Below are 81,926 nucleotides of genomic sequence, written 5' to 3'. Positions count from 1 at the left end.
CGGCCCGGGGCACCATCTTACTCAAAGACAAAATTTAAGGCGCGTTGGCAGAGTGGCTATGCAGCGGATTGCAAATCCGTGGACCTCGGTTCGACTCCGGGACGCGCCTCCATAAATTAAGCCCCGATCAGAAATGGTCGGGGCTTTTTATGTCATTAAAATGTATGAGTAAAGTCGTTTATTACACTTTATGTTGCTTGTGCTTATTCAGCGGCTAAATCCACAAAGGTTACGCCATTCTTACCGTTTTTCTTAATTCTATACATAGCAGCATCAGCGTGTTCATATATCTCATTAAAGTGATGCATTTAGTGTGCTTGAGCACCTATTTGGTGCAATGTAGAGTTGATGATTTTATGTATCTATATGAATTTATTGAGTGTTTTAATTTGGCATTCTAATTGCTCCTTAGCCCTTGTCGACGGTGGTCGAAAGCAGAATCTATAACAAGGTCACAGGCAATGAAGCCTCCTTCACTCAGAAAGTGGGGGAGGCTTTTTGTATCAAGGAGTGAATGATGACAAGGGAATGTACCAAAACAGCGTGTCCATATTGTGGCGTTGGCTGTGGAGTAGAAGTTAACGCGTTGGGAATCGAAGGTGACAAACACCATCCAGCCAATCAAGGTGCTTTATGTGTCAAAGGTTCGGCACTGGCACAAAGTCTGGCGATGCCTTCTCGTTTACTCTACCCAAAACTAAATGGCAGAGAGATCACTTGGCAACAAGCCACCGATATGATCGCCTCCGCTTACCATGACGCGATTGTGCATCATGGAGCAAATTCAACCGCTATGTATGTCTCAGGTCAGCTCCTGACGGAAGATTACTACGTTGCGAATAAGTTTATGAAAGGGGTGGTTGGTAGCGCGAATATTGATACTAACTCTCGCCTGTGTATGTCGTCTGCGGTTGTGGCACACAATCGAGCATTTGGTGAAGATGTGGTGCCGGTGAATTATGACGACATCGATGATGCGGATCTCATTGTTATTTGTGGCGCAAACACCGCATGGACTCACCCTGTCTTGTTTCGTCGCATTCAACAAGCTCGCGAGCGTAATCCACAACTTCGAATGGTGGTGATTGACCCACGTGAAACCGTCACCGCCCAGCAATCTGATCTTCATCTTGCCATCCCAAATGATGGTGATACGGCGCTGTTCAATGGCTTACTAAGATATTGCCTTGATCGAGGTGTCATCGATGAGGGTTATGTGGCGCAGCATACCTGTGGTTTTTCAGCACTGAGCGATGCGGTGCGCAGTCAGGATTTTGATTTAGATAGCTTGAGTGAGCAGCTCGGTCTTAGCCAAGAGCAACTGAAAACCTTTTATCGCTGGTTTGCTAACACCCGTAAAACCATCACTCTGTTTTGTCAGGGAGTAAACCAATCTCAATATGGGGCAGACAAAGGCAACGCAATCATTAATGCCCATCTAGCGACTGGCAAACTCGGCTATCAAGGCGCAGGGCCGTTTTCCATCACAGGCCAACCTAATGCGATGGGAGGACGAGAAGTGGGCGGGTTAGCCAACCAACTTGCGGTGCATCGCGGCTTTGACCAAGAGTCTATCAAACTGGTGAGTGAGTTTTGGCAAACCGACAATTTAGCGACAACACCAGGTCTTAAAGCGGTCGAAATGTTTGACGCGGTAGAGCGTGGAGATATCAAGGTGATCTGGATTATGGCAACCAATCCAGTAGTCTCGATGCCTGATAATAGCTTTGTCAAACGAGCCTTAGAAAAATGTCCGCTGGTGATCGTCTCCGACGTGACGTCAGATTCAGACATCGCGCAGTATGCCGACTTGCTATTGCCAGCCGCAGGGTGGGGTGAGAAGCAAGGTATGGTGACCAACTCCGAGCGCATGCTCACGCGTCAACGTCAGTTTATCGAGAGCAAAGGGGCGGCAAAATCGGACTGGCGCGCGGTTTGTGATGTAGGCGCGAAGCTGTGTCAATTGATGGAAAAGCCCAACGCGTTTGATTTCGCCACGGAAGCAGATGTTTTCCGAGAATATGCGGCCATGACAGGCATCAATAAAAATAGTGAACGGCTGCTCGACTTATCTGAGTATGCGCAAATCAGTGATGAAGAGTACCTCAACTGGCAGCCAGTTCAATGGGGCGGTCAGCGACCTTTGGCTGACGGCCAGTTTTGCTTCCCAGACCGAAAAGCGCGTTTTGTGGTCCCAGCTATCCCAAGCAAAAATAGCGAATCTGTGTGGTGGCTTAACTCTGGACGTCAGAGGGATCAGTGGCACACTATGACTCGTACAGGCTATATCTCTCACCTTGCTGCGACAGAGCCAGAGCCGACGGTATACATGAGTCAACGTTCCGCAGCTTATATGGGCATTAAAGAAGGTGAGTTAGTTGCACTAACGGGTGAAGTTACTGAGCGAAGCATTGTGGCTAAAGCTGCGATTGATGATGGACTTGGCACACGACAACTGTTTATGTCAATGCACTGGGCAGGAGAGTATGGTCGCGAAAGTCAGGTTAACGCTGTAATAAGCCGTACGGTCGACCCGCATTCTGGTCAGCCAGCATTTAAATCGCAGCCTGTCGCTATCCGTCCTGTTGATGTTAAAGCTTACGGACTTTACTTGGGAGAAAGATTCGTCGAGAGAAACTTCGCCTATCAGTCGTTTCAAAGCGAAGAGCGTATTGGTGTTTGGCGCTTTGCCGATACACAAAACCTTGATCGCAGCGTTTCGGAAGACCTTGGTGAAACACCGCATAAACGCAAAGTGGTACTTGAACTTGCATCAGGTTGGCTCACAGTTGGGTACGATGAGGTGGGCGAAGAGCGAGTCATTCGCTCGATACTTATGGTGTCTGGTCAGCCTATCGTAACTGATGTGTCACAGTTGGCGTTATTGGTCGGCAAACCTCTGAGATTTTCTTCGCTACTCGCCATTGCTGCGCAGCAAGAGTCGAGTGAGCTTATCTGTAGCTGTTTCCGAGTCAATGACAAACAAATCGTTCGCGAGCTTGAAAGCGGCAATTGCAGCAATCTCAATCAACTTCAAAGCAAACTGAAATGCGGCACCAACTGTGGCTCATGCTTACCACAAGTCGAGCAATTGATTAGCCGCCATCAACAAACCATTTTGGTTGCAAAATAGGAGCGCGTGATGAAAACAGACATGACCAACAAAGAAGGCTCACAATTGGGTTTACGTGGCGCTGGTTTTATTTCCCACCGCTATGTTGAACATTCCATCGCGAGCAACGATGAGGCTCACTCTAACGCGAGTCGCTATGGCAAGGTGCAACTGGTGGGGGCTGGCCCCAATGATCCAGAATTATTGACTATCAAAGCCCTGAAAGCGATTCAGCAAGCAGAGGTTATTGTCTTTGACCGGTTAGTGAATCAAGAGATTTTGCAGTTTGCCAAACCCGGCTGCCAACAGATTTACGTTGGTAAACGTTGTGGAAAGCCGAGTTTAAAGCAAGAAGAGATCAGTCAGATGCTGGTTGAATACGCCAGGCTCGGTAAGCGAGTAGTACGCTTAAAAGGCGGCGACCCCTTTATCTTTGGTCGCGGTGGGGAAGAGGGCTTACTGCTGGCCAAACACGAGATTGAGTTTGACGTTATTCCCGGTATTACCGCGGCTATTGGTTGTGCAGCTTCCTCCATGATTCCGTTGACGCACAGGCAAGTAGCAAGAAGTGTCACTTTTGTCACCGGGCAAGTCGTGACAGGGGCACTGCCTGCTTGGTCGCAACTGGTTAACGCTGGGCAGACGTTAGTTTTTTATATGGGCTTAGAGAAAGCAGAAGAGATACAGCAAGGCATGATGGCACAAGGGCTGGATGCGAGTTTTCCGCTGGCGATTATCACTCACGGCTGTAGCCGCCAGCAAAAAGTGCATGTTTCTAGCTTGGGGTCACTAGCGGCGAAGGCCATTGAATTAAAAGGTGTCAGTCCAGCATTGATTATCTTGGGCGAAGTGGTCAAACTGCGCAAAGAACTTAACAGGACGATAAAGTCGGTGATCTCTCAAGAGGCAGTATGAGCAAAATTTTGGAATGTATTCGCACCGTTGGGCGTGGCGAACGCGGACGTAAGCCGCTAACGTTTGAACAAGCTTACCAGGTCATGGATGAATATCTTGACGGTCACTGCGGTGATGATCAGATGGCAATGCTGTTGATGCTGATTCGGGTACAAAATGAAACCAAGCAAGAAATCGCCGGCTTTGTTAAAGCGTTTCAGTCACGCGTCCCCAATCTGGGTGCCGATATTGATTGGCCGTGTTACGCCGGTAAGCGCACCAGTGCAGGTCAGCCTTGGCACTTGCTCGCGGCTAAGATACTTGCCGATAATGGCTACAAGGTTTTGCTGCACGGTTACCACGATAGACCTGCAGGCCGTTTGCATGCCGAAGACTATCTAGCGGCGTTTGATATTCAACTGGCCAAATCACCGGATGAGGCGAAGCAACTGCTCGACAATAAAGGTATTGCTTATCTCCCGCTTAAACATTTTGCTCCACAAGCAGAGACCATGATTGGTTGGAAGAATCGTTATGGTTTACGTACACCGATCAACACTGTGGTCAGAGCGCTCAATCCTGGCGGGGCTAAATTAGGCTTACGTGGCAGCTTTCATCCCGGGTTTCAACAGTTGCACGCCGAAGTAGAAAGTGAAATTGGTTTGACGAGCCACGCCGTGGTGTCGTTTAAAGGCCAGTCAGGCGAGTCAGAATATAACCCTAAGGTCAGCCAAACTGTGTGGGTTAGTACACCTCGCGGCGTGGAGTCGCATTATTGGGTAGAGAGAATGCTCACGGACATTCCGTTGCCTAAACAATGTCAGTTTGGCAGCGAGCAAAGCGATCTTAATTTAATGGCTAACACCATAGTATCAACGATGGCGGCAACACTATTCGCCGAATCAAACGATGTTGAGCAAGCGTTTGAACAAGCGTATCTGTTTTGGTCCAACTACTGCTCTAAATCATTGCTTACCTAACTCAAATCTCAGTTGGCACATTCCTTGTTATGTCTCTAATTATTAGAGAGCACAACAAGGAATGTTCATGCACACCAACCTCTCCAAAATTCCACTTATTATTTGCAGTGACCGCGTAGAAGAATTAGCGCGTTTAACCACTCAGCTTGCGGCTGAATTCGACAACATCGTCAGCTGTCAGCTAAACCAATTTGAAAAAATGCTCGATCGTGAACCAGACGCTCATGTCGTCGTGGGCTGGTTACAACCTAGCGCAGAATTACGCCTGATTATTGAAGAGTGCCGCGTGAGAAAGCACCCCTTGCTTGTGGTGCTTAAACAACTTAATCAAAATGATATCAGTCGGTTACCGGAAAAAATGGACTATGTTCTTATTCCGGCTGATACGCAGTTTTCCCTTTCTCCTTGGATTGTCAATTCTCATCAAGTTCGCCAATCCGTAGCGGCGCTGGAAGGTGAAATTGAACAACTGGAGTCACGATTAGAGGAGCGCAAGTTAATCGAAAGAGCGAAAGGGCTGTTGATGAAAATGCATCAAGTGGATGAAGATGCGGCTTATCAAGCGATGCGCAAGTCGGCGATGCAATCGAGCCAAACACTGGCGCAAGTTGCGCGCAATCTGCTGCAAACCTTAGAGGCGCTCAAGTAATTGCTTTACCACTTTAGGGTTAGGCGAAAAAATCCGCAATGGTGCGAGGTGCACTAAAGCCAAGCAAGGCTAAAGGGCAATAAGAGTATGCTTCTGTTAAATCACTGATATTAATAAATTAATTAAGTTGGCACGCAACTTGGAATACTCACTAGCAGTAAACCTGACAACTTGTTCAATCGTAACCTTAGATTATCAACGGTGGTAATTATAAAGGATGCAATGGCGCTACGACTCTTCGGAGGCGTAGCGCCTTTTTATTGGAGAAAACTTATGAAATGGACATCAACAATTAAGCGTACTTTAGTCGGCGCTGCACTCACAACCAGTGTTTACGTGCCGAGCACTTTCGCCCAATTGGGTGAACCCGAGCTAGAAGATCTTAAATTCGGCTTTATCAAGTTAACTGACATGGCACCACTGGCCGTTGCCTATGAGAAAGGTTTCTTTGAAGACGAAGGTCTCTACGTCACCTTAGAAGCGCAGGCAAACTGGAAAGTACTGCTTGACCGAGTGATCGACGGCGAACTGGATGGCGCGCACATGCTTTCTGGTCAGCCGCTGGGCGCAACAATAGGTATCGGAACTCAGGCGGAAGTCATCACCGCATTTAGTATGGATCTCAACGGCAATGCGATCACGGTGTCGAATAAAACCTGGCAGCAGATGAAACCAAACATCCCCACCGAAGCGGATGGAAAGCTAGTGCACCCAATCAAAGCCGATGCACTGAAACCTGTCGTCGAAAGTTACCTCGATGAAGGTAAACCATTCAACATGGGGATGGTGTTTCCTGTCTCTACCCACAACTATGAACTGCGTTATTGGCTCGCCGCTGGGGGTATTCATCCCGGCTATTACGCGCCAGAATCAGGTGACAACAGTGGGCAGTTAGACGCGGATGTACTGCTTAGCGTAACGCCGCCGCCGCAAATGCCTGCGACGATGGAAGCGGGTACCATCGAAGGATACTGCGTAGGTGAACCGTGGAACCAACAAGCGGTATTTAAAGGTATTGGTGCGCCCGTTGTCACTGACTACGAAATCTGGAAAAACAACCCAGAGAAAGTATTTGGTGTTTCAAAGGCGTGGGCAGAAAAATACCCTAACACCCATTTCCGTGTGGTTAAAGCTTTGATTCGCGCAGCCCACTGGTTGGATGAAAATAACAATGCCAACCGTGTTGAAGCGGTCAAACTGCTGGCGAAAAGTGAGTATGTTGGTGCGGACTTCGAAGTCATCGCTAATTCTATGACCGGCACCTTTGAATATGAAAAAGGCAACGTGCGTGATGTGCCTGATTTCAACGTCTTCTTCCGCCACAACGCGACCTATCCATACTATAGCGATGCAATCTGGTATCTCACGCAAATGCGTCGTTGGGGTCAGATCCCACAAGAAAAGTCGGATGACTGGTACATGGACATCGCCAAGCAAGTCTATCGCCCAGATATCTACCAACAAGCGGCTCAAGCTTTGATTGAAGAAGGTGTGCTAACCAGTAAAGACTTTCCTAACTTCGAGCAAGAAGACGGGTTTCGCGCCCCGCAGAAACACTTTATCGACAACATTGTCTACGACGGTCGTACACCTAACGCCTATCTAGAGAAATTTTCAATTGGCCTAAAAGGCAAAGACAAAGTTTAGAACCCATTTGGAGGGGCTTGTGTCCCTCCCTACCAAAATTAACAGGGATGTATAGGAGTCGTTATGTCGAGCAATGTTATCTCGCTAATACCAAGCAAGGCGCTGGTGGCGAACAAAAGCAAAGCCTTCGTGTTACCCATCATTGGCATCTTAATGTTTTTGATGATGTGGCACTTAAGCGCGCGTCAGGTAGAAACATCATTGGGTACCTTGCCTGGCCCTGCCCAAACGTATCAGCAGTTCAGTAACTTAGTGGGTGAGCACTGGGACGAAAGAGCGAAAGAGGTTGCGTTTATTGAACGACAAGAGAAACGTAACGCGAAAAAATTGGCTAAAAATCCAGACGCCGAGGTCAAAATCAGACCTTACACGGGTAAACCGACCTTTTTCGATCAAATTGCCACCAGTCTAATTACAGTGGCGAGCGGATTTTTACTTGCTACTGCCATTGCGATTCCGCTCGGTATTGTGCTGGGCTTAAATCACGGTGCTTATCAGGCTTTTAACCCGATTATTCAACTGCTTAAGCCAGTGTCCCCCCTTGCATGGTTACCTATTGTAACCATGGTGGTCAGTGCAACCTACGTCAGTGACGATCCCATGTTTGCCAAATCTTTTGTCAACTCACTACTAACCGTCGCTTTGTGCAGCATATGGCCAACCCTGATAAACACGGCTGTTGGCGTGACCAGCGTTGATAAAGACTTACTCAATGTCAGCAAAGTACTTCAGCTCTCTTGGTGGCAGCATATCCGCGTGATCGTACTCCCTTCTGCCATTCCAATGATCTTTACTGGCCTACGTTTGTCACTCGGTATTGCCTGGATGGTTCTGATCGCGGCAGAGATGCTGGCGCAAAATCCCGGACTCGGCAAATTCGTATGGGACGAGTTCCAAAACGGTAGCTCCGAATCATTAGGACGCATCATGGTGGCGGTCATCACGATTGGTTTGATTGGTTTGTTGCTCGACCGAGGCATGTTGCAACTACAAAAATGGTTGTCTTGGAATAAACAGCAGGCATTGCGATAAAAGGAGTTTCCTATGTCTAAACCATTACTTGATTTAACTCAGTTGGGGATGAGATTTCCGACCCCAAATGGCGAATTTATCGCGTTGAAAAACGTTAATCTGCAAATTCAAAAAGGTGAGTTTGTGTCCTTGATTGGTCACTCTGGGTGTGGCAAATCAACGGTGCTTAACTTAGTCGCGGGTTTACATCTTCCGACCGATGGCGGTGTGATTGTTGATGGACGCGAAGTCAGTGGCCCTGGCCCAGAACGCGCTGTGGTATTTCAGAATCACTCATTGCTGCCTTGGTTAACCGTGTATCAAAACGTTGAGTTGGCCGTTAAACAGATCGCCGCACAATGCTCACAGGGCGTAAATACCAAGCTGTGGATCAAACAGCAGGTTGAGCACTATCTGAATTTGATTCAAATGTCTCATGCGGCAGACAAAAAGCCAGATGAAATCTCTGGAGGGATGAAGCAGCGTGTTGGTATTGCACGAGCATTGGCACTGCAGCCCAAAGTTTTGCTGATGGATGAACCCTTTGGCGCACTCGATGCACTGACAAGAGCGCACCTGCAAGATTCACTGATGCAGATTCAGGCCGAGCTTAACAACACAGTGATCATGATTACCCATGATGTCGACGAAGCGGTATTGCTGTCAGATAAAATTGTCATGATGACTAATGGACCGGCTGCAACGATTGGTGAAGTGTTGTCGATTGATTTACCTCGGCCAAGGGATCGCGTCGCGCTGGCCGATGACCCGAGTTATCAAAAATATCGCCAATCCGTATTGCGCTTCTTGTATGAAAAACAGTCCAAAACAAGCGTTCAGCCAAAAAGCAGCGAGCAAAAACCGCTCGACGTGCCTGCCCAAACAGCTTAAAGGAGTCATCGAATGGAACATTTAGTCATCGTTGGTAACGGTATGGTTGGCCATCATCTTGTCGCGCAGTTGGTTGAGCGCGGAGCACATTTAGAAAAGCGTATTACTGTGATTGGGGAAGAGCGGTTTATCGCTTACGATCGGGTTCAGCTTTCGTCACTCTTTTCAGGTAAAAGCCATCAAGATCTGATGCTTAGCAGTGAGGAGTGGTACAACAGACACGGGATTGAACTATTACTTGGTAGCCAAGTAACTAAGATCGAGCGTGACAACAAGCGATTGATGTTGGATAGCGACAGCGTGATGGGTTACGACCAGCTAGTGCTTGCCACCGGATCCTATCCGTTTGTCCCACCGATTGAAGGTAAAGATCGTGACAATATCTTTGTTTATCGCACGTTGGACGATCTCTCCGAAATTAAGACCGCCTGTCAGGGGGCCAAAAAAGGCGCGGTGATTGGTGGAGGTCTGCTTGGGTTAGAAGCGGCAAATGCGCTCAAACTGTTGGGCGTGGAAACTCACGTGGTTGAATTTGCACCGCGCCTGATGCCTGTTCAGCTTGATAACGCAGCAGGGCAAGTATTGAAAGAGAAGATTGAGCAACTCGGGCTAAGCGTACATACCTCAACGGCAACAGAGCGAATCTGTGATGGGGAAGATGCCAAACATCGCATGGTGTTTACAGATGCTGAACCACTAGAGGTCGATGTCATCATCTTTTCGGCAGGGATTCGACCACAAGACACACTCGCCAGAGAAGCCGGACTGCAAATTGGTGAGCGTGGAGGGGTGGTGATTGATAACCAATGCCGCACCAGTGACGATAATATTTTTGCCATCGGTGAATGCGCTTTGTGGCAAGAGAGAATATTCGGTTTGGTCGCCCCCGGATACACCATGGCTAGAGTCACCGCTGATGCGCTATTAAATCGTGACAACGCTGGTTTTACCGGCGCGGATATGAGCACCAAGCTTAAGCTACTTGGGGTTGACGTTGCGTCAATTGGTGATGCTCATAAAGCAACGCCTGGAGCACAAGAAATGGTGTTGCAAGATGCCGTCGCGGGCATATACAAAAAGCTGGTGGTTGATGAATCGGGCAGCAAATTACTTGGCGCAATCTTGGTTGGGGATAACTCAGATTACGATGCATTGCTCCAGTGCTATCTCAATGAAACAACCTTGCCTGATCACGCCGCTAATCTGCTTTTCGACACGGGAATGTTACAAGGAGATTTAGCCGATAGCGCAATGATCTGTTCTTGTCACAATGTGACCAAGGGCGATCTAGTCAGTGCTATTCAAGCGGGAGCCCACGATCTAGATACCCTCAAGTCAACGACTAAGGCAGGGACGGGGTGTGGTGGCTGTGCCAACATGGTTAAGAGCGTGTTGGATACCGAGCTAATGGCAATGGGCGTAGAGGTAAACAACCATATTTGTGAACACTTCGAATTGTCACGCCAAGAGATGTTCCACATTTGTCAGGTAGAAGAGATCAAAGATTTTGACACCCTAATTGAACGGCACGGGCGTGGTCATGGCTGTGACCTATGCAAACCTACCGCAGCGTCGGTGTTTGCTTCGCTGTGGAATGAACACATCATGGAGCCTCACCATAGTGGGCTGCAAGATTCAAACGATGCCTTTATGGCTAACCTGCAAAAAGATGGTTCGTATTCGGTCGTGCCCCGTGTCGCAGGCGGGGAAATTACCCCAGATAAGTTGATTGCTCTGGGCGAAGTGGCGAAAAAGTATGACTTATATACCAAGATAACCGGTGGTCAACGGGTGGATTTGTTTGGCGCTCAAGTAGAGCAGCTTCCTGCAATCTGGCAAGCGTTGATAGAGGCAGGATTTGAAACTGGTCACGCTTACGGAAAATCACTGCGCACCGTTAAGTCTTGTGTTGGGTCGACTTGGTGTCGCTACGGGGTTGATGATTCAGTGGGCCTCGCGATTGAGCTAGAAAACCGTTACAAGGGTCTACGCGCGCCGCACAAAATCAAATTTGCAGTGTCTGGTTGTACGCGAGAATGCGCAGAGGCTCAGAGCAAAGATATTGGCGTCATCGCGACTGAGAACGGTTGGAATCTCTACGTTTGTGGTAATGGCGGCATGAGGCCAAGACACGCCGATTTACTTGCGGCGGATCTCTCGAAACTGGAACTCGTTTCCCTAATTGATCGTGTGCTGATGTTCTACGTGCGTACAGCCGATCGCTTGCAACGTACATCGGTATGGATGGAGAACCTCGATGGCGGGTTGGAGTATCTAAAACAAGTCGTGGTTGACGACTCACTCAACATCGCTCAGTCATTAGAAGCACAAATGCAGCACGTGGTTGATACCTATCAATGTGAATGGAAGAGCACGTTGGACAATCCAGAAAAAATGATCAAGTTCAAGCCATTTATCAACGTGGATGATGAGAGCCAAGCGTTGCCGTATCAAAGAATTCGCGGCCAAAGAATTCCAGTCAAGGAGGAAGTCTAATGGATGTAATCGATAAGATAAAAATCTGCGGTTTGGAGCAGCTAACGCCTTACCAAGGTCGAGCTGCGCTGATTGACGGCGAACAAATCGCCCTGTTTTATGTGCCTAATCAAGGCGTGTTTGCCGTCCAGAACTGGGATCCAATCGGTCAAGCTTATGTGCTGTGCCGAGGTATTGTCGGTGACATCGCTGGCGAGCTGTGTGTTGCTTCTCCTTTGTATAAGCAGCACTTTAGCCTAGTCACTGGGGTTTGTATGGAAGATGCTGATGTTCGACTTAATGTCTATTCGGTCAAAATAGAGCAAGGCAGTGTTTGCATCACTTGCTGATTATTTAATCGAATTGGCGAGATGTTAGTCGTTGACGTGGTCTTTTTAACCACTTGAACTGAAATGGAAAATATTTGATTGACCATAAATATTAATCCGCTAAAGTACACCCCGTTCTCGCAGTAAGTCTGCAAGAATGGTGGTGTACCATCGCTTTATGCGTTGCCCTGGTGGTGGAATTGGTAGACACAAGGGATTTAAAATCCCTCGGCGTTCGCGCTGTGCCGGTTCAAGTCCGGCCCGGGGCACCATCTTACCTTTCGGTAAAGCAAATTTAAGGCGCGTTGGCAGAGTGGCTATGCAGCGGATTGCAAATCCGTGGACCTCGGTTCGACTCCGGGACGCGCCTCCATTTTGCTGCACTATCTAACCAGCTTAACGCTGGTTTTTTTGTCGCAAAATGTTCTATTCAGGCTGAACACGGACTGACTTTTTGCGCCATTTCCACTTTTCTCATCGGCATTACATCGATAGTCTCAATGACTTGCTCCCAGTCGGTACGTTTACCCCAACGAAGTTTCTCTCCGCCGTCTTTGCCAATTAACACCGCAGTGTGAGAGTGGGGGGCAACGTTATAAACGCTATACAGCGCCTGAAGATTAAACTCTTCCTTCACCCACTTGGGCATACTGTAGCCATCGGCGGTCACGACTAAGGTCACCAAATCCCTATCTTGTAATTCACACTCATTCATCAAAGTTTCAAGTAGAAACTGTTTTACGTGTTCGTCATTTGTCGGCGCAAAGTAAATGACACTGCGATGTGACCAATGCGCGGAATACGATGGGTAACCCCAACTTAATGGGCAAACCAGTAATGAAATGACGACGAGAATGGCGGCACGCATAGCGACATCCCTCCACATGGGTTTGATAAAATGTTCGGTTTACACGTGTTCTACATTAATTGTAGGTGGTAAGCTCAACCCAAGAGTGGAATTAAACGGCAGTCTTAAAATGCATACAATCAAGTCGCAACGTCTGACTTTAAGAATGGTCAATCATCAAGATGCGGCTTTTATCAACGAGCTTTATAACAGTGAGGATTTCATCAAGTATGTTGGTGACAAGCAGATTCGCTGTGATCAAGACGCTATTCAATATATTGATGAAAAAATTCTAGCCATGCATCGTGAATACGGCGTGTGCTTACTGCTGGTTGAAGTGAGCGAAACAAACGAGAAGCTGGGCGTATGTGGTTTGATCAGAAGGCCTGAACTAGAAGCTTATGATATCGGTTATGGATTCAAGCCCAGCGCTTATGGTAAAGGTTACGGTTATGAAGCCGCGTCAGCCGTTATCGATTATGCGCGTGAACAAGCGAGCATCAAAGACTTGGTTGCGATAACAACTTCGGATAATTTAGCGAGTCGTGCTTTGCTATCTAAACTCGGCTTTACCTATGTCAAAGTTCAAGATGTACTTAGTGATACCGTCGACCTTATATTGTACCAACTGACGATATGTCGAGAGCAATGAAGCCTTTTAGTATCCTTGGTGGAAAACTGCTGACAGAATTCAAAACCGTACGCGCTATGGTACACATCTATTGCCGTGCTCATCATTCAACGCTCACTGGATTGTGTTAGCCATCCGTCATTTACTGCATCAACGTAAACCTGTTCCCACTAAACCACCGCCCAATGCTTCCAACCGATACCGTAGAAGGCTTGAAGCAAAAGGGAAATAATAGCGAACTGTCGTTATTCTCCAGCGACAGCTTGGCGTTTTGTTTTTACACTCGCAATAAGCATATAAATACAAGTTGCGAGCAAGGCGGCAAACAGATAGCCGAGTAAGCCTTGCGCGTCACTCATAAAGCTATCAGCAATGACTGGGCCGACAATAGAGCCAATACTGTAGCTAAACAACATGACTTGGGTTGCTGAGACGATATAGTTGGCGTCTAACTTGTCGCAACCTAGGTTAATCGCAACAGGGTAGAGGGCAAACGTTGCCATCCCAAGCAGCAACAGACCCAATCCCAATGCTTGAATACCGCTCACCATAGAGACAAAGGTTATCGCTGCCACACCCAACAAACAAAATAGCGCCATCAGCAGCGTGCGGCCGAAAAACTTAGAAAGTAAAGGCACAACAGGTTGAACGGCCATTCCACCTAAGATGACAATCGCCATCAGGCCACCAATATTGCTATTGCTAATTCCGCGGTTTTGCAGCTCAATGGGCATCAAACCGTAAATTGCCCCTAAGGTTAGACCTGATACCACGCAACCAATAATAGCCGCATGGTTAAGTTTACTGATCTGTTTCAGTGACAGTGCTGCGCTATGTTCACTCTCTGGTTGGTCACTCTCGCCAAACAGCAGCACCACAACAGCTAAAATCAATAAAGTGACAATGGTAATAAATGGCACGCCACCCGAGATACCGATAATACCGATCCCCAATTGACCGAGTGCGCCTCCACCATAGAGAGCCCCCATGTAAAGGCCGAGTCTTTTAGCGCGGTTTTTTTCGTCACCATGCAGTAACCAAGATTCGACTACAACAAACACGCCAGCGACTGCCACACCGGCGACAAAGCGCGCAATGAGCCATACAGGTGTGTAAGGGATGAGTGGCAAAACCATAATCGTGATGATGAAAGTCACTAAGCACCAAACGAAAGCCGAGCGATGGCCAACTTTTTTAACCAATGGTTCAACACCGATAGCACCGAGTAAAAGACCAACATAAAACACGCTCGCTAGCCAACTGGCGAGTGACACGTTTAAGTGGTACTCAGTCAGCATCAACGGGATCAGACTCATTAAATACCCTGACGCGACCGCATAAAGAGCAAGCGCTAAGACTGGTACAGCAATACGTGCTTTGGGATCAGGTAAAAGAGTGTGTTCCAATGTCGTGGCCTCAAAATTCATGGTGGTATTGAACAAAATTTCGGCGCGACTATGGGATTAAAAATCAAAAAGGTACAACGAAAGGTTTTAATCTTGACGATTAAAATAATTTATCGATAAAAGGGGGTAGATTGTGACACTTAAATGGCAGAGAAACAGCCGTATTTCTCTGCATTAAGTTATAAATATGTTACTTGATTATTTTGTCAGAGCTTGATTAAGCCATTGTTCAAATTGGCCTTTAGGTAGCGCGCCATTAATGACATCGACTCTTTCGCCATCTTTGAACACCATTATGGTAGGAATGCTTCTAATTTGATATTTGGCGGCCAGATTCTGCTGACTTTCTGTATCTATTTTTACAAATCGAACGCTTTTTGCTCGTTCTGATGCAACATCGGAAAAGACCGGAGCAAAACCGACACACGGATTACACCAAGGTGCCCAAAAATCGACTACGACAGGAACCTTGCTGTTCAAAATGGCGGAAAAATTGCTTTCTGTTCCTTCGATGGGTGCACCGTCGAGAAGTGGTGATTTACATTTGCCGCAAGTAGGTGTTTCAGAAATACGTTCAGTCGGGACTCGATTGACGCCAGAGCAAGATGGGCAACGGGTATTAAAGGTTGACATGATATTCCTCTCGTTGTTTTTTGCTATTTGATGACAGTATACACCGGAGCTAGTTATACTCTGAAATCATCGAGTGATACAAATAACGAAATTAAAGGCTCTAAATGAAAAGTTTCTACGCTGAAATTACCGGTTGGGGAAAATGCCTACCGCCAGCCACGCTCTCCAATGAAGATCTAAGTACATTTTTAGATACCTCCGATGAGTGGATTCGCACTCGTACTGGAATTGAGAATCGCCGTATTAGCCATGTTAACACTTCGGACATGGCGACAGTTGCGGCAAAGCACGCTTTGGCTTGTGCGGGAAAAACAGCAGATGAAATTGATTTGATCATCATTGCGACCTGTTCACCGGACTCTCTGATTCCAAACATTGCATCTAAAGTGTCACAAAATTTAGGCATCAAAGCCGCCACTGCATTTGATTTAAATGCGGCATGTACTGGCTTTGTCTATGGCTTAGAAACCGCAACACGTTTAATGCAATCTGGCAATTACAACAATGCGATTGTGGTTGGTGCAGAGCGTTTGTCTTTCTTTATCGATTGGGCGATGCGTGATACTGCAGTGCTGTTTGGCGATGGTGCTGGCGCGGTGGTGTTGAGCCGAACCGAGCAGCAAGTTGGTTTACAACAGACACAACTGGGTTGTGACTCTGCCGGGCGCGATATTTTATCGGTACCTAAGTTCGGTACCAGTATGGATCGATTTGCCGCTGACAATGGACACTGGGATTTTAATTTCGTTGGCAAAGATATTTTCAAGCGAGCAGTTAAAGGTATGGGAGCGGCGGCGCAAAACGTGCTGGCACGCAGTGAGCTATCAACAGATGACATCGATGTGGTGATCCCTCACCAAGCCAATATTCGCATTATCCAAACCTTGTGTGATCTGTCAGGAATCGAACAAAGCAAAGCGTTTGTTAATATCCAAAAATACGGTAATACCTCGGCTGCCACTGTGCCTATTGCTTTGTGTGAAGCAGTCGAGCAAGGTTTTATTAAACCTGGCAATAATCTGTTAATGGCGGCATTCGGTGCAGGACTTACTTGGGGGGCGTGTCACTTGAAATGGGGTGAGCGAGTGACGCCACTTGCGACCAGCGATGCCGCATTGCCTGCTTGTGATAAAACGGCGCTTGAGTTGCTGGCTGAAGCGATTGAGTTTTGTAACAATCGCCCATAGAACTAGGATGTTACTACAAAAAGTCGCGCGCTCAGTGCGACTTTTTTTATCAATCGCATTATTATACTAGCCTAATGATAAGAAGGGCTTACATGAAATTTCTCCACACCTCTGATTGGCATCTCGGTCGTCAATTTCACAATGTTTCTCTGTTAGATGATCAAAAAGCTATCCTTGAACAAATCATTGAATACTTGGCGTCCAGCCCGGTTGATGCGCTGGTGATTGCTGGTGATATCTATGACCGCTCTGTACCTCCGACCGCGGCGATTGAGCTGATGAATCAGTTTGTGCGTCGAGTGTGTGGCGAGTTAGCTGTGCCAATTATTTTGATTCCGGGTAATCACGATGGCGCAGAACGCTTAGGCTTTGGCTCTGAGCAAATGAAAAATGCCGGACTGCATATTTTATCGAATTTTTCAGACATGTTGACCCCAGTCGAGCTTGATACCGATGTTGGCAAAGTACGCTTCTATGGCATGCCGTACAACGATCCCGAATTGGTACGTCATCACTTTAAACAGCCTGTTGCTACTCATGATGAAGCGCATCAATTGCTATGTCGCACAATTGTCGAAACGTTTGAATCAGACGCTAAGAATGTTCTGCTCTGCCATTGCTTTGTTGATGGTGCGATAGAATCAGAATCTGAAAGGCCGCTTTCAATCGGTGGCTCGGATCGCGTCAGTCACGAACATTTCACTCCCTTTGATTACGTTGCACTTGGCCATCTGCATCAGCCGCAGAAAAAAGGTGAAGATTATATTCGTTATTCCGGTTCGTTAATGAAATACAGTTTTTCGGAGCAGCACCAGAAAAAGGGCATGACTTTAGTCGAGATGGATGAAGCGGGTTTTCACACGGCAACACATATCGATCTTATCGCGCCGCATGAAATGCGCATTATTGAAGGCGAGCTAGATGAGATCATCGCGCAAGGCAAAACCGATCCTAAAAGTCATGATTACTTGCTGGTTCGGCTGATGGATAAGCATGCGATTCTCAATCCAATGGAAAAGCTGAGAGCGGTATACCCTAATGTTTTGCACCTCGAAAAACCTGGCATGTTGATTGGGGTCGAGCAACAAATGTCGGCAGCCAAACTGGCTCGTAGCGAAGTGGACATGTTTCGCGATTTTTTCTGCGAAGCACAAGACAGCGAATTAAGCGATGCGCAAGAAAAAGCCATCACTGACATTGTCAAACAACTTAGCGAGCAATAGGACAGACATGAAGCCGACCAAATTAACCATGCAAGCCTTCGGCCCGTTCGCCAAGCGAGAGCAAATCGATTTTACTCAATTAGGCAGCAACCCTTTATTTTTGATCAATGGACCTACTGGATCTGGTAAAACCTCGATACTTGATGCTATTTGCTTTGCTCTCTATGGCGAAACCACAGGCAATGAACGTCAGGGTGTTCAGATGCGCTGCGACCAAGCAGAAGCGGATCTGATCACTGAAGTAACGCTTGAATTTTCATTGAATAATAAGTTGTATCGCGTAACACGATCGCCAGAACAAGAAGCGCCCAAAGCGCGTGGCGAAGGGATGACGACGCGTAAACACACTGCCTCTTTGTATGAAATAACTGGCGATGAACATCTTATTACCAGTAAAACCGCTCAGGTAAAAACAGACGTTAGCCAATTATTGGGGCTAAACGAGACTCAGTTTCGCCAAGTGATGGTACTGCCTCAAGGGAAATTCCGAGAGCTATTACTCGCGTCTTCAAAAGATCGCGAGGCGATTTTTGGTCAACTATTTCAAACTGACATTTACAAAAAAATTGAATTTTCCCTCAAAGACAAAGCAAGTTCTATTAGTAAAGCAAAAGACGAATTTGACAACCAGATTCGCGGCGCGCTGCAAGTGGCGGAAGTTTCGTCCGAACAAGAACTGCAAATGCGCAGCGCAGAGCTTGCTAGCGAATTAAATCAAATCCATCTGGTTGAACAGTCAGAGTTAGACAAGCTGAACCGCGCCAAGAGTGAGTTGCAAAAGGCGACGGCGTTGGCTGAACAATTTAACAGGCGTGCGGAAACGCAGGCTTTATTGGTCACTCATCAGGCAAACAAAGACTCCGTTGACGCGTTAGAGTCAAAGTTAAAGCTAGCCCATAGCGCGCAAAAATTAGATGTCGCCTATAACAGTAAACAGTCTGCTGCTAAACAGCTTGCTGGTTTTGAAACTAAACTTGCAGAACTCAAAGTGCAGTTAGGTGAGGCGCTAAGCGTTTCGAAGCGAGACGCCCAGTTAGCTGAAACGGCGGAAAACGACGCTCAGCAGATCCCGACGTTGAATGAAGCGCTGTTTAAGCTAGAGCAAGTCAAAGCAAAACTGATCGAGAAAGCAGATCTCGAGCGCGGCATCGACTCACTGAAACAGACACAAGCGGACTACGATAAAAAACTCATCCAATACACTGAGCTTAAACTGCAATTACAGCAAGAGGCGCAGCAAGGCCAACAAAGCCTTGAACAAGCACGAAAAGATGTCGCCGAAAAGTCAGTACTTGAAGCGCAGATACAAGCTAACCAAAGAAGGCTTGAGGACATAACTAAACTTGCTGTGCAAAAAGCAGAGCTGGAGCGATTAAATCAGCAGCTGGCTGATAAACAGCAGCGAGTGGAACAATCTAAAGCCGTCGCGAGTGAAAAACAGAAAATAGCCGATCAACTTGAGTTAAGTTGGCACAACGCACAAGCCGCATTGCTGGCACAAAAGCTTGAACATAATCAGCCATGTCCAGTGTGTGGCAGCGAGCAACATCCAGCACCTGCACGTTTTGCTGGTGAACCGGTTTCCAAACAAGAGGTCCAAACGGCGAGGCAGCAAGAGCGTCTTACACTGGATGAGCTCAACCAAAGCAACAACGTGTTGGAACAACATTTAGCGACCATCAATATTCATGCAAAAATGATCGCCGAGCTAGAAACGCAACTTGGTGATGACGTAACGATAAGCGCAGAGCAACTGCGACAAGATTTGCTTCAACAAAAAGAAAAATTAGACCTGCTTAGTGCCATTGACCTCGCCAAAATGGAACAGACGGTGCTCGAATTGAACCAGCGCTGTACCAATGGTGAAAATAAGATTAATGAGCTTAAATCGCAGATGTCTGGCAATCAGTCGGCGTTAAAAGTCCAGCAGCAGCAACTTGAAAAACTTACGCAAACGATTGATGAACAGTTTACTTCGGTTGCTGTTGTTGAGCAGCAAGCAAAGCTATATCAGACCCAGGTCTCACAGCTTAAACAAGCGTTAGAGAAGGCAGAGCAGGCATCCAAAACCGCTAAAATGAGAGTTGTCGGTTTAGAAAGCGAGATTAACACCAACGGGCAGTGGCTTAGCGAAGCGAATCAAAATAGCGCTCATGCGGAACAAGAATGGCTACATCAGTTAGAGTCATCATTGCTAGAGACTGAGCGACAATATCTAGAGTCTCGTGTGGATTCAAGCCAGATTGAACAGTGGCAATCAGAGATAAATCTCTATCACCAAACGCAGATCAAGCTTGAACAGACGATTTCCGATCTCAATCAGCAGCTCCAACAAGCGGATAAGCCAGACCTTGATACAAAACAATCTGATCTGCAGAAGGTCGAGTTAAGCTACCAGCAAGCCAGAACAGCGCTCGACTCAGCGCGTTCACTAAGCCAGCGTATTGAGAAAGTACAACAAGATATCGCGGTTTTGCATGACAAGAATAAGCAGCTTGAGTCTGAATATCGTGTGTATGGCACCTTGTATGATGTGGCGAGCGGCAAAACAGGGAGCCGAGTCAGTTTGCACCGTTTTGTGTTAGGAGTTCTGCTTGATGATGTTCTCATTCAGGCCTCGCAACGCCTGAATATGATGAGCAAAGGTCGCTATCAATTGGTTCGCAAAACCGGAGGATTCAAAGGTTCTGCCGGGCGTGGTCTCGATTTGAGCGTCGAAGATGGTTACACGGGGAAAACGCGTGACGTGGCAACCTTGTCGGGAGGCGAGTCATTTATGGCGGCATTAGCTTTAGCGTTAGGGCTGTCGGATGTGGTTCAATCCTACAGCGGCGGTATTAAGCTCGATACGCTGTTTATTGATGAGGGTTTTGGCAGCTTAGATCCTGAGTCGCTCGATCTTGCCATCCAGACACTCATCGATCTGCAACAGGCGGGTCGCATGATAGGTTTGATTTCCCATGTGTCTGAACTCAAAGAGCAGATGCCTTTAAGAATCGATGTCGAGGCCTCACGTATTGGCAGTCGAGTAAACCTAGTTGGAATGTATCGCTAGAGCAGGTTAAAATTTACATACTTCACTATGTTGCGTATGCTCAATTTATAGCAACAATTTATAAATTAGTTTTACGGTACTGAGCAGCGGATAGTTCTGGTTGTCGCCCGCTCGAAAGATGGATATCACGATAGCTTGAGGTGCTTGGGTGTGCTTTAAGTGAAAAGGAAGTAGCGCGTAGCGGTTTATAACCATGAATGTAGCTAAAAAGATTTATCAATACGCAGACCCCAATTTAGAACTTGTCGGATGGATGGGTGCTTTGGGCTTTCCTGCTTATTACTACATATGGACTTACCTTTACCCGCAGCCCTATGAGAATGCGCCGTTGCGGTTCTTCTGTGCTTTGATGTTGCTCGCTTTAGCTCTAAGAAAACACATTCCGCCGCCGTATCAACGGTATCTGCCCTATTACTACCTTGCCTCTATTACAATCTGCTTGCCGTTTTTCTTCTCGTTTATGATGTTTATGAATGAGTGGTCGACGGTATGGGCAATGTCTTTTATGTCGTCGATATTTCTTCATGTCCTGTTGGTACACGAAACACGCGTCATGTTGCTTCAAGCGACGATAGCGATTCTTTCGGCTTATTTACTCAGTTATGGGTTGGATCATGCGCCAAGTCATGTCGAGAGTGAAGTCGTGGTCATCTGGCCTTATATTCCCATATTTTTGTTCACCTATATCTTTGGTAATTTGTTCTATTTTCGTAATCAAGTTGAACACGAGTCCAAAGTGTCGATTGCTAAATCCTTTGGTGCAGGTATCGCTCATGAAATGCGTAACCCATTGAGCGCACTTAAGACTTCAATTGATGTCCTCGACTCATCGCTTCCTGCTGTTAAGACCATTCAAGGGGATAAAGCACAAATCGATAAAATTGAGATTGAGCGAATGAAAGAGGTGCTTACAGGGGCAGACGAGGTGATACGCAACGGGAACGAAGCGATTGATCTACTGCTTACTTCGATTGACCAAAGTCGAGTGTCGAGTTCGACCTTCAGACGTCATTCGGTTGAGCACGTTGTGCGTCAGTCCTTGGCGAGCTTTTCATACCCCAGTGACCACGCGAAACGTGCGGTAAGTTTGCATGTCGAACAAGACTTTGACTTTTTTGGCAGCGACACGTTGCTCAAATATGCTTTGTATAATTTACTCAAGAATTCTCTTTACTATCAAAATGGTGAAGAGTTCAAAGTCGCCATTACTATTAGCCGCGACCAAGACGTTAATGCGCTGTATTTCGAAGATAATGGCGTTGGGATTGAAAAAGATAAAATCGGCTTTGTGTTTAAAGATTTCTACACCTCAGGCAAATCATCAAGCTACGGACTTGGCTTGCCATTTTGTAAGCGGGTGATGCATGCCTTTGGCGGACAAATTCGCTGCGAGTCTGAGCTTGGCGAGTGGACACGTTTTACCCTTAAGTTCCCTCAATATGAGTCGCAAAAAGTGTCTACGATTAAGCAAGAGATCATCCGGACGAAATCGGTTCTTTATATTGGTGATGACAAAAGCGTGCGTCGTAAACTTAATGAGTTCACCTTCTATAGTGGAGCTGCATGCGATGTCGTGAGCTTTGAACAAGCGCGTGTGAAAGAAGAATATGAATTCGAGTACGATCTTATTTTGATAGACTTGGATGGATGCAGTGAACAAGAGTATCTAATGTTAGAGTCTCAGTTGCATTTTACTGAAGCTAAAATCGTGATGCTTTATACTCAAGCAGGGCAGTATCACAATCGCTTCAGCCGTTTCCTCACCTTCTATCCGAAAGATAAAGCTCAGTTTGTTGTCGATATCCATCAATGTATCGATGCACTTATATTTGATAACAGTGAACCGAATCGAAATCTGATCCCCAAACAAGCGAAGCCAGTGGTGGGTAAACGTATATTGGTCGCCGATGACAACGAATCTATTCGTCTATTTACCAGTATTTTGCTGAATAAACAGGGCTACCAAGTATCACAGGCGGGTGACGGCAATGAGGTGATTGACGTATTGAATAGCGAAGCGGTTGATTTGATTCTAATGGATCTAGAAATGCCGATTCTTGACGGACTTGAAACGACGGTTGTTATTCGTGAGTCGGAAGCCCTGTATGCCAATGTCCCTATTTTGGGTCATACTGGAGACAGTCGAGAAGAGACCTTGTCTAAAATAGAGCAAGCAGGGATGAATGGCTATTTACTTAAGCCAGTTGATAAAACAAAATTACTCGATAAACTCGCCGATTATATTTAGAAAATAGAACGCTATGCTTTAAATTAAGAGTGAGAAATACGCGCCCCATAATTTGAGGCGCGCATGTTTATTTAAACAAAGTACAATGCTTTGTTCTGGTAGGCTTTATGCGCAACAGATAATATTTTCTCTATCTCTTGTTTATTTAAACTACTATTCAAAGACAAGCGTAAAATATTTTTGTTATCTGGTGTAGCAGGGGTGCAAAATACCGAACCGAATACGCCATTGTCTTCAAAAAAATCTCTGACTTTGCGAGTATTGGTCTTTTCGCCCGTTTCTAGTCCAATAATTTGTGATTCACTGCGTATATTGTAGCCAATACTTTTTAGTCCAGATACGACCTCCTCGGCGCAGGTGCTTAAGCAAGCACGAGCCTGATCGCTGTCTTGAATCACGCTCAGTGTCGCATCGATTCGATCAAGCTCAAACGACATCATTGCTGAACTGAATATCGATGGAAACGAGACATAAGGTACCACCTGACCGGTCAGATTATTGCACCATACTGCTCCAGCTCGATAGGCAAACGTCTTGGCCAAACTTGCGGTCATAAAGTCGACTTTATCCGTCAGTTCAAGCGCTTCAAGTAATCCCGCCCCTTTGTTCCCATGCGTACCCAATGAGTGAGACTCATCCACCACAACGGCGCAATCTACCGATTTTGCAATGTCGACGATTTCTTGCAAAGGTGCTAGCGTACCTATGGTGCTGTAAATTGAGTCAACCAAAACAACACCAGGGCCGTTGCGTTGAATGGTCCGCTTTAGGTGTCGGGTATTGTTGTGCATAAATGGGTGGAGTTTCGCACCTGCGATCCTTGCACCTTCCCACAACGACATATGAGCAAAAAAGTCGATATAGACGTTGGTTTCTGAGTCACAGATAGTTTGTAGAAGCCCAATGTTAGCTATCCAACCCGAGGGGGCAATGGTACAGGTTTGAAAGCCAGTATGTTCTGCTAACCGATGCTCGACGGTTTTATCCAGCCCGTCACTTTGTAGAAAGACATTCGACATAAATGCGGTGTCTTTCTTCGCCAGCAAGGAATCTATCTGCGCTTGTATAATTTTAGGGTGATGGGTTAAAGAAAGGTAGTCATTGCTTTGTAGTACAATATCACCTTGATCGGGTTTCTTACCTAAAACTAAGTTTCTTCCATTATCTTTAGTATTTATTAAGTCAGAAACATAGTAGTTGATTCGTCTATCGATGAAATCGGGAAGACGAGAACGAGTTGTTAACATGTTCATAATACATAGCCTTAAGTTATTTTACCGTAAGCGCCAGCTGACATGGCTATGTATAAATAGAGTTGAATAGTAATTCTAATGTGAAATGTGATTTTCGTGCGTAATCTACCAGATATAATTTCAATCTATGGTATATTAACTGAGAATAATTACCCTCCAAGGGGTCTGGGTGAATATAAATTTCTGCATTATTTGTAATGACGCATTATTTATTAACAGTGTGTTTGTTCTCTGCAACAAAAAACTCTGGCCAGTACATTTTGACATACCCTGATGCCACCCAAACTACCAATCCAGTAGCTACCGAAAGTTCAAATAAGCCAAAATTATGCAGCCAGTACCAATGTGGGTGGTTTTCTGCAAAGAAAGTCGTCAATCTATGCATTGCAATCGCGCTGATTACGGATGGGAAGGTAACGGCTGCTATTGATGGTTGGAACTGAATTCTCATCAAACGTATGTAGCACAGATAGATAAGTAACGTCATGGTAATGGCGATACCTGCAAGCGCACCAGTCAAAATAGGGTCGGGTTGGTGAAAGTTGACAAGGTAGGTTGCCAACGTGAGGTTAATTGGTGCTGCCATAATGGCGAGTGTTGGCTTAGCTCGTTTGGGTAACATCCCCTCGAACACTAAGCGGTATAAAACCAACGGCAACATAAAGAAATAGATGGTGATACACACGGCAACCAATGTTTCTGAAAACAAGGTATGACCAAACTGACTTCCTGCCAGTGAGCTGCTGATGACCCCTACAGGATATAGAAACCAACTGGGCACTATGTTGCTCATTTTAAAGTTGGTTAATTGAAACGAGAAGAACATGACCATCATGGTGAGATGCAACAGCAGCGCCGCAAACCATAGGGGGTAGGCAATGATCGGTGAAATTACCGCAAGGTAATCACATAAAACAAGCAAAGCCATACTCATTGGTGCCATTAGACTGCCACTTAGCGGATGGCGAATATCGGTAATAAAAGTACGATAACTGGTGAGGTATTTAACTAACACAGGAAAGAGCAATATCGCCCCCACTCCTGCGAGATAAGGTCTGATGAAAGTGCCGATGTCAGGAAGATAGAGCGCCCAAGCTTGGCCAAGCCCGATAAAACCTAATGCAAGTGATGCCTGTGAAGGCGGAACTCTCTGGAATTGAGTAAAGCGTCTCCAGTTCAATTGCTACAATCCTTATTTGGCATACGGTATCTCTACGAAGAGTATTCCCGTTATCTTCCATTGATGTGGGCTTAATGGCGGCGATCATAGCAAGGCGATAGGTTGTGACGCAAATGTCATTGCGGCTCTGAAGGGAGATCTTTCTGTCTCAACTTCTCATTTTTAAGAGTTCGATGGAGTAATTGACTGTAGATAGGTTGCCCGCCAAACAATTGGGCAAATATAACCGCCCCTAGACTAGTGATGATTAAGGGCAGAATAAGATAGTAATTGTTCGTCATTTCGATAACGAGCAAGATGCCTGTTATCGGTGCACGAACGGTAGCAGCAAACAGTGCCCCCATACCTGCAATGGCGAACATCCCCGGTGTGATGTCCAAATCTGGCAATAGGCTTTGAGCAATCAAACCAAACGCATAACCGAACAGGGTTCCTAGCGCAAGCATGGGTGCAAAAATGCCTCCGGGAGCGCCAGAGCCAAAACAGATCAAGGTTGTGGCGATACGTGCGACAAACAGCAACAATAAGATTTGTGCGCTGTAGCCCCCATTGGTAATGGTGGGAATGAGACCAATACCGCCACCTGTGACAGAAGGAAAGTAGAGCAGCATAATGCCAAAACATCCGCCAATCATAGAGCCGATTAGCAGGTAACGTTTCCTGTCATTGCGATGCAGTTTGACGAAAAGATCTTGAGACAAAGTGACCAGTTGGTTAAACAGAACGCCGAAAATACCGAACAACGCGCCAAGCAGCAAAAACAACCACAGAGTCTGTAATTCTGGCGCTTGGTATTGCGGCATAGTGATAACCGCTTTTTGCCCGTTGACGTAACGAAAAACAATATTGGCAGAGACGGCGGAGATAACGACCGCTCGAATAGAGATAAGTGAGTAACGAAACTGGGGTCGCATCTCCTCAACAACAAACATGATTCCCGCGAGAGGAGCGTTAAATGCTGCAGCAAGTCCCCCCGCTGCGCCGGATGCGAGTAACGAGTGACGCGTGTCGTCATTGCTGACTTTAAATATATCTGTAACCATTCGACCAATGGCACCGCCCATTTGGACCGTGGGCCCCTCACGGCCAAGCACCATCCCTGACCCTAAAGCGCCCATGCCGCCAAAAAATTTTACAGGGAGCACACGCCACCAACGTACAGGACGAATACCATCCATTGCACCTTCTATTTCGGGTATGCCAGAACCTGCCGCTTCCGGCGCAAAGCGATGAACTAAAAAATAACCGACAAAAGCAAGTGCCGCGCTAATAAGAAAGGCGGCAAGCCATAGCGGCAACACGCCACCAATTTCATTTTTGAGCCAATCTGTTCGAGTTTCAGAAACAAAATGAACGGCCATTTCAAAATAGGTACCCACCAGACCGGCGAGCACACCGACGACTAAAGACAGCGCTAAGACGGAAATAGGGGTTTTATCCCGTGAGAGAAATTGGTTTACGGCATCCTTTGGGACTTTTGCGAGTAAGGACTGCTTAAACTTTTCTCTTTTGGTCATGGAACGGGGGCTCGACTAACTTTAGGTGAACAGGTAAGTGTGGTACGAATTATACCGTTGAGAGTGATTAACTATAGTAACAAGATTGAAATTTTGGTTTTCAAAATTGGCTCAGTCATCAAACGTCACCTGAACAGATAAAATAGTTGAGCAAAATCACAATATCGCGACATTCTTCCCCTAACAGAACTTGCATAATCGTCGATTTGAACCATAGTTAAAGGGTAAGGCAATCTGAACCGACCCGCATGGAGGAAATATCGCCTTACCTACAATTTGGATGGATTCAACAACATATTGAAAGCCTCGTGTTATATCAGGTCGCAACACAATGACTTCCTGATTCGCAAACTCACGATTGAGTAACGAGGGATAGGGCGCACTTGATGGTGCGCCTTTTGTCGTTTTGCACAATCCTATTTATTCAGATTGGCGATTTGTTTTAGCAGATCTTCTAACTGATCCCACGGCAGTGGTTGGGAGTCAATCACTTCTAAACGGCTTTCAAATCCTTCTAATGACATTTCATTAACCGACACCACGCCGTTGCTGACGTTAAACGCAAAGCATCCGTTGGTGGTATTCATGACCCCTTTGACTCGCTCGGCAGTTATATCGGACAGCAGCGAGAACAGATCGTTAAATTCAAATGTTACTTCTGCGCCAAATATCCACCCACAGCTGAAATAACCTTGACCTTGATTCTCTTTGCGTAGGTAAGTCTGGTTTGGTTCAAGAGCGAACTGAGGCTCTAGTTCGGCGTGTTCGTGGTGATGTTGTGCAACGACCTTGGATGGTGCTGAGTCTCTACGAGGCGAGTCTAATAATTCAATAGGAAAGCGGCCTTGTTTAACCAGTTGGCTAAATATTTTCGGTGGCGTTTGGTCGGTCACCCAGTCATTAAAAGTGTCGATGTCGCTGACATGGCACTGGTCGACCTTGTTACCGATCACGATGTCAGATATCGCGAGTTGGTCGGTGAAGTTTTGGTTATGAAGATACTTATCGTTACTTAGGTTTCGGGGATCGACCAATCCTATGGTGGCTCTTAAGTCAATATGGTCTTGGAACTGGCTCGAAGAGAGCGTCGCGAGTACTTTGTGTGCATGGCCAAGGCCAGTAGGCTCGACGATAAGTCGGTCGGGTTTGGTTCTCAGCAGGGCCGTGATGGCAACAGACATAGGCACGCCCGCTGCGCAGCACATACAACCTCCGGGTACTTCTTTAATGAGTGCACCTTGATCAGTCAGCATTGCGCCATCAATACCAATTTCACCAAACTCATTGACTAATACCGCCCAGCGTTCGCCTGCGGGTTTTTCTTGCAATAAATTCAAAATAGCAGTGGTTTTACCTGTTCCGAGGAATCCAGTAATGACGTTAGTGGGTATCTTCATTCAATCAATTCTCACAAATTTTTGTTATATTATAACAAAAAAATGGGCAGTGTAATCACTGCCCATGTGTTAATTAACGTTTGTTTCTTAAGTATCGTTTGCGACGCTCTTCTTTCTTTTTCGCCTTTTGTTCTGCTTTTTTGGCCGCTTCGATTTCAACTTCAATCAGCTCTTGGGTAATCATTTCGGGTAGTTCGAGCGTGATTTGACCCAATGTGCCGTTGCGCAGTTCATGGAGTAAAATCTCTGAACATTTGTGCAAATCTACTCGACCACCGGAACGAAGAGCGCCACGACGACGGCCAATTTCTTCCATCAGCTCAATGTCGCTCTCTGGCAGTTGCTCAATTTCATAGCGTTCTTTGAGTCTTTCTGGGTAAGCCTTAGCCAGATATTCCACCGTGTAGAAAGCGACTTCATCATATTCCATTGCGGTATCTTTGACTGCTCCTGTTGCAGCAAGGCGAAAGCCGCTATGCGGGTTTTCAACTTTTGGCCACAAGATCCCCGGTGTGTCAGAAAGAACAATACCATTTTGCAGATTAATCCGTTGCTGGCGACGTGTTACGGCTGGCTGGTTGCCTGTAACAGCGACAGCTCGACCCGCTAAAGTATTGATTATTGTCGACTTACCCACATTAGGTATGCCCATGATCATAGTGCGAATGTTTTTACCAATCTCTTCGCGATGCGGCGCCAATTTACGGCATAGTTCCAAAATTTTGTGCACTTCTTGCGTATTTGAAGTGGTAATAGCCATCGCCTTAACATTGTTTTCTTTTTCAAAATGGTCAATCCACAGCTGAGTTAGCTCAGGGTCTGCCAAATCGCGTTTATTGAGCACCTTTACGACGGGTTTTTCACTGCGTAGCTCAGAAATCATCGGGTTTTCGCTACTAAAAGGGATACGAGCGTCTAAAACTTCGATAATAACATCGACTTGTGGGATTGCTTCTTCGATCTCTTTGCGGGCTTTGTGCATGTGCCCTGGAAACCATTGGATAGACATAGGATTAACCTTGAAATTCAAACTTGGCACAATTGTAAGGGGAATTGAGGGAGAGTAAAGGGCAAATCAGTGTTTGCCCTTAGCTATGAACGAATCTTATAGCCGTTACGCCCGGCGTTTTTTACTTCATAAAGTGCCTGATCGGCGTATTGAAACCATGTGGTGAGTTGTTGGTATGAGTCAAGCACGCCCGCCATCGCACCAATACTGACGGTGACACTAGAAGTCGTTGGTGAAAACTTGTGCTCTATATGTAGTTGTTCGATTGAGCTATGAATCTCAGCCACATAAGACTCGATGTTCAGTTCCCGGTCTGACGCCAGCAATACACAAAACTCCTCGCCTCCGTATCTTGAGACCAATTTTTCATAAGGTGTTTCAATAGCGTCTATAGTTTTGGCGACACGGCGTAACACACCGTCACCTTGAACATGGCCGTAATTGTCGTTGTAGAGTTTAAAGTGGTCGACGTCGATCAGTACCACCGCAATATGTTTATATTTGAGGTCGTTGATTAACTCCTGACCTTTCTCATACAGCAACCGACGATTAGCTATCTCAGTCAAGCTATCGATTGTGGATTGTTTGCGTAAAATCGCTCTCTTTTCTTCCAGTTCGGTAATCAAACTATTTAACTGGCGAGCAAAACTACGCATCTCTTGAGAGATGAAAATGTCTTCGCTAGTGAGCCTGCCACCTGAGGTTTGAAATTGTTCCAAATTTCGCTGCGCAGTTTTAAGTGGTTTGACTAATCGAGTGACGACATAGAGATTGAATGCGAAGGTAATCAGAGCGAACAGCGTTAGCGCAGCAACCTCGGCTCTGGGTAGAAACTCTGGTAGCACTTCGTTGTGAGTGACTTCGATTGCGACTTTAGACCCGGCTGCGACTACGTTGTCGCGATAGAGTATGGTTGTGTTGGGTTTTGCCACCGCATTGTCTTGAGCAGGATAGATATCGATGCCTACGCCGGTAGAGGTTTCCATTTCTGCAATGGTTTCAGGTCTGATTTTTCTGATAAACAGCAAATAGCCATATTTACAGTCTTTACCTGAGCTGAGACAAATGCGCGACGAAACAACCATATAGACTGAATTATCGTAAACAGCGTACTCGGCAAAAGATTGGATTTGCTCAGTAGAGGTCGATTTTACTTTGGCCAGTACCCGTTCGAGTATTTCTTGTTTTTCCAGTGTGAAAAATGGCATGTTGACTACAGCATCGTCGCTAAATGCCCCGCCCCAAACAGATTGGCTTTCGGCATCAAATATTGCGATGGCATCAATTTGTTTAGAAGAGAAGGCATGCGGCCCAATGCTCTCTGCAACAAAAGTATCGTTGGGGGTCGTAACATACCGAGCCATGGTTGTCCATGCCGCGTAATCTTCTGTAGAGGCTTGAAGTTCTTCTTCCTCCATCCTAAGGATCGTTTTCACTCTCTCCAGTTCAAATCTTTGGCGGTCTTTTGAACGGTCCAAGGCCTGATCGTAGCTCCACAATAGTTTAAATGAGAGATAGAGAAGCAAAAATAGGGCAGCAGCACTTAAAGAGACAGCGAATGTGATCTGTCGGATAGTGAAGTGTTTAAAGTTATTCAGCAAGTCTGCCTCACCTTTTGGATGTTGTGATTTAAGTACTCTGTATTGGTAATACTCTAAGTGTAGAGGGCTCTGTGAAAATCGACGCACAATTAGCTAACTAACGGATATGAACTTATTGACGAGTTGGTGAATTATTCAGCAGAGCGGCGCATTTTCTTTCAATTGGAGTGATATATCAATAGTCGTGGCTGTATTCGTGACTGACTTATTTGCCATTTCTTGCTATTGAACTCAAAGGGTTAGGGGGTGAAACATGGTGACCGACAAAGAAACCTAATAGTGGGTTATTAATGAACACGCGGCTGTGGAAGTGAATGAGTTCAAAGATTTGTCATATAATTAGCTGAATATTTTGTCATGAATCAGGCTTTTTCTTATATTCGCGTGCTACATAATTAATATAAAAGTACTAGTCAATGTCAGCCCAATCCTTACCGACACGTGAAACCCTGCTCGAATCTCATGACCAATTAGTCTCAACCACTGATTTAAATGGTGTGATCACATACAGCAATGAGGCGTTTTGCCGAGTTGCTGAATATTCTCAACAAGAATTATTAGGTCAGAACCACAATATTGTTCGTCATAGTGATATGCCCAAAGCTGCATTTGCTGACATGTGGCGTAATTTGAAACAGGGTAAGGCATGGCGAGGTATCGTAAAAAACCGGACCAAATCAAACGGCTTCTATTGGGTTGATGCGTATGTCACACCGATTTATCACCAGAATCAAATGGTCGGCTATCAATCGGTTCGAGTTAAGCCCAAACGGGAATGGGTCGAGATCGCAGAAAAAGCATATCAAGGTTTGCTTAAGTCGGAGCAAAAGGGGCGAGGTCGTACCTTTCATATCAGTGGCAGACTACGCTACGCGCTGTTGGCTTTAGCACTAAGCGCTCCCGTGATTTCGCATTTTGCGAGTTTTCAAGGCATGTCTAGCTTACTTTTAAGCCTTGCGCCTATTGCCGTAATTGCTGCCTTGTTTAGGCAAGAGCTGGTCGATACACCTCGGCAGCTCAGTAAATGGCAATCCGAATATGACAGTGTGAGCCGACTGATATTTTCCGGCGATAAAAAGATCTCCATCGCCGATTTCCACCTCAAAATGCTTTCTGCACGGATTCGTACTGTCCTTGGGCGCATGACGGATTCAGCACAGCCGTTGCAAGAGCTTGCGGACAACCTGAGCGCGACCTGCTATCAAGTGACACAAGCATTGGATCAACAAACACGTGATATTCTTCAGGTTCGCGAAGCCACCGAAGAGGTTGCTGCGTCAGCCAACGAGGTGTCGTCAAGTACCGGTGAGGCGCATCAGATTGTCGACGTCACATTGAAAGCGTGCGCGGGAGCAAAACAAAGTATTCATCAAACTCATCACAACTTAACCAGCTTAAGCACACAAGCCGACCAAGCCACACAGACAACATACCAATTGAGTGAACAGGCGCAAAATGTCAGTAATATGATGCAAGAGATTGGTGAGATTGCGGATCAAACCAACTTACTGGCACTGAATGCCGCCATTGAAGCTGCGCGTGCTGGTGAACAAGGGCGCGGGTTTGCTGTGGTCGCTGACGAGGTACGCGCTCTGTCTGGGCGCACATCGAAGGCAACGGTACAAATTAAAGAGAGCATTGATACCATGCTTGGCACCATAGAGAGTTGGCAACGTGACATTATGACTAATCAACAACAAACCAATGCGTGTAGTGAGGTTGCCAGTCTAAGTGCACAGCGGCTGTCTGAAGTAGAAACGCTCATGACATCGATGAACGATTTAATGCAGTCGGTTGAAGATTCTGCTAATAAGCAGAGAGAGTTATCCAGTGCCGTTAATCTACACATTCAGTCTATCGCTTCGACAGCTGAACAAAATCTCGCGGCAACCCACGATGTGAAAGCTCACTCTCATCAACTCAAAGGGCAAGTTGAAGAGTTTTATCAGCTTGCCAAACGATTTGAAGATAAATGATTTAAACCGCTTATGTGACTGGCCCTCTTATCCGCAGAGGGTCTTTTTTTGCGTCACAGAAAATAAATTACAAATCTATACTTATCCAAGTAGTTGAATTATTAATACTAATTAATACTATAGTTAGTAAAGCGAAATGGATTACCATGAAAGGAAAGGATATGAAGATACTGACACAACTTGTACTTAGTGGGGTGATTACCGCAAGTGCAAGCTTTGGCGCTTATGCCGATGTTATTGAAACAACAACGCTGGTTGGTTTTGGTACGGCAAAGTATCCAGAAAACTTTTCTCACTTCGACTATGTTAATCCCAATGCGCCCAAGTACGGCAAAGTGACTTATGGTCAAATGGGCACTTATGACAACTTTAACCGTTATGCTTCCCGTGGTGTGGCTGCAGCTGGGACTGGGCAGATTTATGATACGCTGATGTACTCGCCAAGTGATGAGATCGACGCCTATTACCCATTGATTGCAAGTAACGTTCGCTATTCTGATGACTATATGTGGTTAGAGCTAGACATCAACCCCAAAGCTCGCTTTCACGATGGTAAGCCGATTACCGCTCACGATGTCGCCTTTACCTTTGACAAGTTTATGACCGAAGGTGTGCCTCAGTATCGTTCTTACTATAAAGATATCAAATCGGTCACTGCACTTTCCGATTATGTGGTTCGTATTGACATGTCTGCGCCAGAAAGGGAAAAGCTGTTTAGTTTTGCCCAGTCAACCCGTGTGCTCCCTAAACATTACTGGCAGGATAGAAAATTTTCAGAGCCACTCACCGAGCCACCGGTTGGCAGCAGTGCTTATCAGATCACGGATTACAAGCCGGGTCAAAGTGTGACTTACACTCTCGATAAAAACTACTGGGCGAAAGATCTTCCAGTTAATATCGGCCGTAATAATTTTGAACAGGTCCAGTACGATTACTACCGCGACGATACGGTGATGCTTGAAGCGTTTAAAGCGGGTGAGTTTGATATCCGTATTGAGAGTGAACCTAAGTTTTGGGAGAACTCGTATACAGGTGCTAACTTTGACAAGGGCTACATCAAAAAAGAAGTGATCCCTCACCAACAGCCTCAGCAGGCCGACGGTTTTGTGTTTAATATTCAGGCCGATATGTTCAAAGATGCCAAGGTACGTGAGGCGATTAACTATGCGCTCGATTTCGAATGGATGAATAAAAACCTGTTTTACAACGAAAATAGCCGTACCAGAAGTTATTTCCAAAATACCGATTATGAAGCGACGGGTTTGCCTTCCGATGCCGAGCTTGAAGTACTAGCGCCAATCAAAGATAAAGTGCCTGCAAGAGTGTTTAGTGAAGCGTACCAACCGCCTAGAACCGATGGCTCCGGACGAATTCGTAGTCAAAAGCGCACCGCTCTTAAGCTATTTAAAGAAGCTGGCTGGGAGCTTAAAGATAAGGTAATGACGAATAGCAAAACAGGTGAACCGCTGAGCTTTGAACTACTTATCTACAACCCAAATGTCGAAACTTATGCCATTCCGTTTCAGAAAAATCTTAAACAGATGGGAGTGGATATGAAAATACGTACCGTTGATCGCACGCAATATGTCAAGCGTTTGCGTGATCGCGATTTCGATATGGTTTCGTCACGCTTTTTCGCTAATCCTTACCCGAGCTCAAGTTTAATGATTGTGTGGAACTCCAAGTTTATTGATTCGACGTACAACACCGCTGGTGTGATTGATCCTGCTGTGGATTACTTAACCGAGGAAATTGCCAAAAACCAACAAGATCCAGATAAGTTGCTCGCATTGGGACGTGGTCTTGATAGAGTGTTGCAGTGGAACTTCTATATGGTACCTCAATGGCACTACAGCAATTATCGTGTTGCGACTTGGGATAAATTTGAGCGTCCAGAGGTTCGTCCAGAATACGATCTAGGGATCGATACATGGTGGGTCTCGCAAGAGAAGGCCGCCAAACTTCCTGAGAAACGACGTTAATCGAGGCACGAATGGCTGCATACATCTTCAGGCGTCTTCTGCTGGTTGTTCCAACCTTATGGGCGATCATTACGATCAACTTCTTCATTATTCAGGTTGCGCCTGGCGGGCCTGTCGAGCAGGCTATTGCTCAAATGCAAGGGTTAGATTCGGGTTTGATGAGCCGTTTTACTGGCGGAAGTAGCTCGACCGACAGTGCATTGGTGGATGAAAGCTCATCAAGCGGTTATAAAGGCTCGCGTGGACTAGACCCTGAAGTTGTAGAAGAGATTAAAAAGCAGTTTGGTTTTGATAAACCGCTCCACGAGCGTTACTTTGACATGCTGAAAAATTACATCACGTTTGATTTTGGTGACAGTTTGTTCAAAGGGGGAAGTGTGATCGATTTAATCATCGAACGACTGCCTGTTTCAATTTCTCTAGGGCTGTGGAGTACTTTAATTATCTACCTTATCTCTATACCACTTGGGATTTTAAAAGCCATTCATCACGGCAGCCGTTTTGATATTTGGTCTAGCGCGATGGTGATTATTGGCTACGCCATACCTGGGTTTCTGTTCGCGATCATCCTCATTATTGTTTTCGCCAGTGGTAACTACTTTAGCTGGTTCCCTCTTAGAGGATTGGTATCGAGTAACTTTGATCAGCTTAATTGGTATCAACAAATCATCGATTATTTTTGGCACTTGGCGCTACCGATTTTCGCCATGGTTATTGGTGGATTTGCGACATTGAGTATGCTGACCAAAAACTCGTTTCTTGATGAAATCAACAAGCAATATGTGGTTACTGCAAGAGCGAAAGGACTCGATGAGCGTGATATTCTTTACAAGCACGTGTTCCGCAACGCCATGTTAATCATTATTGCAGGTTTTCCAGCCGCGTTTATTAGCATCTTTTTCACCGGTTCAATGTTGATAGAGGTGATGTTTTCACTCGAAGGCATCGGCTTACTTGGCTTTGAGTCAACGATTCAACGTGACTACCCAGTCGTATTTAGTTCACTTTATATCATGACATTACTAGGTCTAATCCTGAGTATTATTTCCGACCTTACCTACACTTGGGTCGATCCACGAATCGATTTTGAGGCGCGTTAATGGTGTTAAGTAAAAAAAGGAATAACCCGTTAAATGAAGCGCGCTGGCTTAGATTCAAAGCCAATAAGCGTGGCTATTGGTCTATGTGGGCATTTGGTCTGCTGTTTTTTGTTAGCCTATTTGCTGAAGTCATCTCCAATGATAAGCCTTTGCTTGTATCGTACAACAGCCAATGGTATTTCCCTGTTGTTACTCAATATGCCGAAACCGAGTTTGGTGGTGAATTTGAAACAGAGGCTGATTATACCGACCCTTACGTGATTGAGTTAATCGAAGAGAAGGGGTACATCATTTGGCCCTTGATTCGTTTTAGTTACGGCACGATCAATTACGACATTATTGGCGCTGTTCCTTCCGCACCCGATCACGTCAACTGGCTGGGTACAGATGATAAAGGAAGGGACGTACTCGCGCGGGTGATTTATGGCTTTCGCATCTCGGTGTTATTTGGCTTTGTGTTGACCATTCTCTCAAGTGTTATTGGTGTCGCAGTCGGTGCGACACAGGGTTATTACGGCGGCTGGATTGACCTGTTTGGTCAGAGATTTATTGAAGTCTGGTCGGGTATGCCAACGCTATTTTTGCTGATTATCTTGTCGAGTTTTGTTGAGCCTAACTTTTGGTGGTTATTGGGCATTATGGTGGCATTTAGCTGGATGAGTTTAGTTGGGATTGTCAGGGCTGAGTTTTTGCGCTGTCGGAATTTCGACTATGTCAGAGCCGCTCAGGCAATGGGAGTCGCTGATAGACGAATTATGCTACGCCATATGTTGCCCAACGCCATGGTTGCTTCATTGACTATGATGCCATTTATTCTATCCGGCTCGGTGACAACATTAACCTCGCTTGACTTTCTCGGTTTCGGTTTGCCTGTTGGTTCACCTTCTTTAGGCGAACTATTGGCTCAGGGCAAGGCTAATCTACAAGCACCTTGGCTGGGCTTCTCAGCTTTCTTTGTTTTATCAATCATGTTGACGCTACTGGTTTTTATTGGTGAAGCGGTGCGAGACGCATTTGATCCCCATCACCAAGGAAGATAAACGATGTCGAAAACCGTGCTTACAATCAATGGTTTATCAGTTGGCTTTGGTCGCAGTAATGACGTCGAAGCGGTAACGCATAACGTTTCACTGTCGATCAGCAAAGGTGAGACCCTTGCGCTGGTGGGTGAAAGTGGCTCAGGAAAATCAGTAACAGCGAATGCGATTTTAAAGCTTCTACCTAAAGGGTCAGCGCACTATCTATCGGGCTCGATAGACTTTGATGGTATCGATATGTTGGCCTGTTCAGAAAGGCAACTCAGGGGGATTCGCGGCGCAAGGATTGGAATGATTTTTCAAGAGCCGATGGTCTCGCTAAACCCGCTGCACAAAATCGGCAAACAATTGGTAGAAACGCTCGCTATTCATCGCGGTTTACGCCAACGAGCAGCCGAGGACTTAGCCATTGAGTGGTTAGGCAAAGTGGGGATACGTAACCCCGAGCAAAAAGTCACCTCTTACCCACATGAACTCTCTGGTGGTGAAAGGCAGCGTGTCATGATTGCGATGGCACTGATCAATGAACCCGAGCTATTGATTGCCGATGAGCCAACAACGGCATTAGATGTATCTGTTCAGGCCCAGATCCTAGATTTACTCAAGGAACTACAGCAAGAACTGGGAATGGCGATGCTGTTCATTACCCATGATTTGAGTATCGTAAAACGCATCGCTGACAGAGTCGCGGTGATGCAACATGGCAGCTTGGTTGAAACTGGCCAGTGTGAACAAGTGTTTAATTCACCAGTTCATCCTTATACGCAAAAACTGATTAACTCTGATCCAAGAGGGCGTCCTGTCGCCGTTAGTGAAAGTGCGTCAGCGATACTAGAGGTAAATCGATTGCGAGTTTGGTTCCCAATTACCGGCGGGATCTTTAAACGCGTAGTTTCACACATCAAAGCTGTGACCGATATGAACTTTGAGCTCAAAAAGGGGCATTCGATCGGTTTAGTGGGTGAAAGCGGTTCAGGCAAATCGACCACCGGAATGGCGATTTTACGTTTGGTTAAATCGGAAGGCTCGATTGCGTATCAAGGCAATGAATTGCAAGGACTGGATAGAAAGGCGATGTTGCCTTATCGCAGTAAAATACAAGTCGTGTTCCAAGACCCATTTTCTGCGTTAAATCCGCGCATGTCGGTTGCTCAGGTTATTGGTGAAGGCCTTAGAGTCCATCAAACATTAAGCGAGCAGGAAATAGACCAACGTATTTGTGAGGTGATGGCTGAAGTTGATCTCGATCCTGAGAGCCGTTATCGCTATCCGAATGAGTTCTCTGGAGGCCAAAGACAGCGTATCGCTATTGCGCGAGCATTAATCTTAAAACCTGAGTTTATCTTACTTGATGAGCCAACGTCGTCATTAGACAGAACCGTACAAGCGCAGGTATTGGACTTGCTCAAGTCTTTGCAAGAAAAGTATCAGCTTACCTATCTATTTATCAGCCATGACTTGAATGTGGTGCGTTCTCTGTGTCATTACACTATCGTGATGAAACAAGGTGAAATCGTCGAGCAAGGTGAAACTCAAGCCTTATTTACTGAGCCAAAGCAGCCCTATACTAAACAGTTGGTTAGCTTGTCATCCCTATAATTTCAACAACCAGCGTCATTTGCTGCTGGTTGTTGAACCTAAAGCACGAATTACAATAACTACCCTTGGTTATTAGACCAGCTACTCGCAAACGCTTTGCCTAAGTCGTGTTGACTTAAATGCGCAACATGATAGTTGACGAGATCCAAATCGTACGACGGAGCAGTATAAGCTCTGCCTTTGTTTAGTGCAGCGACAAGTCGATCTGCTTGTTCTGCCGCATAATGGCCGCTACTAAGACGTGTTTGATTATCTAACTGCTGGCGTAATTGGCTGACAGCCAATTCATACTCCGATTGACTAAAGCCGGATGCAATTGCACGTTTGATTTCTGAGTTGACTAGGTTCTCTGCTGCTGACTTTTCATCAGCAGAAAGGTTGGAAACCTGGATTTGAGAGAGTACCACTTGGTCAAACAAAATCTCGCTCTTGACGGCTACTTTGGCTTGAAACTGATGCTGCTCCACAGCTTGTTGGATACGTTGCCCAAGTACTTCGTTTGCCAAAGATATAACCAAGAGTTCTCGACGCTGTTGTTTACTGTCTTGAGATTCTTGCAACGCTCGAATCGTACTTCGTGAAACGCTGGTATCACTTGTCTGTGTAGGTTGCAGGTAGGTGCTAAGTGCGATATTTGGTTGCATTTGGGCCTGCGACGGGAGGGGTTGCTCCCAATCAGAGAATAGCCGACGAATCTGTTTAATGGTTGATTTTGTGTTGATTCCACCAGTTACAACAACAGTGACATTATTTGGTGTGTAGAAATTATGGCTGAATGCATTGCGATCTTTGCCATTGCGTATCGCCTCTAGGATTATCGCCAGGTTATCCTCAATTGTTTTTGAATCTGCGTGTTCAAGGTCGAGGCTGAAGATCGTATGATCCGGTGTGCTTGCAGCTGACCAACTTATTTGCTGAATAGTCGAATTCGCAGCATCTAGCGCTAAAGCTGAGTGATCAGCATATTGTTGTGAGCGTTGGCTAATCCGGACACGCAGTGAAACTTCGTTCGAGTTCCGTGTGGTTGGGAGTACTATAAAACGTACTCCATTAGTTAGCTCTGCGACTTTAAGGTTCGAAGGCATCTGAATATCAGTATGTTCAAACCATAATCCAGATAGTGCAGAAGCACATAATGCAGGTGAGAAAACGAGTGCTACAGACAGCGCTGCACCAATCAAGCGACGTAATGAATAAGACATTTTGTACTCCACAAACAAAATAATCCAACGTTTCTGTGTTTGATAATAAGTATTTATTAAATATTATCAGCCGTTTATCTGTCCTTGATTGTGTCACCTAAAGTGCACGCGCTACCGCCTTGATTCGAAAATGAAAGCGAGGTAAAAGTCCTTATTTAAAGTAGGTGGATTTTCAGCGACAGAAATGCATTAGTCAAATGGATTGATTATTTGCGTGAATAAGTCTCAGAATTAAGACGGCTCAGATTTTGGTGTAGTGGCTGGCACTAGCAATGGAGAGAGGTTTAGAGAACCAATAGCCTTGTAGGTACGCAGCGCCCATATCGGTAAAGACTCGTTGCATTGCGGCATCTTCAATACCTTCTATAACAATATCTACGCTATAAGAATTGCAAAGATTAGTGATAAAAGAGAGGTATTCAAAGGTGACTGGGTTTTCTAGTGAGCGCCAGGCAATCGATTTGTCGATTTTTATCTGTGACAGAGGCAGGTCGAAGAAGCTATTCAACGAGCTATACCCGGCACCAAAATCATCAAGTGACAAATTAAAACCAAACTGTTTGAGTCGATAAAGTTGGGAAATTGCATCCTTATTGTCGTCGAGCAAAATCGTCTCGGTCAGCTCTAACACTATTGAGCTCGCCTCAATGCCATGCTCATCCGTCATCTTCTTTATTGTGTCAGGAAACTGAGGGCTTAGTAATTGTAAAACTGACACATTGACATTAACTTTGATCGATTCAGTGTGGTTCTGCTGATATTTATTGATGAAGCGACAGGCTTTTTCGAATACAAAATAGCCCAAATCACTGATCAAACCTTTCTTTTCTGCCACTGAGATAAATTCGTCTGGATAAATTTCACCCATGGTTATACTACGCCAACGAACTAAGCTTTCAAAACTGGCTATTCTTTCAGACTTGCTGCAAACGATAGGTTGGAACTTTACTGAGAGCTTCCCACTGCTAATGGCATTGCCCAACTCTTGTTCGATATAAAAATGGCGATCAATTTGTGCTTTAGTTGCTCCACTATATACGCGAACGCTGGTGCTGCCTTTATTCGCCGCGAATTGGCACGTTCGAGCGGCGACGCGTACGATTTCGTCTGTATCTACTTCGTCAGTAATGTTGGGATATATACCAATACTCACTTCATTGGCAACCATAAAGTCAATTGCGCGTACGGCTTCTTTATAAACCTTGGCTATTCGATGCGCGAGCTTTTCTAGTGCGAAGTCATCAAACTCTCCACGTACAATGATGGCGAAATCATGGGATTGAATACGATACATATCGACAAATCGTTCAGGAAAATCGCCCAGCACTTTGGTTAAGTGAGAGAGTAGATTGCGCATTATCTGCGAGCCATAAAGCGTTTGGTATGAGCGTGTTAACCCAGGTTGGATATACATGAGATGATAAGCATCAATACCTTCAGTTTTTAGTCGATCTAGGTCGATTGCTAACTTCTGCTCATTAGCTAGCCCTGAAGAACCATCGGTAAGGGAAGATTGTTGTACGTATGACTCCATCAGTTTTCTTTCAGAAATATCTCTGTGGCAGCCAATCATGAACTTTTGTCCATTCACCGTTTTGGTCACGGCTGTGCCTTCGAGCCAAATGTACTGCCCGTTGGTGCAACGAATTCTATATTGTGTTGTTACCCTAGTGCTATCTTGCGCAATGTGCTCGTCAACCTTGTCTTCAAACAAGGCTTGGTCTTGAGGATGAACCAGAGATGTCCATGTTTTAAGCTCGCTAAGACCAGATTTAATACCAAAGCGCGAATAGAATGTTGGATTATAGAAGCAAACTTGCTTATCGCCAGACATGTAGAATATTCCATCATTGAGAACATCTATCATGTGGCTGAAATGATTATTCATAAGGGTATCAAGTTCAGCACCAGTCAGGCCAACGACGGACGAGCCAATCTTTTCCACTAGCTCAGATTTGATGTCTGAAACTAACGCTAGCTCTGGATGTGGGGCTATGGTGTCAATTGATAGATCCATTGGGCTTATATATACCTGATTACTCTATGGTTTTCCGTCGTACAATGACGGTATTTAAACTGATGTTTGCATATTCTGTTAGTAATACAGGATTTAAGTTTTGATCTCTAGCATATCAAGTGCATTATTTGCTAGTTGCATAAAAAATATTAACTATTGCTCACAGACTAACCAAAGTAACCAGCTCCTATATAAGCATTGGGATGATACACCACCACTTTTAGCCGCCTATTTGAATAAAAATGTCTGATATTCTGACAGTTATGCGTGACTTGTTTCTAAAGTTTCGATGATTACTTGAGCAAAAATATGGCAGTTTGGTTTAGAGGTAGGTTAATTTTCTAGATAATTGGCGAGAACGGCATCTATGCTGCCATCTTGCTTGAGGGTGTGTAATGCTTGGTTGAACTGTCGGATAAACTCTTCTTTAAATGGATATTTTTCGTTTGCTACATCACCAAAGCCTAAGTAACCATGCTCGCCCCCAACTGATGTAGCCAATGTTAGCGCCCAATCAGGCTTGAATACCCCTTGAACTGTTAGAAGTTTGATTTCCCACAGTATGGATAGACGGTCATTGATATAGCAGTCGACACGATTTTTATACAAATTGATAAGGCTGGATTTCGTCCCTTTTGCCTCTTTTACAAAGATATCGCCTTGTGTCACCGCGGCCCAAAATGCATCTCCGCCAAGTGCATAGCCTTCATTTATCCCGATAGTTAAACCAAAATACCCATCAGGCCACTGGCTCAATTTTCGACTAGCCACTTTGTTTGGGTTGCAATAAACAACAACCTCTTCCTCCAATATAGGGTCTGAATAAGGCGAAATATACGCACGCTTATCTGAATAGTAATAAGGCGGAAAAAGTGCGAAACCTTCACCTACTTCGAGCATTTTTAGACCGCGCCGCCAGGGCAACAAGGTTATAGTGACAACGTAGTCGGGCATCTTCGCAAACACCGCTCTTAGAATTTCCGGGTAAATGCCTTTTTGTTCTCCATTTTCCAAGTAACTGTACGGAGGGTAAGCATCATCTCCATACACGGTAACATGCGTTGGTGGGTGATATGCAAAACTCGAGCAACTTATTAATATCAGGAGAATAATTTGCCATTTCACGACGAATGAACCGTCCAGGGAATTTAACCTTATTGTTAACTTTAGTTTATTTACAGGCACATTGAGATTAAACTCCTATTTTCGTTGGTAAAGACCACAAGGTATCGTATGGACCAAGACTACGAACAGGGCGATGAAATTGAAATTGAGGCGATTGGCATCGAAGTCTCTTCGCAACCGATTGAGCTATATAAGGTGTTTAAAATCGCTAACCTCGTCGGCGGTGGTGGGGAAGCGAAACACTTGATTGCCGAAGGCTATGTAGCGGTAAATGGGGAGTTGGAAACACGCAAGCGTCGTAAGCTTTATGACGGTGACTTCTTTGAATTTAACCAAGAATATTATGTCGTTGTGTGCGATGCACCAGTCACTGAGCCGGCAGAGAAAGTTAAAAATGCCAGTGAACCAGCCACACCAGCAGCTAAGAAAAAAAATAAGCCGTCAGCGCAGAAACAAAATAACAACCATAAAGAAGAAGCGCAGCCTAGCAAAAAGAAAGGTAATGGCCGCTCATCAATAGATTTTTTTTAACAATGACTTAAACGGGCGAAGTTTGTCTAAAAGCTTTTGCCCGAGTTATCTCCCAAAAATTGATTGACCACTTTGAGCCAAAAACTATTCGGCCCCCATTGTGGTTCCTTGGTTGTTCACGACTCTTTCTTGGTCAAATCTTCAATGATCGGGCAATCACTGCCCGAATCACCGGGGCAAGACGATACCCAGCTTTTTAGCTGCTTCTCTATCTCTTTGAGTTCGCGTATTTTTACTTCTATTTCCAGTAGCTTTTGTTTTGCTTTCGCTTTTACCTCGCTACTTTTTCTGTTGGGGTTAGACGCTAGTTGGACAAATTCTTTACACTCAACAAGAGAGAAACCTGCATTCTTAGCGCGAGAAATAAGATTCAATTGTTGCACATGTTGTTGAGAGTATTCTCGGTAGCCCGACTCGCTACGTAATGGAGCGGTGATTAATCCTTTATCTTCATATAAGCGGATAGATTTACTCGATAAACCTGTTAGCTTGGATACAGCACCAATATTCATCTATTACCCTATTTTCAGAACTGACGAATTCATGGATCTGTTGTACTATTTATTGTCGCTATGTTAAAGCGTTATCAACGAAAAAAGCCCACCTAAAAGGCGGGCTAGACAGTCATATACAATTTAGACGCTTAGTGTCTTATAGGTAGTATCGACCACCGATTGTCCACTTGTCATCAGTGCTGCGATCATTAGCGTCATTTAGGTCAAATTGGTAACCCGCGAAACCAACAAAGTTTGGTGCAAAGTTGTATTCAACTTGTAGCGCCATCTCTTCACGTGCAGTTTCTTCTGCTGAAGATGCTTTGAACTCTTTACCTTCCACAACTTCATAGTTGATGCTGAAGTTTAGGCTGTTTTCTAGTGCGTAAGCCGCTAGCAATTCGTAAGCATCGCTTTCTTGAAGAGTGACGCCTGAACGTAGACCCGCGTTCATGTTTTCGTTAGCCGCGTAAATACCAGCTAGGTACAGACCTTTACCGTATGAACCGTAAGCAACAGATACTAGATCAGATTTTGCTGTATCTTTAGCCCCACCTTCCGAGAAGTCACCAGTGTTGTGCGTGTAGCCAAGTGTTACACCTGCGATCGAATAAGTTAGTGCAACTTGAAGACGGTCGTCGTAATCAACACCAGAAACGACGCTGTTTTCTTCAGTCGTCTTGTCGTTCGCACCTTGCCAACCTAGACCAAAGTTAAATTCACCTGCTGAAGCAAAATCGAAACCGTTGCGGTAAGACACCATTTTATCTGCGCGGCCAGTACCTAATGCGCCGTGGTTGTCATATAAGAAATCGTTGGCAAATGCGATGGGCATATCCGTTGCGCCCGCCACATCATAGTATGGAGCCCACTGAGTACCGATTACCGCGCGGCCTGCTGTTTCATGAGTAAGGCCAACATAACCTAGACGAGTCGTAAATGTGTCATCACCACCGTCTAGGTAGTTGATAGCCCATTCGCCGCGAGCATCTACAACAACGCCGTTACCTAGGTCTTGTGTAGCAGTGAAGTTGATGCGTGGAGAGTTAGAACCAACATCTGTATCGCCCTGCTCAGAGCCGTTTACGTTTACAGAAACGTGACCGCCCATAGAAAATGTAGTGCCGTCATTGTTGTATAGCTCAACAGCAACAGAAGAAGCAGAAACAGAAGCGATAGCAACAGCTAAAATCGTTTTTTTCATTGTAAAGTCCATATTATTGGTTTGTTTGCCCAACGGGTCGGGCATTAGGGGCTCGTACTAAGTCGATGAAGAGACTGTAAATTGAAAGTTCCAACATTTGGAATAAAACAAAATAAAATAATAAAACCGGGTTAATTTGTTTATGTATCAATGATTTGATGTTTTCTGTTTGGCTTGAATTTAGTTTTTTTTTATTTTGTCTAATTGGTTGATATTTGTTGGCTGAATTTATGCCTAGGATTAGATTGAATTGTTGGTGTGCAACTGTGCTTTAAGTACGTGCTTAGGAATCGGTTACGTGGGTCGTATATCAACGCTTAAGTGAGTGTATAAATCTATTTACATTGGTTTTGTCAGGTACTTTCAGCACAAGGGTGCTGTGAATTTGTCAGCAAAGCCATAGATGGAGGTATTTAACTAAGGGCACATAAAAGAGCTCCTTGGTGATGGGTATAAAAGCAGGCGTTAATTTTCGAATAAAGTGACGTTCGGATTAGCCTTATTCTTGGACCTAGGTCATTTCGTTACCGAATGCATCACGCGCTTTCCAACCCTTTTGATTGTATCTTAGCGACTCCCAACCATTCTGTGTTTACAAATCTAGCAATATAAAGGCGAAAGAGTAGGGTGACTATTTATTGCCCATTCGTTGATAATGCTGGGCTAATAAATAGCTCAGTCGGTTGAAATATGCGCTATTTATTAGGCTGATAAATGACCGGCTATTAATTTTTTTGTACGAAAAAAATCCACATTTGCGATGGATCAACAAAAGTTTGTTTGATTTGTTGAGTGATGCTAAATAAAGTTGAATTATTAAAAAAATATTGAATAATGACTTTAATAACAAATACAGAAGCTTTGTGCTTCAATTTTACGCTCTGAAACAGGAATACATCCATGTCGAACTCGTTTGTGCTAGTCATCAACTCTGGTAGCTCTTCGTTAAAGTTTGCTGTAATTGACTCTAAGTCAGGTGAGGCTTTAGTCAGCGGTCTAGGCGAATGCTTTGGTTTACCAGAAGCGGTGATCAGCTGGAAATATGAGGGTGAGAAAACGGAAGAGGCAGTTGACGCGCCGGACAATCATCATCAGTACGCTATCAATCGAATCGTTTCGTTAATGGATACGCTTGGTTTCACTAAAGATCTAGTTGCTGTGGGTCACCGTATCGTACATGGCGGGGAAAAATTCACGTCGACAGTTCGTATTGATGACGAAGTATTAGCTGAAATTGAAAGTCTGTCTGATCTGGCTCCGCTCCACAACCCAGCAGGCGCAAAAGGCATTGAAGCAGCGATGCAAGCCTTTCCAAGACTTCCTCAGTTTGCAGTTTTTGATACGGCTTTCCACCAAACCATGCCACAAAAGGCATTTACGGGTGCTATCTCAAATGAGCTGTATAAAGAATATGGTATCCGCCGATACGGTTTCCACGGCACTAGCCACTATTATGTGAGTCGCGAAGCCGCCAAGATGCTCAACAAATCAATTGATGAATCTAACTTCATCTCTGTTCACTTAGGTAATGGCGCGTCAGTTTGTGCGATAGAAAACGGTAAGTCAGTTGATACTTCAATGGGCTTTACGCCTCTTGCTGGCCTAATGATGGGGACGCGCTCTGGAGACTTAGATCCTGGTGTGATTGAATTCCTAATTAAGAAAGGTTGGTCAACAGAGAAAGTTTTTGAAACCTTGAATAAGAAATCAGGCTTTTTGGGTGTTTCCGGGCTTACTTCTGACGCGCGCGGCATTCTTGAAGCAATGGCAGAAGGACACGAGGGTGCTAAGCTAGCATTCGAAGTATTTACTTATCGAGTTGCGAAGTACATTGGTTCGTACATGATCCCACTAAGTCACCTCGACGCAGTGATCTTCACTGGTGGTATTGGCGAGAACTCACTCGATATCCGCCGTGAGATCCTAAATAATCTGAAACTGCTAGGCTTTGTTGAAGACGAGGCAGGAAATCAAGCGGCTCGCTTTGGTAAAGCAGGCATTATCGCTAAGTCGGGACTACTTGGCGCAGTTGCGATGGTAATTCCAACTAATGAAGAATTCGTGATCGCCCAACAATCGGTCGAGTTGCTGTAATTTAACGTAAAAACAGACAGTTAAAAGCGAGCGTTATGCTCGCTTTTTTGGTTCTTTTTCGCCACGTTCAACTAACTGAATAATTTTCAATTCATTCGGGTTATATAGGTTTGCTCGTCATTCACAAACGCGACAAAACCACCGTGATAGATAAACACTCGACCACGTCCCTCAACTATGCAGGCAAGCTGTGGGTTCAAATCTTCTTCGTTATCTTGGCTTTGAAATGTGCCAGTATCAGTGATGACACCGCTCAGTTTAGGCAAATATCCGTAACTGCGCTTGGCTTGCTCAATAAGGCTCAATTCGTTGGCGATAGAGAAGCAAGCGGGAATAGATCCGGCTTCTTCAATAAATAGAGGTTTCAGTTCTTCAAAGGCGGTAATCACCAGCCAGTCAATGCCGTTTACATGATGGATAAACATAGAGTTTCTCAGTAGTACTTATCCGGATATGTTATCACTACTAGGGGAGAACTTAGTAGGCATTTGCTTGCTAGAGATGGCAGTTCTGTGCCACTTCCGTATGTTATTTAGGCAAGATCGAAACACGGAAATGCCCCAAACCGCGTTAGAGTAATACTCCATAACATTTCGATGACGCACTCTTTGACTAAATTGGCTTAATGTTTTGGTAATGATAAAAGTGGTGACGATACTAGTGGTTTTCAGTCCATTCTGATGAGACATTATGGCCTATTGAGAGTAACTTTAATCCTAGCAATGTATCGAGTGAAACAGTTGTTAAGTGGGAAATTAAGCCTGAGAAACTACAACGCTCAAGTTGACGAGACTTACGCTATGATCAAAGCGCTGAATAAACTTACAGGGTTCGGTATGCCAGAAATTCAGTATATCGTTTAAGAATCAAACACGATGGGACAGGCATGTCTTATCTCTGAATTAAGCAACAAAGCCAGTTTGAAATGTCAGACTTGATTTGTGTTTGCACGTATTTCATATTAGGAGTAACTCATGAACATCCGTAAACTTCCTTTGGCTATTTGTATTGGTGGCCTTTTTGCATCTTCATTGCTGCTTGCAAAAGAAATTACATTAGACAAAGCGTCACTAACCGGTGATGAACATATCACCACACCGTATGGCGATGTCACTATAAATGACAATTTTATCACCCAAGGTCAAAACACTTTATTAGATGCATTAGACTTTCAACGTGCATCACAAGCCTACATTTGGTCAACACCGGCAGTTTCGTTTAAACAATGGCAAGTCGCGCAAGCAAAAACATTTAATGCCTCTCATTTAGGCGATTTTGTTGTATACAAATCATTAAAAGAAAAACGCGGCATTGTAACGGCCAACCTAACAACACCATACGTTATTAATTTCTTAACCCTTAAAGACGGTGCTGTAAAAGTAAACGTACCAGCGGGAGCAATTGCTGGTATGTTCTTAGATTTGTGGCAAAAACCGGTTGCCGATATTGGCCAAACTGGGCCAGATAAAGGTCAAGGCGGTAGCTATATCATCGTGGGACCAGAAGAAAATATTAATGACTACAAAGGAAAAGCCGATTACATTTTTCAATCACAAACCAATAACATCTTTATTGGTCTTCGCTTAATTGACTCTTCTGCCGAATTTGAAAAGAAAATTGAAAAAGAAATGCAAGTTTATCGCGTTGGCAAGCCTGCGAAATCAGTTCGCTTTATTAAAAATGTAGACAAAGAGTGGTCAGGAACGGCTCCTCGTGGTTTAGAATACTGGCAGTTAATGAGCCAAATCTATCAAGAAGAACCAACCCGTGAGCAAGACAAGGGCATGGCAGCCATGTTAGAGCCGCTTGGTATTGCCAAAGGTGTCAAATTCAACCCAACAGAGCGTCAGGCAAAAATCCTAAAACAAGGGGCTGCAATGGGTGAACTCATGTTACGTAATTTACAAACCAATCCGCGCTTTGCCGAAGTATATTGGCCTTCTACGCAATGGTATAAAAGTTTCGATTTTGATGTACCACAAATCACAGATAAAAAGATTCAGTTAGATGAACGAGCGGTATGGTTTTATGAAGCAGTTACATCATCAGAGGGAATGGTTACGCCGACTCCTGGTCTAGGTCAAGTCTATATGACAACCAAACGTGATAGTAATGGTGAGTTACTGCGCGCTGATAAAACTTATAAATTACACGTACCAAAAGATGTGCCTGTTAAACAGTTCTGGTCTGTCACTTTGTATAGCGAAAATACTCGCCGTCCATACGATAATGGTGGCACTGAGTTAAAAGATGGCACTTTAGGTAGCCGTAGTCCGCAACTGCAATACAATGATGATGGCTCAGTTGACTTATACATTGGTGCCAAAGCACCAAAAGGAAAAGAAAGTAACTACCTTAAAACCATTGGCGATGACGGCTGGTTTATTTATTTCCGCTTATATGCGCCAACAGAACCTTTCTTCGACAAGTCGTTTAAGCTTCCTGACTTTGAGAAAATTGATTAATTATTTTTTGAACAAATTTGTGATTTACGCTTGTGCTACACTTTAGTGGCACAAGTATTGTTAATTACTCACAACACAATCCTACTATTACCAATACTGAAGGATCACGCATGAAAAGTTCAATTATGAAATTCATTGCCACCTCAGCCATGCTACTCACCATTATGATATCTGTCTCGGCTAAAAGCGCAGATGACTTAAGTAAGGTTGCAGAAGAGGCTTATATTTTTGCATACCCAATGCTCTACAATTACCAAACACTTTATACACAAACTCAAGATAGTACGTTTCCAGGTTTTATTGGTGGTTTCAATCGCTACCGTCACTATGCACGACCAGCTACACCAGCCGATACCGACATTGTGACACCAAACAATGACACAACTTACTCATGGGCATGGCTAGATCTCCGCCGTGAACCAATTGTTTTTGAGACGCCGCAATTAGATAAAGATCGCTACAATGTATTCCAATGGGTTGATCTTTATACTTATATTTTTGCCAGCCCAGGCGCAAGACTCAATGGCATGAAGCCTGGTAAATATTTATTTGTTGGCCCACACTGGCAAGGTAACATCCCAGCAGGGTTTGATGAAGTCTTCCGCGCAGAATCTGATTTTATTGGAACATTAACCCGTACAAGTATTGGTGATGCTGACGATATTCCAAAAGTAAGAACCATACAACAAGGCTATCGTTTTACACCTCTTAGTGAGTACACAGCCACTAAGCCACCGGCACCGGTCGCGCAAGTTGCCTTCCCTGCTTGGCATGAATCGCTAGCTAAAACCCCAGCTTTCATTACGTATGTAAACTTCTTATTAGATCATATTAAACCACACTCAGATGATGCCAAAGCAATGAAACTTTTTGCAGCCATCGGTATCGGTGCAGGTAAACCTTTTAACCCATCCGCCCTTGATAAAGATACCGCAGCTAAAATTCAAGCGGGTATCGATGCTGCGTTAGCAAAACTGACAACGCGTACCGCATCAAATGAAGATAACATCGGTCTTTTTGGTCCTAGAGAATACTTAAAAGATGATTATGAATCTCGCGCTGTTGGTGCCATGATTGGACTTTATGGCCAAAATGAATCAGAAGCTGTTTATTTTTCATACCAAAAAGATTCACAAGGTAAGCCATTGGATGGTAATAAAATCTACCAACTAAAATTTGAGCAAGCTCCGCCTGTTTCATTATTTTGGTCGTTGACTATGTATAACCTGCCACAGCGCTTGTTGGTAGATAACAGCATTGACCGTTACTCAATTGGTGATCGCACTAAAGGTTTGATCACGAATAATGATGGTAGTATCACCATCACATTAAGCTCTAAAAACCCAGGTAAGGACAAAAACTGGTTGCCAACACCAAAAGGTCCTTTTTTTATGGTTATGCGTATGTACGGCCCTGAAGAGTCTATTTTAAATAAAACTTGGCCACGCCCTGTACCAACTTTAGTAAAGTAATTTATAGTTAAACTACTATTTTTGGCTAGGTGATTCTTGACCACCTCGGCTTTGTTGAGTAATTCGGTCAGAAACCCAAATTGCCTGAAATTGAGTGAACCTATACAACACACTGAGTTTCAGGCATGCCAGGCCCTGTAAGTTTGTTCATCGCTTTAATCATATCGTAACTTTCACCAACCTGAGCATTGTAGCTTCTCAGGCTTAACCGTCCACCTAACAACTGCTTCACTCAATACATTGCTGTCTCTGATAGTGAAAGTTTATGATAGCCATACCGCTTTTTCCACTTATTGTCGGTCTGGCAACCTATCGATAAATTCCTAGGGTGTAGTGGGTAAGTTGATTTAGCCAATCGACATGAGGTTTTGTAATACCTCAAATTATCCATCAAATTCTAACTTAGCAAAATCACTGACTCAGTTCTGTCCATCTTCGAGCTAGCTGATGTGGCTAGCTCACATCTGCCTAGTTATGAATTTGGTTAAAGGTCTTTTTTTCACTGAGTCTCAGCATTTTCCTTATTTAAAGAATTACTGTTTGGCTTTGAGAAGTTCGCGCTTTTCGATTAAAAAATCCATTAAGACGCGGATTTTTTTAGGCATGTGCTCTCGCGAGGGTATGTACAAATAAAACCCCGGAAACTCTTTACACCAAGGCGCTAGAACTCGGGTTAATTTTCCTTCGCTGATATGTTTTTCTACCCACAAATCAATATGCTTCACTAAACCGACACCCTGTATTGCTGCCTGTAACATACTGTGGTCATCATTAAAAACGGCATTACCTTTAGGCTCGAAGACCACTGTGGGCTTTTCGACATCAGGAGATGTGAGCGACCAATGATCGATTGTTCCGCTAGAGGTAAAGCGATAAGCAAGACAGTTGTGTGTTTCTAAATCCTCAGGAGCTTGAGGCACCCCATTTCGCTTAAAGTACGCAGGAGAACCAACGATTGCATTGGTTAATGGTGGAGTAATGGGAACAGCAACCATGTGTTCATCCAAACTGATTCCTAAGCGAATGCCAGCATCAACGCCTTCAGCAACAATATTAGAAAATCCGTCCTCCATTATTGGCTCTAAGCGTATTTTAGGGTAGAGGGAGAGAAATTCACCGAGGTGAGGCTCGATAAGTAGCCGAGCTGCGGTTCTCGATACGCTGATTCGAATTAACCCCGAAGGCTCGGCATGAGAGTCGTTTAGCTCATTAACGACTTGCTCAATACTCATCAATGAAGGCTGTAAAATATCAAGCAGACGCTGACCTTCTTCAGTCAGTGACATACTTCTGGTTGTACGATTGATTAACCGAACTTGTAGCTGCTGCTCTAAGGCTTTCAGGTGTTGTGATAAGGCAGCACGGGTTATCCCCATTTCTATGGCTGCTTTAGTGAAACTACGATGGCGAGCAATATGTGCAAACCATGTCAGTGATGAGAGTAAAGAAGGTTCTATTCGCATTTGTTAAGTATAACTAAACAGTCATGTAGGTGAAACGATATTTATTCGAAACAGTCTGGTCGCTAATATTATCTCGAAGCTTAGGTCAGCCTGAGATGAACAGTTAACCTCTATTGGAGAATGTCGTTATGTCTAAAGTCACTTTCAAAAATCTAAATGGTCAAGGTATTGAGATTTCCGCGGTTATCAATTTCCCTACAGATTTTGATGCAAGTAAACAATATGCAGCCGTTGTTGTTTCTCACCCTGGTGGTGGAGTGAAAGAGCAAACAGCTGGCCTATACGCGAGTAAATTAGCGCAAAACGGCCTGATCGCTATTGCTTTTGACCGTTCATATCAAGGCGAAAGCACGGGCCAACCTCGTCAAATGGAAAACCCTTATACAAGCACGGAAGATGTGAGCGCAGTCGTAGACTATCTAACAACATTAAATTATGTCGACAACTACAAAATTGGTGCGATGGGGATTTGTGCCGGCGCGGGCTACAGTGCAAACGCTGCGATTAATGACCGTCGTATTAAGGCGCTGGGTATGGTCAGCGCAGTAAATATCGGCCAGATGTTCCGTAATGGTTGGGATAATTCGGTTAACGATGCTGATGCCCTTGGTTACTTAGATTTTGGTTCGAATGCTCGGACAACAGACGCTAATGGCTCTGAATACGCAATCATTCCTCTAGCTCCGATGCGTGAAGAAGATGCACCAAACGCAGAACTCCGCGAAGCATGGGAGTATTACCACACACCACGTTGTGAACATCCAAATGCTCCGGGTTTTGCTCTAACCCGTAACTTAAACCAGATCATTACTTACGATGCCTACCATAAAGCGGAAGCATTCTTAACCCAGCCAATCCTTGCTGTCGTCGGTAGTGGCGCAGGTAGCAAGTGGATGAGTGATGATTTATTGGATCGTGCAACGAGTACTGACAAAACCTTGTATGTCATTGATGGCGCAAACCATATGTCGCTTTATGATGTTGCAGAATACGTCGATGATGCAGTATCCAAACTCGCCTCTTTCTTCCAACGCACTCTGTAATATTCGTCAATGAAAGGCCCGATTGAATTTTTGAGCGTGTGTGTAAAGACTACAATGTTTCAGGTTTGTTGAGTACAGCGATCAAACTCGTCTCTGTTTAAAGCTTTAGTGACCGTTATTGAAAATTAAATATTAGACGTTCTTATATTAATAACGCATCAGAGACGATAGCAATTTTATTCTATTAATCCATAAGGTTATTGTTGAATAATATTTTCTGGATAGGGAGTGATGTAGTGGTTATTACTGACACCTAATTTATCATTTTAACAATATTTCTGATGGTATTATAAATAAGGGTAAATATGAAAAAGAATGTCGCTTATATTCTCGTTGCTCTAGTGGCTGCACAAATGTCCACTATGGTGCAAGCTAAAACTTATCAACCTTATGTCGGGGTAAGTTTGCCATATTCGGGGTTTGTTCTTGATAGTGAAAATACGGCCGAGCAAGATAATACCAAGGTTTCCGGAGGGTTGCTCTTTGGGATTAAATATCTAACCAAGAGTGGGGTGTTTTTTGGCGCGGAAGCATTTTATAACGACACTTCTGGAAGTTATAGCTACGGTAACAACAGCACTATTGAGGTAGAGTCACAATATGGGATTAACGGACACGTAGGCTATGATTGGGGCTGGGGAGGCTCGGCGTACCTTATTACCGGGCTTGCGAACTTAGAATATGGTTTAACTGACGGTCAAGAACACTTTGAACAGCAAGACTTAAGTGTTCTCTATGGTGCTGGTGCAGGTTACCACTTCAGTGACCAATTATATTCAAATATTGAAATTAGTTTTTCTGGTGACAACGCCACTTTTGCTGATGAAAAATATTCGACCTCTTTGATAGTGTTACGTTTAGGTTTGATTTATTGTTTTTGATTTCGATGTTATTTATTTAAAATCATAATTAAAATTATTTTATTTTTGGCATTATCTATATAACGTACGATTGCGTAATTAAGGAGGTAAAGTGTCAAATGATCATCTTTTTGTAATGGCAAAAATCACTCCCCACATAGAATACTTTGAGTGCGCCAAAAATGAGTTATTTGGAATGCTTAGCGCCACAAGGGATGAGGTTGGGTGCATCCAATTTGAACTGCATGTATCAGAGTGTGGTCGATACATTTATCTGTACGAAGAATGGGTGAACCAAAAGGCGTTAGAAAATCATCACCAAGAGAAACATACTCAAGCTGTTGCGAATAAGCTGAAAGATTGGCTAGCCGTTCCCACACAAGTGTCACGAATGAGCAAGCGTTAATCTTATGCTTACAGCGAAAAGTTTGATTGCTAAAAAGCGAGCCCGAGTAGCTCGCTTTTTGCATTGTTGGTCACAATGTTAGTGCGTATATGCACCCGGTTTGTTCAGTATTCTATATGGACTTTTCTTAACTATCTGTTTTTATTGTATTTATATTTTGGCATAAATCCTGAGTAGCAGTAAGAGTGATTTACAATACCAAGGAGTATGCAATGGATATCTTACTGTTGGCTACCTTAATCTTCGCTGTAATTTACTATCTAAAACAAGAAGACGACACGATTGGCTACGAGTTCAATAACCTTGTCCAGTTAAGACGAATACTTCAGCTATCCATAAAACATCGTAACGTTACCCACGCCGCGTTAACCAGAGGTTGCATCGAAGCGCATAAAAATGAACTTGCACAAATTCAGGTTCAATTACGTGAATTATCCGAATCGAACATTGCAAATTTGCCGCTAGGTGAACGGCCTATACATCGAATTTTTCAAGCTAAGTTAGAGGGGATGCATAACGGTTGGCAACATCGTCAAACAAATCGTAATCATGTGATTCATGGACAAACAATACGTCAATGTATGTACTTGATTGATGAAACGACGCAAGCACTGATAGCTAAAACGGATAATAGTGAGCTAGGCGATCGCTACCATCAAAAGTGGCAAAGGGTTTTTGATAGCATGGAAGCGCTCACCGAACTTAGGCTTTGTGTTTTGGACGTTCAATCAAATAAAGGAATGCCGCGCGTTAAACGGTGTTGTGATAAAACGTCTCGTAAGCTTGAGCAGCTAGCGACAATGGTTCCCAAGGCTTTATCAACGCCTTACACTTCGGCTGTAATAGATAAACTGGCGCAGATAGCCAGTTGTGACGATCTGAACGTGGGTGAACAAGAGTTGTATGATTTAACTACAGATATCTCTTTTGTCATCATCCAGGGCTACGATCAGATACTGTATGACGTGACCAATCAACTTTGTCGGCCAATACCTAGAATGTGGTTAGTTTAATTGTCAGCTCACGTGAGTGGAGATAAGTGTTCCTTTGCATCGTTGATTTCTGTAAGTAAGGTAATCATAGACGTACCATTGTTTGAGCCGATCGTATATTGAGGTCGGCGACATCACCAAGAATTCCGTATCTATTTCATCGGTATTTACACGGCCCACTAAAGCACCGACATTGTGTATTAAAACATCGATGCCATTATTTTGTGCGACGAAATCGTCAACGAACTTTTACATGCAGAATCGTTGGAAAAATCGACTTGATGAAAACTTGCGCTACCACCTAGGGCTTCAATCTGCTCAATTGTTAAAGCCTATATCTGCATGGTGGCGATATCAGGTTAGCTTGCAATGAGCTCCTGCTTGCACAAGGTATTTAGCGGTCGCAAGACCAATACCAACGGTTTAGCCAGGCATTATTAGTCTTCAGTATACCAAATCTGGACATTGCTAGGCGCCTAGCTTATATTTTGCTAGGTACCTAGGAGGTTATATGTCGGACTATGAAAAAAGCCTTGGGCATTGGATAAAGAGGTTTTATTTACTCACCACCCAAGCAATGGAATCAGAATTGACGAAATATGGGCTAGGTCGCACACAATGGTACATCCTCTACCATATTGCGGAGGTCGGAACGCTAGCACAACGAGAGTTGCAAACGATTCTTAATGTGGAATCAGCGACACTGACCCCGTTAGTGGCAGCATTAGTGAAAAAGGGGTGGGTCATCCAGTATCCGTCAGTTAGCGATCGCAGAAGTAAAGTCTTGGAACTCACGAAGGAGGGCGTAAGCCATTTTAGCTCGATTCCCAACCCAATAATTAATATTCGCAGCAAAGCAATGGCTGGCCTAGATACAGTTCAAATAGAAAATGCCAGAAAGGTCATTGAGCAAGCCGTTAAAAATTTGGAGAAGTAAATGCAACCTAAACTTGGAAATAAACTCATTGGTCGGATTGGGTATGGTGCTATGCGGCTTCCCGGCCTGAGGGGGAATACAGCCGATCCTCAACGCGCACATGACTTATTGCTCGAATCACAAAAGCTGGGAATTAACTTGATCGCTAGCGCTTTTTTCTATGGTGATGGCTTAGCAAATAAACTGATTGCAGAGTCATTACACCCGTATTCAGATCAAATCATCATCTCGACGAAAGTGGGTGTCAAAATTGGTCAAGGTGGAAGGCCAGAAGTTGCAGCAAAAGCGGACGAAATAAAAACAAGCATTGACGACAATTTGAAGAGCTTAAAAGTGACTTCACTCGATTTGGTGTTCTTACGTTTACCTGGTGGGCCTTTACGCGATGAAGGAATACCGATGGAAGAGTCTTTGCAGTGTTTGGCCAAGCTAAAGGCAGAGGGAATCATAAAACATATTGGACTAAGCTGTGCCTCGTTGGAACAATTGAAAGCTGCCCAAAAAATTGTCGCCATTGATGCGGTACAGAACGCCATGTTTGTTGGCAACCTTAGCTCGCTTGATGTGGTTAAGTATTGTGATGAAAATCAGATCCCATTTTTCGCTTATTTTCCACTAGGTATGGGGAAACTCATTGATGAAAAAGTCGATTTAACGCCAATAGCAGAAGCGAATGGAGTGACCAAAGCGCAAATTGCGTTGGCTTGGTTGCTGTCTTTGTCGGCGATGGTTATACCCATTCCAGGAACCTCAAATGTTTCACACCTAAAGGAAAATGTCTCAGCACTAGACATTCAGCTTGATAAGGAGGTTGTTGAAAGTCTTATGGGTATTTTGTAAAGGCTATGTACACAGCGATCTAGCGTATTAATAAAAATAGAAAAGAACAAATGCTGGGAACTAAGCCCAGCATTTGGAGCACGGATTTACCTAATTTTTCGAACCGTAAATCAGTGCTTAGAGGTATATAAACCGAGTTGCTCGGCGTGGGTTAAATACTAGCGGTATTAACGCTTTTCGGCTATCCAGAGGCGCTTTCACGTTGTAGTGCAAGGTGTATAAAATTCTATACATATACAAGTATTTTAGTTAGTCAGCAGCTTTAGAGCCTAAAATTATACTAATGACTAATATTTAATCGTTTTATAAATGTATTATCTGCTCTTTGTTTTTCTGTGTAGTTTATCTCTCCATGGTTTCTGCCTTTTTGTTGTTAACTGTCCTGCTTTTAATTTACACTCTTTGATCTCAGATCCCGTTGGCATAGTACAAGCTTGACATGAAAGGATGCGCTGATTTTGCTTCGAACCCAAAATGAGCAGCCCTGTCAATCTGGCTTTGTCCGGAGATGAGTCCCTATCGCTCACACGCCTAAACGTAGTGTCATCTGTAGTTGACGGGTGTCTTGCTAAGTAAAATGGCTGTGAAAGTAGGGTTTTCTATCTATTGCTCAACGACTTATGACGCAATAGTTCTCAACTTACGGATTAAATGTAGAGGTATTAACCGTGAACTTAAAATTATTCGGCAGCTCCCTGATCGTCGCAGGCACTGCCTTGGGCGCAGGCATGCTTGCAATACCCATGGTATTGGCGCAATTCGGTCTTTTGTGGGGTACGATTTTCATGTTGTTCATCTGGGCTGGAACGACTTACGCAGCGCTTCTTTTGCTTGAAGCCAGTTGTAAAGTTGGTGGAGGCGCGAGCATGAACGCCATTGCCCGCGAAACCCTTGGTAAAGGGGGCCAATTTGTTACCAATGGCCTTATGTATGCATTGCTGGTATGTTTGCTTATGGCTTATATCATTGGTGCTGGTGATTTGGTACAAAAGGTATTAAGTGCAGTTGGTTTTGAACTATCAAATAGTACGAGTCAAATCGGTTTTACCGTACTGGTAGGCATACTCGTTTCGGCGGGTACAGGAGCCGTAGACAAGCTCAACCGAGTGCTATTTACAGGTATGATTCTCTCCTTGATTTTCACGTTATTTGCACTCACACCAAATGTATCCTTTGACGGTTTGGCAGATGTTGTCAACAAGGATAAGGTCGAGTTAATAAAGACCAGCTCGGTTCTATTTACGAGCTTCGGCTTTATGGTTGTTATCCCGTCTTTAGTCACGTACAACAAACAAGCTAGTAAGACTCAACTGCGCAATATGATTGTTGTTGGTTCAACGATTCCTCTGGTGTGCTATCTACTTTGGCTGTTCGCAGTGGTTGGCAATTTGTCCGCGCAGCAGCTTGTCCAGTTCGCCAATGTATCTGAATTGATTTCGGTACTGAGCCAACAATATCGTGGTCTCGAATTTATTCTTTCATTGTTTACAGGTCTTGCTTTGCTAACATCCTTTTTGGGTGTTGCAATGGCGTTGTACGATCAAAACTCAGATCTGCTTAAAGCCAATAAGCCTGCAGTGTATGTCACGACGTTCATTCTTCCTTTGCTTGGTGCGCTGTTTGCAGCAGAGCACTTTTTAGCAATTCTCGGTTACGCCGGATTTATTCTCGTCTTCCTTGCTGTGTTTGTTCCGATCTCAATGACGCTCAAAGTACGCCGCGAACCTGTGGTTGACAACGGCGTCTATCAAGCGGGTGGTGGCACGATGGGGGTGAGCATGATCTTTTTATTCGGTTGCTTCTTACTCTACGCCCAAGTGGTGTAAGGGGTGAGAATTGTCTAGTGAACATCCCTCTATGATCAAGTGGGTGGTAACTTTCTCACTCGATTCAGCTGTTAAGTAATAGAAAGCGAGTCGTATTGGCTCGCTTTTTTGTCTAACTCAAAGCATTCGACATACCTAGCTAAGCAAGTTAGAGAGTGGACTTTTCACACCATTTGCCCCTCTATCGATAATATGGGTATAGATTTGAGTGGTCTTTACATCTGAATGACCAAGCTGTTCCTGAACTGTCCGAATGTCTGCGCCACTCTCAAGTAAATGAGTAGCAAAAGAGTGTCTCAACGTGTGGCACGAAATGTCTTTGTCGATTTCGGCTTGACGAGCAACATCCTTAATGTGTTTTTGCAGTGATGTGTGATGAATATGATGTCGCCGGACACTTTGATTACGTGGATCGGATGATAATCGGTCTGACGGGAATAGGTACTGCCAATTGTAAGTGATTCCCGCATTTGGATATTTCCGTGAAAGTGCTTCAGGGATGTAGCAACCAGAGAACGCTTTGTTTGACATATCCTGTTTAAAAAATTCGGATGAAATCCGTTGCTGAAGCTTGATGGCTGAAAACAGTTCTGGAGCCAATGTCACAATGCGATTTTTGCCGCCTTTACCTTGCCAAATACGCAGTGATTTATATTCGAAATCAATATCATGAATTCTAAGCCGCACACACTCCATTAGCCTAAGTCCAGAACCATACATCAATTGGAAAGGCAGTTTATATTTTGGTGCACATTGGGAAAGTAACCTACGTACTTCTGCTTGAGTCAGAACTGTTGGCAGCTTGCGTGAGCGGTTCGAGCGTCTAAATTGCATATCGAGATCAACCGGTTGCTGTATGATCTCTTTGTATAAAAATACCAATGCGTTTAATGCAAGACTTTGCGTTTTTTGTGCAATGCCATTATTGGCAACCAAGTGAGTAAGGAAATCTTCGACGTCCTTGGTACCTAAATCATTAGGGTGTTGTTTATTATGAAAAAGGATGTACTGATGTATCCAATACAAATAGGCGTCTACAGTTCGAAGCGCGTAATTTCTGCCAAGCATATATTCGCGAATGTAGCTGAGAAACGGAGAGCTTTTCATAGTCACAATACCTGATCGTTTATACATACCTCCCAGTTTGGCAGAGCGTACTACTCTGTACAGCAGACATCGGCAAATTGCGTGTATGCTTATATTTGGTGCTACTTAAGTAACGGCTAGCTTGCATAAATTTGCGCAGGTGAGCGCTTGTTTTGGCATATCGAGCGAGCAAAATGGCTTTTAGCACGGTTGGTATGCTGTTAGCTTGGGTTCTGCTACTATCTAGGTTTTTGCATATAAGTACGCTATGAACAACGACCATTTCAAAGGCAAATACGAAGTTGAGCTAAAGTATCGTTTACGCTCGAAATCTGAATTTCTCCAAATTTTAGACTGCATACCTCATGAGGTTATGTTGCAAGATAATGTTGAGCGCGATTGGTATTTTGATAGCAGTGACCGTTCGCTCGAAAAAGCCAATAAGAGCGTTTGTATTAGGACAATGGAGCCGTCAGGTATCAAGTTGTGGATTGTGAAGGGGCCAGAGCCAGATAAGTGTGTCGCGACCAATATCGTTGATGCTTGCAACGCTAAGCAAATGTTGAAAACCATGGGTTTTGACGTTGTGTTAGAAGCCCAAAAAAGCCGAAGTATTTACTTTGTTGGCGAGTTTCATATTACCGTCGATTGTTTAGCTGGGATTGGCGACTTTGCAGAATTTGCCATAATGACAGACGATGAGTCTCAATTGGTGAGCTATCGTGCTCAGCTAGAGGAGCTCGCCTTGCAGTTTGGTTTGACCGAAGAAATGTTGCAAAGCAAATCTTACAAACAAATGTTTATTGAGCATGCACGAAATTGCTGATTAGATAGCAAAATTGCACAAGGAACTCAGATGCAAGATGTTGAATTTCAAAGCTGCTCTCCAGATAGTCAACATTGGATGGCGCTCGAAAGGCTGTTTCAAACCGAATGGTCTGATTTTCGCTTTTGTGACTCCTACAAACCGGATGCCAACTTGCCACCCGCAATCATTGCACTTAAGGACAACCGCGTGATCGGTGGTTTGGCTTATTCGCGCTTTCAAGAACCGCATCAGTCACATCAAGTCATTTGGTTTAATGCACTTTACGTGTTGCCACACTGGCGCGGCGCAGGCATCGCCGGTGAATTGGTCAATCAAGGTGTTGGCCAAGTCCCTAAGTCTAGCCAAAGTCGAGTTTACGCATATACAAACGTTGCGTGCCTATATCAATCTTTGGGCTGGTCAGTTGTGAATATCGAAAGCGAGCCAAATCATCACGTCATGTTTATTGATCTTTAAGCGTCATCGTTGCTTAGCTTCAGTGGTGTTAACAACACTGAAGCTAAAATACCGTGAAAGCGAGGAAAGTAGTAATGCATAAATGCAATGGCAATTGGTCTTTAATCCCTGAACTTTCATTTTATGATCAGGGTGAGCCACCTAAAAGTTGTTTGTATCAGATTGCGCTAGATGAACTAAATGCGGACTTCAAGCTCTCATGGGTGCAAAACGATGGCAAAGAGATGGTGATTGAATTTGGCGGGGTAGCGGATTCTATGCCACATGCGGTTGACGCTCCACCGGGAGCAGAAGCTAGCTATACTGTAGTTTCAGAAAATATTCTCGAAAGTCGTGTGTTTATCGCAGGTAAGGAAGTGGCGTATGCTAAGCGAGTTGCGTCTGAAGACGGTACTCTGATGTCTGTGTTGCAAGTCAATACCATGTCCTCGGGGGAGAAGGTTCAGATCACGCAGGTGTACAGAAACACGGCTAATGGCCTACATAGATGAATTTTCCCATATCGTGTGGCATAAATCTGATAGACTCGCAATTTACAATGCCGTCACGTAGGAATACTCACCATGAGCCAAGAACAACCCAATAACCCATTACACGGACTAACGTTAGAAAAGATCCTCGTACGGCTACAAGAGCACTATGGGTGGGAAGGTTTGGATGCTGAGATTAAAATCAATTGCTTTTACAGCAACCCGTCAATTAAATCTTCGCTCAAGTTTTTACGTCGAACCCAGTGGGCGAGAGATAAAGTAGAAGCCCTCTATATTGAGACTTTTTGCAAGTAACCAGTCAACACCAAGATGCCCACAGTGAAGGCGAGCGATCAATCGCTCGCCTTTTTTGGCTAGTTTAGTACGCGACGCCAATACGTTGGTTGGGATATTGATGCGCTTCGAGCTCGTCAATCATCGCAACGGCGTAATCAGATACCGAAATTTTGCTGTTACCTTCAGAGTCTGTTAACAGACCGTCGCCGCCAACGCGATAAGGGCTCTGTTTTTCTCCGGGGAAAATTTCAGCCGCAGGGCTAATGAATGTCCAATCGACGGAGTTTGTTGACGATTTAAATACATCAAGTGCCTCACCTTGAGCTATGGCTTCATCTTTGTATTCCGTAGGGAACTCCGGAACAGAAAGCAATTTAACGCCAGGTGCGACTTCCAGTGAACCTGCACCACCAACCCATAGCAAACGCTTAGCCGTTGTTTCTGGTAGTACGCTCAATAGTCGCGATGCGGTTGAGGCGACAATATCATGATTGCCTAATGCTCTGCCGCCGATGGAGGCCAGTACGGCATCCGCGCCTTGTAATGCATTGAGCAAATCATTGTCGCTTGCATGTAAGTCAAACTGATGCACTTCCACACCTGCTACTGAATAGTTGTCGACATTGCGCACAAGTGCGATGACTTGATGACCGCGAGCTTTCGCTTCTTCCACTAAGTGGCTACCGATCCAACCTGATGCACCTAATACTGCTACTTTCATGGCTATTTCTCCGTTCGTTTGAGTAATTTGTTAGTTCCAGCTCAGTTTAATAGTTGCATTTAGGGATAAAAATAAGCATTAATGATACTAATTGTATCTACTTAAGTTGCTAATCAGGAATGGACCGACTTATCGCGATTAAGAGTTTTGTCGAAGTGGCAAACCGAAAAAGTTTTACTAAAGCGGCTGATTCTTTGGGCCTTAGCCGTTTGCAGATCTCTCGTCACGTTCAAGATGTGGAAAGCTGGCTCAATCAAAGACTGCTTCATCGCACGACACGTAAAGTGAGTTTAACTGCTTCGGGTGAGCAAGCTTACATCCGATGTCAGCGTATTCTTGATGAGGCGGCTGCGATGGTGTTTGAAGCCGAAAAACTGAATGACGAATTGGTGGGTACGATCAGGATTGCTTCTCCGATTGGCTTGGCTCAGAACATGCTCATCGGCGCGATAATGGATTTTACAAATCATCATCCATTGGTGGTGATTGATATTATTGCGTCAGACAAATTTACTGAACTTGTCGATGAGCGAGTGGATATTGCACTGCGCTACACTGAAAAGCCAGATGACAACTTAATTGCCCGCAAGCTTATGTCAATTGACTCTGGGCTATGCGCCACGCGACGCTATTTGGAAAAGTATGGTGAGCCCGCCCATCCGCAAGATCTGGAACAACATAATTGTCTGGTGCATTTAGATATTAAGCATTGGCGGTTAGTGAAAGACAGTGATCTATTTGAGCCAAGCATTGCGGGGAATATTCGGGCCAACGAACTGACGACGTTAATGACAGCCGCAATGAATGATAAAGGGATTGTCAGAGCGCCATGCGATCTCGCCAACCCACTGGTGGAGGAAGGAAAATTAGAATACATCCTTAAAGACTATGCCTCTCCAAGCTATGCGCTTTGGGCCGTATATTTATCGAGAAGCTATCAGACGCCGCTGGTGCGTCGCTTTATCGATTATTTAGTTGATCACTGGCAAGAGGACATCTTGCGCTTAAGCTAAACATCATCAAAGGCCACTGGTGATGACGGGAATTTACTAGGGGCCTTTGTGGATGAAAGTTTTAGGTAAGGATTATACAGTGGCCATCTCTTCGCTTAACTTATTTACGTCACACTCTACGTCGTATAACAGTTCAGTCACTTTGGATGGATGCAAAATAAACTCATCAGGGACTTGAAAGCGGCTTATCATCAATGAGTTGTACATTTCCCAGTGATTAAGCAAGCAAGTCTCTAGGCTGTCTGTTTCATCGGCCCAAGTTTCTTTCATAAACGGCCCCAAGCTTGCTGCACTGTGAGCATACATGATCATCTGCCATTTGATTTCCCAGATCTTAATTTGCGCTGCAGGGTACTGCTGATTGTACTGCTCGGCGAGCTCCTCAACCAAGCTTTGTATATCGCCTGAGCTATCGATGAAGTAATCAAAAAGAGCGTCTTCTTGCCTTACCGCGTCGGCAATGAGCTGAATAGGTTGTTTAAATTCAAGCATATGTGCCAGCAAGCGAACCGAGAAGTGATACAGTTTGACGTTGGAACTGTAGTTAGGCGGTATGTGCTCAATAATGGTGCGCATGTACTGTTCCATATAAAGATGCAAACCATCGCTAATGGCATACCAAATTTGCTCTTTACTGCCGAAATGGTGGCGGATCAGGCTATGAGACACGCCGGCTTTTTCACTAATGTTTCTCAGAGATACTCGCTCATAACCAAGTTCACAAAATAACTCGGTGGCTACACGCATAATTTCACACTTGGTTTTTTCTGCGTCTTGGGCGCTTCTTCGGCCTTGCTTTCTTTCAGTCATAATTCTCGTCAACTTTCTAAGACGCCCCTTTCTACCAGAAAATCCATTTTATTTCACCCACTACACACAAACAGTATAGCTGCTGTAAAAAATTATATTATACGAGTGGAAAATAAATATTGATCTCATGGATGGAATTTATATACTGCACGAGCGTGTAATAAACAGAGATGTTCAGACATGACAGCATCATCAGAAAGAATGAAATCGATTCTTAAGCTTGTTTGCGTAGGGGCTTTGGTAGTTAACCTAGCAGCTTGCAATAAAGCCAATTCAGAAATTACCGACCCCGTGGTGAAACCCGTCAAATTACTTGAAGTACCGGATTTGGCGACTCGTCGCTATGACTCATTTATTGCAACGATAGATGCGACAGACCGTGTTGCTCTGTCATTTCAGGTTGCTGGGGAAATCGCTAATATCGACGTGCGAATGGGGAGTATTGTCGAGCAAGGTGACGTGCTTGCTAGACTTGACCCAACGGATTATCAGTTGGCATTTGATGCGCGCTTGGCAGAATACAACCTGGCCAAGACGGCTTTTGAGCGCGCAACTCAGTTACATAACAAAAAGCTGATTAGTGTGGATACCTATGAGCAGCATGAAACCCGATTTAAAGCCGCCAATGCAGCTTTAGAACAGGCGAAGACCGACCTTGAGCATACCCAAATTATAGCGCCTTTTTCTGGTGTCGTATCGATAACTTTTAGCAAGGAACACCAAGTTGTGGGTGCAAACCAGCCAGTACTTAATTTAATTGATAATCGTGTGCTTGATGTGGTGCTGACTATTCCAGTGAGCTACGTCGAAACATATGGATTAAAGCATATTGCATCGTCAGAGTTTCAGGTGGTGATGGACAGTCATAAACAAAACCCAATACCTGCTGAATTCAAAGAAATTTCCACTCAGCCCGATGCTGATACAAACAGCTACCAAGCGAGTTTAACGTTTAACAAGCCACAGCAGCTTAACTTGCTACCAGGGATGACCGGCCAAGTACATTTACTCAATGAGAAACGTGGCAGAGCTTATCAGCTTGCCTCCAGCGCCTGGGTTTCGAAGCAACAGAATCATGGTCAGTTGTATCGTTTCGATAGTGATACTCAAACCCTCTCTTTGGTCAGTGTCGAACTGGACGATGACGGGCACGTTGTTAGTGGACTGACGACTGGCGATCTCATTGTTCAGGCGGGCGTTGAGAACTTAGCGCCAGGCCAGCAAGTAAGAGCTTGGACAAAAGAGGGCGGGATCTAAGATGCAATTAAAATCTATTCTAGTTGGCACTCTGTCTACTCTCGCTATAGTGGCGTGTACCCCAGACAACGCACATCGTGAAACCAACCCAATAATGGTGGACACTTATCTTGTCGCGGCGGCGGCAGAAAGTCAGTTTCGCAGTTTTAATGGTCAGGTAATGCCAGCCGAATTAACGCCACTTTCGTTTCGTCTGGATGGAAAGTTAACCTCAATTCTTGTCAGGGAAGGTGACAATGTCACTAAAGGCCAAGTGATTGCCACTCTTGATGACAGCAAGGCTAAGCAAAACCTGATCGATGCGCAGGCCAAGTATGAATTAGCGTTAAAACAGGTTCAACGTGGTCGCGAGTTGCGAAGCAGCAAAATGATTTCACGTGCCGAGCTGGATGAACTCACCGCCAATATTCAATTCGCTGAAGCCAACTTAGGATCGGCTAAAGCACGCATGAATTATGTTCGGCTACGTGCCCCATTTGATGGCGTGATTTCTTCCGTCGATAAGAAAAAGTTCGAAAACGTCTCTCCCGCAGAGCAAGTCGTCTCTATTTATCAAGGCAATCAAGTCTATGTAAAAATAGAAGTTTCAGACTCTGTATTGGCGATGCTCAATCTGGCGAAAGTTGGGCAAAACTACCAACCTGTGGCGAGTTTTTCTGGGCATAGCGGCAGCTATCCAGTTGCCTACTATGAGCACAACAGCGAGCTTCACCCACAAAGCCAGACCTATGAAGTTTGGTTACGCATGCCCCAATCACAACCGCCAATTGTCCCTGGAACCAGCGCCAAAGTATCCGTCGATCTTGTCAAAGCTGGCCTTAACACCTTCCAAGCGTATCAGGTGCCGATGACCGCGATTGATGCCGGCCTCCACAGCCAAGAGTTTTACGTTTGGAAGTTGGAGCAAGGCCACGCTCATCGCTGCTCGGTCGTTGTTGATCAGATTACGGGGAATGGGGCATTGGTGGGCACTGGCATTGAAAAAGGCGATGTGCTGATCAATTCAAACTTAAGAAAACTACGTGACGGTATGGAAATCAAGGGAGCTGAGCTGTGAGCATTGCTGAGTACTCAATAAAGAATAAAGTGATTAGCTGGTTGTTCCTGATCATTCTTGCGATCGGAGGTTACACCTCATTTATGGATCTGGGCCGTTTGGAAGACCCTGCATTCACGATCAAAGATGCGATGATCATTACCACCTATCTGGGGGCGACGTCTCAGGAAGTTGAGGAGGAACTTACTTATCCGTTAGAAAAACAAATCCGTCAACTGCCTTATATCGATAAAATTACTTCCACTTCATCAAATGGTTTGTCGCAAATCATGGTTAGCATGGAAATGGAGTATGGTCCTGATGAATTGCCGCAAATCTGGGATGAGATGCGACGTAAGATAAACGACTTACGCCCCACATTACCCAGCGGTGTCAACTCTATACAAATCATCGACGACTTTGGTGATGTATACGGAATCATGCTGATGTTAACGGGCGATGGCTACGATTACATTGAGTTAAAACGTTACGCAGATTATTTAAGTCGTGAACTCGAATTGGTTGATGGTGTTGGCAAAGTTGCCATTGCTGGCGATCAACAAGAGCAGTTGTTCGTTGAAATTTCGCTTGAGCGTCTTGCGGCGCTGAATTTGGATATGAATACCGTCGTTGGACTACTCAACCAACAAAACAGCGTTCAGGCGGCAGGCGAAGTGATGGTCAATGGGCAGAGGTTAACAATTCGTCCAAATGGGGCGATGAGCTCCGAGCAGGAACTTGAAGAACTGATCATACATGGACGTGATACGGGAAATCTTATCCGGTTAAAAGATGTAGCAACCATTAGCCGCGGTATTGAGGAAAAACCAACTAATGTCGTTAGCTTCAACGGTCAACCTGCGATTAACCTTGCAATCTCATTTCGTGCAGGTGTCAATGTAGTTGAAGTCGGTAAAGCATTAGAAACCGAACTGCAAGCTCTGGAGAATATCAGGCCTGCAGGTGTGGAAATTAACTATTTTTACAATCAATCTGCAGAAGTGGAAAAGTCCGTTAACGATTTTCTCGCCAGCTTAGGAGAGGCGGTTGCGATTGTTATCATCGTGCTACTGTTCGCGATGGGGTTACGAAGCGGAATCATTATTGGTGTGGTGTTACTGCTGACCGTTGCAGGTACTTTTATCTTAATGAAGCAAAGTGACGTTGAGCTTCATCGGATATCTTTAGGTGCACTGATCATTGCGCTCGGCATGCTGGTTGATAATGCGATCGTTGTTGTTGAGGGTATCCTTGTTGGACTGAAAAGGGGTAAAACCAAGGTTGAGGCGGCTGTCGATATTGTTAAGCAAACTCAATGGCCTCTTCTTGGCGCAACCATTATCGCTATCACAGCTTTTGCTCCTATAGGCTTGTCAGATGATGCGACGGGTGAATTCATGGAATCACTCTTTTGGGTGCTTTGCTACTCGCTTTTCTTAAGCTGGATCACGGCGCTAACGTTGACTCCGTTCTTAGCGAGTCTACTGCTTAACGGAGACGAGCAGCTTGAGGAAGACCAAGAGGTGGATCCATATCAAGGTGTTTTATTTTCCTTATTTGGTGCCACTCTAAAGTTTGCTTTGCGCTTTCGTTGGCTAACGATAGTGAGTATGTTTGCTCTGCTAGTTAGCTCTGTGGTCGGCTTTAGTTTCGTCAAGCAGCAGTTTTTCCCACCGTCAAATACACCGATTTTCTACGTCGATATGTGGATGCCCGAAGGAACGGATATACGTGAAACTATCAAAGAGACCAATAGAGTCGAACAGTATATTCGTGACCAAAAGAACGTTGAATTCGTTTCGACAACGACAGGGCAGGGGCTACAACGTTTTGCATTAACTTACCAGCCGGAGAAAAACTACGAGGCATACACTCAGATTCAAGTTCGCACACATGATCGTGAAACCATGTTTGAGCTGTTAGAAGAGCTGGATAAAAACCTATCGACGACGTTTAATCAACCCACATTCCAATTCAAATTGATGGAGATTGGTCCTTCTCCCGCGTCGAAAATAGAGGCTCGCATTACAGGATCTGATCCTCAAGTACTTCGTGATATTGCGCTGCAGGTTGAGGATGTTTTGCTTAAAGATCCTGGCGCACGTAATGTACGTCATGATTGGCGCGAGCGAACCAAACAATTGATTCCGCAGTTCAATGAATCGAAAGCCCGACGTTTAGGTATATCTAAAGAGGAGTTGTCGGAAACGCTGCAAATGGCGTTTGGTGGTACCCCGATTGGATTACTCCGTGATGGAACACATCGATTACCGATTATTGCGCGGCTACCAGAACAGGAGCGAGTGGATTTCAAATCGCTGGCCAATGTAAAAATATGGAGCCCAACACTACAAAGCTATATTCCAGTTGAGCAAATTATTGATGGTGTTGCCTTGGAGTGGCAAGAGCCACTCATTCAGCGCCGCGATAGAAAGCGGACATTGACAGTACTGGCTGACCACGACGTATTAGGGTACGAAACGCCGGCGAGCTTGTTCAATCGAATTCGTCCACAAGTGGAAGCTTTAGCTCTACCAGATGGCTATACCATAAGTTGGGGCGGAGAGTACGAGTCATCATCGGATGCACAGCAAGCACTGTTTAGTTCTTTACCTATGGGTTACTTACTGATGTTTATCGTCACTATGTTGCTGTTTAATTCATTGAGAAAGCCATTAGTGATTTGGTTCACTGTACCACTCTCTATTATTGGCGTATCGATAGGTTTACTTGCTACTGGTATGCCGTTTAGTTTTACGTCAATTTTAGGTGTGTTGAGTTTGAGTGGTATGATCTTGAAAAATGGTATCGTCTTACTCGATCAAATCAATATTGAGCTTAGTTCAGGCAAAGACCCATACCAAGCCATTTTCGACAGCGCAATTTCACGCGTACGCCCTGTCAGTATGGCCGCATTAACAACAATTTTAGGCATGATACCACTGGTATTTGATGCATTTTTTGGCTCAATGGCAATAACAATTATGGCCGGATTAGGCTTTGCTACAGTACTGACATTAATTGTTGTACCTGTTTTATTCGCCATCTTCTACCGAATCAAACCATCCACTGCCGGATAATTCACGGATAGAATAACGATTCGATTTTTGCCAGCCCGGGTTTTTCTCCGGGCTTTTTTATATCTTTTCACTTTAATAAAATTTTTTATTATCGACAAATCTATTTTTAATTATAAATATCACTACTTTTGGTTGTGTGATTTCAAGACTGACGAATAACAAAAATGTCATATTGGAGATGACAATATGATTAAAGTATAGAATTTCGTTATAAGTGATGTTGATCAGTGAAAATGATGAAACACCATAAATACGTAGATTAAACAAGTAGATGAAGCTTTATGAGTAAACTGTAGTTAATGAAATTACAATAAAAAACAGTGAGTTGCGCATTTTAACATGGATATAACATTTCATTTTATATGAGACTTTGTTCAACTTTATTGATTTAAATAAATAAAATATTTGAACTGTAATAAATGCCAGTTAGCTTTAATTATTAAGAGACATAGAAAAAGTCTTAATAATTTATATTGATGACGTTGGTTGGTGCTTAATAGTAAGCACTGGCAGATTAAATGGTTTGGTAATTTGTTGCTATTAAGAATGGAGTCTATTAATGAAGAAACTCGCTTTGATCACCGGATCTAAAGGCGGAATCGGTTCTGCTATCTCTAGCCAATTAGTTAACGATGGATATCGTGTTATTGCTACTTACTTCACGGGTAAGCATCAATGTGCTCAAGATTGGTTTAATGCAAAAGGCTTTACCGATGATCAAGTTCGCTTGTTTGAGCTTGATGTCACCAATACTGAGCAATGCGCCCAACGCTTAGCTGAATTGCTTCAGGAAGAAGGCACGGTGGATGTTGTTGTTAACAATGCTGGCATCACGCGTGATGGTACGTTTAAGAAGATGACGGCGAGTGCATGGAAGGACGTCATCGAGACGAATCTAAATAGTGTCTTCAACGTCACCCAGCCATTGTTCGCCGCGATGTGCGAGAAAGGCGATGGCCGAGTCATTAATATTTCTTCAGTCAACGGAATTAAGGGCCAATTTGGTCAAACCAATTACTCTGCCGCCAAAGCAGGCATGATAGGTTTTTCTAAAGCACTTGCCGCAGAAGGTGCACGATCTGGTGTGACGGTTAATGTGGTTGCTCCCGGTTATACAGGTACACCTATGGTCGAAGAAATGAAGCCTGAAGTACTCGAGTCAATTAAAGCTCAGATTCCTATGCGTCGCTTAGCAACACCAGAGGAAGTGGCCAAGTCTGTGGCGTTTTTAGTCAGTGATGCTGGAGCCTACATTACCGGGGAAACGCTCTCCGTTAATGGCGGCTTACATATGCATTAAGGGAGTGAGCGACATGGAAAAAGTTTATATTGTTGGCGCGAAACGAACGCCAATCGGCTCTTTTGGTGGCACGTTAAAAGATGTCTCGGCAGGCAATCTTGCCTCCATCGCGATCAAAGCAGCGGTCTCTCAAAGTGGTGTCAGCCTTGATTCTATTGATGAAGTGATCGTTGGTAATGTCGTTTCTGCAGGGCAAGGCATGGGAGTGGGGCGTCAAGCCTCAATATATGCGGGTATACCCAATCAGGTTCCGGCTTATTCGTTGAATATGGTCTGCGGCAGTGGCATGAAAGCTGTGATGGATGCGGTCAGCCACATCCGTAGTGGTGACGCTGATGTTGTTGTAGCGGCTGGGGTTGAAGTGATGTCTCAGATCCCGTTCACAGTTCCTGCTGGCATTCGAGATGGTCATAAAATGGGCAATCTTAATCTCACCGACTTGCTTATCAATGATGGATTGACTGACGTCTATAACCAATACCACATGGGTATGACGGCAGAAAATGTCGCCAATGAGGTCGGCATTACTCGACAGCAGCAGGACGAATATGCCCTTGCTAGCCAACTGAAAGCGGTGTCGGCGATAGAAGCTGGCAAATTTAAAGACGAAATCGTTGCGGTTGACGTTAAAAAGCGCCGTGAAACCGTTGTATTTGATACCGATGAATACCCTAAGTCAGATACGACACTCAGTGGCTTAAGTAAACTTCGCCCGGCGTTTGACCGTGAAGGTAGCGTAACCGCTGGCAATGCATCTGGCATCAATGATGGTGCTAGTGCGGTTGTTGTTGCCAGTGAGTCGGCCATAAAAGCGCAAGGCCTGAAGCCAATTGCTGAAATTGTAAGTTATGCGCAGTCAGGTTTGGAGCCAGAGATTATGGGCCTTGGTCCGGTTGATGCTGTTACCAAAGCACTGCAAAAAGCGAATCTGACCACAGACGATATTGATGTCTACGAGCTCAATGAGGCATTTGCCGCTCAAGCGTTAGGGGTCATTTACCGTTTAGCTGAAAAACACCAAGTTTCGATTCACTCTATTTTAGATAAAGCCAATCCAAATGGTGGAGCCATTGCTTTGGGCCACCCGCTTGGTGCGTCGGGCAACCGAATCTTAGTGTCACTCATTCACGAGCTCAACCGTGGTCAAGGACAATATGGTGTTGCGTCACTGTGTGTCGGTGGTGGTATGGGCACGGCTGTTGTCATCAAATCAATTAACTAACCCAATTAAATGGACTTAACTTAGGAGTGATACTTATGTACACCGATTTTTTCAAAACGTTTACTGATCAAACTGAAAAAGGTTTAGAACCATACGTAAAGTTTAACAAGCTTGTGACTAAAAACGTAGAGGTACTTACAGAACTTCAATTGAACGCTATCCGTACCTACAGCGAGATGGGTTTAACGCAGATGAAAGCCGCAAGTGAAGTTAAAGATGTAACGTCACTTACGGCTTTTAACAGCCAGCAGCTTAATGTACTCACCAAGTTATCTCAGCAGATGATGGACGATAGCAATAAGCTCCAAGCGATTGCGAAAGAGTTCAAAGATGATGTTGAGCAAATGACATCGGAAAACCTTAAGACAGTGACTCCCGCATAACACTGACTTTTCTGCCGCCGTAAGGCGGCTTTTTTCCGATCTTAGGAGTAGCAAAATGTTACAACACTTCTTTTCGGACTACCTTGTTAAGCTCCAAGAAACCAATCAAAAATGGTGGCAAGATCTAGAACTCAGCAGGGCAGCCGCGAATTCCCCCCTTAACAAAGCGATGCAAGAGGTTAACTTCGAAGACACGGCAAAGTTGTTTGAAAGTGCCGCGAATCAACCCGCCGCATTGCTTAAGATTCAAGCTGACTGGTGGCAACAGCAACTTCAGATTTGGCAGAACGTCGCGTTGGCTGCCAACACGGAAGAAGTTGTTAAAGCAGAGAAAGGTGACAAACGCTTTGCTCATGACGAGTGGCAGAAAGACATCTTTTTTAACTTTATCAAGCAGTCTTACCTTTTGTTCAGCAAAACATATCTAGAGACGATTGACAGTATTGAAGGACTAGATGAAAAGAGCAAAGAACGCATAAGCTTTTTCTCTCGCCAAGCAATCAATGCGCTCTCACCGAGCAATTATGTGGCGACAAATCCAGAGCTGCTTAAGTTAACGTTAGAGCAAAATGGTGAAAACTTGCTCGCAGGGCTTGAACAACTCAAAGCCGACGTTGAATCAAGTGCAGATATTCTCAAAATACGCATGACCAACAACAATGCTTTCAGAATTGGTGAAGAAATTGCCAACACTCAAGGCGATGTTGTTTATCAAAATGATTTGTTTGAATTAATTCAGTACCGTCCCATGACAGAGCAAGTCAATGCGACGCCTCTCTTGATTGTTCCTCCGTTTATCAATAAGTATTATATTCTTGATTTGCGAGAAAAAAACTCAATGGTGCGTTGGCTTCTAGAGCAAGGGCATGCTGTGTTTATGATTTCGTGGCGAAACCCGGGTAAAGCGCAACGCGATATCGAGTTTGGCGACTATGTCACCGAAGGTGTTGCCAAAGCGGTTACTGCGATTGAAGACATTACGGGATCAGAACAGGTGAATGCCGCTGGCTACTGCATTGGTGGGACTGTCTTGGCATGCACTATTGCCTACTATGCCGCGAAGCGAATGAAAAAGCGTATTAAGAGTGCTTCTTTCTTCACGACCTTGCTCGATTTTTCTCAGCCAGGGGAGGTCGGTGCTTACATCAACGATACCATTATCGATGCGATTGAAGCGCAAAATAACGTCAAAGGTTATATGGATGGGCGTTCACTTAGCGTAACATTCAGTTTGCTGCGCGAGAACAGCTTGTACTGGAATTATTATGTTGATAACTATCTGAAAGGCAAAAGTCCTGTCGATTTCGATTTATTGTATTGGAATAGCGACAGCACCAATGTTGCCGCCAACACTCATAATTTTATGCTGAGAGAGCTTTATCTCAATAACAAGCTTATCGAAGATAAAGGCGTGAAAATTGGTGGTGTCTGGATCGATCTCAACAAGATTAAAGTTCCTAGCTACTTTGTCTCAACTAAGGAAGATCACATTGCCCTGTGGCAAGGTACTTACCGAGGTGCACTCAATGTCGGTGGCAACAAAACCTTTGTGCTTGGCGAATCCGGTCATATCGCGGGCATTGTTAATCATCCCGAAAAAGGAAAATATGGTTTTTGGACCAATGATTCTTTGGATGACAATGCAGATGATTGGCTAGCCAATGCAGATCACACTGAGGGCTCTTGGTGGACGCATTGGAATCAGTGGCTGCTCAGCTTTAATCCTGACGAAAGAGTAGAACCGTTTCGCATTGGAAGTGAGCAATTTCCTATCTTGAGTTCTGCTCCGGGTAATTATGTCAAACAAGTCTTGCCAATTATCGAAAGCAACTGATTGGTTACGGTAAAAATAAAGGCCTCTAGCTAATCTTTGCTAGAGGCTTTTTTATTTGTAATGTATCTCAATATCTGTTTAATTGTTTTGCTAGACAAAAAGCCGAGGGCGAAGGAATGAAAACAATAGGCATTATTGGCGGCATGAGTTGGGAGTCAACGGCGACCTACTATAAACAACTCAACCAAGGTATTAAGCAAGCTAAAGGTGGTTTGCACTCGGCTAAAGTCATCTTAAACAGTGTCGATTTTGCACTAGTAGAAGCCCTACAACGAAGCGGTGATTGGCAATCGAATTCCAAAATTCTATGCGACGCGGCTCAATCGATAGAAAAGGCGGGCGCGGATTTCGTACTTATTGCCACCAATACCATGCATAAAGTAGCCAGTCAGGTTGAGCAGTCTATTTCTATTCCATTACTTCATATCGCCGACGCGACGGGTAAGAGGCTCAAACAGCAAGGGGTGACTAAGGTCGGTTTATTAGGCACCGCATTTACGATGGAAGAGGACTTTTACAAACAACGCTTGACCGATAAATTTGGTATCGAAGTGATTGTTCCGAATGGGGTTCAGCGTAAACTTGTCCATGACATTATCTATAATGAACTGTGCTTGGGTGTCGTCAAAAAAAGTTCGAAAGAAGACTACTTAACCATTATTGAAGACCTCGCTGTGGCTGGTGCAGAGGGTGTTATCCTTGGGTGCACAGAAATCGGTTTGCTTGTGCAGCAGCTAGATACTGAAGTTCCTCTCTTTGATACGGTGCAAATTCACGTTGAGTCAGCGGTTAGCGAGGCGTTAAAATGAATAGAAACGTCTGGCTGCTGTCGTTGTGCCAAGCGCTATTGATGACAGGCAACATATTGCTCATCTCCGTGATTGGGCTGGTTGGGAAAACGCTTGCGCCTGACTCAAGTTTGATCACCTTGCCTGTTGCGCTGCAGTTTTTAGGCTTAATGAGTGCAACCATTCCTGCCTCATTAATTATGGGGAAACTTGGCAGAAGGAAAGGGTTCAGCATCGGTAATATCGTTGGTATTACTGGGGCGACGATCGCCACTTATGCACTTTCTCAGCAAGCATTTTATTTATTATGCGTTGGAACATTTTTGCTGGGGATCGGAATTGGGTTTGGTACCTTGTACCGATTTGCCGCGATAGAAGTGTGTGATGAAAGCGCTCGCCATCGTGCCATCTCCATTTCGATGGCTGGTGGTGTGTTAGCGGCCGTGTTGGGGCCAAACTTGGCAATTTATTCTCAGCAATGGTCGTCAGATGGCCTGTATGTTGGTGCATTTATGGCGCTGATAGCTCTCAATATCATTGCGCTATTCCTGTTGCAAACGATCAAATTCCCTAGTCCGATAGAACATCATGAAAGTGCGATTGCCGAACCTCTAAGTGAAATTATCAAAGCACCGAACTTTGTTATTGCAGTTTTCGCCGCGATGGTCTCTTATGCGGTGATGAATATCCTAATGACGGCAACGCCGTTGGCGATGATTGGCTGCGGATTTGATTTTCATAAAGCAGCAGGGGTGATTGAATGGCATGTGCTTGGTATGTTCGTTCCTGCGTTCTTCACTGGTCGATTGATTGAGCGTTTTGGCGCGAGAACAATGATTTTATCCGGTGGATTACTCTTTGTATTGTGTATTGCAATTAATATACATGGTCAGTCTATCTGGCACTTTAGACTTGCTCTCGTGTTACTTGGTATCGGTTGGAATTTCATGTTTATTGCCGCGACGGGGCTGTTTAGCCAATCATATAAACCACACAACAAATCAAAAGCTCAAGCATTCAATGAGTTTTTTGTATTTAGTTGCGTGACCATAACAGCGTTAATGTCTGGTTGGTTGGAATCAACGGTGGGATGGCAAACGATGAATATTTATGTCTTACCGTTTGTGCTGGCTATTATTGTCGTGTTCGGCTTTAACGCCTATACGTCCCATCGAGCACTTGCTTAGTTGTGGTAAAAACAGAAAGGCAGAGGTAACGACCTCTGCCTTTTTGATTTTAGAATGGAAAGTTATCCAATTCTTGTTTGATGATATTGTCTGCGATGTACTTATGCGCCGCAGTCGTTGGGTGTGTAACACCCCAGAAGACATATTTGTCAGAGCCGTGAGCAGCGCAATGATTGGTAAAGCTGTGACTGTATAGATAATCCATTGCGGAACTACGATTGATATTCAAACACGCGTCGGTTGAGTTAACGAAACCATGCGCTTGAGGGTTATTGGTCATGGCTTCAAACAGAGTATTTGCATCATAAAGTACTACATTGATACCTTTATTTTTATATAGGTCAGCTTGTTCGCGAATAAAGAGATTGAACGCGACGATCTTTGCTCTAACTTCGTCGATTTGTTGCTGCGTCGAGTATTTGAATTGAGGGGCTTTTGTTGCATCTGGGAGTGTCAGCAATATAAGGTGCTGTGCTCCTGCATCTGTCAGACGAATTAACGCACTACTCAGATCGGCTTTGACATCAGCAACTTCTCTGTTGTAATTCATAAAGTCATTTAAGCCAAACTCTAAAGTAAATAGGGTATTTTTCGGCTGGTAGTTTTTCGCAAATTTCATATAAGTTAAGTAGGACGTTACTTGGTCATAAATACCCGTTAACGCGACATACTGGTTTGTTCCAGCAGCACCGCCGACAGCCCAATTATAGAGTGGGACACTTTTTGCCTGCGCTAGGTACTCCGTCCAGACGAAACCATTTGAAAAGTGCCCTAAGAACCAAGAGTTAGCATTTGGAAATACCCATTGTGAACCATTAAATAGATTACCGGTATCTGACAGGCTATCGCCAAAAGCCACCATTCTGTTGATACGATTTATTTGAGGGGGATCATTTGTCCATATTGAATGGTTATAAGAAAAACGATTGTCTGAAGCGAAGTAGAGCATATCTGCGCTATCATGAGATACATCCAAAGTTTCTTGGCAGCGTTGCCTAATATAAGATTGGGCGGTATCAGAATAGAACATGTTTTTAAAAGAAACTGAAGACCACCAATAACCGTATACTTTCAGATAATCCCCATTTTCATCTAACGCCCACTCCCAAGATGTCGCTGGATCGTCGTGAGATTGAGCAGGTCGATACCAGCATCGCACGTAAGTATATGTTTGAGAGTTTTGAATCGATTGCGCGTATGCCGCGGTCACAGCTTCAGGCGTTTGTGGTTGTTCAGCAGCAAGTGCTGGTAGCGCGATAAGCGAGCTAGCCAATATTAGTGCATTTTTCATAAAACGTTCTCGTCATTGATTATATTTAGAGCTTTAGCTCTTATCTGTTGTATCTCATATAGAGGTATACGGAGTCAAAGAAATGATTTTATGAATGGTTTTAAAGATGAACTAAGATCAAATTGTCACAACAAATGAGATTTATATTAAACATCAAATATAAATTAAAGTTCTAATTTAGGATTTTGAATTTAAGGTGTATTTAAATTAACGAGTCCTAATGTATTTATTCATTGATACTAAAATAACAGCTTAAAAAACAAACAACAATCTTCCATAAAATATTAGTTATTTATCCGTGATGTTTACTCCGGAGATGAAAATCTAAGCTTTATCTGATTTATTGATTCGGAGTACAAGGTCAGTGCGAAAAGATATATTAATTCGCATCTCATTCTATTAAATGTTAGGAAAAATAACATGAATAATAATAAAGTTGTGAATATAACGTTGGTTTCGGCTGCGGTTAGCTTGGGGCTGTTTTCAACAAACGCGTTTGCTGCAGTGGATATATTGGACATTAAACTTCAAGGTCAGAGCTGTGAAATGGGGTTTAGCCCCATTGCCGCTGACGAAGTGATGCCGATTAAGTCAGATCTTGTGGGGCAAATGGGGCCTTGGCAAATCACTAACCTTGCTGATGGCTACGTGTTAATGGGGTCTGGGTATAACGGAACGATAAAACAAGATCGTTTAGCGGCAACAACGTGGTGTACTTACAACACACCACCGGATCACAGTATTCCAAACTATGCGCCGTTATTACTGCCAGAAAATGATGAAGCTAACACAGAGTGGCGTCTTGTGAACAAGCAGGAGTTTTACAAACCTCTGGCTTTGCTGGCTCACTACCTTGGTTTTGGCTGGGCTGGTGGTACAGATAGCCAGTATGTAGGTGATGATATGCTCACCTCTACCGATGGTTTGGGAAACTATGATATTGATGCTGATAGTTCTGGTTCTTGTGAAGGTTATCGTTGCAACGAACGCCTTAAAATGGATATCTCTGGATTCCAATATCATATCGATCCAGAGACATTTAGCGCTGGTCAAATTACGCAATCTGACAAAGAGTTGATTGGTCGTCGTTCAGAAGTTGTGACTAACGAGTCTGATTTAGAGCAACAGTATCGTGTGACGTTTAAATACGATAAGTCAACAAACTGGTCTAAAACAGATACCTATGGGTTGAGTCAGAAAGTGTCTACTAAGAACAAGTTTAAGTGGCCATTGGTAGGAGAGACCGAGCTGTCTATCGAAATTGGAGCAAGTCAAAGCTGGGCGACCACTAACGGTAACTCAGACACGAAAGGCATATCCAATACGATAGTTGTTAATGTGGCGCCTAATACCAAACAAGAAGTGTTTATGGAGGTATTTCGCTCATCAATTAGCTACCCATATTCATTTAATGCACAACTGAGTTATGAGCTAGCGTTAACTGGCTTTATGCGCTGGTCTGGAAATGCGTTAAGTTACCACCCTGAAGATCGGCCAACCTACACCGCTAACTGGGTAATTGGACGTAACGGTGGGAATGAGAACAACCTCAAGTATCAGTACGAACACAGAAATATTCCAGCCACTTCAAACGAATGGGATTGGCCTTGGTTACTGCGTCAATACGGTGAGAACAATGTGAAGAATTTACTTGGTGAGGTGTTAAGACCTATCCAAACGCATATTACGGGGGAATTCTTTGCTGATTCTTCCTTTGGTTCTGATGTTAGATTTGGTAAGACAATACCTTTGGATGGTCGTACTAAGCGCTCGACGGACTATTCACTTACTGACCAAGAGCTTGAAGCTTATGGTATTAAAAACTTTACGGTAGAAGTGGTTCCGGTTCCCAAATTGTAACTAAAAAAGCGCGGCCCTTGTGGCCGCGCAAACTTCACGTGGAAGTGTGGGAATTGAGTGAATCAGTCAGTGTTAAAGGTCAACCACGATGGCTTTGCTCGTTTTACTGCCATTGTCGTCCATAACAGTTAGAGTCACTGTATGTTTACCGTAGCTAGGGAAAATCTTAGTGAAGATACGGCCACGTTTGACTGTTCCATTGGGAAGCTTCCATTCAGTGTCAACGATTCGGCCATCCGAATCATAACTTGTCGACCACATGGTTACCCAACGACCTAAATGAATGTATTTAGCGTCGGCAACGGGTAGGGCATTGGGCACTAACACTTCGATTGTTTCGCTGCTAGTTGCAACAGCACCTTTGTTGTCTGTTACGGTTAGTGAAACCGTGTATGAACCTGATTCATCATAGCTCCAGACAGGAGAGGCTTCAGTACTGGTTTCACCATTGCCGAAATCCCATAGGTAGGCCGTGATCGTACCATCTGGATCAGAGCTGGTATTTTCTGAAATGACCTGCATTGCGTCGATCGTCAGCTTAAAACTCGCCGTTGGAGCGATATTCGGTTGCTCGACTTTAGACAGCTTAATGATAGCGAACTCGTTCGCAGGATCTTGCTCTATTACATCGATAGATAGTCCAAACTCGGTCAATAGACGACCTGAGTCAGGCGCAGCCGGGTTGGAGTAATCTTGGTTATCAGAGAACATCGCGTTTGCTATTAGGCTAATATCTTCAAGAACATCACCATCCGAGCTTTGCAGACGCATACTTGCCTGATCGTGTAGTGAGAACGCCGCATCACGTACTTGATAACGCGTTTGCGCCGCGCTGCCCGACTTCTGCCAAACCAACGCATTCTGGTCTGCATCAACGACACCTAACCAACCTTGACCGGGATGTTTGCCGACCCAGTTATCTGTCATCGATTCGTCTACGTACCAAACAATCAATCCTGGTTCGAAAGACATCATTTGCCCCATACGCTTGATGTTGTTTAAACCCTCATCGACGTCTGCATGACTACGCCATTGAAGCAAATAGTAGTGAGGCGCTTCATTGAAACCATCGTTCAAACGAAAGCCGTTGAGTGAGAAAGCGGATGGCGTTTCAGCGTTATCTAATTCAGTTATGCTCCCATCGACAACAAGGGCAATTTTGTCTA

At 44.5% G+C, this 81,926-nt stretch carries 66 protein-coding genes, 3 tRNA genes and 3 pseudogenes (1 of these 72 cut by a window edge); 50 read left to right on the top strand and 22 right to left on the bottom strand.

The genetic code is table 11. From position 1 onward, the window contains the following. The first annotated feature begins 38 nt into the window (after positions 1 to 38). The 12 genes from TW81_RS06810 to TW81_RS06755 all read left to right on the top strand — a co-directional run bounded on the left by TW81_RS06810 (position 39) and on the right by TW81_RS06755 (position 12,361). Positions 39 to 112 (top strand) — tRNA-Cys (locus tag TW81_RS06810). A gap of 405 nt (positions 113 to 517) precedes the next feature. Next, the gene (locus tag TW81_RS06805) at positions 518 to 3,133 is read left to right on the top strand and encodes a nitrate reductase (protein WP_045954943.1); all 2,616 of its coding nucleotides are present in this window, start codon (positions 518 to 520) and stop codon (positions 3,131 to 3,133) included. 21 nt (positions 3,134 to 3,154) lie between these two features. Beyond that, positions 3,155 to 4,027, top strand: a complete 873-nt coding sequence (cobA, locus tag TW81_RS06800) for a uroporphyrinogen-III C-methyltransferase (RefSeq protein ID WP_420835057.1) — start codon at positions 3,155 to 3,157, stop codon at positions 4,025 to 4,027. After that, entirely contained in the window at positions 4,024 to 4,986 is a 963-nt protein-coding gene (locus TW81_RS06795; RefSeq protein ID WP_045954941.1) for a glycosyl transferase family protein, read from the top strand. Before cobA ends, TW81_RS06795 begins: the two co-directional genes overlap by 4 nt. A gap of 67 nt (positions 4,987 to 5,053) precedes the next feature. Then, positions 5,054 to 5,635 carry an ANTAR domain-containing response regulator gene (locus TW81_RS06790; RefSeq protein WP_045954940.1) on the top strand — a complete coding sequence of 194 codons (582 nt, stop codon included), beginning with the start codon at positions 5,054 to 5,056 and terminating at the stop codon, positions 5,633 to 5,635. A gap of 273 nt (positions 5,636 to 5,908) precedes the next feature. After that, positions 5,909 to 7,282: a CmpA/NrtA family ABC transporter substrate-binding protein gene (locus tag TW81_RS06785; protein WP_045954939.1), complete on the top strand. Its 1,374-nt coding sequence runs from the start codon at positions 5,909 to 5,911 to the stop codon at positions 7,280 to 7,282. Positions 7,283 to 7,345: 63 nt separating this feature from the next. After that, the gene (locus tag TW81_RS06780; RefSeq protein ID WP_045954938.1) at positions 7,346 to 8,314 is read left to right on the top strand and encodes an ABC transporter permease; all 969 of its coding nucleotides are present in this window, start codon (positions 7,346 to 7,348) and stop codon (positions 8,312 to 8,314) included. A gap of 12 nt (positions 8,315 to 8,326) precedes the next feature. Beyond that, entirely contained in the window at positions 8,327 to 9,184 is an 858-nt protein-coding gene (locus TW81_RS06775; protein ID WP_045954937.1) for an ABC transporter ATP-binding protein, read from the top strand. 12 nt (positions 9,185 to 9,196) lie between these two features. Next, positions 9,197 to 11,680, top strand: a complete 2,484-nt coding sequence (gene nirB, locus TW81_RS06770) for a nitrite reductase large subunit NirB (RefSeq protein WP_045954936.1) — start codon at positions 9,197 to 9,199, stop codon at positions 11,678 to 11,680. Continuing rightward, positions 11,680 to 12,009: a nitrite reductase small subunit NirD gene (gene nirD / locus TW81_RS06765; RefSeq protein ID WP_045954935.1), complete on the top strand. Its 330-nt coding sequence runs from the start codon at positions 11,680 to 11,682 to the stop codon at positions 12,007 to 12,009. Before nirB ends, nirD begins: the two co-directional genes overlap by 1 nt. Before the next feature lie 164 nt (positions 12,010 to 12,173). Beyond that, a tRNA-Leu gene (locus TW81_RS06760) sits at positions 12,174 to 12,260 on the top strand. A 27-nt stretch (positions 12,261 to 12,287) separates the two neighbouring features. Continuing rightward, positions 12,288 to 12,361, top strand: a tRNA-Cys gene (locus TW81_RS06755). A 57-nt stretch (positions 12,362 to 12,418) separates the two neighbouring features. Here TW81_RS06755 and TW81_RS06750 read toward each other — a convergent pair. Further along, on the bottom strand, positions 12,419 to 12,856 hold the full coding sequence (locus TW81_RS06750) for a DUF4174 domain-containing protein (protein WP_045954934.1): 438 nt from the start codon (positions 12,854 to 12,856) through the stop codon (positions 12,419 to 12,421). A 109-nt stretch (positions 12,857 to 12,965) separates the two neighbouring features. Here TW81_RS06750 and TW81_RS06745 point away from each other — a divergent pair, with 109 nt between their 5' ends. Both TW81_RS06745 and TW81_RS19535 read left to right on the top strand, forming a co-directional pair. After that, positions 12,966 to 13,487, top strand: a complete 522-nt coding sequence (locus tag TW81_RS06745; protein ID WP_045954962.1) for a GNAT family N-acetyltransferase — start codon at positions 12,966 to 12,968, stop codon at positions 13,485 to 13,487. Continuing rightward, a pseudogene (locus TW81_RS19535) lies at positions 13,484 to 13,698 on the top strand (nitrous oxide-stimulated promoter family protein). Before TW81_RS06745 ends, TW81_RS19535 begins: the two are co-directional and overlap by 4 nt. A 13-nt stretch (positions 13,699 to 13,711) precedes the next feature. On the opposite strand, the gene TW81_RS06740 reads toward TW81_RS19535, so the two are convergent. Together TW81_RS06740 and trxC are read right to left on the bottom strand one after the other, a co-directional pair. Further along, positions 13,712 to 14,872, bottom strand: a complete 1,161-nt coding sequence (locus tag TW81_RS06740; RefSeq protein WP_045954961.1) for an MFS transporter — start codon at positions 14,870 to 14,872, stop codon at positions 13,712 to 13,714. A gap of 198 nt (positions 14,873 to 15,070) precedes the next feature. Continuing rightward, positions 15,071 to 15,505, bottom strand: a complete 435-nt coding sequence (trxC, locus tag TW81_RS06735) for a thioredoxin TrxC (protein WP_045954933.1) — start codon at positions 15,503 to 15,505, stop codon at positions 15,071 to 15,073. A 104-nt stretch (positions 15,506 to 15,609) separates the two neighbouring features. On the opposite strand from trxC, the gene TW81_RS06730 reads away from it, so the two are divergent. From TW81_RS06730 to TW81_RS06715, 4 genes are all read left to right on the top strand, one after another. Continuing rightward, positions 15,610 to 16,692, top strand: coding sequence for a ketoacyl-ACP synthase III (locus tag TW81_RS06730; protein WP_045954932.1), 1,083 nt, complete (start codon positions 15,610 to 15,612; stop codon positions 16,690 to 16,692). Between the two features lie 92 nt (positions 16,693 to 16,784). After that, positions 16,785 to 17,915, top strand: a complete 1,131-nt coding sequence (locus TW81_RS06725; protein WP_045954931.1) for an exonuclease SbcCD subunit D — start codon at positions 16,785 to 16,787, stop codon at positions 17,913 to 17,915. Between the two features lie 7 nt (positions 17,916 to 17,922). Next, a complete protein-coding gene (locus tag TW81_RS06720) occupies positions 17,923 to 20,970 on the top strand; it encodes an AAA family ATPase (protein ID WP_045954930.1) in 3,048 nt (1,015 codons plus the stop codon). Between the two features lie 193 nt (positions 20,971 to 21,163). After that, positions 21,164 to 23,218, top strand: coding sequence for a hybrid sensor histidine kinase/response regulator (locus TW81_RS06715; protein WP_045954929.1), 2,055 nt, complete (start codon positions 21,164 to 21,166; stop codon positions 23,216 to 23,218). A 71-nt stretch (positions 23,219 to 23,289) separates the two neighbouring features. Here the strand turns inward: TW81_RS06715 and cqsA are convergent, their stop codons facing one another. The 6 genes from cqsA to TW81_RS06685 all read right to left on the bottom strand — a co-directional run bounded on the left by cqsA (position 23,290) and on the right by TW81_RS06685 (position 30,992). Beyond that, positions 23,290 to 24,471 carry an alpha-hydroxyketone-type quorum-sensing autoinducer synthase gene (gene cqsA / locus TW81_RS06710; protein WP_045954928.1) on the bottom strand — a complete coding sequence of 394 codons (1,182 nt, stop codon included), beginning with the start codon at positions 24,469 to 24,471 and terminating at the stop codon, positions 23,290 to 23,292. Positions 24,472 to 24,676: 205 nt separating this feature from the next. Next, positions 24,677 to 25,651, bottom strand: a complete 975-nt coding sequence (locus TW81_RS06705) for a TDT family transporter (RefSeq protein ID WP_045954927.1) — start codon at positions 25,649 to 25,651, stop codon at positions 24,677 to 24,679. Between the two features lie 116 nt (positions 25,652 to 25,767). Further along, entirely contained in the window at positions 25,768 to 27,168 is a 1,401-nt protein-coding gene (clcA, locus tag TW81_RS06700) for a H(+)/Cl(-) exchange transporter ClcA (protein ID WP_045954926.1), read from the bottom strand. A 416-nt stretch (positions 27,169 to 27,584) separates the two neighbouring features. Next, positions 27,585 to 28,565, bottom strand: a complete 981-nt coding sequence (locus TW81_RS06695; protein ID WP_045954925.1) for a CobW family GTP-binding protein — start codon at positions 28,563 to 28,565, stop codon at positions 27,585 to 27,587. A gap of 73 nt (positions 28,566 to 28,638) precedes the next feature. Further along, on the bottom strand, positions 28,639 to 29,574 hold the full coding sequence (gene ylqF / locus TW81_RS06690; RefSeq protein ID WP_045954924.1) for a ribosome biogenesis GTPase YlqF: 936 nt from the start codon (positions 29,572 to 29,574) through the stop codon (positions 28,639 to 28,641). Between the two features lie 83 nt (positions 29,575 to 29,657). After that, complete coding sequence (locus TW81_RS06685; protein WP_239424293.1) at positions 29,658 to 30,992, bottom strand: sensor domain-containing diguanylate cyclase; 1,335 nt, start codon at positions 30,990 to 30,992, stop codon at positions 29,658 to 29,660. Between the two features lie 599 nt (positions 30,993 to 31,591). Here TW81_RS06685 and TW81_RS06680 point away from each other — a divergent pair. The 5 genes from TW81_RS06680 to yejF all read left to right on the top strand — a co-directional run bounded on the left by TW81_RS06680 (position 31,592) and on the right by yejF (position 38,869). Beyond that, positions 31,592 to 33,151: a methyl-accepting chemotaxis protein gene (locus tag TW81_RS06680; RefSeq protein ID WP_045954922.1), complete on the top strand. Its 1,560-nt coding sequence runs from the start codon at positions 31,592 to 31,594 to the stop codon at positions 33,149 to 33,151. Between the two features lie 161 nt (positions 33,152 to 33,312). Further along, complete coding sequence (locus TW81_RS06675) at positions 33,313 to 35,133, top strand: extracellular solute-binding protein (RefSeq protein ID WP_045954921.1); 1,821 nt, start codon at positions 33,313 to 33,315, stop codon at positions 35,131 to 35,133. 11 nt (positions 35,134 to 35,144) lie between these two features. Next, positions 35,145 to 36,233 (top strand): microcin C ABC transporter permease YejB, encoded by a 1,089-nt coding sequence (locus TW81_RS06670; RefSeq protein ID WP_045954920.1) that lies wholly within the window; start codon positions 35,145 to 35,147, stop codon positions 36,231 to 36,233. Next, a complete protein-coding gene (locus TW81_RS06665; protein WP_045954919.1) occupies positions 36,233 to 37,273 on the top strand; it encodes an ABC transporter permease in 1,041 nt (346 codons plus the stop codon). The genes TW81_RS06670 and TW81_RS06665 overlap by 1 nt, the downstream gene beginning before the upstream one ends. A gap of 3 nt (positions 37,274 to 37,276) precedes the next feature. Next, on the top strand, positions 37,277 to 38,869 hold the full coding sequence (gene yejF, locus TW81_RS06660) for a microcin C ABC transporter ATP-binding protein YejF (protein WP_045954918.1): 1,593 nt from the start codon (positions 37,277 to 37,279) through the stop codon (positions 38,867 to 38,869). Positions 38,870 to 38,928: 59 nt separating this feature from the next. On the opposite strand, the gene TW81_RS06655 is transcribed toward yejF, so the two are convergent. The 3 genes from TW81_RS06655 to TW81_RS06645 all read right to left on the bottom strand — a co-directional run bounded on the left by TW81_RS06655 (position 38,929) and on the right by TW81_RS06645 (position 43,213). Then, complete coding sequence (locus tag TW81_RS06655) at positions 38,929 to 40,071, bottom strand: insulinase family protein (protein WP_045954917.1); 1,143 nt, start codon at positions 40,069 to 40,071, stop codon at positions 38,929 to 38,931. Between the two features lie 241 nt (positions 40,072 to 40,312). Continuing rightward, positions 40,313 to 42,088 carry an EAL domain-containing protein gene (locus TW81_RS06650; protein ID WP_045954916.1) on the bottom strand — a complete coding sequence of 592 codons (1,776 nt, stop codon included), beginning with the start codon at positions 42,086 to 42,088 and terminating at the stop codon, positions 40,313 to 40,315. A 333-nt stretch (positions 42,089 to 42,421) separates the two neighbouring features. Further along, positions 42,422 to 43,213 carry a substrate-binding periplasmic protein gene (locus TW81_RS06645; RefSeq protein ID WP_045954960.1) on the bottom strand — a complete coding sequence of 264 codons (792 nt, stop codon included), beginning with the start codon at positions 43,211 to 43,213 and terminating at the stop codon, positions 42,422 to 42,424. A gap of 108 nt (positions 43,214 to 43,321) precedes the next feature. Here TW81_RS06645 and TW81_RS06640 point away from each other — a divergent pair, with 108 nt between their 5' ends. Then, positions 43,322 to 43,744 (top strand): RNA-binding S4 domain-containing protein, encoded by a 423-nt coding sequence (locus tag TW81_RS06640; RefSeq protein ID WP_045954915.1) that lies wholly within the window; start codon positions 43,322 to 43,324, stop codon positions 43,742 to 43,744. Between the two features lie 116 nt (positions 43,745 to 43,860). On the opposite strand, the gene cueR is transcribed toward TW81_RS06640, so the two are convergent. Together cueR and TW81_RS06630 are read right to left on the bottom strand one after the other, a co-directional pair. After that, positions 43,861 to 44,256 carry a Cu(I)-responsive transcriptional regulator gene (gene cueR / locus TW81_RS06635; RefSeq protein WP_045954914.1) on the bottom strand — a complete coding sequence of 132 codons (396 nt, stop codon included), beginning with the start codon at positions 44,254 to 44,256 and terminating at the stop codon, positions 43,861 to 43,863. 139 nt (positions 44,257 to 44,395) lie between these two features. Then, on the bottom strand, positions 44,396 to 45,442 hold the full coding sequence (locus TW81_RS06630; RefSeq protein ID WP_045954959.1) for a porin: 1,047 nt from the start codon (positions 45,440 to 45,442) through the stop codon (positions 44,396 to 44,398). 900 nt (positions 45,443 to 46,342) lie between these two features. On the opposite strand from TW81_RS06630, the gene TW81_RS06625 reads away from it, so the two are divergent. Then, positions 46,343 to 47,536 (top strand): acetate/propionate family kinase, encoded by a 1,194-nt coding sequence (locus TW81_RS06625; protein ID WP_045954913.1) that lies wholly within the window; start codon positions 46,343 to 46,345, stop codon positions 47,534 to 47,536. 86 nt (positions 47,537 to 47,622) lie between these two features. Here TW81_RS06625 and TW81_RS06620 read toward each other — a convergent pair whose 3' ends face one another. After that, complete coding sequence (locus TW81_RS06620) at positions 47,623 to 47,961, bottom strand: hypothetical protein (RefSeq protein WP_045954912.1); 339 nt, start codon at positions 47,959 to 47,961, stop codon at positions 47,623 to 47,625. Between the two features lie 294 nt (positions 47,962 to 48,255). Between TW81_RS06620 and TW81_RS19015 the strand changes: the two are divergent. From TW81_RS19015 to TW81_RS06610, 3 genes and pseudogenes are all read left to right on the top strand, one after another. After that, positions 48,256 to 48,399 (top strand): annotated as a pseudogene (locus TW81_RS19015) (IS5/IS1182 family transposase); the annotation flags it as partial. 111 nt (positions 48,400 to 48,510) lie between these two features. Continuing rightward, complete coding sequence (locus tag TW81_RS06615) at positions 48,511 to 50,001, top strand: DUF1254 domain-containing protein (RefSeq protein WP_052706164.1); 1,491 nt, start codon at positions 48,511 to 48,513, stop codon at positions 49,999 to 50,001. A 110-nt stretch (positions 50,002 to 50,111) separates the two neighbouring features. Continuing rightward, on the top strand, positions 50,112 to 51,473 hold the full coding sequence (locus TW81_RS06610) for a DUF1254 domain-containing protein (RefSeq protein ID WP_052706162.1): 1,362 nt from the start codon (positions 50,112 to 50,114) through the stop codon (positions 51,471 to 51,473). A 100-nt stretch (positions 51,474 to 51,573) separates the two neighbouring features. On the opposite strand, the pseudogene TW81_RS19010 reads toward TW81_RS06610, so the two are convergent. Both TW81_RS19010 and TW81_RS06605 read right to left on the bottom strand, forming a co-directional pair. Beyond that, positions 51,574 to 51,804, bottom strand: a pseudogene (locus TW81_RS19010) (IS5/IS1182 family transposase); the annotation flags it as partial. Positions 51,805 to 52,006: 202 nt separating this feature from the next. Continuing rightward, positions 52,007 to 52,936: a LysR family transcriptional regulator gene (locus TW81_RS06605; protein ID WP_045954911.1), complete on the bottom strand. Its 930-nt coding sequence runs from the start codon at positions 52,934 to 52,936 to the stop codon at positions 52,007 to 52,009. 128 nt (positions 52,937 to 53,064) lie between these two features. Here TW81_RS06605 and TW81_RS06600 point away from each other — a divergent pair, with 128 nt between their 5' ends. The 7 genes from TW81_RS06600 to TW81_RS06570 all read left to right on the top strand — a co-directional run bounded on the left by TW81_RS06600 (position 53,065) and on the right by TW81_RS06570 (position 59,840). Beyond that, the gene (locus TW81_RS06600; RefSeq protein WP_045954910.1) at positions 53,065 to 53,979 is read left to right on the top strand and encodes an alpha/beta hydrolase; all 915 of its coding nucleotides are present in this window, start codon (positions 53,065 to 53,067) and stop codon (positions 53,977 to 53,979) included. 305 nt (positions 53,980 to 54,284) lie between these two features. After that, positions 54,285 to 54,860, top strand: a complete 576-nt coding sequence (locus TW81_RS06595; protein WP_045954909.1) for an outer membrane beta-barrel protein — start codon at positions 54,285 to 54,287, stop codon at positions 54,858 to 54,860. Positions 54,861 to 54,951: 91 nt separating this feature from the next. Continuing rightward, positions 54,952 to 55,245, top strand: coding sequence for a putative quinol monooxygenase (locus TW81_RS06590; protein ID WP_045954908.1), 294 nt, complete (start codon positions 54,952 to 54,954; stop codon positions 55,243 to 55,245). Positions 55,246 to 55,457: 212 nt separating this feature from the next. Next, on the top strand, positions 55,458 to 56,258 hold the full coding sequence (locus tag TW81_RS06585) for a hypothetical protein (RefSeq protein WP_052706160.1): 801 nt from the start codon (positions 55,458 to 55,460) through the stop codon (positions 56,256 to 56,258). A gap of 490 nt (positions 56,259 to 56,748) precedes the next feature. Beyond that, a complete protein-coding gene (locus tag TW81_RS06580) occupies positions 56,749 to 57,174 on the top strand; it encodes a MarR family winged helix-turn-helix transcriptional regulator (protein ID WP_045954907.1) in 426 nt (141 codons plus the stop codon). After that, the gene (locus TW81_RS06575; RefSeq protein ID WP_045954906.1) at positions 57,175 to 58,014 is read left to right on the top strand and encodes an aldo/keto reductase; all 840 of its coding nucleotides are present in this window, start codon (positions 57,175 to 57,177) and stop codon (positions 58,012 to 58,014) included. It abuts the gene before it with no gap. A 668-nt stretch (positions 58,015 to 58,682) separates the two neighbouring features. Next, entirely contained in the window at positions 58,683 to 59,840 is a 1,158-nt protein-coding gene (locus TW81_RS06570) for an amino acid permease (RefSeq protein ID WP_045954905.1), read from the top strand. Between the two features lie 135 nt (positions 59,841 to 59,975). Here TW81_RS06570 and TW81_RS06565 read toward each other — a convergent pair whose 3' ends face one another. Then, the gene (locus tag TW81_RS06565) at positions 59,976 to 60,947 is read right to left on the bottom strand and encodes an integron integrase (protein ID WP_045954955.1); all 972 of its coding nucleotides are present in this window, start codon (positions 60,945 to 60,947) and stop codon (positions 59,976 to 59,978) included. 247 nt (positions 60,948 to 61,194) lie between these two features. Between TW81_RS06565 and cyaB the strand changes: the two genes are divergently transcribed. From cyaB to TW81_RS06545, 4 genes are all read left to right on the top strand, one after another. After that, the gene (cyaB, locus tag TW81_RS06560) at positions 61,195 to 61,752 is read left to right on the top strand and encodes a class IV adenylate cyclase (protein ID WP_045954904.1); all 558 of its coding nucleotides are present in this window, start codon (positions 61,195 to 61,197) and stop codon (positions 61,750 to 61,752) included. A gap of 30 nt (positions 61,753 to 61,782) precedes the next feature. Beyond that, on the top strand, positions 61,783 to 62,211 hold the full coding sequence (locus TW81_RS06555) for a GNAT family N-acetyltransferase (RefSeq protein WP_045954903.1): 429 nt from the start codon (positions 61,783 to 61,785) through the stop codon (positions 62,209 to 62,211). Positions 62,212 to 62,285: 74 nt separating this feature from the next. After that, on the top strand, positions 62,286 to 62,702 hold the full coding sequence (locus TW81_RS06550; protein ID WP_045954902.1) for a hypothetical protein: 417 nt from the start codon (positions 62,286 to 62,288) through the stop codon (positions 62,700 to 62,702). Between the two features lie 72 nt (positions 62,703 to 62,774). Beyond that, positions 62,775 to 62,996 (top strand): VF530 family protein, encoded by a 222-nt coding sequence (locus TW81_RS06545; RefSeq protein ID WP_045954901.1) that lies wholly within the window; start codon positions 62,775 to 62,777, stop codon positions 62,994 to 62,996. 64 nt (positions 62,997 to 63,060) lie between these two features. Here the strand turns inward: TW81_RS06545 and TW81_RS06540 are convergent, their stop codons facing one another. Then, positions 63,061 to 63,699, bottom strand: a complete 639-nt coding sequence (locus tag TW81_RS06540) for an NAD(P)-dependent oxidoreductase (protein WP_045954900.1) — start codon at positions 63,697 to 63,699, stop codon at positions 63,061 to 63,063. 119 nt (positions 63,700 to 63,818) lie between these two features. Between TW81_RS06540 and TW81_RS06535 the strand changes: the two genes are divergently transcribed. Continuing rightward, a complete protein-coding gene (locus TW81_RS06535; RefSeq protein WP_045954899.1) occupies positions 63,819 to 64,712 on the top strand; it encodes a LysR family transcriptional regulator in 894 nt (297 codons plus the stop codon). A gap of 72 nt (positions 64,713 to 64,784) precedes the next feature. On the opposite strand, the gene TW81_RS06530 is transcribed toward TW81_RS06535, so the two are convergent. Then, a complete protein-coding gene (locus tag TW81_RS06530; RefSeq protein WP_045954898.1) occupies positions 64,785 to 65,522 on the bottom strand; it encodes a TetR/AcrR family transcriptional regulator in 738 nt (245 codons plus the stop codon). Positions 65,523 to 65,702: 180 nt separating this feature from the next. Here TW81_RS06530 and TW81_RS06525 point away from each other — a divergent pair, with 180 nt between their 5' ends. The 9 genes from TW81_RS06525 to TW81_RS06485 all read left to right on the top strand — a co-directional run bounded on the left by TW81_RS06525 (position 65,703) and on the right by TW81_RS06485 (position 77,609). Then, a complete protein-coding gene (locus TW81_RS06525) occupies positions 65,703 to 66,779 on the top strand; it encodes an efflux RND transporter periplasmic adaptor subunit (protein WP_045954897.1) in 1,077 nt (358 codons plus the stop codon). Between the two features lies 1 nt (position 66,780). Next, positions 66,781 to 67,836 carry an efflux RND transporter periplasmic adaptor subunit gene (locus tag TW81_RS06520; protein ID WP_045954896.1) on the top strand — a complete coding sequence of 352 codons (1,056 nt, stop codon included), beginning with the start codon at positions 66,781 to 66,783 and terminating at the stop codon, positions 67,834 to 67,836. Beyond that, entirely contained in the window at positions 67,833 to 70,895 is a 3,063-nt protein-coding gene (locus TW81_RS06515) for an efflux RND transporter permease subunit (protein ID WP_045954895.1), read from the top strand. The genes TW81_RS06520 and TW81_RS06515 overlap by 4 nt, the downstream gene beginning before the upstream one ends. A 559-nt stretch (positions 70,896 to 71,454) precedes the next feature. Next, the gene (locus TW81_RS06510; RefSeq protein WP_045954894.1) at positions 71,455 to 72,195 is read left to right on the top strand and encodes an SDR family oxidoreductase; all 741 of its coding nucleotides are present in this window, start codon (positions 71,455 to 71,457) and stop codon (positions 72,193 to 72,195) included. A gap of 13 nt (positions 72,196 to 72,208) precedes the next feature. Then, a complete protein-coding gene (locus TW81_RS06505) occupies positions 72,209 to 73,417 on the top strand; it encodes an acetyl-CoA C-acetyltransferase (protein ID WP_045954893.1) in 1,209 nt (402 codons plus the stop codon). A gap of 35 nt (positions 73,418 to 73,452) precedes the next feature. Then, positions 73,453 to 73,800 carry a phasin family protein gene (locus tag TW81_RS06500; protein ID WP_045954892.1) on the top strand — a complete coding sequence of 116 codons (348 nt, stop codon included), beginning with the start codon at positions 73,453 to 73,455 and terminating at the stop codon, positions 73,798 to 73,800. Between the two features lie 55 nt (positions 73,801 to 73,855). Next, positions 73,856 to 75,634, top strand: a complete 1,779-nt coding sequence (phaC, locus tag TW81_RS06495; protein WP_045954891.1) for a class I poly(R)-hydroxyalkanoic acid synthase — start codon at positions 73,856 to 73,858, stop codon at positions 75,632 to 75,634. Between the two features lie 116 nt (positions 75,635 to 75,750). Further along, the gene (locus TW81_RS06490) at positions 75,751 to 76,443 is read left to right on the top strand and encodes an aspartate/glutamate racemase family protein (protein ID WP_045954890.1); all 693 of its coding nucleotides are present in this window, start codon (positions 75,751 to 75,753) and stop codon (positions 76,441 to 76,443) included. Then, entirely contained in the window at positions 76,440 to 77,609 is a 1,170-nt protein-coding gene (locus TW81_RS06485) for an MFS transporter (protein WP_045954889.1), read from the top strand. Before TW81_RS06490 ends, TW81_RS06485 begins: the two co-directional genes overlap by 4 nt. A gap of 49 nt (positions 77,610 to 77,658) precedes the next feature. On the opposite strand, the gene TW81_RS06480 is transcribed toward TW81_RS06485, so the two are convergent. Continuing rightward, the gene (locus TW81_RS06480) at positions 77,659 to 78,900 is read right to left on the bottom strand and encodes an SGNH/GDSL hydrolase family protein (protein ID WP_045954888.1); all 1,242 of its coding nucleotides are present in this window, start codon (positions 78,898 to 78,900) and stop codon (positions 77,659 to 77,661) included. A gap of 420 nt (positions 78,901 to 79,320) precedes the next feature. Here TW81_RS06480 and TW81_RS06475 point away from each other — a divergent pair, with 420 nt between their 5' ends. Continuing rightward, positions 79,321 to 80,760, top strand: coding sequence for an aerolysin family beta-barrel pore-forming toxin (locus TW81_RS06475; RefSeq protein ID WP_045954887.1), 1,440 nt, complete (start codon positions 79,321 to 79,323; stop codon positions 80,758 to 80,760). Between the two features lie 72 nt (positions 80,761 to 80,832). Here the strand turns inward: TW81_RS06475 and TW81_RS06470 are convergent, their stop codons facing one another. Next, on the bottom strand, positions 80,833 to 81,926 hold the 3' portion of the coding sequence (locus TW81_RS06470; protein ID WP_045954886.1) for an immune inhibitor A domain-containing protein. Its footprint extends 1,663 nt past the window's final position; 1,094 of the gene's 2,757 nt are visible here — the last part of the coding sequence; the start codon falls outside the window, past its right edge; its stop codon occupies positions 80,833 to 80,835.

Source organism: Vibrio galatheae, from assembly GCF_000967545.1.
Classification (GTDB): domain Bacteria; phylum Pseudomonadota; class Gammaproteobacteria; order Enterobacterales; family Vibrionaceae; genus Vibrio; species Vibrio galatheae.
The sequence above is the reverse complement of the archived record's forward strand: the minus strand, read 5'-3'. Positions and strand labels throughout refer to the sequence as shown.

Bases quoted from the DNA above. Each gene is read 5' to 3' on its own strand.
- TW81_RS06805 (WP_045954943.1), top strand. From the start codon at position 518: ATGACAAGGGAATGTACCAAAACAGCGTGTCCATATTGTGGCGTTGGC.
- cobA (WP_420835057.1), top strand. From the start codon at position 3,155: ATGACCAACAAAGAAGGCTCACAATTGGGTTTACGTGGCGCTGGTTTT.
- TW81_RS06795 (WP_045954941.1), top strand. From the start codon at position 4,024: ATGAGCAAAATTTTGGAATGTATTCGCACCGTTGGGCGTGGCGAACGC.
- TW81_RS06790 (WP_045954940.1), top strand. From the start codon at position 5,054: ATGCACACCAACCTCTCCAAAATTCCACTTATTATTTGCAGTGACCGC.
- TW81_RS06785 (WP_045954939.1), top strand. From the start codon at position 5,909: ATGAAATGGACATCAACAATTAAGCGTACTTTAGTCGGCGCTGCACTC.
- TW81_RS06780 (WP_045954938.1), top strand. From the start codon at position 7,346: ATGTCGAGCAATGTTATCTCGCTAATACCAAGCAAGGCGCTGGTGGCG.
- TW81_RS06775 (WP_045954937.1), top strand. From the start codon at position 8,327: ATGTCTAAACCATTACTTGATTTAACTCAGTTGGGGATGAGATTTCCG.
- nirB (WP_045954936.1), top strand. From the start codon at position 9,197: ATGGAACATTTAGTCATCGTTGGTAACGGTATGGTTGGCCATCATCTT.
- nirD (WP_045954935.1), top strand. From the start codon at position 11,680: ATGGATGTAATCGATAAGATAAAAATCTGCGGTTTGGAGCAGCTAACG.
- TW81_RS06750 (WP_045954934.1), bottom strand. From the start codon at position 12,856: ATGCGTGCCGCCATTCTCGTCGTCATTTCATTACTGGTTTGCCCATTA.
- TW81_RS06745 (WP_045954962.1), top strand. From the start codon at position 12,966: ATGCATACAATCAAGTCGCAACGTCTGACTTTAAGAATGGTCAATCAT.
- trxC (WP_045954933.1), bottom strand. From the start codon at position 15,505: ATGTCAACCTTTAATACCCGTTGCCCATCTTGCTCTGGCGTCAATCGA.
- TW81_RS06730 (WP_045954932.1), top strand. From the start codon at position 15,610: ATGAAAAGTTTCTACGCTGAAATTACCGGTTGGGGAAAATGCCTACCG.
- TW81_RS06725 (WP_045954931.1), top strand. From the start codon at position 16,785: ATGAAATTTCTCCACACCTCTGATTGGCATCTCGGTCGTCAATTTCAC.
- TW81_RS06720 (WP_045954930.1), top strand. From the start codon at position 17,923: ATGAAGCCGACCAAATTAACCATGCAAGCCTTCGGCCCGTTCGCCAAG.
- TW81_RS06715 (WP_045954929.1), top strand. From the start codon at position 21,164: ATGAATGTAGCTAAAAAGATTTATCAATACGCAGACCCCAATTTAGAA.
- cqsA (WP_045954928.1), bottom strand. From the start codon at position 24,471: ATGAACATGTTAACAACTCGTTCTCGTCTTCCCGATTTCATCGATAGA.
- clcA (WP_045954926.1), bottom strand. From the start codon at position 27,168: ATGACCAAAAGAGAAAAGTTTAAGCAGTCCTTACTCGCAAAAGTCCCA.
- TW81_RS06695 (WP_045954925.1), bottom strand. From the start codon at position 28,565: ATGAAGATACCCACTAACGTCATTACTGGATTCCTCGGAACAGGTAAA.
- ylqF (WP_045954924.1), bottom strand. From the start codon at position 29,574: ATGTCTATCCAATGGTTTCCAGGGCACATGCACAAAGCCCGCAAAGAG.
- TW81_RS06685 (WP_239424293.1), bottom strand. From the start codon at position 30,992: ATGGAGGAAGAAGAACTTCAAGCCTCTACAGAAGATTACGCGGCATGG.
- TW81_RS06680 (WP_045954922.1), top strand. From the start codon at position 31,592: ATGTCAGCCCAATCCTTACCGACACGTGAAACCCTGCTCGAATCTCAT.
- TW81_RS06675 (WP_045954921.1), top strand. From the start codon at position 33,313: ATGAAGATACTGACACAACTTGTACTTAGTGGGGTGATTACCGCAAGT.
- TW81_RS06670 (WP_045954920.1), top strand. From the start codon at position 35,145: ATGGCTGCATACATCTTCAGGCGTCTTCTGCTGGTTGTTCCAACCTTA.
- TW81_RS06665 (WP_045954919.1), top strand. From the start codon at position 36,233: ATGGTGTTAAGTAAAAAAAGGAATAACCCGTTAAATGAAGCGCGCTGG.
- yejF (WP_045954918.1), top strand. From the start codon at position 37,277: ATGTCGAAAACCGTGCTTACAATCAATGGTTTATCAGTTGGCTTTGGT.
- TW81_RS06655 (WP_045954917.1), bottom strand. From the start codon at position 40,071: ATGTCTTATTCATTACGTCGCTTGATTGGTGCAGCGCTGTCTGTAGCA.
- TW81_RS06650 (WP_045954916.1), bottom strand. From the start codon at position 42,088: ATGGATCTATCAATTGACACCATAGCCCCACATCCAGAGCTAGCGTTA.
- TW81_RS06640 (WP_045954915.1), top strand. From the start codon at position 43,322: ATGGACCAAGACTACGAACAGGGCGATGAAATTGAAATTGAGGCGATT.
- cueR (WP_045954914.1), bottom strand. From the start codon at position 44,256: ATGAATATTGGTGCTGTATCCAAGCTAACAGGTTTATCGAGTAAATCT.
- TW81_RS06630 (WP_045954959.1), bottom strand. From the start codon at position 45,442: ATGAAAAAAACGATTTTAGCTGTTGCTATCGCTTCTGTTTCTGCTTCT.
- TW81_RS06625 (WP_045954913.1), top strand. From the start codon at position 46,343: ATGTCGAACTCGTTTGTGCTAGTCATCAACTCTGGTAGCTCTTCGTTA.
- TW81_RS06620 (WP_045954912.1), bottom strand. From the start codon at position 47,961: ATGTTTATCCATCATGTAAACGGCATTGACTGGCTGGTGATTACCGCC.
- TW81_RS06615 (WP_052706164.1), top strand. From the start codon at position 48,511: ATGAACATCCGTAAACTTCCTTTGGCTATTTGTATTGGTGGCCTTTTT.
- TW81_RS06610 (WP_052706162.1), top strand. From the start codon at position 50,112: ATGAAAAGTTCAATTATGAAATTCATTGCCACCTCAGCCATGCTACTC.
- TW81_RS06605 (WP_045954911.1), bottom strand. From the start codon at position 52,936: ATGCGAATAGAACCTTCTTTACTCTCATCACTGACATGGTTTGCACAT.
- TW81_RS06600 (WP_045954910.1), top strand. From the start codon at position 53,065: ATGTCTAAAGTCACTTTCAAAAATCTAAATGGTCAAGGTATTGAGATT.
- TW81_RS06595 (WP_045954909.1), top strand. From the start codon at position 54,285: ATGAAAAAGAATGTCGCTTATATTCTCGTTGCTCTAGTGGCTGCACAA.
- TW81_RS06585 (WP_052706160.1), top strand. From the start codon at position 55,458: ATGGATATCTTACTGTTGGCTACCTTAATCTTCGCTGTAATTTACTAT.
- TW81_RS06580 (WP_045954907.1), top strand. From the start codon at position 56,749: ATGTCGGACTATGAAAAAAGCCTTGGGCATTGGATAAAGAGGTTTTAT.
- TW81_RS06575 (WP_045954906.1), top strand. From the start codon at position 57,175: ATGCAACCTAAACTTGGAAATAAACTCATTGGTCGGATTGGGTATGGT.
- TW81_RS06565 (WP_045954955.1), bottom strand. From the start codon at position 60,947: ATGAAAAGCTCTCCGTTTCTCAGCTACATTCGCGAATATATGCTTGGC.
- cyaB (WP_045954904.1), top strand. From the start codon at position 61,195: ATGAACAACGACCATTTCAAAGGCAAATACGAAGTTGAGCTAAAGTAT.
- TW81_RS06555 (WP_045954903.1), top strand. From the start codon at position 61,783: ATGCAAGATGTTGAATTTCAAAGCTGCTCTCCAGATAGTCAACATTGG.
- TW81_RS06550 (WP_045954902.1), top strand. From the start codon at position 62,286: ATGCATAAATGCAATGGCAATTGGTCTTTAATCCCTGAACTTTCATTT.
- TW81_RS06545 (WP_045954901.1), top strand. From the start codon at position 62,775: ATGAGCCAAGAACAACCCAATAACCCATTACACGGACTAACGTTAGAA.
- TW81_RS06540 (WP_045954900.1), bottom strand. From the start codon at position 63,699: ATGAAAGTAGCAGTATTAGGTGCATCAGGTTGGATCGGTAGCCACTTA.
- TW81_RS06535 (WP_045954899.1), top strand. From the start codon at position 63,819: ATGGACCGACTTATCGCGATTAAGAGTTTTGTCGAAGTGGCAAACCGA.
- TW81_RS06530 (WP_045954898.1), bottom strand. From the start codon at position 65,522: ATGACTGAAAGAAAGCAAGGCCGAAGAAGCGCCCAAGACGCAGAAAAA.
- TW81_RS06525 (WP_045954897.1), top strand. From the start codon at position 65,703: ATGACAGCATCATCAGAAAGAATGAAATCGATTCTTAAGCTTGTTTGC.
- TW81_RS06520 (WP_045954896.1), top strand. From the start codon at position 66,781: ATGCAATTAAAATCTATTCTAGTTGGCACTCTGTCTACTCTCGCTATA.
- TW81_RS06510 (WP_045954894.1), top strand. From the start codon at position 71,455: ATGAAGAAACTCGCTTTGATCACCGGATCTAAAGGCGGAATCGGTTCT.
- TW81_RS06505 (WP_045954893.1), top strand. From the start codon at position 72,209: ATGGAAAAAGTTTATATTGTTGGCGCGAAACGAACGCCAATCGGCTCT.
- TW81_RS06500 (WP_045954892.1), top strand. From the start codon at position 73,453: ATGTACACCGATTTTTTCAAAACGTTTACTGATCAAACTGAAAAAGGT.
- phaC (WP_045954891.1), top strand. From the start codon at position 73,856: ATGTTACAACACTTCTTTTCGGACTACCTTGTTAAGCTCCAAGAAACC.
- TW81_RS06490 (WP_045954890.1), top strand. From the start codon at position 75,751: ATGAAAACAATAGGCATTATTGGCGGCATGAGTTGGGAGTCAACGGCG.
- TW81_RS06485 (WP_045954889.1), top strand. From the start codon at position 76,440: ATGAATAGAAACGTCTGGCTGCTGTCGTTGTGCCAAGCGCTATTGATG.
- TW81_RS06480 (WP_045954888.1), bottom strand. From the start codon at position 78,900: ATGAAAAATGCACTAATATTGGCTAGCTCGCTTATCGCGCTACCAGCA.
- TW81_RS06475 (WP_045954887.1), top strand. From the start codon at position 79,321: ATGAATAATAATAAAGTTGTGAATATAACGTTGGTTTCGGCTGCGGTT.